The 89,343-nt window shown below is 42.4% G+C and carries 66 protein-coding genes and 1 rRNA gene (1 of these 67 cut by a window edge); 27 read left to right on the forward strand and 40 right to left on the reverse strand.

What is annotated here, in order from left to right:
• Positions 1 to 1,857 carry the 5' portion of a formate dehydrogenase subunit alpha gene (gene fdhF / locus DC094_RS18265; protein WP_206605699.1) on the reverse strand. 306 nt of this gene lie to the left of the window's left edge, so the window shows 1,857 of its 2,163 coding nt (coding positions 1-1,857); the start codon lies at positions 1,855 to 1,857; the stop codon falls past the left edge of the window.
• 456 nt (positions 1,858 to 2,313) lie between these two features.
• Between fdhF and DC094_RS18275 the strand changes: the two genes are divergently transcribed.
• Entirely contained in the window at positions 2,314 to 3,060 is a 747-nt protein-coding gene (locus DC094_RS18275; RefSeq protein ID WP_116688569.1) for an AraC family transcriptional regulator, read from the forward strand.
• Between the two features lie 71 nt (positions 3,061 to 3,131).
• Here DC094_RS18275 and pdxR read toward each other — a convergent pair whose 3' ends face one another.
• Entirely contained in the window at positions 3,132 to 4,661 is a 1,530-nt protein-coding gene (gene pdxR, locus DC094_RS18280) for a MocR-like pyridoxine biosynthesis transcription factor PdxR (protein WP_116688570.1), read from the reverse strand.
• A 102-nt stretch (positions 4,662 to 4,763) separates the two neighbouring features.
• Between pdxR and DC094_RS18285 the strand changes: the two genes are divergently transcribed.
• Entirely contained in the window at positions 4,764 to 5,456 is a 693-nt protein-coding gene (locus tag DC094_RS18285) for a pyridoxamine 5'-phosphate oxidase family protein (protein WP_116688571.1), read from the forward strand.
• Positions 5,457 to 5,481: 25 nt separating this feature from the next.
• Here DC094_RS18285 and DC094_RS18290 read toward each other — a convergent pair whose 3' ends face one another.
• Positions 5,482 to 6,135 (reverse strand): putative adhesin, encoded by a 654-nt coding sequence (locus tag DC094_RS18290; protein WP_116688572.1) that lies wholly within the window; start codon positions 6,133 to 6,135, stop codon positions 5,482 to 5,484.
• A gap of 349 nt (positions 6,136 to 6,484) precedes the next feature.
• Between DC094_RS18290 and DC094_RS18295 the strand changes: the two genes are divergently transcribed.
• Positions 6,485 to 6,817 carry a hypothetical protein gene (locus DC094_RS18295; protein ID WP_116688573.1) on the forward strand — a complete coding sequence of 111 codons (333 nt, stop codon included), beginning with the start codon at positions 6,485 to 6,487 and terminating at the stop codon, positions 6,815 to 6,817.
• A 72-nt stretch (positions 6,818 to 6,889) separates the two neighbouring features.
• Positions 6,890 to 7,168, forward strand: coding sequence for a PNPOx family protein (locus tag DC094_RS18300; protein ID WP_116688574.1), 279 nt, complete (start codon positions 6,890 to 6,892; stop codon positions 7,166 to 7,168).
• A gap of 59 nt (positions 7,169 to 7,227) precedes the next feature.
• Here the strand turns inward: DC094_RS18300 and DC094_RS18305 are convergent, their stop codons facing one another.
• The 5 genes from DC094_RS18305 to DC094_RS18330 all read right to left on the reverse strand — a co-directional run bounded on the left by DC094_RS18305 (position 7,228) and on the right by DC094_RS18330 (position 18,038).
• On the reverse strand, positions 7,228 to 9,159 hold the full coding sequence (locus DC094_RS18305; RefSeq protein WP_158527386.1) for a hypothetical protein: 1,932 nt from the start codon (positions 9,157 to 9,159) through the stop codon (positions 7,228 to 7,230).
• 85 nt (positions 9,160 to 9,244) lie between these two features.
• Entirely contained in the window at positions 9,245 to 9,733 is a 489-nt protein-coding gene (locus DC094_RS18315; protein ID WP_116688577.1) for a CreA family protein, read from the reverse strand.
• A gap of 38 nt (positions 9,734 to 9,771) precedes the next feature.
• Positions 9,772 to 15,108: a DNA repair ATPase gene (locus DC094_RS18320; RefSeq protein WP_116688578.1), complete on the reverse strand. Its 5,337-nt coding sequence runs from the start codon at positions 15,106 to 15,108 to the stop codon at positions 9,772 to 9,774.
• 142 nt (positions 15,109 to 15,250) lie between these two features.
• On the reverse strand, positions 15,251 to 17,344 hold the full coding sequence (locus tag DC094_RS18325; RefSeq protein WP_116688579.1) for a flotillin family protein: 2,094 nt from the start codon (positions 17,342 to 17,344) through the stop codon (positions 15,251 to 15,253).
• Between the two features lie 43 nt (positions 17,345 to 17,387).
• The gene (locus tag DC094_RS18330; protein ID WP_116688580.1) at positions 17,388 to 18,038 is read right to left on the reverse strand and encodes a ubiquinone biosynthesis protein; all 651 of its coding nucleotides are present in this window, start codon (positions 18,036 to 18,038) and stop codon (positions 17,388 to 17,390) included.
• Positions 18,039 to 18,450: 412 nt separating this feature from the next.
• On the opposite strand from DC094_RS18330, the gene DC094_RS18335 reads away from it, so the two are divergent.
• From DC094_RS18335 to fabV, 3 genes are all read left to right on the forward strand, one after another.
• Positions 18,451 to 19,083, forward strand: a complete 633-nt coding sequence (locus DC094_RS18335; protein WP_158527387.1) for a YopT-type cysteine protease domain-containing protein — start codon at positions 18,451 to 18,453, stop codon at positions 19,081 to 19,083.
• Positions 19,084 to 19,186: 103 nt separating this feature from the next.
• Positions 19,187 to 19,819, forward strand: coding sequence for a DUF3592 domain-containing protein (locus DC094_RS18340; protein WP_116688582.1), 633 nt, complete (start codon positions 19,187 to 19,189; stop codon positions 19,817 to 19,819).
• Positions 19,820 to 19,919: 100 nt separating this feature from the next.
• Positions 19,920 to 21,116, forward strand: a complete 1,197-nt coding sequence (gene fabV, locus DC094_RS18345; RefSeq protein ID WP_116688583.1) for an enoyl-ACP reductase FabV — start codon at positions 19,920 to 19,922, stop codon at positions 21,114 to 21,116.
• Positions 21,117 to 21,205: 89 nt separating this feature from the next.
• Here fabV and DC094_RS18350 read toward each other — a convergent pair whose 3' ends face one another.
• Positions 21,206 to 21,580, reverse strand: coding sequence for a hypothetical protein (locus DC094_RS18350; RefSeq protein WP_178030927.1), 375 nt, complete (start codon positions 21,578 to 21,580; stop codon positions 21,206 to 21,208).
• A gap of 856 nt (positions 21,581 to 22,436) precedes the next feature.
• Here DC094_RS18350 and DC094_RS18355 point away from each other — a divergent pair.
• The 3 genes from DC094_RS18355 (at position 22,437) to bioA (ending at position 24,696) form a co-directional block, all read left to right on the forward strand.
• Positions 22,437 to 22,646: a cold-shock protein gene (locus DC094_RS18355; RefSeq protein ID WP_116688584.1), complete on the forward strand. Its 210-nt coding sequence runs from the start codon at positions 22,437 to 22,439 to the stop codon at positions 22,644 to 22,646.
• A 226-nt stretch (positions 22,647 to 22,872) separates the two neighbouring features.
• A complete protein-coding gene (locus tag DC094_RS18360) occupies positions 22,873 to 23,082 on the forward strand; it encodes a cold-shock protein (protein ID WP_116688585.1) in 210 nt (69 codons plus the stop codon).
• A 318-nt stretch (positions 23,083 to 23,400) separates the two neighbouring features.
• Positions 23,401 to 24,696, forward strand: a complete 1,296-nt coding sequence (gene bioA, locus DC094_RS18365) for an adenosylmethionine--8-amino-7-oxononanoate transaminase (RefSeq protein ID WP_255420947.1) — start codon at positions 23,401 to 23,403, stop codon at positions 24,694 to 24,696.
• A 61-nt stretch (positions 24,697 to 24,757) separates the two neighbouring features.
• On the opposite strand, the gene DC094_RS18370 is transcribed toward bioA, so the two are convergent.
• The 3 genes from DC094_RS18370 to lptF form a co-directional block, all read right to left on the reverse strand.
• The gene (locus tag DC094_RS18370; RefSeq protein WP_116688586.1) at positions 24,758 to 25,588 is read right to left on the reverse strand and encodes an acyl-CoA thioesterase; all 831 of its coding nucleotides are present in this window, start codon (positions 25,586 to 25,588) and stop codon (positions 24,758 to 24,760) included.
• A gap of 200 nt (positions 25,589 to 25,788) precedes the next feature.
• Positions 25,789 to 26,856, reverse strand: a complete 1,068-nt coding sequence (gene lptG, locus DC094_RS18375; protein WP_116688587.1) for an LPS export ABC transporter permease LptG — start codon at positions 26,854 to 26,856, stop codon at positions 25,789 to 25,791.
• Positions 26,856 to 27,959 (reverse strand): LPS export ABC transporter permease LptF, encoded by a 1,104-nt coding sequence (gene lptF, locus DC094_RS18380; RefSeq protein WP_116688588.1) that lies wholly within the window; start codon positions 27,957 to 27,959, stop codon positions 26,856 to 26,858. The genes lptG and lptF overlap by 1 nt, the downstream gene beginning before the upstream one ends.
• 142 nt (positions 27,960 to 28,101) lie before the next feature.
• On the opposite strand from lptF, the gene pepA reads away from it, so the two are divergent.
• Together pepA and DC094_RS18390 are read left to right on the forward strand one after the other, a co-directional pair.
• Positions 28,102 to 29,604, forward strand: a complete 1,503-nt coding sequence (gene pepA / locus DC094_RS18385) for a leucyl aminopeptidase (RefSeq protein WP_116688589.1) — start codon at positions 28,102 to 28,104, stop codon at positions 29,602 to 29,604.
• Between the two features lie 102 nt (positions 29,605 to 29,706).
• Positions 29,707 to 30,138, forward strand: coding sequence for a DNA polymerase III subunit chi (locus DC094_RS18390; RefSeq protein WP_116688590.1), 432 nt, complete (start codon positions 29,707 to 29,709; stop codon positions 30,136 to 30,138).
• A 91-nt stretch (positions 30,139 to 30,229) separates the two neighbouring features.
• Here the strand turns inward: DC094_RS18390 and DC094_RS22925 are convergent, their stop codons facing one another.
• Positions 30,230 to 30,376, reverse strand: coding sequence for a universal stress protein (locus DC094_RS22925; protein WP_116688591.1), 147 nt, complete (start codon positions 30,374 to 30,376; stop codon positions 30,230 to 30,232).
• 531 nt (positions 30,377 to 30,907) lie between these two features.
• Between DC094_RS22925 and DC094_RS18400 the strand changes: the two genes are divergently transcribed.
• Complete coding sequence (locus DC094_RS18400) at positions 30,908 to 31,582, forward strand: hypothetical protein (RefSeq protein WP_116688592.1); 675 nt, start codon at positions 30,908 to 30,910, stop codon at positions 31,580 to 31,582.
• Between the two features lie 322 nt (positions 31,583 to 31,904).
• On the opposite strand, the gene DC094_RS18405 is transcribed toward DC094_RS18400, so the two are convergent.
• Both DC094_RS18405 and purE read right to left on the reverse strand, forming a co-directional pair.
• Positions 31,905 to 33,014, reverse strand: a complete 1,110-nt coding sequence (locus tag DC094_RS18405; RefSeq protein WP_116688593.1) for a 5-(carboxyamino)imidazole ribonucleotide synthase — start codon at positions 33,012 to 33,014, stop codon at positions 31,905 to 31,907.
• Between the two features lie 84 nt (positions 33,015 to 33,098).
• Positions 33,099 to 33,590, reverse strand: coding sequence for a 5-(carboxyamino)imidazole ribonucleotide mutase (purE, locus tag DC094_RS18410; RefSeq protein ID WP_116688594.1), 492 nt, complete (start codon positions 33,588 to 33,590; stop codon positions 33,099 to 33,101).
• A 348-nt stretch (positions 33,591 to 33,938) separates the two neighbouring features.
• Between purE and DC094_RS18415 the strand changes: the two genes are divergently transcribed.
• From DC094_RS18415 to DC094_RS18435, 5 genes are all read left to right on the forward strand, one after another.
• Positions 33,939 to 34,418 (forward strand): Fur family transcriptional regulator, encoded by a 480-nt coding sequence (locus tag DC094_RS18415; protein WP_116688595.1) that lies wholly within the window; start codon positions 33,939 to 33,941, stop codon positions 34,416 to 34,418.
• A 260-nt stretch (positions 34,419 to 34,678) separates the two neighbouring features.
• Positions 34,679 to 35,020, forward strand: coding sequence for a hypothetical protein (locus tag DC094_RS18420; RefSeq protein WP_133245615.1), 342 nt, complete (start codon positions 34,679 to 34,681; stop codon positions 35,018 to 35,020).
• Positions 35,020 to 35,880: an HDOD domain-containing protein gene (locus tag DC094_RS18425; protein WP_116688597.1), complete on the forward strand. Its 861-nt coding sequence runs from the start codon at positions 35,020 to 35,022 to the stop codon at positions 35,878 to 35,880. Before DC094_RS18420 ends, DC094_RS18425 begins: the two co-directional genes overlap by 1 nt.
• 7 nt (positions 35,881 to 35,887) lie before the next feature.
• On the forward strand, positions 35,888 to 37,837 hold the full coding sequence (locus DC094_RS18430) for a putative bifunctional diguanylate cyclase/phosphodiesterase (RefSeq protein WP_116688598.1): 1,950 nt from the start codon (positions 35,888 to 35,890) through the stop codon (positions 37,835 to 37,837).
• A gap of 173 nt (positions 37,838 to 38,010) precedes the next feature.
• Complete coding sequence (locus DC094_RS18435; RefSeq protein WP_116688599.1) at positions 38,011 to 38,949, forward strand: alpha/beta fold hydrolase; 939 nt, start codon at positions 38,011 to 38,013, stop codon at positions 38,947 to 38,949.
• 130 nt (positions 38,950 to 39,079) lie between these two features.
• Here the strand turns inward: DC094_RS18435 and DC094_RS18440 are convergent, their stop codons facing one another.
• Entirely contained in the window at positions 39,080 to 39,481 is a 402-nt protein-coding gene (locus DC094_RS18440; RefSeq protein ID WP_133245616.1) for a rhodanese-like domain-containing protein, read from the reverse strand.
• A 15-nt stretch (positions 39,482 to 39,496) separates the two neighbouring features.
• The gene (locus tag DC094_RS18445) at positions 39,497 to 40,675 is read right to left on the reverse strand and encodes an FAD-dependent oxidoreductase (protein WP_116688601.1); all 1,179 of its coding nucleotides are present in this window, start codon (positions 40,673 to 40,675) and stop codon (positions 39,497 to 39,499) included.
• 501 nt (positions 40,676 to 41,176) lie between these two features.
• On the opposite strand from DC094_RS18445, the gene DC094_RS18450 reads away from it, so the two are divergent.
• Positions 41,177 to 43,261: a methyl-accepting chemotaxis protein gene (locus DC094_RS18450; RefSeq protein WP_116688602.1), complete on the forward strand. Its 2,085-nt coding sequence runs from the start codon at positions 41,177 to 41,179 to the stop codon at positions 43,259 to 43,261.
• 367 nt (positions 43,262 to 43,628) lie between these two features.
• Here DC094_RS18450 and DC094_RS18455 read toward each other — a convergent pair whose 3' ends face one another.
• From DC094_RS18455 to mpl, 4 genes are all read right to left on the reverse strand, one after another.
• On the reverse strand, positions 43,629 to 44,246 hold the full coding sequence (locus tag DC094_RS18455; RefSeq protein ID WP_116688603.1) for an LON peptidase substrate-binding domain-containing protein: 618 nt from the start codon (positions 44,244 to 44,246) through the stop codon (positions 43,629 to 43,631).
• A gap of 273 nt (positions 44,247 to 44,519) precedes the next feature.
• Positions 44,520 to 45,164 (reverse strand): UbiX family flavin prenyltransferase, encoded by a 645-nt coding sequence (locus tag DC094_RS18460; RefSeq protein WP_116688633.1) that lies wholly within the window; start codon positions 45,162 to 45,164, stop codon positions 44,520 to 44,522.
• A 261-nt stretch (positions 45,165 to 45,425) separates the two neighbouring features.
• Entirely contained in the window at positions 45,426 to 46,235 is an 810-nt protein-coding gene (locus tag DC094_RS18465; protein ID WP_133245617.1) for a hypothetical protein, read from the reverse strand.
• Positions 46,236 to 46,793: 558 nt separating this feature from the next.
• Positions 46,794 to 48,197: a UDP-N-acetylmuramate:L-alanyl-gamma-D-glutamyl-meso-diaminopimelate ligase gene (gene mpl / locus DC094_RS18470; protein WP_116688605.1), complete on the reverse strand. Its 1,404-nt coding sequence runs from the start codon at positions 48,195 to 48,197 to the stop codon at positions 46,794 to 46,796.
• Positions 48,198 to 48,667: 470 nt separating this feature from the next.
• On the opposite strand from mpl, the gene DC094_RS18475 reads away from it, so the two are divergent.
• Positions 48,668 to 49,933, forward strand: a complete 1,266-nt coding sequence (locus tag DC094_RS18475) for a 6-phosphofructokinase (RefSeq protein ID WP_116688634.1) — start codon at positions 48,668 to 48,670, stop codon at positions 49,931 to 49,933.
• Positions 49,934 to 50,423: 490 nt separating this feature from the next.
• On the opposite strand, the gene DC094_RS18480 is transcribed toward DC094_RS18475, so the two are convergent.
• From DC094_RS18480 to focA, 4 genes are all read right to left on the reverse strand, one after another.
• A complete protein-coding gene (locus DC094_RS18480; protein WP_116688606.1) occupies positions 50,424 to 51,218 on the reverse strand; it encodes a hypothetical protein in 795 nt (264 codons plus the stop codon).
• Positions 51,219 to 51,554: 336 nt separating this feature from the next.
• The gene (locus tag DC094_RS18485) at positions 51,555 to 52,346 is read right to left on the reverse strand and encodes a hypothetical protein (protein ID WP_116688607.1); all 792 of its coding nucleotides are present in this window, start codon (positions 52,344 to 52,346) and stop codon (positions 51,555 to 51,557) included.
• 1,355 nt (positions 52,347 to 53,701) lie between these two features.
• Positions 53,702 to 54,196: a CBS domain-containing protein gene (locus DC094_RS18490; RefSeq protein ID WP_116688608.1), complete on the reverse strand. Its 495-nt coding sequence runs from the start codon at positions 54,194 to 54,196 to the stop codon at positions 53,702 to 53,704.
• Between the two features lie 44 nt (positions 54,197 to 54,240).
• Positions 54,241 to 55,128: a formate transporter FocA gene (focA, locus tag DC094_RS18495; RefSeq protein ID WP_116688609.1), complete on the reverse strand. Its 888-nt coding sequence runs from the start codon at positions 55,126 to 55,128 to the stop codon at positions 54,241 to 54,243.
• Positions 55,129 to 55,480: 352 nt separating this feature from the next.
• Here focA and DC094_RS18500 point away from each other — a divergent pair, with 352 nt between their 5' ends.
• Positions 55,481 to 56,383, forward strand: a complete 903-nt coding sequence (locus DC094_RS18500; RefSeq protein WP_116688635.1) for a LysR substrate-binding domain-containing protein — start codon at positions 55,481 to 55,483, stop codon at positions 56,381 to 56,383.
• 132 nt (positions 56,384 to 56,515) lie between these two features.
• Here the strand turns inward: DC094_RS18500 and DC094_RS18505 are convergent, their stop codons facing one another.
• Together DC094_RS18505 and alr are read right to left on the reverse strand one after the other, a co-directional pair.
• Positions 56,516 to 56,914 (reverse strand): YacL family protein, encoded by a 399-nt coding sequence (locus tag DC094_RS18505; protein WP_116688610.1) that lies wholly within the window; start codon positions 56,912 to 56,914, stop codon positions 56,516 to 56,518.
• 378 nt (positions 56,915 to 57,292) lie between these two features.
• On the reverse strand, positions 57,293 to 58,369 hold the full coding sequence (gene alr / locus DC094_RS18510; RefSeq protein ID WP_116688611.1) for an alanine racemase: 1,077 nt from the start codon (positions 58,367 to 58,369) through the stop codon (positions 57,293 to 57,295).
• Positions 58,370 to 58,907: 538 nt separating this feature from the next.
• Between alr and DC094_RS18515 the strand changes: the two genes are divergently transcribed.
• The 5 genes from DC094_RS18515 (at position 58,908) to DC094_RS18535 (ending at position 64,581) form a co-directional block, all read left to right on the forward strand.
• The gene (locus DC094_RS18515) at positions 58,908 to 60,380 is read left to right on the forward strand and encodes an amidase (protein WP_116688612.1); all 1,473 of its coding nucleotides are present in this window, start codon (positions 58,908 to 58,910) and stop codon (positions 60,378 to 60,380) included.
• A gap of 75 nt (positions 60,381 to 60,455) precedes the next feature.
• Positions 60,456 to 61,469, forward strand: coding sequence for a sugar ABC transporter substrate-binding protein (locus DC094_RS18520; protein ID WP_158527388.1), 1,014 nt, complete (start codon positions 60,456 to 60,458; stop codon positions 61,467 to 61,469).
• 26 nt (positions 61,470 to 61,495) lie between these two features.
• A complete protein-coding gene (locus tag DC094_RS18525) occupies positions 61,496 to 63,049 on the forward strand; it encodes a sugar ABC transporter ATP-binding protein (RefSeq protein WP_116688614.1) in 1,554 nt (517 codons plus the stop codon).
• A complete protein-coding gene (locus DC094_RS18530) occupies positions 63,046 to 64,026 on the forward strand; it encodes an ABC transporter permease (protein ID WP_116688615.1) in 981 nt (326 codons plus the stop codon). Before DC094_RS18525 ends, DC094_RS18530 begins: the two co-directional genes overlap by 4 nt.
• Positions 64,027 to 64,272: 246 nt before the next feature.
• Positions 64,273 to 64,581 carry a hypothetical protein gene (locus DC094_RS18535; RefSeq protein WP_116688616.1) on the forward strand — a complete coding sequence of 103 codons (309 nt, stop codon included), beginning with the start codon at positions 64,273 to 64,275 and terminating at the stop codon, positions 64,579 to 64,581.
• Between the two features lie 39 nt (positions 64,582 to 64,620).
• Here DC094_RS18535 and DC094_RS18540 read toward each other — a convergent pair whose 3' ends face one another.
• The 11 genes from DC094_RS18540 to DC094_RS18590 form a co-directional block, all read right to left on the reverse strand.
• Positions 64,621 to 65,364 (reverse strand): amino acid ABC transporter ATP-binding protein, encoded by a 744-nt coding sequence (locus tag DC094_RS18540; protein WP_116688617.1) that lies wholly within the window; start codon positions 65,362 to 65,364, stop codon positions 64,621 to 64,623.
• A gap of 2 nt (positions 65,365 to 65,366) precedes the next feature.
• Complete coding sequence (locus tag DC094_RS18545) at positions 65,367 to 66,461, reverse strand: amino acid ABC transporter permease (RefSeq protein ID WP_116688618.1); 1,095 nt, start codon at positions 66,459 to 66,461, stop codon at positions 65,367 to 65,369.
• 1 nt (position 66,462) lies between these two features.
• Positions 66,463 to 67,614 (reverse strand): amino acid ABC transporter permease, encoded by a 1,152-nt coding sequence (locus DC094_RS18550; RefSeq protein WP_116688619.1) that lies wholly within the window; start codon positions 67,612 to 67,614, stop codon positions 66,463 to 66,465.
• A 96-nt stretch (positions 67,615 to 67,710) separates the two neighbouring features.
• On the reverse strand, positions 67,711 to 68,721 hold the full coding sequence (locus DC094_RS18555; protein ID WP_116688620.1) for an amino acid ABC transporter substrate-binding protein: 1,011 nt from the start codon (positions 68,719 to 68,721) through the stop codon (positions 67,711 to 67,713).
• A 327-nt stretch (positions 68,722 to 69,048) separates the two neighbouring features.
• Complete coding sequence (locus tag DC094_RS18560; RefSeq protein ID WP_116688621.1) at positions 69,049 to 70,680, reverse strand: ABC transporter ATP-binding protein; 1,632 nt, start codon at positions 70,678 to 70,680, stop codon at positions 69,049 to 69,051.
• Positions 70,681 to 70,682: 2 nt separating this feature from the next.
• Positions 70,683 to 72,071: an ABC transporter permease gene (locus DC094_RS18565; protein ID WP_116688622.1), complete on the reverse strand. Its 1,389-nt coding sequence runs from the start codon at positions 72,069 to 72,071 to the stop codon at positions 70,683 to 70,685.
• Positions 72,068 to 73,045: an ABC transporter permease gene (locus DC094_RS18570; protein ID WP_116688623.1), complete on the reverse strand. Its 978-nt coding sequence runs from the start codon at positions 73,043 to 73,045 to the stop codon at positions 72,068 to 72,070. The genes DC094_RS18565 and DC094_RS18570 overlap by 4 nt, the downstream gene beginning before the upstream one ends.
• 4 nt (positions 73,046 to 73,049) lie before the next feature.
• Positions 73,050 to 75,206 (reverse strand): ABC transporter substrate-binding protein, encoded by a 2,157-nt coding sequence (locus DC094_RS18575; protein ID WP_116688624.1) that lies wholly within the window; start codon positions 75,204 to 75,206, stop codon positions 73,050 to 73,052.
• A 530-nt stretch (positions 75,207 to 75,736) separates the two neighbouring features.
• Entirely contained in the window at positions 75,737 to 76,705 is a 969-nt protein-coding gene (locus DC094_RS18580; RefSeq protein ID WP_116688625.1) for a transporter family protein, read from the reverse strand.
• A gap of 133 nt (positions 76,706 to 76,838) precedes the next feature.
• A complete protein-coding gene (locus DC094_RS18585; RefSeq protein ID WP_116688626.1) occupies positions 76,839 to 81,674 on the reverse strand; it encodes a zinc-dependent metalloprotease in 4,836 nt (1,611 codons plus the stop codon).
• 68 nt (positions 81,675 to 81,742) lie between these two features.
• Positions 81,743 to 84,244 carry a hypothetical protein gene (locus tag DC094_RS18590; RefSeq protein WP_133245618.1) on the reverse strand — a complete coding sequence of 834 codons (2,502 nt, stop codon included), beginning with the start codon at positions 84,242 to 84,244 and terminating at the stop codon, positions 81,743 to 81,745.
• 307 nt (positions 84,245 to 84,551) lie between these two features.
• Between DC094_RS18590 and DC094_RS21910 the strand changes: the two genes are divergently transcribed.
• Complete coding sequence (locus DC094_RS21910; protein ID WP_133245619.1) at positions 84,552 to 84,773, forward strand: hypothetical protein; 222 nt, start codon at positions 84,552 to 84,554, stop codon at positions 84,771 to 84,773.
• A gap of 74 nt (positions 84,774 to 84,847) precedes the next feature.
• On the opposite strand, the gene DC094_RS18595 is transcribed toward DC094_RS21910, so the two are convergent.
• Together DC094_RS18595 and rrf are read right to left on the reverse strand one after the other, a co-directional pair.
• Positions 84,848 to 87,796 (reverse strand): hypothetical protein, encoded by a 2,949-nt coding sequence (locus DC094_RS18595; RefSeq protein WP_133245620.1) that lies wholly within the window; start codon positions 87,794 to 87,796, stop codon positions 84,848 to 84,850.
• Between the two features lie 1,437 nt (positions 87,797 to 89,233).
• Positions 89,234 to 89,343, reverse strand: a 5S ribosomal RNA gene (rrf, locus tag DC094_RS18600); the annotation flags it as partial.

Below are 89,343 nucleotides of genomic sequence, written 5' to 3' on the forward strand. Positions count from 1 at the left end.
ACCATCTTGCAGGTTCATGAACAACACGCCTTTTGGTGTTTCACGTTCCAAAATCGGTGATTTACGCGTCATCGAACCACAACCATAATGGAAGTGCAGACGAATCGTCGTCAAATAGAAAGGGAAATCAGCATCTGGATTTTCTGCAGGTGGCAACCAGTTCAGCGGAATTAATTGCGCTTTACCAATGGGAAATTCTTTGCGATGTAATACGCGGCTTCCCTGAGGTTTTTCTCGCGTGCAGGGCCATTGCAGACCATGGTTTTCTGCTAAGCGTGGATAGCTCATTTCTGAATAAATAGGCGTTAAACCAACTAATTCATCAAATACTTCTTCAGCAGCATTCCAGTCCATGCCGCCAATACCAAACTTTTCGGCTAAAAGGCCCATCATTTGCCAATCAGTTTTACACTGGCCCATTGGCTCAACGGCTTTACGAATTCTTTGAACTCGGCGCTCACAGTTAGAAAAAGTACCGTCTTTTTCGGCAAAACTAGCCGCGGGTAAAATCACATCAGCAAACTTGGCAGTCTCCGTCATCACCATTTCAACAACCACTAAAAAATCTAGCTTGCGTAATGCTTTTTCTACTTGGTTTTGATCTGGGTCGGTCACGACAGGGTCTTCGCCAAACACCATCATGCCCATGAACTGGCCTTGCATGGCCGATTCCAACATACCCAAAGAAGTCATACCGGGCTTGTTAGCGACCGAAGTGCCCCAGGCTTCAGAGAATTTTTTCTGAACCGCTGGATCATTAGCATTCTGATAACCCGGATAAACACCCGGCAAAGCACCCATATCACAGGCACCTTGAACATTGTTTTGGCCACGCAGCGGGTTAATACCTGCGCCGCTTTTACCGACTTGGCCACACACTAATGCTAGGTTCGAAATCGACATAACATTGTTAGTGCCGGTGGCATATTGGGTCACACCCATGCCGTAAGCTAAAAATGCAGCACGTGCTTTTGAATAAATTCGAGCAGCCTGAATTAATTGATCAACAGGCACGCCGGTAATTTCACTGACTTTTTTCGGCGTATATTGTGAAACTTGCTTGCGCAATAAATCTTCTTGTTCGCAACGGGCATCGAGGAATTCACGATCTTCCCAACCACGATCAAAAATAATATTTAAAAGACCATTAATTAAAGCAACGTTAGTACCGAGCTTTAATTGTAAATGGACATCAGCTAATTTAGCTAAACGGGTTTGCCGTGGATCAACCACCACCAGCATTGCACCACGTTCTTTAGCGCGAATCATTTCGCTACCAATAATGCAGTGGCTTTCAGTTGGGTCACAACCAAAAATCACCACCACGTCGGCTTTTTCAATATCGCCGATGCTATTGGTCATCGCGCCTTCACCGAGGGTGCGAGATAAACCAGCAACCGAAGGGCTATGACAAATTCGTGCACAATGGTCGATATTATTGGTTTTTAATACCGCACGGCCGAATTTTTGAATCGCGTAATTATCTTCATTGGTTGCACGGGCACAGCTCACCATTCCTACCGCTTGCGGACCATGGGAGTCGAGATAACTACTGAACTGCTCATGAATCAGATCTAGCGCTTCATCCCAACTCGCCTCACGAAAGCTTTTACCTTCACGAATTAATGGCGTGGTAATACGATGCTTGGGGCCGACACCAAAAGCAGTACTCCAACCTTTAGAACAAAGTCGACCTTTACTGATCGGATGATTTTTAATCGGTTCAACGCCAACGACTTGCCCGTCGCGGGTACGCAGACCAATGCCGCAGCCAGTGCCGCAAAATGGGCAGATCGACGGGATGGTTTTAGTGGCCATAATTTGTCCGTGCTGATAATTCACATATACCCCATCCATGGGCAGAGCAATCCGGGATAATGGATGCAATCATGGCAGGGCAGGTTTATGGAAAGACCAAACTAAACCAGCAGTCATAGCAGCAGCCTTGACCAAAATCATCAGATATTGTTTCAGCTTCAAAGAACCTTTAACTACCTCTATTGAGATATTTCCTTTTGGCATCAAGGGTTAAAAGATGCATCCAACTTTACTTTTTCAAGCGAATCCGCAAACCTCAAACGAACGCATAAAACGAACATTTGCGATAACAAACGATACAAACGAAGCTTTGTCGCACCAATAATCGCTTTATCTTTTTTTGTTTCCAAATTTGTCAGTCCAATGATACTGATAAAAAAATAAGCCGGAAAATTACAAAAAGTCACAATTAAATGGTCATACCGGGCAGTTGACCAATCGGATTTCTATTTAAAAAATACCTTTACTAGATGCCAAATCATTAAGAAGCCATCAATGAAAACACTGGAAATTGTTTCACTCAAAGAAATACCTGAAGTGCATAGCCATGACTACCATCAATTAGTGGCTCCGCTCTCAGGCAGCGCAGAATTTGAAATTGCTGAATTATCGGGTCGATTAGATAGTGGCCGTGGCTGTATTTTGCCTAGCATGGTCAGGCATGGCTTTGCGGGTGATGGCTCTAACCGGATATTATTGATTAATCTCCCAACCAACATGGTAGCGGTTGAGCACCAAGCGATTTTCCGGCATTACGGCTGGTTTACTATTGATGCCGGGTTAATGCAGCTACTAGCTGCCACCCACCATGAACTCACGCTATTTCCCAATGACAAGCATTTACAATCCAGTCTGGTCGATTGTCTATTACGCGGTTTAAATTTACGATTTGCTAACAATAAACAAATCAGCAGCAAAATGGATATGCAGGCGATTACCGATTACTTAGCACGCAATCTTGACCGAGCAATTCACGTTGCAGATTTGGCAAGGCTGGCTTGTTTAAGCGAGAGTCAATTTCATTCACAATTTCGTAAAACCCACCAATCGACACCGCACCAGTATTTGCTGCAGCTGCGGTTAAACTATGCTTGCGATCTGTTAAAAGAAAATGACACCAGCATCGCTAATATCGCCCAGCTTTCCGGTTTTTCCAGCCAATGCGCATTGACCCATGCGATGAAGAAGTATTTAGGAGTTTCACCGGGCAAGTATCGACAGCGAGTTCAAGGCGAAGCGTAACCAACCAATAATTTGGAAATTTTAGTTTGACAACTTAAATTCATTACTCCTTTACTTTGCCACCGAGCAGGCTAAGTATTTGCAAGCAATTTAATTGAGTGTTCAAGCACCGCTACTTTATTTTTTATTTCTTCCTGTGGACTATTAGCAAATCCCAGCACCAAACCATATTCCTTAACACTGCCAAAATAATAACGACTTAATCGGGAATGAAAAACTTGCGCTTTTAGCAAGCTACTGGATAGATCCGCTTCAAACTCCAAATTAGAAAAACCAGGTTTTAGCTGCAACACAACGTGCATTCCTGAGCCGCTATCGCTGACATCAAACCACTGCTTTAGGCTTTCACAGCAAGCTTGCATATGTTGCAGTTTTGCTGCGTAACTTTGACGACTCTTACGAAGGTGGCGCGCAAAATGTCCTTGCTGAATAAATTCAGCGGTTATTTTTTGGTTATGCAGCGGTGTTTCACCCGAATGAACATTTTTGGCTGCAACAAATACTGGCATCAAATCCTGCGGCAACACCAAATAACCTAGTCGTAATGATGGGAATAATACTTTGCTGAAGGAGCCCATATAGATCACTCGCTGATGATGATCTATACCCTGCAAGCTGGCTAATGGGCGAGACCGGTAGTGATACTCACTGTCATAATCATCTTCAACCACCCAGCAATCATGCTGGTTAGCCCATTCTAACAATGCCATTCGGCGCTCTAGCGGCATGACCGCACCGGTCGGGTATTGGTGGGTTGGTGTGCAATAAAGCAATCGGGTTTTAGCATCGGTTAATGCTGTTAACTGATTCACTTTAATACCCTGCTGATCAACCGAGCAGGTTTTTAATTGCGCCCCAGCCGACAACAAAGCGTGACGAGCACCCAAATAACCCGGCTCTTCAATAATCGCGTTATCTTCAGGTTGAATTAACAGTCGAGAAGTTAAATCCAGAGCTTGTTGCGCACCATTAGTAATCAAAATTTGCTCAGGATTACATATTACCGAGCGAGCACTCTTTAAATATTCAGCAATGGCCGCCCTTAATTCTGGTAATCCCTGGGGGTCGGAATAACCCATTAATGAAATCAGACTTTTGCTAGGAATTTGTTGAGACAACCGGTTCCAAATTTTATGAGGAAAGTTTGCAAGATCAGGCACACCTACGGCAAAGCCCGTACCAGCACTTCCATCAGCACCACTATTAGTAACAACGGGAATGGTTCGGCCATATTTTACAGCATTGTTATCGGGTAATTTTCTATTGACTGAAACTGGCTTTGAATCGGCAACCGTTATTGAGTCAGCCAAGCGGCGCGCCTCAATCCAATTCTCCGGCAGCTGGCGAGCAACAAAAAAACCAGCACCCACTCGTGATTCCAAATAGCCTTCAGCTTGCAGCTGCTGATAAGCGCTAATTACCGTATTCCTTGAAATGGCCAACTCTTTTGCTAGCACCCTTGAGGAAGGTAAACGCATAGCATTGGTCAGATAACCATTGAGGATTTTCTGCCTCAGCCCTTGGTAAAGCTGCTGGTGCAAAGGCATATCTGCCCGCTTATCAAGACCCAAAACATGCATCTCTAGCAATGACTGCTTCATAAATTGGTACCTATTAAATTTACAAATCGGATCTACTGAAGGCTCCAATTAGCTTATAACATTCAGTTATCAGCAACAAGATAGACAGATAGGAAGCAACCGATGAGCCAACTAGAAGTGACCGAAAAAACCAGAATCCGTAGAGGTCCAAAGCGAGCAGTATTTGACCGCGCTATTTTAGAACAGGTTTTTAATCAGGCGCATGTCGCCCACGTTGGTTTTATTCAAGATGATCCATCGGGAGAAGGTTTATCGGGAAAAATCCAGCCATTTGTCATTCCAATGCTTTGCTGGATTGATGGCGATTTATTATATGTCCACGGTGCCAGTTCCAGCCGCATGATAAAAACACTCACGGGTGGCAGCGAAGCTTGCGTCACTGCGACTATTCTCGATGGAATGGTACTGTCAAAAAGCGCTTTTCATCATAGCGCTAATTACCGCAGCGCAATGGTTTTCGGGCAATTCTTTTTAATTGAAAATCCAATAGAAATTAACCGCCAATATAAAATATTTATGGAAAGAATTGCACCCGGCCGCTGGGATGAAGTTCGCCCACCATCAGAGATTGAATTAAAAGCGACTAAAATGCTGGCAATTAAACTGGACCAAGCATCGGTAAAAGTCCGCAGCGGTGGCCCCAACGAAGATAAAGAAGACTTGGATATACCGGCATGGACCGGTGAAATGGTCATCAAGCACCCGCTAACAGCGATGGTCGCTGACCAGCATTCAACAGATGGGATAAAGGTACCGGATTATAGTGAGGCTTGGGATGATCGCTGGAGGGTGTGAAGTTTAACTTTCAATACTTTTAAAGTTACTCATGCACAATGGTTTTTTTCCAAATATTTGGTCGAGAAGATAAAGAGCAGCCGATTCTAAACCCTGCAGAAAAAGAACTGCGACAAAAATTACAATGTAATTTTTGATGTTTATTATTAGAATTTGCCATTAATTCTACGAGATCTTTTAGGCTTTTTCCTACTCGACCAACCCGGTATCTCACAGTGATAATATCTCTACTTGCACCTTCAAGCAGCATCGAACTGCTATATGAACGTCGGACTTCTTCATAAGTTTCCCACCAGTCATCCGCAGACAAGCCTCCAGTTTCATTGGGATCGCTGATGAAGGGCTTGGCTACAGCACCAAATAAATCACCAAAACTTGATCCATGGTAACCTTGGAATTTACTCAAACCATAGTTTCTACACTCAGAACCAGGTTTAAAAGTTTCATAAGGCGTCAATCTTTTACCTTCTTTCAAACTAGTCAGTTCTGAAAGAGTATTAATATCGCTTAGTAATGAATGTCTATCAGGCACATAAAAACTTATTTCTATATTATCAGGAACAATAAAATGCTGCTGCGTCAGCGATTGCGATCCGTGACTACTTATCACAAACTCGTCAGATTGCTTCTGTCCCTGCCACAAGTAAAAATTTTTACCTAAATCTGTTTTTTGTATCATTAGCAAACTCCGACGTATTAAAATTATGCCGGAGAAAACATTACCGCATCTATACAAAAAACAATCATTTTTAACGATAAATTCCATGTTCAGTTTTTATTTTGAGAACTAATACTCAAAACAAAAATAAATAAGTGACAGTATGAATGAAATAATCACAAAAAGCTCATTCTACTTTAGCACTTCATTAATATACGAAAGAGGCGCTGAATAACGCATTTATCCATGTTCATACGCTTCCTAGTGGAATTTGTCATGGCATCACGCAGATATTGCTCAATTGTATTCGTTAAGGTGGTTAGTCGAGGTTTTTATTCAGGACTGGAAAGCGCATGGTGGCTGGAACAAGATGAGCAAAGAAGGATCGGAGCGAGGCCTGATCCTGAGCCTGTTGTGCGAGCATTTATTGTTGCTGCATCCTGAGCAATCAGCCCGACTTAAAAACAAGCAGCCCGGGTTGCCCGCTGGTTGTCTGATAGAGCGCCTTAAAACGGAAGCATTGATCGATACGGTGAAGTCTGTGGTGAATGCGAAAGATCCTGATATTGCACTGAATGATTTAATTGATGGTTTGGAATTGGTTTTGCCTACCCGGGAATCCAGTCGGCATATGGCGGGCAGAGATCTGGGTAATCAAGAACCAAAACCGTCTTTAATTCGTTATGCACAACATAACGCATGATTTAAGGAATTGTGCAACCGTTAAAAACTGCAGCATCGAGTAATAGAAATTAACCGCCAATATAAAATATTTATGGAAAGAATTGCACCCGGCCGCTGGGATGAAGTTCGCCCACCATCAGAGATTGAATTAAAAGCGACTAAAATGCTGGCAATTAAACTGGACCAAGCATCGGTAAAAGTCCGCAGCGGTGGCCCCAACGAAGATAAAGAAGACTTGGATATACCGGCATGGACCGGTGAAATGGTCATCAAGCACCCGCTAACAGCGATGGTCGCTGACCAGCATTCAACAGATGGGATAAAGGTACCGGATTATAGTGAGGCTTGGGAGGATCGGTGGCGGGTGTGAGGCTTAATGTGTATTAGAAAGGGCCGAGTTAATTCGGCCCTTTCGGTATCTAACAATTATTAATTCAAAGAAACTTCGTCAGAATCTAGCCATATTGTTAGCGGATAATATCTGATATTTTCTTCTGTTGCCTGCTTTAAAGCTTGCAGAGAGTTCTCTTGGTTAATGGAAAATGACCATAAATCTGTCTCCGCTTTAGAGTATCCGCCATAGTTTGAACCTGCTGTCTTTTCGCGCATTCCAATTAGATAAAAACCTGAAGGATCAACCGTTCTTTGCCCACCTACAGGATAATAACCAACCGGGTAGTTACCCAGCTCTAGAACGCCACCATCTTCTGCTGAAATCTGCAGTAAGGTATTGCTAAGTTCATGTTCAACAGTAAACAGCAATGGTTCATTTCGATAAGCTTTATTTTTAATCAAATCGTCTAGATAAACATTATTGACTCTATTTCCTGCTGCAATAACAGAGTGAGTCATATTCGTAAGATCTAAACGAGTCAATTGTTGATTATTGTTATCCACCCGCTGATCGATATATACATATCGTGAGTGATTTTTATCCAAATGATAGTTTCCGATAATCCCTTCGAAGTTACCCAAATCTTCAAAGCCTGCTGTCAGGCTATTGATGTCAATTCGCGCAACAGCTGTTTGCTGGTCATTTTTCTGATAGAAAACAAATAATTTTGTTTCATATTTAGCAACGGTAATGCTGTATTCATCCAAAAAACTACTCGTTGAAATAATGTGTAGCCGAGCTGTTTGCAGCTGCCCATCCATAGCAATTGAATGCAACTGCAACGCTGTCACTGTACTGTCTGCATTTCTTTGCAATTCAGCTGCCAAGAAATGATTATTAATCACTAGTACGGGGCTGTCTTCCGACAAAGACATGGAAGCTTCAACCTTTAATGGCTGAGGAAAAACTCCCTGACGTAACTGCTCTTTACTGACCAGAATTGCACCTTCGTTTCTTCCCTGTAGCAATGCAAACTCTGCTGTAGTGGCCAGAGGGTCAAGGTAGTCCATGTCCCAAGAATCATTCGGATCATCAAAATAAAGACTGCTCAGCAACTTTTCTGCATTGTCCAATACATCAACTTTAATTGTTCGAGTCTGCGATGCATCAGGCTGCCAATTTTCATCCAGCCGCAGCCCTAGAAAATCTTCATTGTTTGCCGTTAAAACTTGCTCAATGAGCCTGTCTGTTCCATTTTTATTGCTATCAACAAAAATGACACTATTAAAATTCTGCCCTAAATACTCACCTTGTAAATTGGTTGGTAAGGCAATGCTGCTAGCATTCATATCGCTGGTGATTGCAAAGATTGGGTCGTCATCGGTATTGCACTTTTGATCTACACCAGATTTTTGATAAACAACATAATGACCTGGTGATTCTCCAGAGAGAGAGCATGCCTGAGTTTCAATTGTCACTTGCTCGTTATTACCTGATGCCAGAGAGGTACGAAACACACGCCCCTGATTAAGGTAATAAACCTCACTACTGTAATGAAGCATCAGTGGATCAATAGAAAAATGTTGTTCCCAAGCACCATCAGTATAAAGGCTAGGTGTTGTATTACTCCCATCCCAGCCATAGTAAGGTGACAGATCCATATCATTGGTTTTCTGATGCTGGCCATCTGCTTTGCGATACAACCACAGTTCAGCTTTAGCCGCTTGTGAGTCATATTTTACATATGGTAGATATTTAAATTCACCGCCCGGACCAGAAATAAAGCGACCAAGCTTTGTGTCATTCGTTGGGTCTGGATCTGGGGTTGGATCAACGACCGGATCAACGACCGGATCAACGACCGGATCAACGACCGGATCAACGACCGGATCAACGACCGGATCAACGACCGGATCAACGACCGGATCCGATGCTTTATCGGAGTTCGATCCACCGCCACAAGCGGCTAATGAAAGAGATAAAAGTATTATGGCTGTTATTCTGCCGAGCTTTTCTGGATGCTTCATAAAACTGAACCTGCTTGTTGTTTTGCCGCATTATACTTTTAACAACAATTTCACAACAAGCAGGTTAGATCATATATTTACTAGACTATTTGCTCACCTGCGGCTTATCCAATTCGCTCCAAACCGGGTTGCCCCACAGAGGAACCGTTGACATTGAATGCTTATGGCTGCCTTCAATTTCTTTAGTGGAATAACTCAAGTAAATAAGTGTTTTATTTTCGGCATCATAAATCCGGCGAGTTTTAAGTGTTTTAAAGAAAATGCTTTTTGATTCTTTAAATACCACTGAACCACTCTTGGACTTATCAATTTTATCGATCATTGCTTTGGTGATCGGCCCGGTCTGGCGACAGGCAATACTCATGTCCGAAGGATCTGCAAAAGACAGATCGGCTTCTACATGGCTGATATGACATGTGACACCAGTTACTACTGGATCAATCACTTTCTGGATTTTGATATCTTTAGTGGTTAACAGTCCTAATGATACCGAACCGGCTTCATCATCAGAACAACCCGATAAAAACAGTGCCGACAGCATTAAAGGTGCTGCGATAAAAATCGATTTTTTCATTGTTATTTTTCCTTTACTACGCTTGAAACTCGCAGCAGTTAGTTCTGCTGCAAGTCATCACCAATCTTCTTCACTCGTTGCCAAATATCATGATCCATTTTCAACTTGTGATCCATTGCTTTTACTACCGGTAGCAATGAAGTTTCGATGGTATTTGCCAGCGCTTGTAGCACTTTGTCGATACCCGGTTGTGGCTGGTTAATCACTTCAACATTAGGTCTGGAGTGCGCGAATGACTGAGACAGCACTGTAGCAAAATCAACCTCGGAAATGTGCTGCAGTTGCTGTTTTAACTGTGAGATTTCTCTGCTGATTTCAGCTGAACCATTATCAATATTCGACATTTTCTGCAACTGACTGGCAATTACCGATAGCTGTGAAACCGCCTGTGCAGTCGGATCATCCTGATCACCCAAGGTACGGAGGCGCTTGTACTCAGAGCAAATTTCACCCCAGCGCAAACTTTCTACTTCCGTTAACACACCCCGCAGCTGCTTTAATTTCAGTACGTTTTCTTCGGCACCTGTGGTGAGTGTTTGCGCTTCACCTTTGTAGTGGTCATCGATCAGTTGTTCTAGCTCTTGATCATTCATTACCGCACTGACTTTTTCCGACAACCGCGCCATATTGCGATAACTACCTTGCAAACGAAACGGCGGTTCTTCCCGGTAACGATCATCTTGCGCTGCAGAAGCAATATATTGCTGATTCACCGCTAACAAGACTTGCTGCACTCGTAAGAGTTTTTTCAATACGCCGGTAATTTCATCTAACTCGGCGGCGGCATATTCATGGCCAAGATCATCGGTCGATATCGCTTCGCCTCGTGCCAAATCAATCAGCAGATAAATGTCGGCCATATCCCGATTTACTAGCGGTCGTAATACTTCATTGCTGGCCAGCGCATTTTCAACATAACTGAGTGAGAAGGCATTTTCAGAACCACCAACCAAATCACCCAGGTTATAAATATCAGCCCGGTTGGCAAGCATATCGGGTATCGAGAAGGCTTCGCCGGATTCGGTATAGGGATTGCCCGCCATTACAACGCAAAAGCGTTTACCGCGCATATCGAAAGTACGTGGCTCACCATTAATGACACCTTCAATCCTACGGGTACCGTCACAAAGCGAAATAAATTTCTGCAAAAACTCTGGGTGCGTATGCTGAATATCATCCACCACCAGCATCACATTATTACCCATTGCCAATGCCAGATTTAATCTTTCCAGCTCACGAGCAGCACCAGAATCAGGGGCTAAAGCAGGATCCAATGAAGTGGTTTTATGCCCCAAGGCTGGGCCATTGACCTTGATAAACACTAACCCTAAACGGCTGGCGATATATTCCACTAAAGTAGTTTTACCGTAACCGGGCGGTGAAATTAATAACAACAAACCTGACCGGTCGCTATTACTATTGCCGCCCGCTGCGCCTAATTGCTTGGCTAAGTTAGCGCCTACTAACGGCAAATAAACTTGGTTGATTAATTTGTTTCGAACAAAACCACTCATGGGTTTAGCTTGATATTCTTCCAGCTTCAGCGCTTCACGTCTGTCAGACAAAGCTTTCTGTCGCTGCTTTTGATAACCCTTGAAACCTGGAACCAGCTGGAAACGGAAATGATTTAACCGCTGTTCAAATTCATCAACTGCCAATGACAACTGGCCATTTTTAATCGTGGAATGCTCAGACAATAAACCGTCTACCGAAACCTGAGACTGCATCGGCCAAACCCGGCGGTTTAATTTGCTTTCATCAATCAACAATACTGCTGCTTCGGCAATATAACGATTGGCAGTCGATCCATCATCAATCGAATCTTGCGCACCAATTAAAGCACCCAGCCATTGGCTGGCCACAATAAACTGCTGATTAATGGAAAGGCTTTTTAACAGATCTTTAAATGCTGACTGCTGTTTGGCCGCTGCCAGCTGTTGTTGTAACTGCTCTGCCAGCTGCTGCGCCAGCTCACTGGTTGTGAACTCCAGCCGCTGATTACCTGACGCATCGACCGCGAACTCTGCAATTAACCAGGCTGCGGCATCTCTTGCCAACACCAGTGGATAGCCCTGACTTTCTCCACCCAAATGGTTCAGCTGGATTTCAATTGATTGCTGCAGTTTTAACTGCAAGCTTTCAACTGCCGATCTGGCATTGAACAACAGCTGCATTCGACTGGCATTGGCAGCTTCAATGAGCCATTGCTGCTGATCAGAACGGCTTTGTTGCATCCACCACAATTGCGCCAGTGCTCTGGGCAAAGGAGCAAACCTTAAAAGACCGGCATTGGCGCGTAATGGCAATAATTGTTCAAGAATTTTACAGGCATCATGATCATGAATACCTTTGGCATAGCTATCCTGGTAGCGCTTGGAGGCGAACTTGCTAACCTGGCTCAATAACTCACCTTCAGAAAGTGCTTGCTCCAGCCCAGGCAAAGTCAAAGAGTGGGTTTGCTTTTCTGCCGCATCAATAATTTCTGCAACCAAATATTCGGCTCTGGCAACCTCAGCATTTTCTGAAACTAATGGCTGGTCAGCATATAAATGATCGCTTTCTGCCAGAGTCGAATAGTGTTTTGCCAGCTTTTCGTAATAATCACTGCCAGTTAAATGAAATTTAAGCTGATCATTTTGACGAATCAGGGTTAATTCCATCGGCCGGGTATTTACATTAAATTTGTAATCACCCAGTTTGATAATTCGCCCACCATCTTCGAACAAATCAGAACGATCTCTAAGCGAACGAAGCGCCTGGTCGCGAGCTGAATTTAATTTACCAGATAATTCATCTGCCAGAACGACGGCTTCAAGCTGACGCATTTGATCAATCAAGCCGCGCAGCTTATGTACCATGGCATCGCCAGAGAACCAGGCGTTTAATGCATCAGCTGTATCAAACTTTTCAGATTTTTGAGCAATTGACTGGAAAATACGTTCTGCAGCTTTTTTCAGGTTGTCGGCCCTGCGCTGCCGAGCTTCCACCAAAGACTGACGCCGTGTCTGAAACAGACCCAGCATTTCTTCACGGCGTACAATTAAATCAGATAAAAATTCATCATGATCGGCAAAGCGACTTTCCAGCTCTTCCAGCTGCGCCATTACCCCAGCTTGTTGCTGGTCACAGTCAGCGGGTGTTTCTGCCTGCTCCAGCGCCGATTCAACGGTTTGTTCCAATAAACGGAACCGGGCAGAAAACTCTCCAGCGGCTTCTTCAGCGCCTATCGACTTTCCGCGCTTGCGAGCGATTGCACGCAACTGATTTAACTTGCCCCAGACCTCAGACAAGGCCTCAAGGATTTTGCTGCGTTTTTCCGGGTCCGCAACTTCCAGACCGGCCATCATTTCATTAACCAGCTGTAATTGCTGATTGACCTTTTCCAGGTCTTTTTGCACCTGTTCTAATTCAAGCAGTTTTTCAGCCGCTGTTATCTGTTGCTCCAGATCGGTAATCGACTGGTTCCAGTCAGCAAAAGCGTCATCTGCTGAAAGCGCAGCAATGGTTTGCTTTTCCTGCTGTGCTTGCTGCTTTTCGAGCTGTTGTTGCAGCTGCTCTAACGCTGCAAGATCAATATAGCGCTGCTCTTGCAGAGTAATTAAATGACCACCTAACTGGCGCATTTGATCGAGTGAATCGACCAGCTCTTGTGGTGACTTTGGCGGCCGGGAGCGCAGCTGACTAAATAACTGATCAATTTTTGCAGATGCATCAGATAAAGCTTTTTGCGCTTTTTCACGAATGGCCCGTGCTTTTTCATACTCATCGAGCAGCTTTTCTGAAGCAGCACTTAAATTACGAACCTGATCAGCCAGGTTAGTACTTTCAGCAGCAACCAATTCTGCTTCACCTAACCAGTGGAAATTATCCAGCAGTTTACGTGCATCATTTAATAGTCCGTGATAATGCTCGGTAGATACCGCTTTTTGGTCGGCAAGGGTATCGCCAGAACTACCTCTGCGGGCACTGCGGCATAATCCAAATAATTCGGAAATACCCCGCACTAATTCAGCATTACCAATTCGCCCCATCACCCCTGAAACCGTCTCCCCGGTTTCGTGGGTGTCGGCATAAAATGGCGTATGCCAAATCTGCATTGGATGCACCCGGCTAGGTTGGTCATTTTCAGCGCGGAAAATAACCATTAAACCATCTTCAAATAAACCATAACCATGGCCAAACAAAGGGGTTTGTAAGCTTTTTTCTATCAGGTTATAGGAAAATAACGCACTAATACCTTGCTGCTGTTCATGGAAGAAATATAAAACATCTTCACCATTGGGTGAGCGCAAGGCACGTTCAAAAACTAATCCATCTGGAATATCGCTAAATCGCCGACAATCACCACCCTGCAAGCTATAGCCGCCGGGGAAAATAATGCCGTGGTCTTCTGGTAATGAAACACACGATTGACCGATTTCATCAAACCGCTGAACATCACGCGTTAGGCAGTTATATATTAAATAGCGGAAATCATCTTCACGGTATGGGCGAATTTTCAGCAGAATTAACTGGCCGACTTTGGCATAGAAAATTTCAGCATCATCTAGCGATTGATGCTCATCATTTACCGGTTCTCGATAAATCCCTTGACCATCTTCGGTATTATTCTCGATTTTAATGGTTAACTGACCATTAATGGTTTCAACAAAAATAGTATCGAGAATATTAATATGTGGGTAGCGCCCTAACTCCTGGCTTTCTCGAGTGGTCGCTGTCCATTCAAAATCATGCGCCGGTGGCGTTGGTAAATCGCGCTCACCGCGGTTATCAATATATTTTAACTGTTTGTTCTCAGGGTCAGAACTTCTCAGCCAGCGAAATACCCGAATATCACTCAGCCGCGCACCAATCTGAAAAACAGCTAAAACTTTGTCATGCAATTTATGAAATTGCAGTAACCGGGCTTCTTTGTAGTAACTAAATAATTCATTAAAATCATCAACAAAAACCGAATCATCAAGAAAACTATGATCCTGATATAGCTCGATTTCATGCCCTTGCTCGGTTTGCACTAATTTATACAATGCAAAAACATCTGAAACTTCAGTGTTTTTCTTTAAACCTAGTTGGACATTAAAACCCAACATCAGCATATCGCCAACACGCGCCATATCCCGCGGAATACAGTTGTGTTCAGTTCTCACTCTCACTCTGCCTAGCAAATTCATTTCTTGCTGGCCAAAGGCATCACTTCTGGACTGATTTAGCTTTTCTGAATGTTCACGTAGTTTGGTTGCCTGCTGTTGCAAGCGTTTATTCAATAGATCCCAGGCGCCGCTGGCAGCAACGGATAACCCTAATCCATCATCTCTATCGTCTGCACCATCTACAAGATCGGTTTGCGGCTGTTGGCCAAGCACAGTTTCTGACATAGAAAACCTCATTAACTGAGAACCACGTAGGTTTGATAAGTTTTTGGCGCAATCAGACAGTTTGTAATCATTAACAAAATGTATGATTCCGTTTCAATTCATCAAACCTACATATCGTTTTTCTCTTAAATCTGGTTACAGATTAATCTGAAGTTTTCTCTGCATTACCCAACTGCCCTTTGGACAACTTGTTTAAATAACTGGCAATTGAAACATTGCTCAAATCTTGGCTGGAAACACCGGAAATAATACCTTTCAGGTCTTCCATAATGTTGGCATCGCCATTTAAGTGACCATCGAAAACTTTTTGCAACACTTCACTTTTGCCCATTCCTAAATCTATCCCTTTACCAATTGCCATTGGCTTAAGCAGAGAATTAAAGAAATCACCATTACCGCCAACAATATCTACCTTGGCATTTTGCATTGCTGAGCTGAGTACTTCTGACTGATGCTTAGCGACTGACTTGCTCGCATCAATACCGGCAATTGCCTGATCATGATTGGCTTCTAGCTGTGCTCGGAATTCTTCATGGGCTCTTGCGGCATCGCTCATTTCGTTCATCGCAGCAAACTTCTGGCGTAAACCATCGGCTTCGGCAATATGCTTTTCACGAATTGAATCGGCTTCCGCTTTACCTTGCTGAGTAATTGCCTGAGCTTCAGCAATTTTAATATTCACCGCGACCATTGCCTGCTTCTCTTCAGAAGCCGCATCGGCATCTTTAATCCGCACTTGCGCCATACCGGATTCTTCATCAATCCGTGCCTTGGCCATCCCTTCTTTTTCTAGTGCTTCGGCCATCGCCTGTTGCACCCGAGCTTGAGCTAAACCTTCTTGCTCATGAGCTTGCGCCTGAGCTTCCATAACACGAGCGCGCGCTAAGCCATCGGCTGCCTGCTCGGCTTCAGTACCTTGGGCTTGCTTAATTTTGGCTTGGGATTCTTTTTCTGATGCGTCTAGCTCTGCTTGAGCCATCATCAGTTTTTCTTGGGCACGATGGCGAGCACTGGTTTCTGCTGCTTCAGCAGCTTTTACTTCACGAACACCTAATTCTTCAGCTTCTGCTTCCGCATTAATAATTTGAACCTGACGCATCCGATCAGCTTCAGAGATTTCACGTAGTTCTTTAATACGCTCTTCTTCTTCAGCAACGGTCTTATCCACCACAATGCGCTCACGTACTACATCAGCAATCTGCTTTTTCTCAATTTCCAATTCACGTTCTTTAGCAATTTGTTGCAGTTCAACCTCACGTTCTCGGGAGATTTGTTCTAATTGGCGAACCTTATGTACTTTTTCTTCTTCAATTGCCAATGCCCGTAAACGATTCTGCCCGGCCACTTCAATTTCACGCTGCTTATTTTCTGAATCGATACCTAGTTGTTGTTCAGTAATAATTTGCGCCTGGCGGGCTTTTAAATCTTCTTCTGCTCGTATCTTGTCAGTCTCTGCCTGCTCACGTGCCTTAACCGTTTGTACTTCACGCTGCTGACGAGCTTCTGCATCAGCCTGTTGACGTTCAAGCTCAAGAATCATTTCTTTGGCTTCAACATCTTTTTTCTTGATTTTCATTTCCTCTTCGCGTTCTAACTCATTGGTTAAAACGTTTTCTGCAGCGGTCAGCTGGGTGATTTTTCGAATACCTTGAGCATCCAGAATATTATTTTTATCCAGCTCAAGCATTGGCGTTTGCTCTAAATAGTCAATCGCCGCATCTTCCAAAACATAACCGTTTAAATCATCACCAATCACTTTAATAATTTGATCACGGAAATGCTCGCGTGCTTTATACAGATCTTCAAAGTCCAGCTGCTTACCAACCGTTTTCAAAGCTTCAGAGAATTTGGCTGAAAATAATGCATCAACTGTTTGCTGGTCCGATGCCCGCTCACAACCGATTGCCTGAGCAACTTTTAATACATCTTCCTTGGTCTTGTTGACTCGAACAAAGAAGGTGACCGAAATATCGGCTCGAATATTATCGTTACAAATCAGGCCATCTTTGCCGCGACGATTAATTTCAATGGTTTTTAACGAGATATCCATTCTCTCCAACCGATACAACATAGGAATTACCAATGAGCCGGTAAAACTCACTTTAGGCTCAGCTCGCATAGTATTAACGATCATTGCGCGACCTTGGTCGACTTTGCGGTACATGGTGGCAAATACGAACGCTGAACCAAAAATTATGGCTAATAAAATAGCACCTGCTAACAAGGCAATTTCCATTGTCTTCTCCGTGAATTAGTTTGAAAACGTCTCGTGGGAAACGCTAATTTCTATGTAATGTTGATTCTTCTTCTGATTCAAGAATCCAGTAGCTATTCTCTGGCTCGTCGTACTCAACGATTAATGCTTTGCTACCTTTTTTCAATTGATTAGGTGTTTTTGATCGGACTTTAAGAATTAAACCTGCACCGCCATCTTCCAATGCCGCTTGGCCAAAAGTTTCGCTGACTTCCAATGAAGTTATTTTGCACACTTCACCGCAAACCGATTGGTTGCTACGTGCTTCATGGGTGGTATAAAAACGAACCAGCGGTTTAATCGCAATAACAGTTATCGGCAAGGCAATCACGATCGACACCAACAAGATAGCGGCACCGATTAGCCAGCTAAAAAGACCACCATCAACCAGCTGTAGCATTAGCCATTGACTGGCATAGAGGGTGGGCACCCAAGCAAAAATAAGCCACAAGCTAATAGATAAGGGTAAGGGAACACCAGAAAGGCCTAGGTTATAAAGCAAGCCACTAAAGCCTGCGCCAACATCTTCAGGCATATCGATATCTATATCGGCATCCACTAGATCGATATCTAGTACACCGATAAAAGCCAGCATCCAATAAACCAGAGCAACCATAACAGGCACAGTCAACAAGACTGCTGGCCAACTGAAAATCAATTGAAACAGAGCACTCAAAAACTTTTCTCCTTATAAATCAGTTAATTTAACCGATTTTTGAAAGATTCCGTACTCATTGTTACTACCTGAAACATGAGCCGCTGTCAGCAAAATACAGCCGCCCTAGTGTAACCACCGCTGCATCAGCAAACCAGTGTAATTACATTACAATTGAGCGACATATTATGTCAGCAAGACTTACCCTAACACCTCTTTTGCAACAAGTAATATTTATCACGCTTGCGTCGTAGCATTATTTTTTATCCACCTAAGCTAATGATAATTAACTACATAAGCGCATTAACAACCATCTACCCTAACACTTCCTTCGTTCAGCATATTAGCAATATTTAAATGTTGGAGTTTTCTAGAGAATACCTCGTAAAGCTGAATTGCGTACATGGACGTTTTTAAGTTAGGAAGTACGCCTATGAATAAAAACCAAGTTCATTACCTTGAGGAAAAGTGTAAGCAAGCCAAAGTAATCTGGCATCATCGTTATTCGCAGGCTGATGACCAGCGAGCACTAGATTTTGAATTAACTGTAAACGGCTGGTGTTTAGGTATGGTTCTGCATTGGTTAGGATACCAAGCCTACGGAAGAAAAGACTTCTGGAGATTAGTTGATAGCCCTGATGGGGTGAGAAAATTCAGACAAGTAATGGCTGCACAGCAACTTGCAACACGCATGGGCTTAGGGGTATATGATAAGCTAACCAGTCGATATAACATGTTACTTCAGCAGTATAATCTACAGTTAACGGCTGCTTCTGACCTAGAACCTACAATTAGTGGATTTTCGATTTTACAACATGCTGGAGTTTATCAAGGCAGCAAAGCAATTCTTGGTTTATATGGCCCTAAAGGCGGCCATGCCATCGGCCTTAACATGCGTAGTACAGAACTTAGGATATTTGATCCCAACTATGGAGAGTTTTGGTTCCCAGGTTATAAAAATGCCTCGAAATGGTTAGATCGCTACCTGCAAAAAATGTATAATAAATTCCATTTCAATCAACATACAATTGAAAAGTTCGATTTTTTCAACAAAAATGCCACATAGCTGATTATATTTTTACTCCAGCCATGAAATGTTGATTTTTTGCAGAAGCAAAGGATGATGCTTCTACAAGCAATCCTCTAAAACAACAAACGAGCTGCAATCTGTGTGGAAATTACTTTTCATCAATAGCGGGTTTATCAGTCTACTAATCCTGACCTATTCTTCTTGGTTTCAAATCCCTTACCAACATCTTCAACAAGCTGACAGCAATAAGTACTGGCGAGTCGTATCTGGTAAAGTCATAAACAGCCACGTCGAAGAACAATCGGTATTTTTAATCGATTTCTTACAACTACCGATATTAAAAAATATATTGCCGCCACAATTAGGAAAACTAACTATGACCGGTGATGTTCCCGCCTTAAAAATTCAATTCAAAGTAGACGGTAAAGAATATATTGCCCAAGACCCGTGGCTTGGCAGCAACCAACTTTCATTACACAATTTATTTGGCCCTAGCCTGAAGTTTATCGATATCTTCCAGCAACAACCGCTTAAGCAGTATGTTGCCGAGCGTTATCCGGCTGGAAAAGCCACAATGGTTTATTACGACCCACGAAACCCAAGTCGTTCTTTGGTTGAGCCTGGGATGAAACTTCATTCCCGATTAAAACTCTGGGGCTACTTGGCGCTTTGTTTGACCACCACTATTTTGCTCTTAGCAACGCTGAAACATAGCTTCTACAACCGAAGATCTTCACCGCAACATGGCCGCAGACATTCACTATTAAATTGACTTTATCTTACGGCAGACCGCGACTGACCATATGGACAGTCGCGGTCTTACGGCTTTCTGATAAACTGAACGCTTTATTAAGTTTCAGACTGATCAAGCGATGATTATTAAACCAAAAATCCGTGGCTTTATTTGCACCTCAACCCATCCTGTTGGCTGCGAGAAAAATGTTCGCGAGCAAATTGACTACACCCTAGCCCAGGGCAAGATTGAAAATGGCCCTAAGCGGGTATTGGTCATCGGCGCTTCTTCTGGTTACGGCCTGTCTTCACGAATTGCTTCTGCATTTGGCTCAGACGCTGCAACTATTGGTGTTTTCTTCGAAAAACCAGCAACAGCTAAAAAGCCCGGTACTGCAGGCTGGTATAACTCAGCGTCATTTGAAAAATTTGCTGGCGAAGCAGGCTTATATGCCAAATCAATTAATGGCGATGCCTTTTCAAATCAAGCACGTGACACCACGATTAAGCTAATTCAAGAAGATCTCGGTCAGATTGATATGGTGGTTTACTCTCTAGCATCACCTGTTCGTAAATTACCTGACAGCGGCGAATTAATTCGTTCAGCGCTCAAACCAATTGGTGAAACCTATCGCTCAACAGCAATTAACACCAATAATGATCAAATCATTGAAGCCGAAGTAGAGCCCGCAACTGAGCAAGAAATTGCTGACACCATTACAGTTATGGGTGGTGAAGATTGGGAATTATGGGTCAATGCTTTAAATGATGCTGGCGTATTAGCTGACGGTTGTAAAACGGTTGCTTATTCCTACATCGGCACTGAAATTACTTGGCCAATCTACTGGCACGGTGCTTTGGGTAAAGCCAAGGAAGATCTCGATCGCGCAGCCAGCCAATTAAACAATTTACTCGGACAAAAAGGCGGCACTGCCAATGTTGCAGTACTTAAATCAGTAGTCACCCAGGCTTCTTCTGCCATTCCGGTGATGCCTTTATACCTTTCGATGGTTTTCCGCATTATGCGTGAGCAAGGCGTTCATGAAGGGTGCATGGAACAAATTCAACGCCTGTTTGCTACTCGCTTGTATAACAACAGTGAAATGCAACTAGATGATTGCCAGCGTATTCGTATGGATGATTGGGAATTGCGTGCTGAAATTCAGGATGCTTGTAAAACTTTATGGGCAGAAGTGACTTCTGAGAACTTGTTCGAGAAGACCGATTATCAGGTTTACAAAGATTTATTCCTGAAATTATTCGGCTTTGGTATTGATGGCGTTGACTATGATGCAGACGTTAACCCAGAAGTCGATTACCAGCCAATTACATTATAAGTAGTTGAAATTACGATGGCGTATTAACGCCATCGTAATATACACCTGAACCATTCCAGCCTGCCTCGTGAAGTGGTTTGGGCATGAATCTAGTTACTGCCTGCTTCAGGAATAGCCAATTCACCTGAGGTCGGCAGCTGTCGAACCTGACTAGTCGAGGTATTGGCGTTGCCGCTCGCTTTCAATGATTTCAGATCACTACATAGCCAACCCCAACCTTTTTGTTTTTCAACAAATACCGCCGCTCTTTGTTCGCAGTAACCTCTTTGATTTCTTGCACTCCAAAGCACCTGACTCGCTCCAGCTTTGGTATAGCGCACCTCACATGGCAGCTTATTTCCAGTGGGATAAACAACTTCGATCAACCGCTCAGTCGCGCCGGAATTACAAGTTGCGAGCAAGCTATTGTCAGCAAATACTAACTGCGATGCTGCCAATAGTACGATGGTAATCGGTAGCTTCATTCTATTCTCCATTAGAAACTCACTCTATATAAGTCCACATAAACCGAGTGAAACGATCATTACCATTAGCTTATCGGCTTTCTATCAACAACCTGAAACCCGCACCACGCTATTTCAGATGTACTGACCAAATCAGCAGCTCTTCTGCGTTATTTACTACACAAAAACCAACCGTCAGACTGCGAAAATACCCGAAGTGCGTTGAGTCTGACACCCGCGTGTGACAATTGTTATTTAGAATAGAAGTTGTCACCAGTACCCACCCATATAAATAGATTTGTTATTAAATGCTTTTGAACTGCTTTACATTATTTGAAAAAACTTGCTGCTGCCACGAAAAAACTTGGCCCATGCTACTAAACAATTTCATTCCAATAATCATCAGATAACTACAATTAACCAGCAAAAAACACCACCCAACCTGTCAGTCGAAATAAAGCAGTTAAATTTGTAATGATTACTTGCCCCACAGCATCGGATAGTCAATAATATGCCCACCTGCCTGAACTGTAGTGTTTCGAACTTTCGATTACGGCTACAGACTGGCGCAATATGTTGATTTTGAGTGCACGTTACAATTACGACTTCGATAGCTTCAGCTGATCAAGCAAGACTCTCGCCCGCAAGCGCTATAACTCATCGCTCTTTGATGTGTGAGCTTCTCACTGCTCCGATTTGTCGTCGCATTCTGCCTGCTATTTCTAGCAATCAATATTTTTTAAATTCGCCCTTATCAACTCGTATGCTTTTAATGGCATAGGTGTTATTGTGGGCATAGTAGCTTCAGTATCATATGAGATTGAAGCTAAGTAAGGCTAATCGTTTTGATTAGCGCAATTAAGGAAAACAGAAAGACATGTCTGGTCAAGTTACAGGAACCGTTAAGTGGTTCAACGATGAAAAAGGTTTTGGTTTTATCGAGCGTGAAGGTGGAAAGGACGTATTCGTTCATTTCAGTGCCATCCAAGGTACTGGCCGCCGTTCTTTGCAAGAAGGCCAACAAGTGACTATGGACGTTGTCCAGGGTCAAAAAGGTCCTCAGGCTGAAAACGTAACTCCTTTATAGGTTTTACGGCTTTATGCCTTAGCGGGGCAGTCTCGGCTACCCCGCTTGCTTATCAGCTTTTGCTGAGTTTCACGCCCGGTGAAGTTTTATTGGTTTAGTTAATTAATTAGCATCCAATAACTTATTTACGTTGGGCACAATAAGTTTGAATTTATATTGAATATATTTTTCAATTGAATTTAAACAACACCAATCGGTTGATTGGAACAATTTAAGGAATACAGACATGTCTGGACAAGTTACTGGTACAGTTAAGTGGTTTAATGACGAGAAAGGTTTTGGTTTTATTGAGCGTGAAGGTGGAAAGGACGTATTTGTTCATTTCAGCGCTATCCAAGGCACTGGCCGTCGTTCACTGCAAGAAGGCCAGCAAGTAACTATGGAAGTAGCTCAAGGCCAAAAAGGCCCACAGGCTGAGAACGTAACTCCTTTATAGGTTTTATGCTCAAGATTCCAAGAAGGGCAGCTTTTTAGCTGCCCTTTTTTATTTCCAGGGATGGAATGTATGTCATCAGGAAGCATGGATGCTGGGATGACGATTTCCAGGGATGGGATGGAATGTATGTCATCAGGATGCTGGGATGACGATTTCCAGAACCGAAATATATGTCATCAAAAAGCATGGGAGCTGGGAGTAATTACCTGCCAAGATGCCCGCATATTTCCAAGTACAAACAAATCTTACTCGACGATTTCCAGCCGCAGCAATTCAAATAGATTTAATTTCTAGCACACTCAAAAGAGCGATCTTCCATTGCAACCAATTTCTTTTAAAAACGACCTTGATGCTGCTTTGGCATTTGATCGCCAACATATTTGGCACCCTTATTCATCCATGACTCAACCTGCCGATGTCTGGCCAGTCGAGTCGGCCAAAGGGGTTCGCCTAACATTAGCTGATGGCCGCCAATTGATAGATGGCATGTCATCTTGGTGGAGCACCATTCATGGCTACGGCCACCCAGAATTAATAAAAACCATTCAGCAGCAAGCCGAAAAAATGGCCCATGTAATGTTTGGCGGCCTAACCCATGAACCGGCCATTCAGCTAGCACAAAAATTGGTCGATTTGACACCTGAAGGTTTGAACCATGTTTTTCTGGCAGATTCAGGTTCGGTTGCAGTAGAAGTATCAATAAAAATGGCGCTGCAATATCAGCAAGCCAAAGGAAAAGCAGAAAAACATAAGCTAGTCAGTTTGCGCCACGGTTATCATGGCGATACATCTGGCTGCATGTCGGTATGCGACCCGGTGACTGGAATGCACCATATTTTTGCTAATAATTTACAGCAACATTTCTTTGCCGATGCACCACAAATCACTCCAGAGCAACCTTGGGATGAATCAGATATAGATTCATTAAAACAAATTCTTTTGCAGCACCACCAACATATTGCCGCATTGATTGTTGAGCCAATTGTTCAAGGTGCTGGAGGTATGCGTTTTTATCATCCGCAATATTTAAAGCGCGCGCGTGATTTATGCAATGAATTTGACGTGCTGTTAATTGCCGATGAAATTGCCACTGGCTTTGGCCGCAGCGGAAAAATGTTTGCCTGCGAGCATGCCAATATCAGCCCAGATATTTTATGCCTCGGTAAAGCACTAACCGGCGGCACCATGACCTTGGCGGCAACTTTAGCCACCACTGATGTTGCCAACACTATTTCCAATGGTGAAGCTGGCTGCTTTATGCACGGCCCAACTTTTATGGGTAATCCATTAGCTTGTGCAGCTGCCAATACTAGCTTGCAGCTATTAATTGAATCCGATTGGCAAGCCAATATTCTAAGGCTGGAATCGGCAATGCTCAAACACTTCGCACCCGCTAGAGAAAACCCGAGCGTAGCAGATGTTCGAGTAATCGGTGCTATCGGTGTGATTGAAATGAAACAGCCGGTCGACATGAAAACAATTCAACCCGCCTGCATTGAAAAAGGTATTTGGGTGCGCCCATTTGGCAAGCTGGTTTATATTATGCCTGCCTACATAATGAGCGACCAGGATATTAAAACGCTCTGTCAGACTATTTGTGAAGTGCTGAAGTAATTAATTATTGGTAGCCCGGTCGTTTCAGGTAACTAAAACCAGAAACAACCGGGTTATATATCTATTTGATTTGTTTTTTATCATAAATCGTCACTAGCTGGCGCGACAAAGCCAGCAAAGTGCCATCGGCTTTATATACTCTCGAATCAGTATGAGCATAGCCATTAGCCGCTTGCTTAATCACCGCTTGATAAAACAACCATTCTTCTGGTTCAATTTTTGGCAGCGGCTGCATTAATTCTAAATTCCAGCTAACGCTACTTGCAGGCCCCGGGCGCTTCATCATCTGCATTACTACCGGTGGCCATGAATCAATTAATGCTGCTAAATGCGAATCATGAAATTCATCCGGCGCGCTGGAAAAACGCATCCAACCTTCCATGACAGTTTCCTGACAATCTGAAAATGGAAATCCGCCTTTAATTAAGCTGAAATCTATATGCTGAACAAATTCTGCCGTGACGCCAGCAATATAACCCAGCTTTGTTCCCTGCCCTGGCCCAACAACACCTTGCTCGATTAACGAAATCCTTTCAGCCTGTACCGCAATATCGGAATCTCTGGAAGCGCCATAACAAGCCACCACCTGAGTAACCACCCTGCCGTTTTGGATGGCCTGACCCGTACGCTGGGAAATGGATTTTCCCTCGGACAATAGCTGATGCTCTAATTCAAAAGGCTGCTCAACCATTAATGGGCCGCAGAAATTCACATTTAGCGAACGAAGCAGTCGTTTGCCACCATTTTCTGCTTTAGCTTCAATTGAAGAAATAGATTCCAGGGTAATCGCCGCAGACAAACCGCCAAAAGTGGTGCGCCCTTGCCCCCAACTTGCAGCAATTTGTTGCGCCCCACCCTCTCGAGCTTGATTTAGATATTGGTCAAATTGCATTTTATTATCCTTGGCAGCTTTTTCTTATATGGCAAAATCGGCAAAAACACTGCTGATAGCTTGCCGATGCACAATAGCCAACGGAGATTAATTCATTTAGATTAATTAACAAGAGCCAAAAAAAATCCGCTATTCCTATCGTTTATATCTGATAGAAGCAGCGGATTTTTATTTATCGATTTAGATTTTAATTTTAATCTTTATCTCACTCGCCGCAGCATAAATACTGCCATGGCTAAAAACAAAAATGAGGGCAACAAGGCGCCAGCCGGAGCGGGCAAACCATACACCAGACTCACTGCACCAAAGGTTCGGTTGACCATATGAAAACCGAAGCCAAGCAAAATGCCAACGACCAGCCTTTGCCCCATAGGTTTGCTGCGCAAGGGGCCAAAAACAAATGGTGTCGCCAGAAAAATCATTACTAATGTTGCTAAGGGCTGTGAAATTTTCTGCCAAAAAGCCAATTCATAGCGAGACGATTCCAGACCGTTTTCTTGGGCAAATCGTAAATAGCGATTTAAATCCCGCGCATTCATTAACGATGGATCAAGCAACATGGCAGATAAGGTTTTCGGCGTTAGCGATGTATTCCACGGTACGCTTTCTCGCTTACCACTTTCGGCACTGTCTGAACCAAGAAATGTCCATTTTACCTTGCGAAGTGCCCAGTCACTTCCGGTGCGCAATGCCCGGTCAGCCTGCCACACTTCAACTAACTTGCCGTCCTGATCTAATTTGAATCGCCAGATTTTTTCTAGTTGCCGCTCTGATTCCACTCGCTGAACAAATACAAATTCATTTTTTTCGCGGAACCATAAACTGCTACCGCGGGTTAATTCATCAACCTGCTGGCGGGATGTTGCTCGCAATTCATCACTAAATCTTTGCGCATAAGGTGCCACACCTTCACCCAGAGCAGTCGCCAGAACCATTAAAAGGATTGCCGCTTGCATTACCGCCCACAACAACTGGCTCAGCTTCATGCCAGCGGCGCGCATTGCAGTTAATTCTGAGCTGGTCGCCAGCGCACCTAACCCAACTAATGCGCCCATTAAACCCGCCATGGGGAACAACTCATAAATTTTGGCAGGCAAACCAGCCAACACCACCTGTGCCACTTCGCTATAGCCGTAGGATCCCTGGCCAACATCATCGAGCTCACGTACTACTGAAAACAGCGTTTCTAGCGCCAGCAAGCCAAGCAAAACCATAACAGTCGCGGCTATGACCTGTTTACCAATATATATATTCAGCAGCTTAAACATTATGAATTAGCCCCTGTGACAGCATGGGGTAATTGTTTTGAAAACATCCGCCCCATTGATTTTCGCCAACTCCAACTAATAAACAGCAGCAGTAGCAAAAATGCCCAGCCCATACCGGGCCATGCTGCAATCTGCCCCTCTTCAACTGCAACCTGAGCCACGCTGAGAATATTGGAATAAACGATATACACCAGAATGGCTGGGAACATTCGGGCAAAACGCCCTTGCCGCGGTCGAATCTCGCTCAATGGAATTGCCAGCAATGCTAGCAACAACAAAGAAAGCGGCTGGGCTATTCGCCATTGAAATTCAGCCGTTGCTTCATTGGTATGGCTGCTTAACAACTGATTGACATTCATGCCTTCAACCGACAAATCAGCACCCGCATCTAAAGGTGCATCCAGCCAGATTCCATATTGCTGGTAGCGGGTAATTAACCAATCAGATTGCCCGACCACGCCTTGCCAGGCATTACCATTTTCCAAAGACAAATAACTATCGCCTGCTTTAGATTGTTGCCAGCTGGCTTTAGGTGCCATCACAATACTGGGCGCATTCGGATCCGATAAATCGGCAATAAAAACATCACCAAAATTTTTCTGATCACCAGAAATAGTTTCGGCAAAGAAAGCTTGGCCGGGGGCTGGCTCAAGAAAACTCGATGACTCCATATTAGCCAAAGGTAATTGAGCACTATTTTCAGCCAGCAAATACTCTTCAGCATTTTCGGCCCAAGGCTTGGCATAGAAGGTCAACATAAAGCAGATAACGACCGCAGGAATACTGCTTAAACCCACCGAAGTTAATAGCTGTCGATCACTCAGACCACAGGCGCGCAGAGCTGCCATTTCACTATCGGCATACAACCGACCCAACGCCAATAAAACGGCTAAAAACATAGCAATAGGAAGCACCGCGGCTAAATAACCGGGCACTTTAAAGGCCAACAGGGAAACCACCAGCTGACCGTCCATCTCTCCAGCGGCAACCTTTCCTAGGTAACTGGCGAAGCGGCCGCTGACGAAAATCATCATCAAAACCATGGTCAAAGCCGCAAGGGTTTGAAGGATTTCAAGCAGTAGGTAACGTTGTATCAGTTTCATCAAAAGTTGCTATTTTGAACCCTGAGCACTCAAATGGCTCAATTCTGTCTGATTTACCAACAATTCAATCGCCGGAGCTGACAGCTTGTGGCAAGATACCGGGCATTATGTAAACCGGAACACAATACCGGAGTGAATTATCATGGAATTTAGTGTTAAAAGTGGCAGTCCTGAAAAGCAACGTACAGCATGTATTGTTGCAGGTGTTTTCGAACCTCGCCGTCTTTCCCAAGTAGCCGAGCAGCTGGATCAAATCAGCGGCGGTTTTATCAGCAATATTCTGCGCCGTGGCGATCTGGAAGGCAAAGCCGGACAGATGCTATTACTGCACAATGTTCCTAATACCCTGTGCGACCGTGTATTACTGGTCGGCTGTGGCAAGGAACGTGATCTGGACGACGCACAATACCGGGAGATTATCACCAAAACAATCGCCCAGCTGAATGAAACTGGCTCTATGGAAGCAGTTTCCTTCCTAACTGACCTTAATGTTAAAGGCCGCGACATTCACTGGAAAGTGCGTACCGCAGTAGAAGCCGCAGAAAACAGCTTATATCGTTTCGATCAGCTGAAAAGCAAGAAAGCCGATATTCGTCGCCCATTACGCAAAATGGTGATGACGGTTCCTACTCGCGCTGAATTAAAAATTGGCGAGCAAGCGATCATCGAAGGCCAGGCAATTAGCCAAGGCATGACCCTGACTCGCGATCTGGCTAATATGCCGGGTAACATTTGTACCCCTCAGTATTTAGCAGATCAGGCAACTGAACTGGCGACTACTTATGACAGCATCAAGACTGAAGTTATTTCAGAGCCTGAGCTGGAAAAAATGGGGATGGGTGCGTTTGTTTCTGTTTCTCGCGCCAGTAAGGAAGAAGGCAAGCTGATCGCGATGGAGCACATGCAAGGCCCTGAAGGTCAAAAACCGATTGTCTTGGTTGGTAAAGGCATCACTTTTGATTCCGGCGGAATTTCACTCAAGCCAGGCGCTGGCATGGATGAAATGAAATATGACATGGGCGGTGCCGCTTCGGTATTCGGTACTATGAAAGCAATCGCTGAAATGAATCTGCCAATTAACGTGGTCGGTGTTATTGCTGCGGCTGAAAACATGCCGGGCGGCGACGCAAGCAAGCCAGGTGATATCGTCACCTCCTTGGCTGGCATCACCATCGAAGTGCTCAATACCGATGCTGAAGGCCGCTTGGTACTGTGCGATACCCTGACTTGGGTTGAAAAATATCAGCCAGAAGCGGTTATCGACATCGCAACCTTAACTGGCGCTTGCATCATGGCTCTGGGTCACGTGGCTTCTGCGGTTCTAGCTAACCACAACCCACTGGCACATGACTTATTGAATGCGGGTGAATACACCGGTGACCGCGCATGGCGTTTGCCTTTGTGGGATGAATACCACGAGCAGTTAAAGTCTAACTTTGCTGATCTGGCTAACATCGGTGGTCGTCCTGCAGGTACCATCACTGCCGGTTGTTTCCTGTCGAACTTCACCAAGAAGTACAACTGGGCGCACCTGGACATCGCAGGCACCGCATGGAAATCAGGCGCACAAAAAGGCGCCACTGGCCGCCCCGTTCAAATGTTGACTCAATACGTTATGAACCGCGCCCAAGTTAAGCAGGATTAATTCTGCACAATGTCAGCTGCGGTAATCACTGCAGCTGACATTAGCTTTACGCCAAAACCGCTGCTTTAAGTCGCACCTCATTTTTCTAACAGGCCCCGCGCAATGACTGAAATTACCTTTTACCTTCTGGCACAAGATAACCAACAGGCTCGAATGCAATATGCCTGTCGAATTGCCGAGAAAGCGGTACAACAAGGTAAGCGTGTTTATTTACACACTCAGTCAGAACAACAAGCCAGAGAAATGGATGATCTACTGTGGAGCTTCAAGCCCGGTAGTTTTGTGCCGCATGAGCGATATATATCCCACGACCCACAAAGCCCGGTAGTGATTGGCTGCGTTGAACGCCCTGAAACTCAAGCCGATATTTTAATTAATCTCAGCACTAACTTGCCGCTATTCTTCAGCCAGTTTCAGCGCAATATCGAAATCATTCCAGAAGATAACGAAATTCGCCCCAAGCTGAGACAAAACTGGAAGTTCTACCAAGATCGAGGTTATTCGTTGAAGTTTTTTGATTTAAGAAAGAAATAAGCCGTATCAAATAGCGCCCATTTTTTAACAAGCACAGTTCGACATAAAATCCGGCAAGCCAGAATATTTCATCAAACTGGCAAAAACAGCGCTAGATTCTTACTAACAAAACATCATATTTAGCATAATTCACAACACTAGTAGCGACTGAACCCAGCAGTGGACTCAACCCATTTTTAGAATGGGTGCCAATGACAATCAGATCCACATCTCTCTTTTCAGCTTCACCATAAATCACCTCATAGGACTTACTGACTTAATCATTCAGTTCTTCTTGCTGCTGTGATCTTCTCAATTTCCTCAAGCGCTCACCCTTTTAATTTACTTTGATAATCTTTCAAAAAAAAGATATATGGCAAAATATTTAATGCCGACGGCCTTGCTCTTGTGGCATTTGCCAGTTCAATAGCTAGGGGTAGAACTGTTCTGTTTGTTCGTGTAAATTCAATCGCGAAAATTATAATTTTATATATTTCACTCTTTAAATTATTAAGAAAACAACACAACAAACACCTGTCAGCAATAGAAAATTAATATCTGTCAGTAATGGAATATTAATATCTGTCAGTAATGGAATATTAATATCTGTCAGTAATGGAATATTAATATCTGTCAGCAATGAAACACTAAATATCCCTATTTATATTCTGGGCTGATTTTAAAATAAAATAATTATCTTACTTGCCACAAATAAAATATAGGAATGCGGCAAATACTAGATGGAATGAGCGCTACCGGCCAGCAACAAATCAAGTAAAAGGAACCTAAAATGTGGCATGTTTTTTTTGATCTTGACCTAACTTTATTTGCTATTGAAGGAGGCTTAGAAAAACTTTCAGCTCACCAACAAGCAAAAACCTGCATGGTTTACACACCTATTTCTACAAAGAAAACACAACACGCTGTATTTCCTTTGTATACTTTTGAACATCTGAATTTTTTCAATTCAACATTGCAGAATTCTCATTTACATTTCATTACTGCTGGATTGTATGAAGAGGCCTCTGCCAAACGTGCAATTTTAAAAATGTTTTCTATCCACTCTGAAGAAATCACCAAAAAAATTTATGAGGCCAGCTTCTATAATCGAAATGACCTTGAAGCTAGTGGTACAAAAGAAATAGTTTTTGCATGCAATATTCAATCGCCAGTTAAGGTCGATCCTTCTAATACAGCACAAATACAAATACTTGATTATGCTAAAGCCAAAGCAGCCATCATTTTAAAAACTTACTTGCAGGCGAATGATACATTGCCAGGAGAAGTAGTACTTATTGATGACAGTGTTGCCAATAGAGTCATAGTAAAACAACAAGGCTTTCAAGCAATCAATCCGACAACAGCCGACTATCCAATGATGCTGACACTACTGAGTGACACTATCGCTAGAAATGAGAGCCATTTCTTTTCCCTAGAAGAAGTACTTGCATACAATTTTTCTTAAGCTAGATATTAATTGTTGCACTATTTAACAGACATTATGCACACGGATTCGTATCATAAGTGCATAAGCAAGCCGTATATGCCGACATATAAACACATAGCGCTAGAGAATTTTCTCGCTATTATTTACAGGTAAATGCCAAAGTTTCATTCAACGAAATGATACTAGCCAAAACCCTTGCGCCAATTAATTACATTTAAGCCAGTTAAAACCAGCCGTACTTTCACAAACACCAACTACTGAAATAAAAAAACCGAAACCCCACCACAGGATTTCGGTTTTTATTTAATACAGGCCTTGCGAGTTAAATAGCGCTTACTGGCTACTCTCCACACTCTTGCATAAACCCATCAAACTTGCTGATCAACTGCTGCATATGCGTAGCATCATCGGCAACTAGGTTGATATGACCGAGTTTACGATTAGCTCGCTCGCTTTTACCATATAAATGCAAATGCGCAGCTGGTTCAGATAACACCAGATTCTTATCACCTTTTTTGCCGATGATATTGATCATCGCTGCCAAAGGATGTCGGCAATTGGTGGCTCCTAATGGCAAACCTGAGATTGCTCGAATATGGTTTTCAAACTGGCAAGTCTCAGCACCTTGTTGACTCCAATGGCCGGAGTTATGCACCCGTGGCGCCATTTCATTGGCAATTAAAGCTTGGTCACCTTCAAGCCCGGTATCAAACAACTCCAGAGTTAAAATACCGACATGGTCCAGTTGATCAAGCAGGCTACAAATATGCTGTTCAGCCAACTGTTGTAGCTGCTGACTCACGCCCGGAGCAGGCACTTGAGTTAACCGAAGAATACCGTCGCGGTGGCTATTTTCTGCTAGCGGATAAAAAACATGTTCACCCTTGGCATTTCTAGCGGCAATAATCGATAGCTCTCGCTGAAAATTAACGAAAGCTTCAGCAATCAATTGATTACCTTTTAATTGCTGCCATGCAGGACCGATATCTGCTGCTGTTTTAATTACCGCCTGACCTTTACCGTCATAGCCCATGGTGGTGGTTTTCAAAACAATAGGCAGGCCCAGTTGAGCAATCGCACCTTTTAATTCTTCTAGGCTTTCTACTTTATAAAAATCAGCCACCGGAATATTTAATTCACGAAACAGATTTTTTTCAGTCAGGCGGTGCTGGGAAAAACGTAGAGATTTTACAGAAGGAAATACCGGCTTCTTCAGCTCGATATTTTGGACTAGCTCCGCATTGATGTTTTCACTTTCGTAGCTAATCACATCAGATGCTTTTATAAATGCATCAAGTGCTGATGGATCCTTTTCATCAAACACTTGCCCAGCAACTGCCGCGGGCGCACTGGCAGGATTACCATAAAAATAAAATTCATGCTCTAGCGGAATGCCCGCCAAAGCCATCATTCGGCCAAGTTGGCCGGCACCAAGAATACCGATTTTCATTATCTTTAAACCCTGTACTGCTTATTAAGCACACATGTTTTGCATATCAATTAATCAACGAATTGATTAAGCACAAGCCTGCGGTTACATCTCTCGAGGATCAGGTATAGATAATACGTTTTCAGTTTGTTGCTTGCGGAATGCTTTTAATTTTTCAGTCACCACCGCGTCATTTAACGCCACAATCTGACTGGCTAGAATACCCGCATTTGCCGCACCCGCGGTTCCGATTGCCAAAGTACCGACTGCAATACCTTTTGGCATTTGCACAATAGATAACAAAGAGTCGATGCCTTTCAAAGCCTTCGATTGAACCGGAACACCCAGCACAGGAAGGTGGGTTTTGGCCGCCACCATTCCAGGTAAATGTGCAGCGCCACCGGCACCAGCAATGATTACCTGAATGCCACGATCAGCAGCAGTCGTTGCATATTCAAACAACAGATCCGGCGTTCTATGTGCCGATACCACTTTCACTTCACAGCTCACGCCCATTTCATTCAACATCAATTCAGCATGCTGCATGGTGTCCCAATCAGAGGTCGACCCCATGATAATACCCACTTGCGGATTCATTGCGATCTCCTCATAAACTGCGTTGATTCTTTGCTTATACAGGTGCTGAATACCAGTAATGCACCTCTGCGCTAGAGACGGGCGATATTATCATAAGCATTTGCAATCGATAACAGAAACAAGTGATTAACTGTTAATTTTTGGTTGTTAATGCATGTATGATCGAACAGATCATTGGATGACTACTGAGGCAATTCAACAGCTTCATCAAAGTCATCAATGGTCAGGCCACGCCTAATATGATTCACCGCCGATTATCTGCTCGAATGATCACTGAAGTGGACACCAGCTAGAGATTGTCAGAGACTTTGCTCCATTGATTTGATTATTTTCTCAGTTTATTTATCTATGTCGACACCTTGTATCAACAATAATCACCAGCATTGCATTGAATCTGCACTGCAGCGGGCAGAAAAAGTCTGTCGTGAATCAGGCGCGAGGTTTACCGCTGCTCGTCGTAGGGTTCTTGAACTGATTTGGCAAAATCATCACGTGGTTAGCGCTTATGATTTATTGGCACAACTACAAAAAGATGATCCTTCGGCAAAACCGCCTACCGTATATCGCGCACTAGATTTTTTGCTTGAGCAAGGGCTGATTCATCGCGTGTCTTCGATGAATGCTTTCACCCGTTGTGATTGCCGACATGAAAGTAGCGATTTTCAGTTAATGATTTGCAGCGGCTGCAAACGGGTTCAGGAAATACATATTCCCGATTTACCTGAATCTCTTAAGCAATATGCACAGTCGCAAAACTTCAAAACCAGTGGTGCCATCGTCGAAATTCATGGTTTATGTCAGCATTGCCAGCCGGTGCAAACTGATTAACTTATATCCAAGTCACTTCGAGGTCTGCACCCTGCAACTTGAGTTGGTTTGGGTATACAGGTGCACTGATATGATGCCCGTCAATCGGCCGACAATGCATCCCTCATAAGCTTCATATATGATTGAATCACTAAATTTATGCCAGCATATTGCTGCTGCGCTATCCTGGTCAGTTTAATTGAGCTGACATATGTCAGCCGTGCAAACGCTCTTTCGTTCCAGGTAGTTGTTAGCAGTCAATGGGATTCGGGAAGTATTGCATGAGAATAGTCTCGGTCCGAGATCTTGAAGCAGGGATGGTTTGCGCTAAAGACGTTGCCACATTGGATGGCAGAAAGCTGCTAAAGGCCGGTAGCAAATTATGTCCCAGCAACCTCAGAACTTTGAAGGCTTGGGGCATCGGACAAATTGAGATTCTCAGTCAGGATCAGCCTTCTATTCGGGTAGTTCACGCCACGCCAGACCAGAAAATCCGTGAAACCGCTCTTAAGGTTCAGCAGCAAGTTCGCCAACGATTACGGCATAACGATGTGTTATGCAGTGAAGTTCGTATGGCGGTTCGAGTGATTGAAAATCAATTACTGAAAGAGGCTGCTTCCTAATGTCTGAAACCGTTCAACCATCGCTTCATCAATTAGTCATCGAAGGCAGTCGGTTGGTAGCTTTTTCTGATACCTATCACAAACTCGATACTGCACTGCGCGCTAACGATACCGATTTTGACGTGCTGGCCGAAATCATCAATCACGACCCACTACTCGCGGGTCGAGTAATGCGACTGGCAAATTCAGCATTATTTATTGGCTGTCCAGTTGATACCATCACTAGTGCAATTAGCCGTTTAGGCATGCGCCAGCTAAGAGAAATTACATTAATTTATTGCGTGATTGACGCCACCAAGAAATTTAATAATGGCCCGCTCAGTTTGGGTGATTTTTGGCGACATAGTTTATCGGTTGCCTTGATTAGTCGAAACCTCGCAATTCATTCTCGGTTAGCGAGTATTGAGCGTTATTACCTTACAGGCTTGATGTCGTCCATTGGTCGATTAGTGCTGTTTAATCTGTGCCCAGATCACAGCGCAATTCTTCTTGAGTCGTTAAAACATAGCGGCCAACCATTGCATCAACTGGAACATCAGCAATTAGGTTTTAACCATTGCCAGCTAGCAGAGCAGCTTTTACGTCATTGGCATTTGACTGAACCGCAAATTAAAGCCATTGCCTATCAATATCAAACGGACGATTTCGATGAAGTATCAGTGCATCTACTGCATTGTGCGCAGTGGTTATCGCACTTGTTAAATTGGGGTAATTGCGGAGAAAACGCTGCGCCCACATTAAATCCAGTAAGTTGGCAAAAAATGAATTTATCTGAAGCTTCACTAGAAGAAATTCTAAAACGAAGTTATCAACAGTTCGAAGCAATAAGCGATCTTTTTTTACAGGGGTTGAACGACTAAATCATATATGACTGACAAAACGCCAGCACAGCAAGACCTACAAGATAAACTCGGCCATTTGGAGGCTAGCGAGCGCTGGCACCAACATGCCTGGGATTTACTGTCACGTGTTGGCCATGGTTTTCAACGAATCAGCCATGATGCAAAGCCAGAAGATCTGTTTTTAACAGCTTGCGGTTTTTTATACGAGCTAGCCGATTTTTCTGGCTTGGCTTTTTTCGGCCTTGAAGAAGGGCAAGCTGATTTTCAATTAACTTACTGCGAGCCTGCATCACGCCAAGTGATATTTGAACGCTGTGGCGACATGTTAATTGAGTCGGGCGATTTTGCATGGGCTCTGAAAATGGATGAGCCTTTTATTGCTAAAGAATTACAAGGTCGCCGACTGCTGTTACATGCAATTCGATCCGGTAAAAATACCCATGGTTTGTTAATCGCCCTGCTACCTCCCGGCCAAGCTTTCGGTAAAAACAGCCGTCGCTTGCTGACATTAATTATGCAAAGTTGCAGCCATGCTCTGGAAATTAACCAACGCTACCAGCTAATCAAACAGCAAAATCGTCGACTGGAACAGATGATCGCCAGTCGAAACCTACAGCTGGAATATCAAAGTTCACACGATACATTAACCCGCCTACCTAACCGGGAACGGTTCATCGATCGCATTCGTGAAGCACTGGAAAGAATTTCTGTTTCTGGCGGGCAAACTGCGATTATTCTGATCGGACTGGATTTCTTTAAACGAATTAATGAAAACCTTGGCCACAGTATTGGCGATCAGCTACTGAGGCAAATTGCTTCTCGTTTAAATACCCATGCCCGTGAATATGGCAACCAGTTCGCCAAAGAAGTCGACAACACAGTATTAGTGGGTCATTTTGGCGGCGATGAATTTGCGGTACTGCTTGATCACCTACCGCACCTTGATCAAGTTAATGCGCTTCTTGAAAGATTAGAACGCGCCTTCAGCAAACCATTTTTTGTTGGCAACCACGAAATTATTCAGTCATTCAGTTCTGGCATTAGCTACGCACCAGATCAGACTCGCGATGCCGCTCAATTACTTAAATTTGCCGATGTCGCGCTTTATCAAGCTAAGGAGCAAGGTCGTCGTCGTGCGGTGGTTTATGACGATGGTATGCAATCACACCCACTAGACACTTTAACCTTGTCTAACAAGCTGGCAACTGCCCTCAACCGGCAACAGTTTGAGTTGTATTACCAGCCGCAAGTTAATGCTAACACTGGGCAAATAATCGGGCTGGAAGCGCTACTGCGTTGGCAGGATAGTCAAGGTCATTTTATTCCGCCTAGTCATTTTATTCCGCTGGCAGAACAATATGGTCATATCACCACCATTGGTGATTGGGTAATCAGCGAGGCTTGCCGCCAGATTCGTTTATTGATGGACACTGGCTATAGAATTTCGGTGTCAGTCAATATCGCGAGCCAGCAGTTTAATCGCAGTAATTTTGCCGATATTGTGATCAATGCAGTGCGTGAATTCGATGTGCCAGCAGAGCTACTGGAGCTGGAATTAACCGAACGCATTGTGATGGCCAACGTCGAAGAATCAATCGACACCCTAAACACGTTGCATGACTATGGCTTTAAAATTGCCATTGACGATTTCGGTACCGGTTATTCATCGCTTAGCTATTTAAAACGCTTCCCAATTGACCAGCTAAAAATCGATAAGTCATTTGTCGATGACCTGATTAGTTGTGATGACGATGCGGCAATCGTTACCGCTATTGTCGCCATGGCAAACAAGCTGCACATAGATACCATTGCTGAAGGTGTTGAAACGCTAGACCAAGTAAATTTCCTCGAAGCACTCGGCTGCAACCTGATTCAAGGTTATTATTTTAGTCGTCCGTTGTCACAACCTGAATTACAAAAATATCTCAAAAAATCAGTCAATAAAGATCTGAAAGTCAGTATTCCTTCTGCGTAATTATCCAACACAGACAACATTTTTTGAAACACCTCCTTAGCGCTTAAATTCAGTTCGATTAGCATTCTATTTGTGCTACCTCCAAGCGATCAATCATGCGCTCCTACTTGTCAAAACCATTATAAAGCCGTAACTTTCGGCAACAGGTAAACCAAAAAACATAAAAAATTACCATGAATGCAGTCCATCAGAAGTCCGTCAGCATCGCCTTTTCCGACCAGCAAACTCTGCATATGCGGCATATCTATGTCGATGATAACAATCACAAAAAGCCAGTGGTTTTTATGTTGCATGGTGCTGTCGAGAACGGAAAAATATTCTATACCAAATCCAACAAAGGCCTCGGTCCTTGGTTAGCTCGGCAAGGTTTTCAGGTTTATATTGCCGACCTTCGAGGACGGGGTGATAGCTTACCTGCGATTAATTCCAAAAGTAGTTACGGCCAAACAGAGGCAATCATTGAAGACATTCCAGCTTTTCTGGCCGAAATAGAACAGCGCCATCCGGGTTTGCCACAATATTGGATTGGTCATAGCTGGGGCGGTGTATTACTAAACTGCTTTCTCGCTCGCAACCCAGATCACATATCCAAAATTAAAGCTTGTGCCTATTTTGGCGTGAAACGCAGCATATTTAACTGGCACCCTAAACGGTACATCGTTGCAAATTTAATGTGGAATCGGGTGCTACCGAAAATGGCACGTAAACACGGTTACTTACCCGCCAGAAAGCTCAAGGTAGGTTCTGACGATGAGACATTGAAGTCGTTGCAGCAGAGCGTGCAATGGGTCAAACAAAATCCATGGGTAGATTCTGACGATGGTTTTGATTACGCCGCTGCATTAATCAACACCGCCTTGCCGCCAACACTGCATATTGCCGGCACTAAAGATGTTGCGATTGCCAGACCAAGAGATATTCGACGCTTTATTAAAGAGTCGGGTAAAGGGAAAACTGAGTTAAAGCTCTACGGAAAAAAGTTCGGCCATGGACAAGATTATGACCACATCAATATGCTAACGCACCCGGCAGCTCAGAATGACCAATTTGCTGATTTGCTTCGCTGGTTTAAGCAATTTGGCGAAAGCAGCTCATTAAAGAAAGCGATATAACACCTTAAATAATACAACAGACAAATCGAGCACCGCATCTTGCCTCCTTGCGGCATGCATTACGTCCATATAAATAAACCATAACGCATTCCTGCCTTATGGTTTTTTATATTCTGCTTGGATATAAAAGCTAGCGAGACAATTGCTCAAGCTGCTTTGGTGAACAGACATTAATTGGTTTTGCGCTCTTTTCACACAAGGCCACTACTTCGTGCAAACCACCCAAATTACGAATATCAGTAAAACCCATCGCTTCTAGTTGCTGCTTTGCAACCGATGCCCTGCGGCCACTTCTGCAATACATCAGTACTGGCTGATTCTTGTCTTCAACCATCGACATTAACTGCTGTGGCACCAGTCGATAATCTAAATTGACCGCTTTTGGGTAATTGCTCTGGGAAAACTCCCCTGGCGTTCTGACATCGAGTAGTAAAACCTGTTTATTGGTATCACTGGCAGATGCAGAATGGCTAAATAGAATTGGCATTAATGATATGGCTAACACCGCCATTATGCGTTTGAACTTAAACAAAGTTATCTCCTTTTTCTAAAGCCGTGTACCGGGAAACTGATTCATGAATTTTCGATCGATATAATCTTTCCAATACCAAACCCAGCGCCCCTGCAAAGCAAGGTTACGCCAACTGGCAATCGCATAACGATCACCACAGGATAACAGGCTTAAAAAGTGTTGTTGCGCCTGATAGCTCTCCAATTTAACCGATAATTCAACCGCCAACTCTGACTCGCTATTATTTAGCGAAACATCACTTCCAGCAACCGCCATTTGCTTGAGATTTTCAGTCAATATCGGTGCCTGACGAACCGCATAAACACCTGCTTTAGGCGGTGATATCGGGTAGATACTGGCGATATCACCCGCAGCAAATACTTTGGGATGAGAAGTAGATTGAAGATGTTGGTTCACTTGAACAAAGCCGCGTTCACAGGTATCCAATTCGCTATCGGTTGCCCAAGATGGTGCTTTAGCACCGGTACACACCACAGAAAAATCGACCAGTTCTGATCGCCCATCTTCAGCAATCAGCTTATCTGGCTCAGCTTGTTTAAGTGCAAAACCACTCACCTGGTGAATATGTCGCTGACGCAGTAATTTCGCCATACGCGATTGAACTGCCGAGCAGTGACCTGCCAATACGTTACTCGAACGATAAATTAAGCAATATTCAAATTCTCGCCCTGGCCAACGCTGGGAAAGCTCATATTGCAAAGCCAGTAACGTTTCTATCCCGCCAGCACCGGAGCCAATCACTGCAATCTTGGCTTTCCATTGCGGCTGTTGTTTTAACTTCTCTAAAAATGTTTGCCAGCATTCAAGGAATTTTTCAACCGGCTTAATACTGACCAAATTATTCGATTCGTTTTGATAAAACCATTTGGGTAGCGGCGGCGTTGACCCGGTATCCAGCGACAATAAATCCCAGTCGAGCTGCTGACCGTTATCTAGTGTTAATTGCTGATTTTGGCAATCGATGGCGCTCATTCGCTGCTCGATAAATTCAAACTGGTATTTGTCAGCCAGTTTTTTTAAATCGATATGGGCTTGGGCAAATTGATAATGTCCAGCTAACAGACCTGGCAGCATACCAGAATAGGGAGTAGATCTCGGTGCAGAAACCAGAGTGATCTGGCTAAATTTACCGGTGGCTAATTGTCTGGCAGCCAATGCATGAGCATGTCCACCACCGACCAATACCAGCTTCATTGTTATTTTTCCTCACACATTATATTTGCCATCTGCTCGATCTAGCTGCTTCAAGCCTGATGCCAATCAGCCTCTTTCAATAAACATGCCCCTTCTCAAGGTTGCTGTCCATTCAACTTTGGTCGTTTGGTAAAATATAATGATTGGAGTGTCTTTCAATTAGTGAATTCAAGTATAAATACGCTAACTCAAGCGAACATAATAAAATAGATAGATTTTAAAGTTTAGAAATCAATAAAAACCAGACTTAACGAAATACTATTTTCATGAAAATCAGAACTTGATGAAACATCTTATTTACTCCGGTTTTATGTGCGCAAGATCACTCTGAATATTGATCAAAAATTTCTTCGCAAATCTGTTAACGGCATGACAATTCAAACCTTTAGCTTAAACACCATATTTCACTGACATATGAATCAATAAAATGACTTTAATCATCCAGATATCAAATTACTGCCTATATGATCTGCCTCCCGAAGCCTCCAGATTTTCTAAGCCATGAGTTCAATTAAAACAAAGATCACCTTAATGGCAGTCGCCGGTACGCTTTTAGCCACGGTCGGACTGACACTATTTGCCAATCAACAAAGCAGCCAATTAACTAGCGATCTATCTGCAGCATCCTATGAGCTATTAATAGATTCTGCTAAAGAAGCGCTGTCATTGGAGCTGGTTGAACTTGCCCAGCAGACTCAAGTGCCTTTTGTTACTGCGATCAAATCATCGCGTGACTTAGCAGGCTACTTGGCAATGACTCGGGAAAATATGCAGCCAGGCGAAGACCGTCGGACAGAAATTCAACAGCAAGTTAAGCAAATGCTGGCGAACAACCCTGAGTTATTCGGTACCTATACAGGCTGGGAAGCTGGTGCACTAGATGATTATGATGGGCTTTACGCTAACCAAGGTGCGGAAAAAGGGTATGACGCTAGCGGCAGATTCATTCCACTCTGGGTGAAAGACAATGGCAATTACGCACTAAGCATTCTGGAAAGCTATGAGGATCAAGGTATTAATAGTCAAACCAGCCAGCGTAATGGTGAATTCTATCTATGCCCTAAAGATAGCAAGCGCAGCTGTGTGGTTAACCCATCCAGTTGGACCATTATGGGCAAGCAAACCTTACTAACATCTATCACCAGCCCAATTATTAGCCAAGGTAAATTCTTAGGTATTACCGGCGCTGATATTTCTTTAGATTTCTTGGGTAGTTTAGCGACCAATGTAGCTAAAGATCTTTATGATGGTTCGGGCTCAGTTGTTATCGTCAGTAATAATGGTGTTATTGCTGGCGACCGAAAAAGCCAAAATATCGGCAAACGTTTTAGTCAGAGTTATTCAAATATTTCCCTGAATAAATTAGGCGTGTTTTTCGACCAAGACACTTTTACCGCAGTTGGAAATATCGATCTTGGTTATCAGCTTCAGCCATGGAAAGTGGTTATCACCATTCCATCACAAGCAATATTGGGCAAACTACAACTGTTAGAGAAAGAAGTAGCAGAAGATCTCAGCGCAGCAAAATATCAAATGATGATGATGTCGCTATTCATTATTGCCGCCTCTGCGGTCGTGCTTTGGTTGGTATCTGCCAAAATTGCAGCGCCTTTAATTGCTACCGCAAAAATTCTTGATCGGGTAGCTAATGGTGATTTAACACCTCGAGTACCGGTTAGTAGTGAAGATGAAGTGGGTCAACTTGCTAAATCTTGCAACCGATTATTAGATAACACTCAGCCTTTAATCCGCCAAGTTAAGCAATCTAGTAGTCATGTCACTATTCAAGCTGATGAATCTTCTGTCATCGCCAGCCAAACTAGTGCTGGTGTCCGCCAACAACAACAAATGGTTGATCAGTTAGCTGCCGCAGCTAATGAAATGTCGGCAACCGCACATAGCGTGGCGCAAAATGCCAGCCAAACTTCACAGGCAACGGCCGATACCCAAAGTCTGGCGGTCAACAATGCCCAACAGCTAGAAACCACCACCCAATCGATTGAAGCTTTGGCAGAAGAATTTCGAACCACTTCTGATGTCATTCAATTGCTTGAGCAAGACAGCCGCAATATCCATTCTATTCTTGATGTGATTCGAGGCATTGCCGAACAAACCAATTTATTAGCACTAAATGCTGCGATTGAAGCCGCGCGTGCCGGTGAGCAAGGTCGTGGTTTTGCAGTGGTAGCTGATGAAGTGCGTAGCTTAGCGAACAGAACTCAAGAGTCTATTTCAGAAATCCAGTCAATGATTGAGCAGATAAAACAACGCTCAAATCAGGCAGTAACTGCGATGGAACAAGGCTGTAGCCGTGCGGTAGAAAGTGTTGACCATGCTAATAGCGCTAAAGCTGCATTAGCAGAAATGCTGCTTTCAATTGAAAAACTGAATGATTTGAATACTCAGGTTGCCAGTGCCGCAGAAGAACAAAGTAGTGTTGCTGAAGAAATGAGTCGCAATCTGACGCCAATTGTCGATGCCGCTAACGAAGCTGCTGACGGTTCAGAGAAAGTCATTGTTTCTAGCAGTGAATTAAAAGCGCTGGCTGAACAATTAACCAAACTGGTTGATAGATTTGTTGTCTAGCTTAACCTGAGTTAAAAATCTTGGTTGGACTCGAAAAAAATCCCCGCTGCATTAAATAATGCAACGGGGATTTTTTTAATAATTCATGGGTTAGGGGCTAATAAATTTAACATTTCCCCGGACATTGTAGATTGATGAACACTAGCGAAATCGGACATCTAGCGATGTGTTCCAAAAGTGTCTGATTGTGCTGAAAGTTTATAAAATCTACGCGTAACATAAAGTTCTGCGCTTCGATGAACAAGGTATTTATTATATTCAAGACCCTTATACCGCTAACCTTTAGATCCATTGGAAAAGCTGGCTAATAAGTTTTTCAAATACTTTCGCAACGATTAAAAGCTCTCGAGAGCTTTTATCAACAAAGTTAATTAAATGTTTTTTCCAAAATATCAGTCAATTGTTGTAACTGGGTACGCGGATCTTCTTCGTTTAACAATGACTGTTTTTGATCATCAGAAAGCGGTAATACTTCAGCCACTCGAAATACCATCCAACAAGCATCATCACACTCTTGTGGTATTTCCATATTTTTCTGCAACAAAGCTTGCTGCAATAATTCAGTCAAACCTTCAAAGCCTTCTGGAATAGGCATTTTTGGGGCTTCAATCCATTCAACATCTGCTCGAATTTGTAAGTCTTCCTTTCTAGCCCAGTTTTTAATAATTTTAAAGCGACGACCGCCGACCACGGAAATACCTAAAAAGCCATTTGGCAAACTGTCCCAATTAAAAATTCTGGCACTACAACCTATCTGATGGACACTTGCTGGTGCGCCGGTTTCTTCACCGCTATCAATGAACACCACACCAAACTCACGGTCTTCACGCAAACATTCACTTACTAGACTCAGATACCTCGGCTCAAATACTTGCAGCTCTAGCTGGCCACCAGGAAATAGAATACTTCGCAGGGGGAATAACGGCATGTCCAGCACTTGCGTTTTATCTTTCGATTGCTTTTGATCAGGCTTCTGCTGTGCCATAACACAGGGTCTCACTTTCTATCTTTGATAGTTGATTATTGGCACTGAAAGGAAAGTCTGCCAGTTGCAGTAATCGATTTTGAAGATTCTTTACGCGGGCTCATTGAATAATCAATCCGATATTTGTCGCATAGTAAGTTGTGTGTAGTACTGAGCTTCAAGCGAGCCACATCCATTGATGGAGTTGTGGCTCAGCTTAAAATGGAGAACAGCAGCGAAAGCTACCGTTAAAAATCAATTTATTAGAGAGGCTTACTTTAATACCAAGCTTTATTATTTGCCCCAACGCTCAGTTAATTGGTGGGGCACTTGTAGATGATCAAGAATTCGTGCAACGACAAAATCTATTAAATCATCAATGGTTTTCGGCTGATGATAAAAACCAGGGGCTGCAGGAATAATCACCGCACCCATTCGCGTTAATTTAAGCATGTTTTCTAGGTGGATTTCTGAAAACGGTGCTTCCCGCGGTACGATAATTAGCTGCTTTCTTTCCTTAAGCATTACATCGGCAGCACGTTCAATAAGATTATTACTAGCGCCGGTTGCAAAGGCTGACAAACTACCGGTTGAGCAAGGACAAACTACCATGGCTCTTGGCGCATTAGAGCCACTGGCGACTCGTGAAGTCCATTGCTGCTTGCCATAAAGCTGCAGCAATTCTGGCTTAGCTTGGCTAGCTGGCATTTGCTGTGCTTGTTGCATTAACCAGCTGGCAAAATCTGCAGGCTTGGAAGGCGGCGCCGGATCGACTTCGGTGGCAATAACTACTTTTGCTGCATCTGACATCATCAAATGCACTTCAATGCCTTTGCTTAGCAAGCATTGAATCAAGCGGATGGCATACTGGGCACCTGATGCTCCGGTAATCGCTACCGACACGGCATCAAGTGCTGAAAGGTGTTGTTGCTTGAGCATGCGTGAAAAACAATCCATTTATGATTTGTGAGCTGCCCAGATTGTATACCCAAACCACTTCAAGATGCAGAATTCAGCTGGAATTTGAAACGTTTCTAAGCACAGGTTCATCGTTCCAGACTGAACCTAAGCACTTACATCCATGTAGGCGAGGCATTGATTGAATACTAATGGCTAATGGCTATTCTCTTTTCAAAATCCCCCCTTATCAAAATCAAAGAGGAAGCATAAAACGCTCTTAAACCAGCCTTCATGTTAATTTCATTGAAAAGCATGCGTCAAACCGCTGTTAGCAACAAATATCACGATATCAAAAAGTGGCCGAGTATGCCGTCGAGCTAATGTAGCTGCACCATCTGAAGATCGACTTAATTTAGCTTCTTGGAGACCCTCCATTACATCGGCTAATTCAGTAAAAGTAATTGCTTGACGTTTTATTTTGATTGAAATGTCACCCGTGGGTTCATCTGAAATAACTAGGTTGATTTTTTTAGTTTTATGAAAATATTTATAAAATCCATACCCTTTGACACTAGCAAGAGCGACAATTCTTCCAGCGCCAACCACTGCATTAATAATTGGAGTAGCAGACACAGGCAAGTAATCAACCGTTCCTTTTGCTAGATAGCTTAATGTGTTCTTTTCTTTTTTATATTCTGAAATGTTGACATAAATACCCGGAATGAGACTTTCTTTTTGAGCAGAAAACAATTTTTCATCCTCACCTTCAGTTGTTGTCACAACAACATCTGGCATTCTTGAAGATGCTGGGTTTCCGTGTTCATCTTTGCAATTACAGATAATGACATCTGCTGTACGCTTCATTAGAGCGATAATGTCATCGACTCGGCCATGAAACTTCATATCATATTCTATAGGTGTTTTAAGAACGGTAATGACTCTTCCAATGGAATCGTGCAAACAAACTCGTGAAACATTATATCCATCTGCACTATCTTTTTTATTTATTATTGGCATGATTCCTTTAAAGTGCCGGTGTGTCCCTGAAACTGTTTTCCATTCGTGAGCCGATGCGGTCTTCTGATGATGAACAAACATTCTTCCAGACATATATTCCCCCAAAGTATCTTTTTCAATCAGATATTATTCATATTTTCTTTGAGGTTTTTTTACTTGCCAGTGACAATCAAGTCAATACTGTAATTTCGTGATATTTTAATAATTTATATCACCTTAAACCCATGGCAAAAATCGCCTTACGCTTTTGAGGTTGATTGGCAAGCACTCGGGGGGTACATTAGTTTTTTCTGCCTTTAAAAAAACACAGTAATTCAACAAAACTTAATTATTGATGAAGCGCAGATTAATTACACCAGAAGGTAATTCACTTTATATCAAGCACTTAATTTAACTATATGTCAGCATAATTTTTTTAACACTTGAAGCATTAAGCACTCAAGAATCGTCACAAACAATAAAATATATGCTTTTTTTCAAAGGGCTACGTGTATCGTAAAGAAGGAAAGCTGAGAAGCAATACGTGAACCGCATCACAAAAAAAAGAGGATTATAAAGATAACGTGGTAAATGTTAGAAAAGTATGATTATAAAAAAAGGTAAAGAAGCGAGTGCTTGTTTACCTTAATCTAATAATAAACTGATGGTTTTTTATATAGTAATCACTTGACTCAAACCATCGAGCAATTTCTGGTGAATACCACCAAAGCCGCCATTACTCATCACTAAAATCGCATCACCTGGTTGCGCCAGCTGACAAACTTTCTTAACTAACTCATCAACTTTTTCACTGACTTCAACCGAAGCCAAGTCTGACATATTATCTTGCAACGACCAGTTAATATTATCTGGTTGAAATAAAAACACCGCATCAGCTTGCTGTAAACTGCCCGCCAAAGTGTTTTTGTGTACACCTAATCTCATAGTATTTGAGCGGGGCTCTAACACTGCTAATAACCGCCCTACTTTATTACCATTGGTTTTAGCTCGGCTATTTAAGCGCTGCTTCAAACCATCAATAGTGGTTTCGATTGCACTCGGGTGATGGGCAAAATCGTCATAGACTTCAATTTGCCTAATCGTGCCGCGTAATTCCATACGCCGCTTAGGCGCTTTAAAACTAGCAAGCGACTGAATGGCTTGCTGTGGACGAATGCCAATATGCCGAGCCGCCGCTAATGCAGCCAATCCATTTTGAACATTGTGTCGGCCAAATTGCTGCCAGCTAACCTCGCCGACTAACTCACCATCACACCACACTTTAAATTGACTGCCATCGGCTTGCATCAATTCAGCGCGCCATTGGCTGGAGTCAGAACCAAAGTATTCCACCTCACTCCAACATCCGGCTTCTAATACTCGAGTTAGCGCTGGGCCACCGGCTTTCTTTTCTGCTGCAACAATCACTCGGCCTGTGCTGGGCACAATTCTCAGCAAATGCTGAAACTGGCGCTCAATCGCCGCTAGATCAGGGAAGATGTCGGCATGATCAAACTCAAGATTGTTCAGAATAAGGGTACGCGGAAGGTAATGAACAAATTTAGAGCGCTTGTCGAAGAAAGCACTGTCGTATTCATCGGCTTCTATAACAAAGAAATCGGATTCACCCAACCGGGCTGACACATCAAAATTACCCGGAACACCACCAATCAAATAACCCGGATTAAAACCAGCATCTTCCAATAACCAGCTCAGCATACCCGATGTAGTGGTTTTGCCATGGGTGCCAGCCACCGCCAATACCCAACGTTTTTGTAACACGGTTTCACTCAGCCATTGCGGCCCAGAAATATAACGAATCCCACGCTCCAAAACATATTCCACCGCCGGGTTACCGCGCGATAATGCGTTGCCGATAATCACTAGGTCAGGCTCAGGATCCAGATGTTCGGGCTTGTAACCAGACATTAACTCAATACCCTGGGATTCCAACATGGTGCTCATTGGCGGCCAGACACCGGCATCACTACCACTTACTTCATGCCCAAGTTGCTTGGCTAACACTGCCAAACCACCCATAAATGTACCGCAAATGCCTAAAATGTGGATTCTCATCGCTATCCCTATTCGATCCGTGAGGTTGTTTTCAACAAGCAATCAATAGCGAATAGCTTATACCCAAACCACCTTAAAATGCAGGGCTCAGGTGGAATTAGAAACGTCTTTAGGCACAGCCTTATAGTTCCAGACTGAACCCAAGCGCTTAGATCCATGTCAGCGAGGCATTGATTTAAAGCAATAGTCATTCTCTTATCAAAACTGCTATTCATTCCTTAAAATCAATCGCGCAGCATAGAACGTTTCTAGGCTTGCGCTTCGGAGATGAAATTCACCCATTGAAGTGATGTGTGCATTAACTCTTAGCCTGCGCTGGTGGGGATTTATTCAGGTTTTCTATCTCAAATCGAGATGACAATCTGATGAAATGTTGATGAATAGTTGCTGACAGATGACAAGGAATGCATGATTTTTTTATGTTGTTGCAGTATATTGCCGCCCATCATCTCCTGCGCAGAACTTTGATAATGTCAGTAAAAAATGCATTTTATGCCCAGTCAGGTGGCGTAACAGCTGTCATCAATGCATCAGCTTGTGGCGTTATAGAAACAGCCCGTAAGCATCCAGATAAAATCGGTAAGATCTTTGCCGGCAACAATGGAATTTTGGGTGCACTGCGTGAAGAGCTGATAGATACCAGCCTAGAAACCGCTGAAGATATCGCCGCGCTAAAGCATACGCCCTCCGGCGCCTTTGGCTCCTGCCGCTACAAACTAGCTTCCCCGTTACAAGACATCGCGCCTTACCGTCGCTTAATTGACGTGTTCAGAGCGCATGACATCGGTTACTTCTTCTATAACGGTGGTGGTGACTCCCAGGACACAGCACATAAAGTCTCGCTGCTGAGCAAGGAAATGGGCTATCCGATTACGTGCATCGGTATTCCTAAAACTGTCGATAACGATTTACCAGTGACCGATAACTGCCCAGGCTTTGGCTCCGTTGCCAAATATGTCGCAGTATCGATTCGCGAGGCCAGTTTCGACGTTGCTTCCATGTGCGAAAACTCTACCAAAGTATTTTTGTTAGAAGTCATGGGCCGTAACGCAGGTTGGGTTGCCGCCGCAGGCGGATTAGCTAGCCAGAACCATGGCGAAGCACCACATATTATCCTGTTCCCGGAAGTGCCATTTGACCAACAGCGCTTTTTGGAAAAAGTACAAAAAAGCGTTCAGGATCACGGCTATTGTTCAATTGTCGTTTCTGAAGGTGTCCGAACCGATAGCGGTGAATTACTCACTCACTCTACCTCATTTGATGCCTTTGGCCACATTCAGCTTGGCGGTATTGTGCCGACAATTGCTCGAATGATTAAGCATGAGCTGGGTTACAAATATCACTGGGCAGTCGCTGACTATTTGCAACGCTCCGCACGGCACATTGCTTCGGCAACTGATGTTGAGCAAGCCTATGCAGTAGGTAAAGCCGCAGTAGAATTTGCCATGCAAGGTAAAAATGCTGTGATGCCGGCCATTGTTCGTGAATCTAACCACCCTTATAAGTGGTCAATTGGCGAAGCCGCTTTGGCTGATGTAGCAAACATCGAACAAAAAATCCCACGTGATTTTATTACCGAAGATGGTTTTGGCATTACCGAATCTTGCCGGGAATATTTATTGCCATTGATTCAAGGCGAAGACTACCCGCCATTTAGAGACGGCATGCCTTATTACGTGGTATTGCAGAATAATTTGGTAGAAAAGAAAATTCACGACCCGAGTGCGGCTTGGTAGGGTAAACAAGAGAAATCACGTTTAAATCAAAGCCGCATTCATTATTTTGAATGCGGCTTTTTTAGTTGGTATTTATTTTTAGCTGAAACGTCCCTGTGTCTGTGTTCCTGCCATTCCCTTGCGGGAATTAAATAGGCGCAGCAACAAAACTAATACCCCCTCCACATCAAGCAAGCTATCTAAATGGCTTAGCACCCTTGCTCTTGCAGTATTTCAGCACTGTCAGTACTGCTTTATATTGCATTATGTATCTTTATCTGCGCGTCTAATGCGCTCAATTACTCAGCCTTTGGATATTATTCTTCTTGATAACGATAAACTGAAGCGAAGAGCTAGATACCAAAAGTCAACCAAAGCATTTGGGGGTTTAGTTAAAAATCAAGTACTACTCAATGATCTCCGACCTTGCCGGAGATCATTTAATATATTGAAATGCCTGTGAAATGAATAAATTCGATCATTTTTCTTTTTTTTCATTGTTCATCTATTTTCATTGTTCATCTATGTATTGCAGGATCAGCTGTAATTTTGTTGTATCTTCACCTGTGCGCCTGATACGTTCAATTGCCCAATGCCTAGTCATCTCACCTGCTTGATAGCGATAAGCTGAATAACGTTGCGGCCCTGGTAGCGACTCAATCGCTTCGTTTAAAGGTAAATTAAATATTGCTAATTCAGGATGTAAAATCTCTACGCGATTCAATCTTTGTTCTAGAAGTGCAATTATCTCGGATGCTTGGTGATCAATACAGCTGATAGTTGGCGTTACGTTTGTTGATACACCCTCCAAAATATCCCAATCGATATAAGACAGTTCGTTCAATAAACCTTGTACAAGATTATCGCCTGTATAAGTGAATCTATATGATTGACCGTCTTCTGGCGTTATATCGTAACTTGCATTGATCTCATAACTAACGAGGGGTGATTCAAGTTGAGATAAGTTTATCCCAGTTAATCCTACAGTACGTGCACTACCATCTTCAAAATTAAGTGTCACACTGGAACTAACAGAATCAATAAGTAAACCTTGTGATGGCGACAAATGAGTGACATATTTTATAGCGATGATTGGAGCTTCTGTATGCACGAAAAAAATTGGAACATTCGCTAAAATGTTTCTTTGAACGCGCCAAACATCTTGTACAGGTGGTGTAACCAACGCGCTTGTATCTACCCCGGCATAGTTTTCAATGTTGCATGTGTATCGTGCTTGGCCATCTTCTTGCGCTTGCACTGCTATTGCGCTTAAAAGCAGAGGCAATGCTAATAACATTTTTTTCATTTTTACTTTCCTTCAATTTAATACACATGAAACCATAGTATTTTTTCATTAAAACAAGTCAGCTTGCTAAGAAAATTGAAAACTATTTAATTCAATCCAGTCAAATTATATAATTTCAATTTAAAAGCAAACTAATAAACTAAAGAAATCACACCAATAACACTGCGCACCAGTGATCAATTAAAAACCTAAAGCTTTACTCTCCCTTCAAATTTTTAATTCTCGTTAACAACGCAGGCACTCCACTGAAAGATACTCTTTAGAAAACCAGTTGTCTTTCTGCTTTTTATTGCCGTCTATTTTTATTGTTCGTCTATTTTTATTGTTCGTCTATTTTTATTGTTCGTCTATGTATTGCAGAATCAGTCGTAATTTTGTTGTATCTTCGCCTGTGCGTCTGATACGTTCAATTGCCCAATGCTTAGTCATTTCACCTGCTTGATAGCGATAAGCTGAATAACGTTGCGGCCCTGGTAGCGATTCAATCGCTTCGTTTAGAGGTAAATCAAATATTGCTAATTCGGGATGTAAAACTTCTAAGCGATCTATTTTTTTTGTAACAACTGTTAATGGATCTGGTATTTTATGATCAATACAACTGATAGTTGGCGTTACGTCTGTCGATACACCATCAATAATATCCCATTCAATATTAGGTAACTCGTTTAATATGCCTTGGACAAGATTATCTCCCGAGTAAGTGAATGTATAAGATTCGCCATCATCAGGCACGATTTCAAAACTAATGTTGATTTCATAACTAATCAGCGGTGATGCAAGTTCAGATATCTCAATGCGATCTACCGCTACGGTTTGTGCAGTGCCATCTTCAAAATTAAGGGTTACACTAGAATTATTAAGGTTAATTGATAAACCCTGCGATGGTGACAAGTAAGTAACATGCCATATAGCAATAAGGGGATTTTGAGCATCGACTACCAGCCACGGGACGTTTCTAATAATGGGCTGACTAACATACCAATGTGGGGTAGGAGGCCCTGTCAGGCTACTTGTATCAATACCAGCATAGTTTTCGATGTCGCACGAATATCGTGCATGATCCGCTTGTTGCGCCTGCACTAAACCCGCACTCGCAAGCAGCGACAATGCCAATAATTTTTTTTTCATTTTTACTCACCTTCATTTTAATGCGCATGAAACACAGCAATTCTCTTTAATTTTTAAATAGAACAAATCAACTTACCCGGAATATTAATGTTCATCGCATTCTGCCCAACCAAGACAAGTCAAGCCATATAATTCTAGATTAAAAGTAAACCGATAAACTAAATAAATTACGCCAACAATACTGCTCATTCGCAACCATTGAAAAACATAACGTTTTGTTTTCTTATCAAACTTTAATAACCGCCAATAGCACTGACGATTTATTGAAAGAGGTGCTCTTTGAAAATTAATAGCCTGCAATGTTTTTTGACGTTACAAGCACAACCAACATTAAGCATATAATTACATCAGCTTTTTTAGATATTACTGACTACTCAAACGATACAAGCATTATTTCGATAACAATGCACTCCATACATTTAACCGAAAAAGATTTTTATTACATTACCATTTGTAATTTAATTCTTTTTTCACTTCACGCAAGATATGTTCGATTACTCAATACTTAGATATTGCGCATTCTTAATAACAATGAAATAAATAACGCCCTGACTCTATTATAAATTTTATAGCTTCACTTAAAGATAAGTCAAAGATTGTTAATCTAAGATACAAAATATCTAAACGGTTCAATCATTGCTCTTTTAGGTCTACTAAAGCCAGTGAATGGTGATTGAAACTGATGGCTGGTTAAATTTAGTATTAGCGGTACTTTTAAAAATACTGACAGGTAATCATTATTTAAATAGTCAGCTTTCTGGAATATCGATTCGTACTCCCCCCGAAAATCAATCATTAGCACATCTCATAAAATCGTAATTAATGAGCTATTTATTGATTTAAAAACAGATTTCTATTTGCTTCAGAGACTTAAATTAACTCCAAAGGATTTTTTCTTATTCGCCTATGAAAGCGATCATGCTGTATCGAAAAGAAGGGATATTAGATCTGTGGATCGGTTTATTGACCGCACTGCACGCTGAATAACAGCAATTGAAAATAGTCAGGGCTTTTTAAAGATTGATGATTCGCGCTAGAAGATTGAAGGGACGGATTTACCGCAAGGCAGTCAGGTTAAGATTATTGATTATCATGATCCAATTGATTTAGCTGGAACTCGTCACCCCAAGCAAGGAAGTGTGTGGATGCACGGATTAGGGCGACGCAGGGTGCTAAAGCCAGATGCAGGAATCCAGCTGCTATGGATAGCAAAGCTGCAAGTTGGTATTTACTTTTAGGTGAAACCTCCCTGCGGCTGATTTCCCGCCATTCCCCAGCGGGAATGACGGGTGATTAACAAAGTATCCGGTAGATTTTGCCGAACGGTTACAGTTAATTATTTAGTGCCAAGCCTGCTATTCGCCAAAGCAGCCTTGATAAGCCGATAATATTTGCTGGCGCTCAATCACGCCCACCACCTTGTTCTGAGCCACCACCGGAAAACTATTTGGCAAGCCTTGGGCACTTTTACTAATCCGTGCACTTAGCGACACCGCATCGTAATCGAGTAAAATACCACTGGAACTGACAGGGAATACGGTTTTACTTGCTGCAGTCATTTTTTCTGCAACTAGGTGTAGTGAGTCACTTTCATTTACTGTTGCAACTTGCTGCTGCATGACATCGGCAACCGATGCAGTGATCTTATCTTCAAAATCATGCAACCATAAAACGCCTAGCAGATGCTCTACCGATATTACGCCGAGTAGGTTTTTCTGTTGATCAACCACGATGCCCTGCGGTACTTGTTGCTCCAGCATTGTTTTTACTGCCGAGGCTAATGTTTGGTTCTTACCTAGAAATAGTGGCGTTTTTACCATCAAATCTTTTACTGTTTTTGCTGATTTCATTTTTTACACCCGAATTTAAATTTCAAAACTGTCGTAACAATAATTTACAACCGAGTATTTCCATTAGCCGTGATTTTGTTGTTAGTAGCGCTACTAGCAGCAGTACTACCCAATAGCTTTTGATAACCCAAGCCAACCATGCAGGCACCACCCAAAATATTGCCAATAGTAACGGGGATTAAGTTACTGAAAACGATATTAGCTATGGTCAAATCAGCAAACTGCGCAGCCTGAAGATTCGTCGCTAGCCAAAAGCTTTCTGGTGCCCATTGAACTAGGCAATAAGCGACTGGCAGCAAAAACAAATTTGCGACGCAGTGCTCAAAACCAGTAGAGATAAACAGCGCCACCGGCATAATTAGCAATGCCGATTTTGTTAACGGATCTTTACTACTGAAACTCATCCATACAGCCAAACAAACCATTAAATTGCATAGCATGCCCAGCACCACAGCCTGTATAAAATCATGATGGATTTTATGCTGTGCAGTGGCCAGCAAAGTGGCACCCCACTGGCCATTATCCAACTGATAAAGCCCACCGAGCATGACTAAAATGACGAGAAAAAATGCACCTAGCATATTGCCTAGATAAACCAAGCCCCAATGCTGTAATAAACGAAAAAATCGGCATAACCCTCTTGAATAAGGCACAATTGACAGTACCGAACTGGTAAATAGTTCGCCGGAACAAATAACCACCAGCACTAGCCCTAGGCTAAAAACAACACCGCCTAGTAAATGCGAAATACCCCATGGCAATGTTTGGCTTCCGGTCATTACGGTAATATAAAAAACAAAGCCCAAACCTATAAAACAACCTGCACTCGCAGCCAAACCCAGCGTGACAGCAACAGGATTGGCCAGTTTTTTTAGACCATACTGGTTAGCAGTTTCAAGCAATTCATTTGTAGTTCCCATAAAAGCTGCCATTAAAACACCGCATATAAAAAACAACCGTCCTGATTAAATCCAAATCCAAAAACAATACTTATTCCAATATTGCCAATGATTTTCAGGAGGCGACCCTTGCCAACTTTTACTGCTAGCAGCCATCAGATGACAACAACCAAGGTATGGCGGCCAAAGCACTAAGTAAAATTTAAAAAACTTAATCTTTGATTCAATTATTTTGATACTGGATGTTGCGCCAAATCCTTCTCTGGCTGGTGTGATGGGTGTAAGTTATTCACAAGGTCTGAGCGCGCCACCCGATATATTACCGGCGAAGATTGCGTTTAAATAAACATCTGAAATGGGTTTTTACCCGCAAGCATTGGATTTTATGAAATATTCGCTCAAACAACTGGCTGTTTTTGACGCTGTAGCCTCATTAGGCAGCGTCAGCTTGGCTGCTGATCACTTGTCGCTGACCCAATCCGCTACCAGTATGTCGTTATCGCAGCTGGAAAAGCTGCTCGGACAACCTTTATTTGAGAGAAATGGCAATCGGTTGCTGTTGTCCCATTGGGGACAATGGCTTCGCCCTAAAGCCAAGCACTTACTTAGCGATGCTCAGGAAATCGAAAGAGGTTTTGTTGGCCAGCAATTGATTAGTGGCGATATCGACCTTGGAACCAGCCAAACTGCGGCAGAACATTTGGTGCCAAAACTCATCAGTAAAATTGATAGAGACTTTCCCGAAGTACGAGTGAATATTAAGGTGCAAAATAGCGGCTGCATTTTACAGGGTGTGATTAATCACCAATATCAGTTGGGTATTATTGAAGGTCGATGTGATGACAGTCGATTAACCCAGGCAACTTGGTGTTATGACCATCTGGTGATTGTATCCAGCTCACACCACCCTTATGCCAGTTATGAACACATTAGTCTGGCGCAACTGGAACAAGCTAGTTGGGTGTTGCGAGAGCATGGTGCGGGTACTCGCGAGATTTTTGATACTGCAATTCATGGCTTGATCGATCGTTTGGATGTGCGTCATGAATATGAGCAGGTATCTATATTGCAGGCGCTGGTTGAAGATGGGCCTTATATTAGTTGCCTGCCCTATTTTGATGTAGCCAGTAAAGTAGCTGAAGGCAGATTGACTTGTTTATCGGTTCCGGAATTAGATATGCGACGCCGATTAAGTTTTGTCTGGAGAAGCGATAGCCCAGACCACCCAATTCGAGAGTGTTTAATGCTCGAGGCAAAACGGCTACAGCGGCAAAATAAGCATCAATAAAATTGAATTCGCCTGAGATAATTCAAATAGCAGATACAAAATCGGCAAGCCTATGGCTTGCCGATTATCTTCCCACCCATTCTTTCTTTTTTGTGCTGCCAAAATTGATAACTTTAATTATTACAGTGGTAGCTATACTGCTTCAGGCAAGCGAATCCCCCCCCGGGAGATTTGTTCTTCTACAAAGGCCTTCCAATCTACTAACACGGCTTCAAAGTCTTCTAAGCCGCAGCTAGCAAAAGCTTCCATATCATATAGTTCCAGATCTTCTGGAATGGCTTCTTCACAAAAGCCATTGCCTGCTGAAATTTCAGCATCAGTTCCGGACAATTGCAGATGATACTCCCTGCCAGTTAGCTGGTAGCTCCAGGCAGGATGGTTTCGGTGTTGTGCAATGCTCACCAACAACCGTTGCAACAAATCTAAATCTGTTGCTAATTCATCATTGAGCCAATGCCCCAGCACTTCATGCCCCATAGAAAACCGGGCTTCAGGCTGGCCAGTAATACTGGTTTGAAATCGATAATCCACTTACTTGCTCACAATAAGTCTCAATACACGCTTCTAATTCTAATCCCAACCGATTTAGGTTTTAAGAACTAATCGACAAACTGACTAAGCAAAAGATACTCAGTAGATAAAAGGCAGCAGATCAGTTATCAATTGCAAACAAGAAACCAACTTTAATTAATCAAATACAGTAGGTTATAAAAAAACCTGATGAAACCATTTAAAATTTGACAAATTAGTTAAATTAACCATCTATCAAATTATATTTGGTTGATTAATAAACTGGTTTATATGATTGCACCAAATAAAGGTATTGATGAAAATGAAGAATATAAAATTAAAAGCCCGAAGCCTTTAGGCTTCAGATTTAATCACACAGTAAATCAAATAAAATGACGATTATTCCACCACAATTCTGGGTACTCGCGGGCTAACACCGGTCAACAAGGTGTAACTAATGGTATCTGCCCAGGTGGCAATTTCATCAACCGGCAAACCTTCTCCCCATAAACGAACTGGGTCTCCTATATTGACTGCGCCTAACTCCGTCACGTCAACGGTAATCATATCCATCGACACTCGCCCTGCTAGCTTGGCTCGCTGGCCATTGACCAATACCGGTGTGCCAGATTTAGCGTGGCGCGGATAACCATCACCATAACCAATCGCCACAGTAGCTAATTTAGTCGGCTGGGTTGCTTGCCAAGTTAAGCTGTAGCCACAAGATTCTCCCGGTTGCAGGGTTCGCACTGCGATTACCTGAGAATCTAGATTCATCACTGGTTTGAGCCCCAATTCACTGGCTGGAATATTTTCTTGCGGGGATGCGCCATACATCATAATACCCGGCCGCTGCACCGAAGCTCGGCTATCTGGCAATCCAATTAATGCAGCAGAATTGGCAAAGCTAAGTGGCAAGCCAAGGGTTTCTGCCAAAGACAGTACCAAGTCTAATTGCTGTTGATTCAACGGATGATCTGGTTGATCGGCACAAGCAAAATGACTCACCAGTACTTGTTGGGTTTTCGGGCTATGGGCTTTTAATTGCTTAGAAGCCTGCGTCAGTTCTTCAACCGACATACCTAACCGATGCATTCCAGAATCTAACTTGAACCAGACTTGTTCTAGTTGAATATCGCTTTCTAAAAACCATTGCAGCTGATGTTGCTGATGAATCACAGGAATAAAGTTTTGCTTGTGGCAAATAGCGATTTCTCTGGGAGAGAAGATCCCTTCTAGCAAAACCACCGGGAGCTTTAAACCACCATTATGCAAAACCAGCGCTTCTTCCATGCAGGCAACTGCATAACCATCGGCCAAATTGTTCAAACCACGGGCACAATCCAACATGCCATGGCCATAAGCATTGGCTTTCATCACAGCGAGGGTTTTAGCATTTGGCTGCAGTTTTTTAGCCAGCTTGAAGTTGGCCCTTAATGCACTCAGATTGATATCTGCTTTTAACGGTCGAAACATGCGGGAGAACCCTACAGCAACAAGAGAAGCCACAGCCTACCTTGGCCTGAATAGAATCGGTAGCCCAGTAAGATAAATTGGCACTTTGATGGATCAGCCGATCACTAGTAAGACAACTAGAACTACGGCTGCTGAATCAGCAATCACATCGTCTCGCTAAAAATTTGATAGCGCGGGCTAATGCTGCAAGCTCAAATACTTTAAGTTGCCATTTACTTCAATCCTAAAAGAACAACTAGCTAATATTTACTCTAATCAAGCAGAAAGCCCCTTTGTTTTGCCTGCTTATTACTGGCTTTCGCACTGCTTAATTTTTGATTGTTCGTTAACCAATTAACACTTTCTGCCTAGCTCCACACTCACTAATAACATGAACATTATTAATTGGCGGGTTTTTGTTATGCAAGCCTTTTACGATCAACCTTCATTTGTTGGATGAAATAATCTCAGTTGCGACAACAAGCTACATGAATTGTTATGAATATACATTTACAAGATCATAACCCCATAAAACAGATAATTTTAAAGGGAAAATAGTATGACTGACATTGAAAAGCTAAGCGCTACTGAGACAGCTCGTTTAATAAGAGAGAAGCAAGTTTCTGCTGCAGAAGTAATGCAATCTACAATTAATAGAATTGAAAAAATAAACCCTAAATTAAATGCATTTATTTTTACTTCATTTGATGAGGCAATGGAAAACGCACGACAAGCAGACAAAGTGCTAGCCCAAGGCGACGTTCTTGGGCCATTGCATGGCGTACCTATTGCCATGAAAGATTTATTTGATTTTAAGCCTGGCTGGCCGAGCTCATTAGGCGGCATCCCGCAGCTCAAAAATAATATTGCTGAAATTAAGTGTGGGTTTGTCGAACGAATGGAGTCCGCTGGCGCTATTTTTGTTGGAAAAACGAATAGCCCTGCTATGGGCTATCGAGGGACAACAGATAATGTCGCATTTGGCCCTACATCAAACCCTTTTGACACATCAAGAAATGCAGGAGGATCATCCGGTGGCTCTGCAGCCGCTGTAGCATCTGGCATGGTGGCACTTGCCGAAGGGACTGATGGCGGTGGTTCTATTCGCATTCCCGCAGCTTGGACTAACACGGTAGGATATCGAGCATCTGCTGGCCGAACCCCTCTTTTAGTTCGCCCCAATGCTTTTGCAAATACTTTGCCATACATCTTTGAAGGTACTATTACACGAAATGTAGAAGACGCCATTCTCTCGCTTGGAATTTTACAAGGCGCTCATCCAGGTGACCCTAATTGCCACCAGTTAGTTAATGATTTTTCTGATGCAGCACTGCGCGGCATTAAAGGAATGAAAATTGGCTTTAGCCCCAATTTAGATGTATTCCCTGTAGAAAACGAAGTATCACAAGTTATAAATGAAGCAATTAAAGTTTTTGAAACTGCCGGTGCTCATGTCGAAGAAATAAAAATAGGCTTACACCGCGATCAACGTGAATATAGCGATGTTTGGTGTCGTTTATTCGTACCTATTATGCGACATAGCTTCCAAGCAATTAAAGAAAGTGGCCTAGATCTACTATCAAAAGAAAATCGTCATGGATTGTCTCCAGACCTACTGAGGTGGGTAGAAGAAGTTGGGCCTGGATACACTGCAGATGATTTATATAAAGATTTATCAATTCGTAGTGAAGTTTTTGACGCTTATCAAGCTACTTTTTCTAAATATGACTTAATTATTTCTCCAACCGTCACTGCAATGCCTGTTAAAAACACTAATGACGGAAACACTAAAGGCCCTAGCCAAATCAATGGCATCGATATAGATCCTTTAATAGGCTGGTGCCCAACTTTTTTAACTAATTTCACAGGTCATCCTTCAGTTTCAGTCCCAGCGGGGCTATCTGCTTCTGGCTTACCAGTCGGCTTGCATATTGTAGGTCGTCGTCAAGCAGATGGTGATGTACTAGCTGCATCAGCTGTTTTCGAGCGATTACGCCCATGGGTGCAGCACTATGCCCGCATCTCACTATAGGCATTTAATTACAGTGCAATAATTAGCTGTAAATGCCAATAAAATGGCTCATTAACTTTTCTGAAAGAGATGATTATGAAATTTTTTAAATCTTCTTTAAAATCACTAGTTTTTATCAGTATATTTTTTCTATCTGGGCTTGCTAATGCAACTGACATAGCAGAAGTTACTATTGATAAAATTCGCGCGACTGCCTCTGACAGTTGTCATTCAGGAAGACAATACAGAATCGCCTACAGCCATTCCGTATCAGAAGTCGCTATTGTAAAACAAGTTCGACGTTTTGCTGATTTACGCGCAAAATCATTAGGTTGTGTCAAAGTACTTCATGACAACACCCAATCTAATAATCTTGAACAGCAGATTAACGCCATCCAAGGATGGATTACATTAGGCGTAGATGCGATTGTTGTTTTGCCCATTGAACCTACTGCACTGCAACCATTAAAACGTCGCGCACAAGCTAAAGGCATTAAATGGCTTACATATCTAGGGCAAATGGAAGGCAGCGATGGTTTTGTTGGCTTTAACCATGCACAGTCAGGACAAATTGTCGCTCAAGCTGCAGTGGACTGGGTAAAAAAGAATCGAATAAGCCACCCTAAAGCTTTAGTTACCAGTTTAACCCCACTTCCTTCATTATCCCCTCGTTGGACTGAAGTCGTTAGAATTTTTGAGAAAAACAATATTAAAATTGTTACCTTACAAGATGCGGCAGACCAAACAACAGGCCTAAGAGTTGCAGAAACAGTTTTACAGCAGCACCCTGACTTAGACATTATTATTGGCATGACTGATGACGCTGCAGTGGGCGCACTTCGAGCACTTAAATTAACAAGAACAAACCCATCAAAAGTTTTTATTGGTGGCCAGGATGGTTCGCTTGAAGGATTATCTGCCGTTAAAAAAGGAGGTGCATATCGAGCTTCAGCAGCAATATTAATCAATGAATTAGGCGCAAACATCGTCGATTTAGCATTAAATGCTATTCGTGGAAAAAAACCAAGTTTTGCTTACACCCCTACTGTTTTAGCAAGTAAATATGACCAAGATTTACTACAACAGCTTTTGAATAATTATTCACGCTGATCCCTAATTTGACACGGAGATTTATCATGTTTCTCAAGGTCAAAAATTTAAAAAAATCTTATGGTTCAGCAGCTGTATTAAAAGGTGTCGACTTAGAAGCGCAGTCAGGCAGCGTACTCGCTTTTCTTGGTGCAAATGGAGCTGGGAAATCTACGCTTCTTGGTTGTATTTGTGGCGCTCAAGATGCGGATACGGGCGATATTTTGATTGGAGAAAAATCATTACGTGGCTTAATGCCTAGAGAAGTTCAAGATCATGGCGTTGCCATGATCTACCAACATTCTCAAGCTTTCGAAGATTTAAGCGTTACAGAGAATATTTTTCTTGGGCGAGAAATTAAGATTGGCCAAAGAATAAATCATAGTGCACAAAAAAAAATAGCACTTGAATTACTGACACGCCTCGGGGTCGATAACATCGACCCTAGCGTCGATTTAAAAAAACTAGGTGTAGGCGAAAGAAAAATAGTTGAAATTGCTCGCGCTCTTATGCTCAAGCCAAAATTTTTGATCCTTGATGAACCCACCGCTTCACTTTCAGATAAAGAAGCGAAAGCACTGCATAAAGTTATTCAACAAGCTGTTACAAATGAATGCATCGGTGTAATTTATGTGACGCATTTTCTTGATGAAATTCACAAAGTTGCAAATAAAGTCACCATACTTCGAGATGGGAAGATTTTGTGGACCCAACCGGTCGAGGATGTTTCAATTGAAGATTTAAGCGATGCGATATCGCCAAACAATGATCTTACGAGCTTTAAATCAGGGAAAAATACGCGTGATCATTCAAACAGGCTAGTTATTAATGACTTAAAAACTTCCTTCGTTGGGCCAATAAATTTCTCTCTCACGCCTGGTGAAATACTTGGCATATATGGCCTGATGGGCTCAGGCCGCACAGAGTTACTTGAATGCTTGGCCGGTGCATCAACCAAAAAAGAAGGCACTCAATCACTTAATGGCAAAGAAAAAAATTACTCATCTCCTAGGTCTGCTTTATCTGATGGCATAGCGCTGGTTGCAAGCGATAGAAAAGAACAAAGTTTATTTTCAAGCTTTACTGCTGTTGAAAACCTAGTCATTCCACATTTGGGACAAACTGTATTTTCTGGCTTTTTTAGAAGCTTTGAAAAAGAAAAACATTCTTTTGAAAAAGTAGCAAAACTTTTAAATATTCAACCACCAGATCCCAACTTGCAAGGACAAAGGTTTAGCGGTGGCAATGCTCAAAAAATCATGGTTGGTCGTTGGTTAATCGATGATTCTGGTTTACAAGTATTGCTTTTAGACGAACCGACTCAAGGTGTTGATATTGGAGCTCGTTTTGAGCTTTACCAAGCATTGGTAACTTTAAAGCAATCAGGAGTATCGATTATCGTAGCTTCTTCAGATGCCACTGAAGTTTGTCAATTATCTGATAAAGTTTTGATTTTAGGTCGAGGTCAGCAAGTCGCCCTCATCGACAATCCCCATAGCGAAGAGCACCTGATAAAACTTGCCCATAAGGCTGAACATAATACTCAAAATTGCGATGCAGGGTTAGAAAATGCAGAGTTAAAAGCAGGAGTGATGCAATGATAAGCGATACATCCGAACAAAAAAAAATGTTTAATCTTGGGTTAAAACAAACAAGCAACTGGTCAGATATTGCTATAACCGCAGCGCTTCCTGTAGCTATTGCATTACTTGCATTGTTTTTTTTCATTAACGTTCCAGTTTTTATGACAATAAATAACTGGATTGCTATTTCAGTTCAAGTTTCAACAATCATGACCATCGCAATTCCATTCGCACTATTGCTAATGGCTGGAAAGATTGATTTATCGGTAGGTTCTAATCTTGCTCTTTGTGGCGTAGTTGCAGGTCTTGGGTTTTCTGACTTGGGAATATTCAGTGCAATTATTCTTACCTTGATCGTGGGAACAGGTGTTGGTGTACTAAACGGCTTACTGGTTTCTCGGTTTGATATGTCTCCAATTATCATAACATTAGGTACTTTAACTTTAATACGCGGCGTCGCACAATGGCTTGCACCTCACCCGATATTTGGATTTCCTGAAGATTTTTTAATTATTGGTTACGAGCGTATTTTAGGCCTGCCAATTTTAACTTGGATTATGCTTGCCGTCATAGCCATGGGTGCGGCTGTAATGGCTTTTTTGCCAATAGGCGCACAGATCATTGCTTTAGGCGTAAACCAGCGTGCAGCTTTTCTGATTGGGCTTAGAGTGAAAGGTATCGGGATTCTCTTGTATGCCGCGACGGGATTTTTTGTTGCAATTGCAGCTTTAATGAGTGTTTCACGCATTAATTCTGCACCAGCAGGAACATTAGGCGTAGGAATAGAACTTAGCGTTCTAACCGCTGTACTACTTGGCGGCGTTCCTTTTAATGGCGGAAAGGGTTCTTTATTTAGAGTTGTTTTAGGTGTTTGGCTGCTGGGCATGCTATCGAACGGTTTGATTTTAATGAATGTTCCTACAGAGTTAAGCTTGATGATTACAGGACTAGTTCTCATTGTGGCCGCCTGCTTAGATCGTTTACGCACAAAGTAAAGTTAACGCGATACGATTCAAGGAATATTCGACTGGCAACTTTCTGAACTGTAGCAACCTAATAACTCAAGACATTGCTCTAGGTGATAAGTGATGATTCATCACCAAATAACACCTTTCACTTACAACTGAATTCAAGTTGGCTCTTTCGCAAAATCAGTGAGTCAATAGAACCACTTTTAGATACAAAAAAAAGCATCTGCCTAGCTAAAGTGATTATGCGAATAACCCACTAAGGCCAAGCAGATGCTTATTCAAGCTATCCTCAATAAATGCCATAAATTCAAATCTTCTGTTTATCGAAACGCTCGTATGCTCGAAAAAGGTGTTCGTCAGATCATCGAGGTAGATATCGTTCCTAGAGCCAACAGCAAGCCTGTTTGCAGTGACTGTAATCGATCTGCTGCTCGAGATATTCGACGCTTTGAATTTATTCCCATATGGTTTTTTTCAGTGTTTTTTTGCTACCAAATGCGCCGCGTTAATTGCCGCCAATGTGGTATCAAAAGCTGGGCCAACTATTCACCAAAGAACATTGGTTCAGCTGAAATCTAAACGAGTCAGGATCTAACTCCTGACTCGAAAAAGTTAAAATTAATGCGCCAATATCTGACTCAAAAATAACTTAGTACGATCTGACTGGGGATTATCAAAGAATTCATGGGGCTCATTTTCTTCAATGATTTCACCTTCATCCATAAAGATCACTCGATCAGCAACCGTTTTTGCAAAACCCATTTCGTGGGTTACACAAATCATGGTCATGCCTTCTTTGGCCAGTTCAACCATTACATCAAGCACTTCCTTGATCATTTCCGGATCGAGTGCTGAAGTGGGCTCATCAAATAACATAATCCGTGGATTCATGCACAGGCTTCTAGCAATCGCGACTCGCTGCTGCTGGCCACCAGACATTTGCCCAGGATATTTATGAGAATGCTCTTTTATTTGCACTCGATCCAGATATTCTAGCGCCATTTTTTCGGCTTCATCTTTAGGCATTTTCTTTACCCAAATCGGTGCCAATGTGCAGTTCTCTAGCACGGTTAAATGCGGAAACAAATTAAAGTGCTGGAACACCATGCCCGTTTCCTGGCGAACCTGATCAATATTTTTCAGGTCGTCATTCAAGGTAATGCCATCAACAATAATGTCGCCTTCCTGATGCACCTCCAAACGGTTAATGCAGCGAATTAATGTCGATTTTCCTGAACCAGAAGGCCCACAAATAACAATTTTTTCGCCACGTTTTACCGTCAGATCGATATCATGCAATACATGGAACTGTCCGTACCATTTATTGAGTTTATTTATTTCAATTACCGGTGATTCAGACATAATTAACTCCGCATTTCGTGGTCTAGTTTGCGTTCCAGATTGCGGCTATATAGCGACATGCCATAACAGAAAATCCAGAATACAAACGCGGCGAACAGATAACCTTCGGTGGCATAACCCAACCACTTTGGATCATTCAGCGCCGCTTGAACAATCGCCAGTAAATCAAATAAACCGATGATCAATACCAAACTGGTATCTTTAAAGAGCTCATTGACGGTATTTACAATGCCTGGAATAACCAGTTTCAAAGCTTGAGGCATAATGACTAACGCCATCATTCTCCAATAACCCAAGCCGAGCGCTTGAGCGGCTTCATACTGCCCTTTGGGTATCGCTTGCAAACCACCACGAACTACTTCAGCAATATAGGCTGACTGGAAAAAAGTAATTCCGATCAATGCTCTTAATAACTTATCCATTTCCACTTCACTGGAAACAAATAACGGAAACATAACCGATGCCATAAACAGCACAGTAATTAATGGAACACCTCGCCAAATCTCAATCATCATCACACTGAAAGTGCGAATTAGTGGCATTTCAGATCGCCGGCCCAAGGCCAATAAAATCCCCAGCGGCAAGGCTGCAACAATACCAACCGATGCTAGGATTAATGTCAGCATTAATCCCCCCCACAAGTGAGTATCAACCGCGGGCAAATCATCTAGCAGTGGAACACCTTCAACACCACCACTTAACAAGAAAAAGCCAATAAATGGGAAGATAGCTAAAAATGTTAATGCGAATAAATGCCGAAAAGGTGTTTTTTCATAAAGCGCACCGATCAATAAAACAATACTGATAGCAAACATCAAGTTTACCCGCCAGCGCTCACCTTCGGGATAAAATCCATAGATAAACTGATCAAGGCGACTCGTCACAAACACCCAACAAGCACCATCACTAGTACAATCTTCTCGACTAGTACCAAACCAATCAGCCGAAAAGAAAGCCCAGTCTAATATCGGCGGTAAAAACCATAATAAAAGGGAAGCAACAACAATAGTTAAAACACTATTGCCTACTGAAGAAAATAAATTTTCTCTTAACCAGAGAACAGCGCCTCTGTTTCCCACCGGTGGTTTTCTTGACATATTATCTCTCCACCAGTGCAACCTTGCGGTTGTACATATTCATTAGAACAGAAACGATTAAACTGGTCGTTAAATACACGCCCATCGTCATAAAAATGATTTCTACCGCCTGACCTGTCTGATTCAGCGTGGTTCCGGCAAATACACTGACCAGATCCGGATAGCCAATAGCAGTTGCCAAAGAAGAGTTTTTAATCAAGTTCATATATTGACTGGAAAGCGGCGGGATAATTACTCGCATTGCTTGAGGAATCACCACCAAACGTAATATTTGCCAGTTATGAAGCCCCAAAGCACTCGCGGCTTCAGTTTGTCCCTTATCAACTGCCTGAATACCCGAACGGACAATTTCAGCAATATAAGTTGCGGTATAAACCGTTAGTGCCAGTGCCAAAGCACCTAATTCAGGAATGATCGTAATACCACCTTGGAAATTAAAACCTTGCAGTTTGGCAATTTCCCAATCAAATGGCATGCCGGTCATAACGAGTGCAATAGCAGGAAGACCAAGCGCTGCAGCAATCCAAACTCGAACGCCAGGTAATTGCTTGCCGGTATCATTTTGAACTTTATTTGCATGTCGCTTATAAAAATAACCAGCAACCAGCCCCACTGCCAAAGCAATCCAAACCCAACCAAAACCCGGATTTTGAATAATTGAAGGCAAATAAAGGCCACGAACATTCAAAAAGAATACTTCGCCCAGAGACATACTTTGTCTTGGCCCAGGAAGCGCTTGCAACACTGCAAAATACCAAAAGAATATTTGTAGTAGCAGCGGAATATTTCGGAATATTTCGATATAGACACTAGCTAGCTTTTGCACTAACCAGTTAGAAGAGAGTCGTGCAATACCTACTAGGAAACCCAATAAGGTCGCACAGATTACGCCAATAAAAGAAACTAAAAGCGTATTCAGCAAACCTACTAAGAAAGTTCTACCAAAGGTATAGGATTCATCAAAAGGAATTAACGTCTGTAGTATTGCAAAACCAGCCTCTTCATTTAAGAAGCGAAAGCCGGTGGTAATACCCCGAGACTCCAGATTGGTAATAGTATTGTCATAAATTGACCAACCAAACCAGACCACAGCAAGAAACAATACAACTTGCCAAATGATCCCCCGGACACGCGCGTCTCGCCACCACTTCATGGCATGCCTCCGTCGAAGATAAATAATGAAAGGATGCTGGCGAGCAAGCCCGCCAGCAAAATGCATTCAAACCGTTATCATTTGATAACTATGCAATTAACGCAGAGGTGGCGCGTATTGAATACCGCCATCACTCCACAAACGGTTTACACCGCGAGAAATTTTCAGTGGGGAGCCTGCACCTACAGTTCTTTCAAATACTTCACCGTAGTTACCAACCTGCTTAACAATTTGATAAGCCCAGTCAGTTTTCAGACCTAATGCAGGAGAAACACCAGCAGCATTCATGAAACGTTTAACTGCAGGGTTTTTGCTGTTTTTCTGGCTTTCAGCATTATTCTTGGTCAAACCCAATTCTTCAGCATTAATCATTGCGAACAATGACCAGCGAGCAATGTTCAACCATTGATCGTCACCTTGACGAACGACTGGCCCTAGAGGTTCTTTAGAAATAATTTCTGGCAGAACTACTGCATTACCCGGACGCTTGAGGCGAATACGCAGTGCATATAATTGTGATTGGTCAGAAGTCAGAACGTCACAACGACCAGATTCGTAACCTTTGACCGTTTGATCAGAAGTATCGAAAGTAATCGCGGTGTACTTCATGTTATTCAAGCGGAAGTAATCAGCCAGATTCAGTTCAGTAGTTGTACCTGCCTGAATACAAACAGAGGCGCCACTTAATTCCAAAGCACTTTTAACACCGAGGTTTTTATTTACCATAAAACCTTGGCCGTCATAGTAGTTAACACCAGCGAAGTTCAAACCCAGCGAAGTATCACGGGTAATTGTCCAAGTCGTGTTGCGCGAAAGAACATCAATCTCGCCACTTTGCAGTGCCGTGAAACGCTCTTTTGCAGTTAGCGGGATAAATTTAACCTTGGTAGCATCACCTAAACTAGCAGCGGCCATGGAACGACAAATATCTACGTCGATACCACTCCAGCGGCCTTTGCTGTCAGGAGAAGAAAAACCGGGAAGACCAGTACTAACACCACAGTTCAGGCTGCCACGCGCCTTAACCTGTTCTAGAGTTGTATCGGCAAAGCTGGTTTGGCTGATTGCCAAAGTTAGTCCAGCAAGCAGCAAGCTTCTGACAGTCATTGAGAAATATCCTTTCTGTTGTTTAGCTCAAAATTGAGTATGGCAACTAAGTACTAGTGCGCAAAAACTCAATAAAGTCTGTTTGTAGTGGTGCTTCCTAGACCACTTGAGCTATAGACTGAAATATTTTTTCTATAGATGCAATCATTAAGCAACAATTATGTTTATTAACGCTACAAATAGCAGGTGTATGGCCTATTACTTCAATCAAACACTTCTAGTGAGTGATTAAATTTTAAACGGCAAATCGCACTCATAAAAAAACCGCTTGAGGCGTTAAATCCTCAAGCGGTTTTAATGACTTAGCTATTGAATAAGAAAATTCAATCAAGCAGCGTTGATTTCAATCTTTGGTGCAGCCGCTAAAAGTTGACGGGTATACGCATGTTGCGGATTGGTCATCAAACTTTCAGTGTTACCTTGCTCAACAATTTCACCGTTTTTCATCACTGCAACCCGATGTGCCAAGTGCGGGATAATCGACAGGTCATGGGTAATGAACAGATAAGAAACGCCCAGCTCATCTTGCAGCTCTCGCAGTAAATCCAGTACTTGCCCACGAATAGACACGTCTAGCGCTGAAGTCGGCTCATCACAAATAATCAACTTTGGATTAACCGACAAAGCTCTGGCAATTGCAATTCGCTGGCGCTGACCACCAGAAAACTCATGCGGGAAACGGTCCAAATGTTCTGGCTCCATTCCGACCCGTTTGAGTAATCTTTGCATGGTTGCTTCGCGTTTTTTACGATCCTTCTCAACATCCAGACTTAACATGCCTTCTTCAATGATTTCACGAATGCTCATTCGCGGATTCATCGACGAGAAGGGGTCTTGGAAGATTACTTGAATGTCTTTTCGATACGGCATAAAAGCATCACGTTCTAAATCGCTAATCTTTTTACCGTTGAATTCAACTGCACCGCGGTAAATTGGATTCAAACGCAAAATTGCCATGCCAGTGGTTGACTTACCTGAGCCAGACTCACCCACCAAGGCTAAAGTCTCTGCCCTACCAATTTCAAAGCTAATGCCGTCAACCGCTTTAGTGTGGCCAACTGTGCGCTGAAAAATTCCTTTCTTTTGCGGGAACCAAACACATAAGTCATCAACTTTTAATACGGTTTCAGGCTTTTCAATGCTGAGGAAGTCATTTCCTTTCGGCAGTGAATTGATTAACCGTTTGCTGTATTCATGGCGAGGATTGGCAAAAAACTCATCTCGAGTTGCCTGCTCCAGAATCTCACCGAATTGCATTACTGCAATTCGATCGGCCATTTCTGCCACCACACCCATATCGTGTGTAATTAACAACACACTTAGATTGCGGGTTTTGCACAGCTTATTTAATAGTTCCAGCACCTGCTTTTGAATGGTTACATCCAATGCAGTAGTAGGTTCATCGGCAACTAATAGCTGTGGCTCACAAGCCAGCGCCATTGCAATCATCACACGTTGCTTTTGACCACCAGAAAGCTGGTGTGGATACCACTTCAAGCGTTCTTTTGGATCAGGAATACCCACTTCTTCCAACAGCTCAACCAAACGAGGCTGTGCTCTAGAACCGCTCAAATCTTGGTGAAGTTTTAATACTTCTCCCAGCTGCTCACCAACCGTTTGCACTGGGTTAAGTGAGGTTTGTGGCTCTTGGAAGATCATGGCGACCTTGGCACCGCGCACCTGATTCATTTCCAATTCAGTCAACTGGAAAAGATCGTCACCATTTAAGCGAATATCACCTTTAGAAATAGTTAAGGCATCTGGCAATAGCCGCATCATCGACATAGATGTTAGCGATTTGCCAGAACCTGACTCACCGACCAAAGCAAAAATTTCGCCCTTGGCAATTTCAAAGTCGATACCTTTAACCAGAGGAATACCGCTGGATTTAATCGACACTTCGAGGTTACGCACCTCTAACACTTTTGGTTCTAGTGGTGTTTGTTTATTGGTCGACATCTCTAGCTCTCTCCTTTGGCTGATCTAGGGTCAAAGGCTTCGCGGACTTCATCCGAGAACAAGTTAGCTGCAAGCACCAGAGTAAACATCATAATAAATGCTGCTGTCACCGACCACCACACAGCAGGGTCACGGGACAATTCAGAACGTGCACCATTAATCATATTGCCCCAGCTCACCATACTTGGGTCGACACCGACGCCAATATAAGCCAGTACTGCCTCTGCCAAAACAAAGGCTGAAAAATCAAGCACTAAGGCAATCAGGATAATATGGGTAATGTTCGGCAAGATGTGCTTACCGATAACCCGCATATGGCTCACGCCAAATGCATGGGCAGCTTGCACATAATCTAGCTGGCTGACTTTTAAGGTTTCAGCACGCAGCAAGCGACATAGAGTCGTCCAGCTGGTCATGCCCAAAATTCCACACAGTGCGAGGAATTTAAAGTCAGCACGTTCCAAGGTTAATTCGAAAAGATCCGGATTATTAGCGATATAAACATCGATTAATAATACCGAAGCTGCAATTAACAGAATGCTTGGAATAGAACTCAAGGTGGTATAAACGTATTGGATCAAATCATCAATCCAGCCCTTGAAGTAACCTGCGCTAATCCCTAAGAAGATCGCAATCGGCAACGTCAGAATAGTCGCCAAGGTACCAATTAAAACACCGGTACGAATTGCTTTAATGCTGGTGTACAACACATCTTGGCCGACTTTATCGGTACCCAAAATATGGTAGTAATTTCCCAACTGAAGCACAACAGCAATAATGCAGCAGATAACCGCCAATGTAATATAAGCGGTTGCCCATGGAATATCGGCTAACTTTTCATCACCCGGTACTTTCGTTTTTCGACGCCAAAAAATATGTCCAGCCACAAGCAACGCTGCAGCAGCTAAACCTTTCAATAAACCAAAAACCAACTTCATTGAAATATCGGCAACTTTTTCTGACTCATCCGCCAGATGGGTACCTGCACTTTGTAACCGTGGATAATCACGGTAAATACGGCCTTGTTCATCTTCCAAATTTTCTTTAGAAAACGAATAGATCGCAAAAGGTGCTGAATAGGTTTTTTCATTCATGGATTTTAAATCATCCAGAGCTACATCTAACAAGCTGTGAACTTCACTGCTATAAGACGTTTCTGTTGATTTTTCCACGTTATCCAATGCATATCTAAAATGCACTGAATCTAACAAGGCGACTGAAACATAAGTGCAGATAATAATAAATGCAGCGATGCCTACTTTTGAGCTGAACACTCTACGCCAGCGCTTTTTAGCTTGTGGGTTTTTGCTAATTTGACGCAAAAACAAGCCAACAGAAGCGACTAGGATAAAAATTAAAATGTCGCTCCAGAGCAATAAAGGTTTGATCATGACAGTCTTACCCTCGGATCGACCAATGTGTATGAAATATCTGTCAGCAATAAACCGATGATATAAAGCACAGAGCCCAGGAATACCATTGAACGTACAATTGCAAAATCCTGAGACTTAATAGCATCAATGGTGTAACCACCTAGCCCTGGAATACCAAAGAAAGATTCCATTAATAGGCTGCCCATAAATAGGCTAGGAATAATCACCACCACACTGGTCAAAATCGGAATCATGCCATTTGGCAACAAGTGTTTGAATAGAACACCGACTTCAGATACACCCTTGGCACGAGCGGTTCTGATGTAATCACGAGTAGATTCTTCAACAAAAATGGTTCGATACAAACGGGTACCAGCACCCATTCCTGCAATCACACCAATAATCACCGGAAGAATTAAAAATCGAACTGCATCTGGTCCGGGGATAAATCCAGAAATAGGCACCAAATGCCACATTTTTCCGAAGAAAAACTGGCCACCGATAATATAGAAAACTGCCGATATCGATAACATTGCGACACATAACGTCATTGCGGCCAGCTCAAATAAACTAGCCCGGAACATGGTCACGATTAATGCAAAACAAATGTTCACCATAATGCCGATGGCAAAAGTGGGAATTTGTAACGCTAAGCTTGGCCACATCCGCTCTCGAATTTCTCCACCAATCGAACGCCCTTCATCTGATTTACCAAAATCAAATGCAATCAATCGAACCGATTTATCAAAGAAAACGGTATCGGTAACTGTTTCTAGGCCACCTTTTTCGCTGTTGATGAATAATGGCTTGTCATAGCCACGTTGCTCTTTCCATGAATTAATTGCTTCTTGGGTGATGTGCTTATCACCCAGTTGAGCGCGCGCCATTTGATCCGGGGTATTGACCACGAAAAACAGCGCAAAAGTAATGATGTTTACACCTAACAAAATCGGAATGGCGTATAACAGTCGACGAATAATATAGGCCAGCATGTTTTTATCCTCCGATCTTACGAGTCTGACGACGCTTAAATGACAGATAACCTGGAATAATTAGCGCAGCTAAAATCAGAAATACCATAACCAGCGGCCAAACAATCGGTTGGTTCCACTGAGACTGCTTTTGTTTTCTTAAATCAACATCAACATTCAGATATTTCAAAGTTGCTTTGGAAATGCCGTGTGGCTTAGCATTTTTTACCCACTGGTTATTTAACACATAAGAGTGCGAGTGGAATGCCGAGGCCCATGGCGTATCGTGGCGCAAGATATTTAACATTTCGTCAATTACTTGCTGGCGCTCAGGGGTGTTTTCCATGGTACGCATTTGCTCAAACAAACGATCATATTTCTCGTTCTTGTAGTTAGACGCGTTAACACCTGCACCGCCACTAGCGACCTGACCTTGCTCACTATGCAATAAGAACAGGAAGTTTTCTGGATCTGGATAATCGGCTAACCAGCCATAACCAAATACCTGAGAATTACCGGTCTTCATTTTATCTTTGAAGCGGTTAAAGTCAGTAATTCGGAAATTCAACTGAATACCTAATTTCTGGAATTGCTTACTCATCCAGTTCAAGCGTGCTTTGGTACTACCGCCAGCGGTCGTATCAAAATTAAGCGACAACGGCTTGCCCGTTTTGTCACTTCGACCATTTGGATAGCCTGCCTCTGCCAACAATTGCTTCGCCGTTTCAATAGATTTTCGCTTGGCTTCGCCATCAACCCAATCAAACACCACTGGGTTAATACCCGCTTCGCCTGATTTATAACCGAAGAATCCTGGAGGCACCGGACTTTGCGAAGTCTCACCACGACCGTTGCGGAAAATGGTGATGTATTCTTCTTCATTCCAAACAATCGCAATGGCTTGGCGCAATTTACGTGCTTGCTCGGTATAACCGCCAACTACCGGATCTAACATATTAAAACCGGTGTAATAAGTAGAAGGTTCCACTGCGCGATTTAATGTAATGCCCTTGGCAATCATTTCATCACTCAGACCAATGCCTTCAATACTGACGTTTACTGCCTGATCAAAACTATCACTGCTGATACCGGAGCGGTCGTAGTAGCCCTGAAGGAATTTAGTCCAGATTGGAATAGCTTCTTTTTCCAAACGGAAAACAATCTGATCGACAAATGGTACGCGTTTGCCAGCGTCTGCTAATAAGCCTTTCTCTTCATCACCTGCTTCACCTTCATCTGGGTAAAACTCATCATGGTAATTCGGATTACGTGACAAAATAATCTGAGAGTTCGGATTATTCTTGCTCATCATGTATGCACCGGTTCCCACAGGCATCCAGTCCAAACTAATGTTTTTCTCTGGCAAACCTGGCTGATGGTAAAAGCGATCAGCTTCTACTGGTACAGGGGCAAAAAAATGAAATGCTAGCCAATATTTAAACTGAGGATACTTTCCTTTCAGCTTAATGGTAAAGGTATGATCATCAATCAGATTTACGCCTTGCATATCTAATTGATCTAAGTCCAACCAATCATTTGGTTGCAAATCTTTACGCAAATCTTTTACTTGTTGGCTGAACTCACTCATACCAACAATGTATTCACTTAGCAGACCACGTAAAGGCGCTAAGCGCTTTGGATCTGCCAGACGTTTAATCTGGTAAATATAATCTTGAGCAACCAACTCTTTAGTCGCAGTTTGAGTGAAATCGTCCAGAGATTTAAACTTGGCTGATTCTTCAATAGACTGGATATCATAGAAAGGCGTGCCGTCTGCATTTTTAGCAAATGCAGCGTGTGGCTGGTACATGATGCCTTTTTTCAGATTAAGCTGATAAACGCTATAAGCAGGTTCCATTACATCTGCTGGCAGGGAATTACCATCGCCATCAAAATATGACACTTTCGGCATTTCTGTCAGGGTTAATGGTTCCAACTCATAAGGCCGCTTCAAATAATGGTATTGAAGTGGTGGCTCATAAATTTGGTCGATAAAAGTCGACTCATCGCTGCTATAAGCGCGAGCTGGGTCCAAGTGCTTGGGCCTGAGGGCAAAGCTTGAATATAAAACTTTTTGGTCCGACTCTGCAGTTGGGTTGGGATTATTCCATGTCCCTTCACCGCATGCGGTCAGTACTAGTAATCCCGCCCCAAGCGCACATAGGTTTGTGCGAAAACTCATAATTTCTGACTGACTCCAATGTGATCAGCAATAACTGGCAAACTCTACCACAAAATTGATACATGTTTGCCATTGACAAGATGTGAATTCGATGAATAGGTGATATTGTGCAAATGTGAGTAATCTATTTATGACTAAAGTAACTATGCGGAAAGAATATGTGATTACACCGAAGTCATATTTATCTCAATACAACAACCTTTGGTGTAAAACTTCTTACTTCTATGCTCATTCTTGCTTTGCAATGCTAGAGGATTTTAAGCGTATATAGCCCTCACCTAGGTTTGATTAGTTTCAAACTACCAAATGAAACGCTCAACACCTTAGAGCTACTTTCCTTCTGATTATATTTTGACTATTAAGCAAAAATATTAAACGCTGCAAGCAGCAGCAAACCCGAAGCAGATAGATTAAATCAGATCAAAGCAACATCAGCCCTAACAACCTTAACGAAGGAGCGCCCTTCTTTATAAGCACACTACTTCAAGCATAAGAAATTTATATCTATTTTATCGTGCCAAAACTACGCATTAAAAAGAATAAACAGTTGAAATAAAGAACTCTGAAGTTTCCTTATCGTACAAAGCAAAAGTCTCGTCAGGTCCAACTTCATTTTTGTAAATTGCACCTTGGTTGCTATAGCCCGTAGAGATCTCAATTTCATCATTAATAACGTAGGAAAGCTCAGCACTAAATCCATAACGAGGTGCTATAAATGACTGATTAAATGGCTTTACGCTACGAATATAAGAGCTGATACCTACAGATAGATCTTCAGTCAATGCGCCAAAAAGGCCTAAGGATTGAGAAATCGTCCATTCAACAAGGCTCGAGCCTGCAGCACCGGTTTTATTTTCATAAAAAGCTCTACTAATTTGCGGTACATAGCTTAGCGACCAATCTTCAATACCAAACTCAGACAATTTAATCGACATTGGTAATTGTGCGCGAAGTGCAAACCAGCGTCGATAATCTTCCGTCGCTGATTCACTGGTTGGTAACTGCAACCTAAAAGTGTAACCCACATGTAAAAGGTCACTAGGCTCTAACCATTTAGAGCGATGATAACCCAACAATAAATCAGTGAAAGTATCTTCACGGCCATTAGTACCACCAGCCACTTCTTGATACAAACCAACAACCGCCGATAAGCTTCGATTGCTTGATAGCTTATACCCCGCAGCTAAATCAACCGATAGAGACTGACTATTTACTGTAGTTCCAGGCCTAAATGCATTACTGGAATAGGTTAGCCCGGTCGAATAAGACCATGGGCTGTCTTTTTTAGCCGCTTCAAGACATTGGTTATAACCTCTCCTCGATTCTGCTTTTAAATCTTCTGAACAATCTATATCCGATAGGTTTTTATTAGTAGTTTCAGATGCAATTGGAGAACTAACCACTTTATTTTTATCTATTTTTTTTGTTTCTTCTGCGCAAGCAAAAGACATAGATACCGCACATAAAACACCAACTATTGGTGTAATAATTTTTCTCATGAACCACCCCTTGATATTTACAACCCGAAAGGGCTACTAGCTAAATGCACCACATCAACTTTTTTAAAACAACGATATTAAATCAAAAATAACGAAGCCTCTTGTAAAACTAGAGACTTCGTCAATTAATGTTTTAGTCGACCGTTACAGGCAACACTGTCAACTGTCGCGCTCGAGATTTAAGCTCTTCACGCAAAGTTGGGTCCGCCAACTGAGACAACCAAGCAAGGTTTTTACCATAAAGAGAGATTTCGACTTCCGAAGTACTTGGTACCGTATTCGGATTTGGACGAGTTTCAATATTCCCCTCTTCATCAACAACATATGCACCTGCATCATCCGTTACTAGTAATTGAGATCTAACATCAGGATTCACATAGGAAGGATTTAGATTCTTTTCCCACTGAGTCAGCGCAACATCCCAGCAAGAAACATTCTCTATTCCATTGTTGTAATAACACTCGGCATCAGATGCAGCTTGCAGTTCTTTTGCCAGCCCCGCCCGGTTTGGCAAGTCATAGAAACGAGCAAGATTATGAGCAACAAATAACTCTAAGAAATCATCTCTGACCTCAACATCACTACCTGCTAAGTTAATCTTGGTCCAGCCACTGCTTACAGATTCACCTACTTCAAGTGGACGGTAGATTTCACCATTACTATCAACAAAGTTTCTGATGGTTTCAAAGAACAAATCTTGGCCACCGTTATCAGACTCATCAAACTTGACCACATCTCCGACTTGGAAAAATTCGGCATTACGAGTTTCCATGGCAACCATCGCACGAGCACGGAACATCAGCTTGGTAATTGCCTTACCTACATCAGCACGGCGCTTAGCAACCTGATAAATGCTATCCCAGTTGGCAGACGCATCTTCCAAAGCTTCGGCATGCTGTCTAATAGTCTGCTCATCGGTGCACAAACCTTTAATTGTCGTATTACCTTTGACTCTTACATCACCCGAGAAAATCGCCGCAAACGAGCCATCTGCATCACTGATTAAATCTTCAGCATCTACTTTGGCCTTAAAGAATTCAAGGTCGTGGGTATTACTATTAAAAGCCTTGGTTTCACGATCACATTTACGGTTAAGAACAGAATCCATTACATCAAGGTCATTCAGGAACGCTGTCAGATTTGATTCAACTTCCGTCAAACCATCACGTTCGATGCCTTCAATAATAGTATTTACTCTGCGCTCGAATACTTTTTCCAATGCAGGCTTTTCATAGATGAAAATACCATTTGCTATATCGATAATTTCACGCGCTAGCAAATTATTTTCTTTGGCATGATAGCGTGAAATTTCACCTATAACTTCTTCACCACCATCAGCTGCATCACGAGTTTCGTAATAATCCATACTGGCAACATCAAAGCCAGACAAGGCATAGTCACTACCCTCATAGACTGAAACAGAGTTAATCCACTGATCTGACAAATACTGATAGGAAGGATCTTGGGTAGCACCATGCAGCGGGAATTGAAGCAAAAGTGACTTAACGACTTCAGTACGTCCTGTTTCATTTAATCCAAAGAAACTTCGAATACCGTAACTGCCAATTGACTCAATCTGATCATTTTCGCTGAAACGATAAGGAGGAACGCCTGCGACCGACTTACCACTCTGATCAGTCCATGGCGCACCATTTTCTACAGGAGAGAACAACACCCATTGACGGAACATAGATTGCATCTGATTACCAACACCAGACCAAATATCTCCAACTTCCTGACGATTTGCATCGAGCTTTTTGATCGCTTGCAAGTCAATCAAAGCACCTTGCGTTTCATATGAAGTTGAATTCAAAGATGTCCTGCGAGCTAAATACTGCATGGCCAACAATTTATCAGGCCAAGTACCTATAGCTTGCAAATCACTAGAGTAATTAAACTCTGGATCTTCGTTATTAAAGCTGTTCAGGTAGCGACCTGTTTCTGCTTTAACAATCATTGGTGTATCAATTTGTAGCTGGCCGGTAGGCAAGCCAATATTCTCAGCATAGAACGCCACTTCAGGATCGAAGCATGACTTAGGTGCGTCCATATCTGGACGCAAAGCTCCTCGACTAATTCCAGAAAGATAAATATCTCTCAAGCGGCGAGTTACAAAAGTTTCAGACTCCGCTGGCAGAGTAACACCACCAATTTGAGTGCCTTCCTCTGCAGTATTGATTACATTGAGGTAGCAATAGTGGTCAGGTTCTTTGATCAGATCAATAAAAAACTCTGCAGCGATATGAGCCGCATCTGAATATTCACGGAATGCTTTACAACCTTCAATTTGAGAGTCAGTTGTTGCACTGCCTCCACAAATCTGCGCATAACGCTCAAGCGCTGGAATATCTTGGCCAATAAAGCCTGCCAATGATTCATAATCTTCGATTACATCACGGATACGCCCAAACTGGTTTAAGCGAAATACAATGTAATTAAACTGATTGATTGTATTGAAACGTCTTCTATCACGACGGAAGTTAAACTGTTCGAACGAATCCTTATACTCCTGGATTCGGAACTGAATAATTTCCTTTATATTGGTGCCTTCATCAAATGCATTACACAGTAGTGAAGTACCAGAGTTTTCATCGGTACAAAAGAAATAACGGGCAAAATCACCAGATTGAATAGTCGCCAGCGTTTCAGCTGAAAGATCTGTTAAATCATTTAACCGATCCGTCCAGATTTCCACCAAAGATTCAGCCTGCTTTAACTGAGCCTCAGTTTGATTAATCAGACCTTCAATTCGAGTTTTATCAGATCCAGAAGCAAGCTTTTTCGCTGCTTCAAAACCAGCAATCTCATTCAGTCGACGCGTAACTTCGCTCTGTGCCTGTGCCAGCCTTTCACGGTACTCTTTGGAGTTTTCAAGGAACTTCAGAATGCCATTATCAAAGCCTTGCGGTACAAAAATTGGATTATCCGCATTGGTACCATCAGCATAAATCTTGTCAAATGGCTTCAAGCTGATATCTGTTCTTTTAGAACCATTATCGATATCAACTTCAAGCTCGCGCGCATAAGCAAACTTCAGAGCGGCTAGATCATACTTACCGTAAATTGGCAGTTCATCGAAAATATTTCGACCATAGTCCATTACTGAGCTATATGCTGGCGGGAACTTAATACCAGCCTGACGAATACCAGCCATTTCGTTCATTTTGTCAATATCATTGCTGGTATAGAAGTTATTGCTATCCACTGATCCCATGAAATTATGGCGCAAGCCAAGATTATGACCAAGCTCATGTACTAATGTTGATTTGTACATTTGTGCAGCAATCGCATCACTAACCTCTTGCTGCTGCTTTTTGCTCAAATCTGCCCAGGCAATTAACTTGCTTTTACTATTTTTATACTTCTCTGGATTTAGACCCTTAATAAAGTCTTTAGATGTAGCAGAAACCCAAACACTATTTGTACTTAGTGCATTGTTTTTCGCCCACACCATCTGCTGATTACGTTCAGCTGCTACTGCCTCTTCAAAACTAGGTAGAGTGCTTACATACTGATCTAGACCAGAGAGTGCTGCAGCTGTCCCAGTGACAAAAGAGCCGATATCTTTAAAGGTATCGTAACGCGCTTGAGCAAGAGGTTGGCCAATACCTGCTTCAGTTTGCGAGTCAGGCGTATCTCCCACGATTTCACCATAAGCCAGTTCAAAACCGACCTTCTTAGGCTCAATATCTTTACCAATTTCACCACGGTTGTATAAGCGAACCATATCATCCCAGACGCGGCGAGAAGCTGTACGTGCCACACCCGAGTACTGATTAACCTGCCCTTTTAAGACCTCACCAGTCATTGGATGACTAACAACAGGTCCAAAACCAAGCAGGCCATTATTTAAAGGCTCGTCAATCAGTTTGATAAAGTTATATCGAATATCGCCCGGGTGTTTACCGGTACCATTAACTAGGTTAATTCTCGGTACGCCAACTTGGGTTACAAGATCATTTATTGCAGCAATTGCATCGTAAGTGGCATCTAAGAAAATCTTATTTTCCGGACGGAAAAAATTTCCACTTAGATGGTAATCAACTTGTGCCTTTTCTGGGTTAAAACGATTCAACAGATAAGCGTATTGCTCATCTCGACCATTTTCACCAGTAATATTTTTATATTTCAGTTCATTTTTGAAGAAACCAAATCGATTATGCTCAGGTGAACCGTAATGAATTGGAGTATAATTTTTACTTTGGAGTTGTTTGACATCTACAAATGAGTAAAAGAACTCAGTCGTAAAAGATAATTCGGTTAATTGATCTTGATAATATGCATCGATAATGCTATCAGCATCAGGGATTTTAAACGTCTTTTTCAATGAGAAATTTAAAACACCATCAGCAACTTCATAGCCTGTACTATTAAAATCTTCGTTAATAGCAGTATTTAATGTGGCCAAACCAAAACTCTGAAAATAAATAGATGCACTATTTACTTCGTAGCTGATAATGTCCTCATACCTAGGAGAAAAGCTTTTCTTTTCTTTCCATGCATTTGCCGGATCATTGTATTCGCTATCAGGCTTGATTTCTTCAGTATTTGTACATTCACCAAACTTATCTTCATAACACTGATAATCAAAGTAATCTCCAGGAATCAGCATCACAGGCTTCAGCTTATCCTTGAGATTCTCAGAATCGTATCGCCCATCAACAATATTTCCGTCATTGTCAAGGCGTGAGTCTGCATCAATTTGTTCGACCAGCAGCCCTTTTTCGACAAAACGGAATTTTACTAGTTTTTCTTCACCGGTAAAAAATGGGTTCTGGCTTTGTGCATATCGTGGAGCCTCACCAGTCGATGGCACATACAAATACACCTTACTGGTATCAAAAGCACTTACTTGTTCTAGTGAAGCGTCTCTATCAACGTTCTCATATTTTGCTTCTTTCTCGAAACAACCACCCAAAATTATGGCTGCGATTGAGAGCAAAACAGAGCTTTTTTTAATAATACTCACATTTACTACCCGTTATAAACCTTTAAAACCACCAAAGCCCCTTGTAACAACAAGAGGCAATTACATTTTTATTCCGTCTTGGCTGCAGGGAGAATTTCATCAAACTTATAGAAATAATCTTTAGAAACCCCACCACGGGTTGCTACCAGATGAATTTTTTGGTCAGAACCTTGTATCAGGAATCGCCCTCGAATATGAGATCCATAATCAACCGGGAAAGATCCACCAGGATGATAATCAAGACCCTTAGCCATCTCCTCACCTACTGAAATATTTAAAACTGGCTTGTCATCTGAACCAGAAGTAAACAAATCGCCAATGGCAACACCCTGACCAAAACCAAACTCTTTATCAGTCATTGGCTGACCAACACGGAACGTACGGTCCTGGTATGCTTTCTGCACTGCTGCTTCAAACTTGGCCTGCTCATCAGCATTAATGCTTATAACAGGTGGTACAATTGGCAGGATTTCCAATAATCCAATCTCAAACCTTGCTCGTGAACCTGAATCGTCATAAACAAAGATTGAAATCTTTTTCTCATAAAGATCACCCCAACCATTCAGATTACCTGAGATGCTCCAATGATCTTCAGAAAGAGTAAGGCCTGGGATGCTATTTTCCTGATCTAGCGCTATACGAAGCTGGCTATCTTCTCCATCAGGATCAGAAAACAAATCCTCAGGGCGTGCTACAGAAATAGTTTTTTGATTACTACCATAACCAACCTTATATTCCGTGGGGAATTCAAAAATAAATTCATCCCCTTCCTTTTTCGGCCAACTAAGGGTATCCACTTGTTGCGTAACTGCACGCGATGCACCCAACTTAAAATCAGGCGTTTGATTAATTTCATTTAAACCAAACTCTATAACGACTGTATCTTCACCGTCAGTGGCAGAAAAATGAATTTTATGACCGTCACCGTCTGCCTGCAAAGCACCAGTTATAGCATTTGTTTCCGAATCATAACCAAGGTCGGGAACCATACTGAGACCTGTGCGGTACTTGATTTTATCGCCATCCGCATCAGTAACGAGGCCTGATGGAATTGGAACATTTATTGCTTCATTTCTGGATAAAATCCGCCCAGTAAATTCTGTTTTAAATTGTTCTAAAACGAATGGATCGATGACTGGAGGATTGTTTTCCGATGTAATTTCTACTAACTCAATTATGTAATTGAATTTTGCTCCAGTTTCATTTTTTACGACTAACTGGATTTTTTTACCAGCACCTTTCTCAGCAATTACTCCAGTAATTTTACCGCCATTAGCAACGGTATAATTATCAGACAGAGTTAAACCATGAACGGTTTGCTCGCCTAAACTAACAGTCAAGGTTTCATAAATTATTTTCTCTGCATTACCTTCTGTAGCTGGAACAACCTCTTTAACCACATGACTACTAAATAACTTTGCAGGTAATGTCAAAGCCAGCGGGCTATTAAGTCTCCAGTGGATCTTGTCACTTTTTAGGTTTTTTTCTAACTCTACGATAGCAGCAGCGCTTGTCGTAATAGGATAATCAATTGCCCCAACCTGGGTTTTAATTGTCGCCAATACTTTTCTTCCTTTGCCTGCTCTAGCTAATAGCGGCACAGAAATTTCACCTTGCTCACTTGGTAGGCCCGACACAACCAAAACTTTGTTTTGATCAATATCGAAGGTCAATCCCTTAATCGAAATAGACTGCTGCTCAGCAGAACCATTCACCAATGCAAAAGTTGCTTGGTCGGTAGAAAAAATTTCAGCCAAATCTATGATTTTATGGTTGTCAAATTCGACATAAGTACCATAAATATCCAGATTCAATGCATCCAATTCAAGATTGGCTTTTTCTACAGCGGATAGATTATAAATCGGTGTAATTAATAGTTGGTCAGAGACTTCCAATCGACCTGCATTCAAGAATATTTCCAAACGAGCAGAAGCCAGTTCAGCATTTGTTTTATCATCAACAACTATTGCTGATTTTTCAAACATTGCGCCTAAAATATCTGCTCGAGTTTGTAGATCACCCGAGTTAAAACCACCAATATCATCGGCAGCTTCCACCAGTCCCCTAGCGATTACATGCAATTGATAACCTTTGTTGAGATCATCCATGATGACTTGAACATTGGCTTCAATTTTAGTAATTGCTTGCTGGTGAACCGTAATCAGTTGTTCTTTTTCTTCTCGCAGAGTTTCTTTTTCTAACCTAGTTACTTCTGTTTGCTTCTTTAAAGTTTCTTTTTCTAACTTGGTTGCTTCTTTTTCTAACTTGGTCGCTTCTTTTTCTGCAATCTCAGTATCTTTTCCACCAATTGCTTTTAATTCAGCAATGTCTTTTATCAGCTTTTCAATTCCAGCATCTAAATCAACAACATCCGCTTCGAGTCCAGAAATATCGTTTGTCAATTGGCCAACTTCACCAATTAAATTGCTAATTTCATTTTGCAATGCCGCAGTTTCAGCTTCTAAATCAGATTTTTCGGCTGCTAAATGATCCAGTTCTGCTTGAATTTCTTGGGTGATCGTATGTTTTAATACATAGTCGCCCATCAAGTCTTTAGCTGTAATCTGCAAGCCACTTTGGTTGAGCTGCTGCAACAAGTGCTGCTTAGAATTATCGATATCTTCCGGTGAAGGAATACCTGATTCAGACCCAACAATAGCCAGGGTCATCACCAAATCAGAGATAGGTGAGATCATCGCATTGCCTGGGACACCTCTTAATTGATAGCCCGTATGTAATGGTGATTCACCATAATCTAAATCTTTTGTTACACCTGCTTCTACTTCAGCAATTAATGACTGATTAATATCAGAAACTGCCAGCTGACCTAACTTATCTGTTTCACCTTCAAAATATTCAGCAGCTGCACACTGACCATTGCCATCCCTGTCAGCACAAACTCGGACGCCTTGCAGATATCCATCGAATACCGTAACTACTGCAGGATTGACTTCCTTCCCAGGTTCATTAATTCCAGAGCTGCTATCCGATGATGCACCTCCTCCACCGCATCCTGCGATTGTTAACGCAATAGCAACAGACAATGCGCTGATTTTAAATCGATTGGTCATATCCATACCCGGAATAGAAAGCTATTAATTAAGTTAAAAATAATAAACGCTAAAAATGACACAAGGCCCTGCAAGCAGGGCCTTAATATTTATAGAGAAAAGTTACTGAGCAGAAATTCCTGGAATAACTATTGCATCACTAGTGATATTCACACCACCGAGGATTGCTGAAACGTAAAAGGTGAACGCTTCTGACACTGCAGTCGGAGTACCACCAATGGTGATTGAGGTCGGAGCCGCAAAATCTAAAGCTATTCCAGCTGGCAAATCGACATGATTACCACTGGCATCAGTCGAATCGAAACTAGTCAAACCTGTCGAATCGACCCATGGCGTATCATCTAGGCTAGTCTCCGCAACTGTCACGCCAACATTCCAAGTCAAGCCATCGATAACAGCTTGAGCATTGGATACAAAATCATCAGCAAACGCTGGTGGGGTAGCCACTGAACCTACCGGAATTTCTTTTTCCAGCGCACCTTCACCATCACTAATTACCAGAATAATTTTCTGGTCAGCAGCAACAGATTCCAAAGCACCTTCCAAGAAGATATCGCCATTACGTGTTTTGATTACCAAGCCAGCCGCTGAACCTTCTTTTAAAGTGATAGAAATTGGTTGAGGGCCATCAATGTCTTTAAATAACTCACCAATCTTTTCTGAAATTTTAACACCAACAATTAATTGGTCAGTGATTCTCTTTTCAAACCGGCTATAAGCCCAAGATTTTGCTGTAGGCACAGAGTTTGGAGTATCAGCAATTTCAGGCAATGAGAATTTGACTTCATTTGTAGCGCCACTATCACTTGTTGCAATAATATGAACAAACTTGCCAGTACCAAACTCTTCAAGCGTACCAGTTACCTGAGCAGGTGATCCGGGAACAAACGGAGGCATAGCGTTTACCTTAGCTTTATACGCCCATCCCTTAACCATCTGATTGCCAGAGGTATATTCAAGATCATCAAACTCATCTACGCCATTAAAAAGTTCATAAGCCAACTCAAACGTATATTTTTGATATTCATTTAACGTGGCAGCCTGAATTTTATTCTTCAGCTCACTCAAAGCCGATTTATTAACAGTTGGACCAGGCAATGCTACAAGCTCAGGTAATTCGAACTCAAACTTGGCTGTTGCCTTTTTACTATCGGTTGCAATCAATTCTATTTTCAGATCTGCACCAGCTTGGGTAACAATTCCTGAAATAGTTGAAGTACCAGCATCAAAGCTTAAACCTTTAACAGTGGCATCAGATAACACAATTGTCAGCTCATCGCCTTCTGGATCAGAGAATAAACCAGTTGGCACTGAAACATTCATCGCCCCCATGTGAGCCCACTCAACAGCGTCCAATGCAGTTGCCAGTGCGCTATCTGCATCAGGGTCAATAGTTGGTGCTTGATTACTTGAAATAATAGTGATTGCTAAGTCAACAGAAGCAACAAACCCTTCGGAAGATTCTGCCTTCAAGACCAAGGTGTATTGACCCTCAGTCACAGGAGTACCAGTCAAGCTCAGTGCATTAGCTGATGTGTTACCTTGGCCAATTACAGCAGTTAAACCACTTTCTGCAGCAAGGCCAGACACAGTAAATGTCAAATTTTCAGTTCCAAACAATGCTGCTAAGTCAGCAACAAGCTCTTCAGAAATTTGTATTGGATTATCAATATCCAGCGATAATCCTGCGGCCTTATCTTTTGCGATCTGAGCAATATCAGCAGCAACTACTGGAGCCACATCCAATTCACCGATAGTTGCCACGCCTTGCTCATCAATCGTTACCATAATACGGGCTTTAGAAAGCTCGTCTGCTGAGCTGCTTTTAACTTTTTCGGCAACGTCAGCTGCAACAGTTCTTAAGATTTCAACTCTTTTCCCGCTGTCAGCTGGAACATTGGCATTCATAGCAACCGATGCTAGCGCTTGAGAAATCTTATAAATGCGCGCGGCTTTATCAGTGTCTAGCACCACATAATTTGCTTTTACATCAGCTTCGGTATAACTAGCAGCACCAGGTGCCAATAGTTCGAGAACTTCCAGCAAAGCTGCTTGTGTAGAAATATTTCCTTGCTGTGCGATGCGCAAAATTAAATCAGTCATAGGACTGATTACTGAACTGCCCTGTTCTGCTTGCATCATTAATGTGCGTGATAAAACTTTATCGCCATTATCACTATCAATAGCGACGCCTTGCTCAGCAACAACAATCAAATTGCCTTGTGGAAAATCTACATTAGAAACTGTCAATCGACCAATGCTATCGGTTGAGCCTTCTAAAAATTCATCATCTGCACAGGCATTATCAGCATTTGTATCGACACAGATTTTTGCATTCTGCAAATAACCATCAATCGCAGTTAAAGTTCTATATGCCAGCTGCGCCGTTAAAGAAACTTTTGCGCCTGATGTATCAGTTGCTTGAATTTCAATACTTGAAACGCTTACATCAGAAACATTACCAGACAAGGTACCTTCGCTATATTGCAAACCAGCTGGTGAAGTTACCGCTATAGTAAGTTCATCTTTATCTGCATCGATAAATAACGATTCTAAATCCAAATTTTCCAGAGAGAAATCTGAATTGAACGTTATCGGGCTGACTTTGGTAGATAATTGCTGGGATGCATTTTCAATTGCTGTTGGCGCTCGGTTTTCAACAACTGGCAACACAACATTCAAAGTTATACTTGCGCCGGATGGGTCGGTAGCAAGCAGTATGATTGTTTGCTGCTGCTTTAAATTAGCAACAGTGCCTGACAGTACGCCATCGTTAAAAGCAACAGTATTGGCCATATCACCTTTTACTGTAACTTCTAGTTTATCACCGTCAGCATCTACAAAAAGCTTGGAGATACCCAAACCACTAATTTGAAAAGCAACACCAGGTTGAATATTTGCTTGTTCCATAGCACTTGCAATAACTGTTTCTGCACCAGTAGCAACAGTTGGAGCTTGATTTACTTTATCGCTAGTAGAATCCGATCCGGCCCCGCAACCTGCCAACGCTAAAGTCAGTGCTACCGTTAACGGCTTTAAGTACAACTTCATATCATTCCCACCCATTTTCTTTGTTGTATCTGCTTTGTATTAAAATTGCTCTTTTGAGCAAACATTCGCAAAATATTTTTAACATTTACCATTTTGATGCAACAAACGTCAATTCGATTGCAAAAAAAACTGACTAAATGCAAGTTTTAACCATACAGAGTGGTTCAACATGTTAAGCATTGACTTACGGCAAGTTTTTGTGCGGGCGCTGAAACATTAAATATTACCGCTATCGCATCATAAAAAAATATTACTTCACAGATAGATACGCTACTTTTTCTTTAAGCCGTTTCAAACATTCACTTAGAGAATAAAATGTATAACGCGACAAAAGCCTCATTTTATATATGTTTTTTACTGCAAAAAGGGCTTAGTAGTGCTAAACAGATAAATTTCAGTTGGTCAAGCCATGAGCAACCCACTCAAAGCATTTACGCATGGATTTAAAACATTTTTTTATTAAAGCTAATAGCTTTGTAGATTCATTTAAAATGCATCTTTTTGTTTGGAAGATATAATAAACAACGACTAACAATTAATTTTCTGAAAATGACTTGCCTATGCAAGCAGTATGAGAAACCTTAATTAATATTCAATCCTCACAAACAACTTCCATGCAAAGGCAAAACACATTTTTAAAAAACTACTTTTTAAATATAAAAAGTGGTCTTAACTACTTTTAGCTATAAGTATTTATAAGTTTTGGCTATCCGTGCCATTCTTAATTAAACTATTTTATTCAAACAAGTAAGCCTTTTTTATTCTTTATTGATAAACCCATTAAAAATTTAGGGTTGCTTTGTGTAGCACAAGCGGTCTATTTGATGCACATAACAAACTCTTTTTTTACTATCGCCTACATCTCGCTGTTCCGCTCAACCAAATCAAGGAATGCTGATGCTGTCACAACACCTAATACCATTACTTCGAAAGGGGGGGTGCAGAGCCAAACAATGCGCTGAGATGTTATTACAACTCCTTCAAATCATTACTGAGTTGGGATTTTCTATTTAGCGCCTGGCGGTAATGTCCTCGTATTTGGAGACGCCATATAGCCATTAACACTTGGATGTTCACTTCTGGGGGTGGGGGAATAATTAATAGTTACAGGTTCTACCGCTTCTCTGGCGAACTCCAATATTCAAGGCCAATCATTAGCTGAACATTGATTTCTTTTATTTTTTACGCACAAATTTTAAACAAAAAAAATCCCAGATCATTGCTGATCTGGGATTTTCTATTTGGCGCTTGGCGGTGACCTACTCTCACATGGGGAAGCCCCACACTACCATCGGCGCTAAGTGGTTTTATTTCTGCTAAATTCGGGAATAGTGGATGGATTCAGGTGGCAGTTTTTTTTAAATGATTTTCCTGCACACTCAAATTTCAAATAAAAAAAATCCCAAATCATTTCTGACTCGGGATTTTCTATTTGGCGCTTGGCGGTGACCTACTCTCACATGGGGAAGCCCCACACTACCATCGGCGCTAAGTGGTTTCACTTCTGAGTTCGGGATGGATTCAGGTGGTTCCCACTCGCTATTGCC

Source organism: Pelagibaculum spongiae (assembly GCF_003097315.1).
GTDB classification, from domain to species: Bacteria; Pseudomonadota; Gammaproteobacteria; order Enterobacterales; family Pelagibaculaceae; genus Pelagibaculum; species Pelagibaculum spongiae.

Coding starts and splice junctions, on each gene's coding strand:
- DC094_RS18390 (WP_116688590.1), top strand. CDS start 29,707: ATGACTGAAATTACCTTTTACCTTCTGGCACAAGATAACCAACAGGCT.
- lptG (WP_116688587.1), bottom strand. CDS start 26,856: ATGTTTAAGCTGCTGAATATATATATTGGTAAACAGGTCATAGCCGCG.
- DC094_RS18570 (WP_116688623.1), bottom strand. CDS start 73,045: ATGCTGGCCTATATTATTCGTCGACTGTTATACGCCATTCCGATTTTG.
- DC094_RS18325 (WP_116688579.1), bottom strand. CDS start 17,344: ATGGAAATTGCCTTGTTAGCAGGTGCTATTTTATTAGCCATAATTTTT.
- DC094_RS18360 (WP_116688585.1), top strand. CDS start 22,873: ATGTCTGGACAAGTTACTGGTACAGTTAAGTGGTTTAATGACGAGAAA.
- DC094_RS18500 (WP_116688635.1), top strand. CDS start 55,481: ATGAAATATTCGCTCAAACAACTGGCTGTTTTTGACGCTGTAGCCTCA.
- alr (WP_116688611.1), bottom strand. CDS start 58,369: ATGTTTCGACCGTTAAAAGCAGATATCAATCTGAGTGCATTAAGGGCC.
- DC094_RS18370 (WP_116688586.1), bottom strand. CDS start 25,588: ATGCAATTTGACCAATATCTAAATCAAGCTCGAGAGGGTGGGGCGCAA.
- DC094_RS18520 (WP_158527388.1), top strand. CDS start 60,456: ATGAAATTTTTTAAATCTTCTTTAAAATCACTAGTTTTTATCAGTATA.
- DC094_RS18455 (WP_116688603.1), bottom strand. CDS start 44,246: ATGGCACAGCAGAAGCCTGATCAAAAGCAATCGAAAGATAAAACGCAA.
- DC094_RS18540 (WP_116688617.1), bottom strand. CDS start 65,364: ATGTCTGAATCACCGGTAATTGAAATAAATAAACTCAATAAATGGTAC.
- DC094_RS18430 (WP_116688598.1), top strand. CDS start 35,888: ATGACTGACAAAACGCCAGCACAGCAAGACCTACAAGATAAACTCGGC.
- DC094_RS18405 (WP_116688593.1), bottom strand. CDS start 33,014: ATGAAAATCGGTATTCTTGGTGCCGGCCAACTTGGCCGAATGATGGCT.
- DC094_RS18285 (WP_116688571.1), top strand. CDS start 4,764: ATGAGCCAACTAGAAGTGACCGAAAAAACCAGAATCCGTAGAGGTCCA.
- DC094_RS18580 (WP_116688625.1), bottom strand. CDS start 76,705: ATGAGAAAAATTATTACACCAATAGTTGGTGTTTTATGTGCGGTATCT.
- fabV (WP_116688583.1), top strand. CDS start 19,920: ATGATTATTAAACCAAAAATCCGTGGCTTTATTTGCACCTCAACCCAT.
- DC094_RS18425 (WP_116688597.1), top strand. CDS start 35,020: ATGTCTGAAACCGTTCAACCATCGCTTCATCAATTAGTCATCGAAGGC.
- DC094_RS18450 (WP_116688602.1), top strand. CDS start 41,177: ATGAGTTCAATTAAAACAAAGATCACCTTAATGGCAGTCGCCGGTACG.
- DC094_RS18595 (WP_133245620.1), bottom strand. CDS start 87,796: ATGAAGTTGTACTTAAAGCCGTTAACGGTAGCACTGACTTTAGCGTTG.
- DC094_RS18445 (WP_116688601.1), bottom strand. CDS start 40,675: ATGAAGCTGGTATTGGTCGGTGGTGGACATGCTCATGCATTGGCTGCC.
- DC094_RS18420 (WP_133245615.1), top strand. CDS start 34,679: ATGAGAATAGTCTCGGTCCGAGATCTTGAAGCAGGGATGGTTTGCGCT.
- DC094_RS18300 (WP_116688574.1), top strand. CDS start 6,890: ATGGAAAGAATTGCACCCGGCCGCTGGGATGAAGTTCGCCCACCATCA.
- DC094_RS18525 (WP_116688614.1), top strand. CDS start 61,496: ATGTTTCTCAAGGTCAAAAATTTAAAAAAATCTTATGGTTCAGCAGCT.
- mpl (WP_116688605.1), bottom strand. CDS start 48,197: ATGAGAATCCACATTTTAGGCATTTGCGGTACATTTATGGGTGGTTTG.
- purE (WP_116688594.1), bottom strand. CDS start 33,590: ATGAATCCGCAAGTGGGTATTATCATGGGGTCGACCTCTGATTGGGAC.
- DC094_RS18460 (WP_116688633.1), bottom strand. CDS start 45,164: ATGCTCAAGCAACAACACCTTTCAGCACTTGATGCCGTGTCGGTAGCG.
- focA (WP_116688609.1), bottom strand. CDS start 55,128: ATGGCAGCTTTTATGGGAACTACAAATGAATTGCTTGAAACTGCTAAC.
- DC094_RS18480 (WP_116688606.1), bottom strand. CDS start 51,218: ATGAAAAAAATGTTATTAGCATTGCCTCTGCTTTTAAGCGCAATAGCA.
- DC094_RS18350 (WP_178030927.1), bottom strand. CDS start 21,580: ATGAAGCTACCGATTACCATCGTACTATTGGCAGCATCGCAGTTAGTA.
- DC094_RS18550 (WP_116688619.1), bottom strand. CDS start 67,614: ATGAAGTGGTGGCGAGACGCGCGTGTCCGGGGGATCATTTGGCAAGTT.
- DC094_RS18295 (WP_116688573.1), top strand. CDS start 6,485: ATGAGCAAAGAAGGATCGGAGCGAGGCCTGATCCTGAGCCTGTTGTGC.
- DC094_RS18415 (WP_116688595.1), top strand. CDS start 33,939: ATGTCGACACCTTGTATCAACAATAATCACCAGCATTGCATTGAATCT.
- DC094_RS18565 (WP_116688622.1), bottom strand. CDS start 72,071: ATGATCAAACCTTTATTGCTCTGGAGCGACATTTTAATTTTTATCCTA.
- DC094_RS18290 (WP_116688572.1), bottom strand. CDS start 6,135: ATGATACAAAAAACAGATTTAGGTAAAAATTTTTACTTGTGGCAGGGA.
- DC094_RS18275 (WP_116688569.1), top strand. CDS start 2,314: ATGAAAACACTGGAAATTGTTTCACTCAAAGAAATACCTGAAGTGCAT.
- DC094_RS18400 (WP_116688592.1), top strand. CDS start 30,908: ATGTGGCATGTTTTTTTTGATCTTGACCTAACTTTATTTGCTATTGAA.
- DC094_RS18355 (WP_116688584.1), top strand. CDS start 22,437: ATGTCTGGTCAAGTTACAGGAACCGTTAAGTGGTTCAACGATGAAAAA.
- DC094_RS18305 (WP_158527386.1), bottom strand. CDS start 9,159: ATGAAGCATCCAGAAAAGCTCGGCAGAATAACAGCCATAATACTTTTA.
- DC094_RS18555 (WP_116688620.1), bottom strand. CDS start 68,721: ATGACTGTCAGAAGCTTGCTGCTTGCTGGACTAACTTTGGCAATCAGC.
- DC094_RS18575 (WP_116688624.1), bottom strand. CDS start 75,206: ATGAGTTTTCGCACAAACCTATGTGCGCTTGGGGCGGGATTACTAGTA.
- DC094_RS18435 (WP_116688599.1), top strand. CDS start 38,011: ATGAATGCAGTCCATCAGAAGTCCGTCAGCATCGCCTTTTCCGACCAG.
- DC094_RS18560 (WP_116688621.1), bottom strand. CDS start 70,680: ATGTCGACCAATAAACAAACACCACTAGAACCAAAAGTGTTAGAGGTG.
- DC094_RS18475 (WP_116688634.1), top strand. CDS start 48,668: ATGTCAGTAAAAAATGCATTTTATGCCCAGTCAGGTGGCGTAACAGCT.
- DC094_RS18535 (WP_116688616.1), top strand. CDS start 64,273: ATGCTTATTCAAGCTATCCTCAATAAATGCCATAAATTCAAATCTTCT.
- pepA (WP_116688589.1), top strand. CDS start 28,102: ATGGAATTTAGTGTTAAAAGTGGCAGTCCTGAAAAGCAACGTACAGCA.
- DC094_RS18490 (WP_116688608.1), bottom strand. CDS start 54,196: ATGAAATCAGCAAAAACAGTAAAAGATTTGATGGTAAAAACGCCACTA.
- DC094_RS18485 (WP_116688607.1), bottom strand. CDS start 52,346: ATGAAAAAAAAATTATTGGCATTGTCGCTGCTTGCGAGTGCGGGTTTA.
- DC094_RS18465 (WP_133245617.1), bottom strand. CDS start 46,235: ATGTCTGGAAGAATGTTTGTTCATCATCAGAAGACCGCATCGGCTCAC.
- DC094_RS18320 (WP_116688578.1), bottom strand. CDS start 15,108: ATGTCAGAAACTGTGCTTGGCCAACAGCCGCAAACCGATCTTGTAGAT.
- pdxR (WP_116688570.1), bottom strand. CDS start 4,661: ATGAAGCAGTCATTGCTAGAGATGCATGTTTTGGGTCTTGATAAGCGG.
- DC094_RS18335 (WP_158527387.1), top strand. CDS start 18,451: ATGAATAAAAACCAAGTTCATTACCTTGAGGAAAAGTGTAAGCAAGCC.
- DC094_RS18530 (WP_116688615.1), top strand. CDS start 63,046: ATGATAAGCGATACATCCGAACAAAAAAAAATGTTTAATCTTGGGTTA.
- DC094_RS18545 (WP_116688618.1), bottom strand. CDS start 66,461: ATGTCAAGAAAACCACCGGTGGGAAACAGAGGCGCTGTTCTCTGGTTA.
- lptF (WP_116688588.1), bottom strand. CDS start 27,959: ATGAAACTGATACAACGTTACCTACTGCTTGAAATCCTTCAAACCCTT.
- DC094_RS18515 (WP_116688612.1), top strand. CDS start 58,908: ATGACTGACATTGAAAAGCTAAGCGCTACTGAGACAGCTCGTTTAATA.
- DC094_RS18315 (WP_116688577.1), bottom strand. CDS start 9,733: ATGAAAAAATCGATTTTTATCGCAGCACCTTTAATGCTGTCGGCACTG.